Genomic DNA, 115,343 nt, shown 5'->3' with positions numbered 1-115,343 from the left:
AAGGAAGTATCACCGGGGATATCTTTCATTTGGTAGGTTTCAAAAGCACCTTTAGCTTTCGGACCAGCTTGGCGCCATACCTTCAGTGTAAATGATATATTTTTATCCATTTTCTTCTAATTCTTTTAAATGTTTAACTTCACCGATTAGCTCTTGTAGTTACGAGTCTGAACCTTGATAGCTTCGTATACCAGCGGTTCTTTGTGCAATACCGGAGCCTTTTCATCGTCACCTTGATATTCCCAACATGCTACATAGAAGAAGTTTTCGTCATCACGTTTAGCTTCTCCTTCTTCAGTCTGGTATTCTTCACGGAAGTGACCACCACAACTTTCGTTACGGTTCAATGCATCGTAAGCAACAAGCTCACCCATTGTGATGAAGTCGTACAGACGGATTGCTTTGTCAAGCTCTACGTTCATACCTTCTTTGGAACCGGGGATAAACAGATTCGTTTCGAATTCCTTGCGGATTTCTTTCAATTCGGCAATACCTTTCTTCAAGCCTTCTGCCGTACGTCCCATACCTACATATTCCCACATGACATGACCCAGTTTCTTGTGGATAGAATCAACAGATTCTTTACCCTGGATACTCATGAACTTGTCGATCTTAGCTTGAACTGCTTTTTCTGCTTCAGCAAATTCAGGAAGATCAGTAGAGAAACGAGGAACAGTGATTTGATCTGCCAGATAATTCTGGATTGTATAAGGCAATACGAAGTAACCGTCAGCCAAACCTTGCATCAATGCAGAAGCACCGAGGCGGTTTGCACCGTGGTCGGAGAAGTTACATTCACCGATAGCGAACAGACCCTTGATAGTGGTTTGCAGTTCGTAGTCTACCCAGATTCCTCCCATTGTGTAGTGGATAGCCGGATAAATCATCATCGGATTATAATATTTTACGCCATTAATTTCTTTTGCCAGTTCGCCCGGATTAACGTCAGTGATTTCCTCGTACATATCGAAGAGGTTACCATAACGTTGGAGGACAACATCGATACCCAAACGGTTGATAGCTTCAGAGAAATCGAGGAATACGGCTAAACCGGTGTTGTTTACACCGAAACCGGCGTCGCAACGTTCTTTAGCAGCACGGCTGGCAACATCACGCGGAACCAGGTTACCGAATGCCGGATAGCGGCGTTCCAAGTAATAATCGCGGTCTTCTTCCGGAATATCACTTCCTTTGATTTCGCCTTTCTGAAGTTTCACAGCATCTTCTTTTTTCTTCGGAACCCAGATACGACCGTCGTTACGAAGAGATTCAGACATCAAAGTCAGCTTAGACTGCTTGTCACCGTGTACAGGGATACAAGTCGGGTGAATCTGAACGTATGCAGGGTTAGCGAATACAGCACCCTTGCGGTAGCAAGAGATAGCAGCTGTACAGTTACAACCCATAGCGTTGGTAGACAGGAAGTAAGCGTTACCATAACCACCGGTAGCGATAACTACTGCGTGAGCGGCGAAACGTTCCAATTCACCTGTTACAAGGTTTTTAGCGATAATACCGCGAGCACGTCCGTCAACGATGACAACATCCTGCATTTCATAACGAGTGTACAGTTTAACAGTACCTACGTTTACCTGGCGGCTCAATGCAGAGTAAGCACCCAGCAATAATTGCTGACCTGTCTGGCCTTTAGCGTAGAAAGTACGTGATACCTGTGCACCACCGAAAGAACGGTTGTCCAGTGTACCACCGTATTCGCGAGCAAAAGGAACACCTTGAGCTACACATTGGTCGATGATAGCGTTGGATACTTCAGCCAAACGATATACGTTTGCTTCACGGGCACGATAGTCGCCACCTTTTACAGTATCGTAAAACAGACGGTAAACCGAGTCACCATCATTTTGATAATTTTTTGCAGCATTGATACCACCCTGTGCAGCGATAGAGTGTGCACGACGGGGAGAATCTTGAATACAGAAATTGAATACTCTGAAACCCATTTCACCAAGTGAAGCAGCGGCAGAAGCACCTGCCAGACCTGTACCCACAACGATGATGTCCAAACGACGTTTATTAGCGGGATTCACCAATTTCTGGTGAGCTTTATAGTTGGTCCATTTCTCAGCCACCGGGCCTTCTGGAATTTTTGAATCTATCTTGATCATAATATTATTTACAATTTAATCATTTACAATTTACTATTTAGCAAGCACCGCCACAAATCAGTGTTTTCACGAAGAATACCACTACTACCAGTGCGAAACCGAGTACAACAATCGTAGAATAGATGTTAGAAATGCATTTCCAACGATTGATCCATACTTTGTTGTTCCATCCCAGTGATTGCATAGAGCTCCAGAAGCCGTGAGTCAGGTGGAACCACAACGCAAACAGCCAAACGAGGTAAAGAACTACGTAAACCGGGCAAGAGAAAGTCTGCTGGATGTGATAAGCACCATTGGCAGCATAAGCCAGCGTCAGTGTATCAGCGTGCATGCCCATGTTGTGCATCAGTTCCGGCAACTGCATTTTTGCCCAGAAGTTGAAGAGGTGCAAACCAAGACCTACGATGACGATCAGACCCAGCACCAACATGTTTTGAGATGCCCATTCTACAGTTTTCGGTTTGTCAACCACTGCATAGCGTTCGCTACCACGCGCTTTGCGATTCTGCATGGTCAGCCAGAATGCGTAGATGATGTGAATCACGAAAAGAGCAGCCAGTCCTGCGGTAGCCACTAATGCATACCAGTTTGCTCCCAGGAACTCACAAATCATGTTGTAACCATCAGCCGAGATGATCGCAACCAAGTTCATCGCCATGTGAAATGTTAGAAACAGGACAAGGGCGATACCGGTAACGCTCATCACCACTTTCCTTCCTACAGATGAATTACTTAACCACATAAATGATTGAATTTAAATTATTTAATTGTTAGAACTAAAATTTCGACGTTTTACACCTCTTACAGACTGCAAAAATAGGGGAAATAGATTGATTGAGCAAGGAATTAAAGAAATAATTCTTTAATAATGGATCAATGCGCCAATGTGTCAATATGCCAGCCAGTATGTACGCATGGTGCAACTGATTGGCAGATTAGTAGGATGGGACTGTTTATTGTACCTTTCCGATTTTCTCACCGCCGGCTGCTTTTTTGCGTAGAGCGCGTGGGGTATCGCCAAAAGAGTCTTTACAGAAGTGTGCGAAATGAGACAGAGAGTCGAATCCGTATCTGTTACAGATTTCAGTGATTCGCATTTTGGTGTGCTGTAGGTCTTCCAGGATTCCTTCCCGTTTCTTTTCCAGTATCCATTCGTATACGGGCACACCATAGAGGTTTTTGAATAGTCGGCGGAAAGTAGTGGTCGTATATCCTCCCAGATGCGCAAATTCTTCCACGTTCTTCACCTTGCTGTAATTCTGCATGACGAAATAGTGGAAACTTTCCGTATAAGTGCTGATCGGATAGAAGAATGAACCCAGTTGGGGCAGCGGATAGAAGTTGGTAATCAAGAAAACCAGTTCTTTGCATTTTAAGTCGATATACTTGCTGCAAGGGTTTTCTTCAGCGAGGAATTCGGGCATACTGGTGACAAGGTGGTAAAGCCTTTCACTCATAATCAGTGGAGTGTAGGTCAAAGGAGCTTCCGCCTGTTCCATCATTTCCTTATATCGGTCTTCGCAAAGCAAAGGCAGTTCGTTGAACCAGTAGATAACGTATTCCACATCTGTCAGTGCCAGTATTTCGACCTTGGAGCCAATAGCTTGCAAAACAATTTGTCTCTCGCGTAACGTTATTCCGGGATGCTCTTCGCTATTGATAAGTAATTCGCCCTTTATCATAAAAAGCATACAATTCTGCGTACACTTATCCTTGGGGATATGCTCTCCTTTAGGTAAGTTTCTATATACAAGGATATTCTCAACATTTTTTGGACATCCCGTACAGTTGGTATATTGTATGCAAAATGAATCTCTTGGCATGAGTTTTATGCGTGATTTATTATCTTAACGGAACAAAGATAGGCTTTTTTTGCGGAAAATGGAACTCTTTCTTTTATTTATGTTTTAGTAGAAACCTGCAAATATTATTCTTATCCCTTTGGATGATGTTAGAGAATTCAATATTTATCTGTTGTAAATTTCTGAATAGAAAACTTTATGTTGATTTTTGGAAGTATTATAGTTGTTTTTGAACATCTGTTTCCCTTTGATATGCGTATTTTTGCAATCTAAACGTTTTAATTATCAATCATTATGCTAATGCTAAGAAAAATTGTATTCTTCTTCTTTTTTTTGTTTGTTGGATTATCATTGTTTGCACAGCAAGACTATATGGTCAGTTCTTATGTGCGGGGTAATTTTTACAACCGTGGTCGTATCTCTACAGAAAGCTTGCGGGCAAGTGACGACCTTATTTTCTTGAATGTTCATCCTAATAAAGACGGATCATTGTCATTTGAGAATCCACGTGCATTTCAGGGAAAAGGGGTGACCACTTGGGAAGGTTTGATTAAATCGGTTCGTGCAAAAGTAAAAGGTACAAAAGTGAAAATACGTTTGGGAGCTTCCAGTGGCGAATGGAAAGCGATGGTGGCCGATGAGGCCGCTCGTACGACGTTTGCAAAGAACATAAAGACTGTACTGGAAAAGAATAAACTGGATGGCATTGATCTTGATTTTGAGTGGGCAGAAAATGAGAAAGAATATAAAGATTATAGTTTGGCTATCCTGAAGATGCGGGAAGTGTTGGGAAACAAGTATCTTTTCAGTGTATCTCTGCATCCTGTTTGTTATAAGATTAGTAAGGAAGCTATTGAAGCTGTTGATTTTATTTCACTTCAGTGCTATGGTCCTTCACCGGTTCGTTTTCCGATAGAGAAATATTGTTCGGATATACAGATGGTATTGGAGTATGGTATTCCGAAGGAAAAACTGGTGGCAGGAGTTCCTTTTTATGGGGTGACCAAAGATAATTCAAAGAAGACAGAGGCTTATTTCAATTTTGTACAGAATGGATTGGTTACGAGTCCTGCACAGAATGAAGTGATCTATCAGGGAGATACTTATGTGTTTGACGGTCAGGATAACATTCGTATCAAAACCCGTTATGCAAAAGAACAGAAGCTGAAAGGTATGATGAGTTGGGATTTAGCTACGGATTTGCCGTTAAGTGATAGCAGGTCATTACTAAAGACAATGACTGAAGAATTGAGGGAATGACTTAGTTCGCACGACTGCTACTTGTAAATCCTTTTTGTAGATGCTGTTTAACAGGTTCTGTTTTAATAGGTTCCTCCCCTCCTTTATTATAATTAGATTTATAAAGAATGTGTTAAAACACTTTTCTTTAGAGAAATACTCCTGCCGCATCGTTTGAAGTGGCCTCCAAAAGTTGGAGGTTTATAAATTAGCAAGATAGATAAAGAGTTCGGTATTAGCACCGGACTCTTTCCTTTTAATTTAGGCATTATGACTTTACCCTCTTCTTTTTCGGTAGGAGCTTAATTTGTTTCTCAAAACGTATTAAGTGTAAATGGCTCTCTCCCTTTTTATGATTGTATGATCTGCTTCAGGTAATCCGAAGGCGAGACGCCAAATTCCTCTTTAAAGCATTGACGGAAATACCCCGTACTGTTCATTCCTACTTTATAGGCGATTTCAGAGATGTTGAACTTCCCTTCAAGCAATAAACGTTCTGCATTTTGCATTTTCACTTTCCGGATATATTCGTTGGTCGATAATCCTGTCAGTGCTTTCATTTTCCGGTAGAGGGTGGAACCGCTCATACACATCTTGTCTGAAAGATAGGTAATATCAATCTTCTCCGAAGAGAGGTTTTCTTCGATTAAAAGGGTGATTTTTTCAATAAATTCATTATCCAGCTTGCTTAGAGCTTCGGCGATTACGATACGTTTTTCTTTTAAATCTGCCTGATTGCCCGGAACGGATTGTGTCTGGAATTGAGCTATCAGTTTCTTTCTTGATTCCAGCAGATTATTGATACGGCTACGCAGCAGAGAAGCACTGAAAGGCTTTGTCAGATAAGAATCGGCTCCTACCTCATATCCTTCTTCTTTATCTTGCAGAGAGTCTTTGGCTGTCAATAGGATGACAGGGATATGACTGGTCCGTACGTCCTCTTTCAATTGCCGGCAGAGAATGATACCGTCCATGACAGGCATCATAATATCGCTGACTACAATATCCGGGATGCGGCTAAGAGCTTGTTGCTTCCCTTCTTCTCCGTTGTAGGCAGTGAGTACTTCGAATGAATCTGCGAAGGACTCAGCGATATATTTCTGTATCTCTTCATTGTCTTCTACAATCAACAGGATCGGTTTACCGATATCCAGTGTGGTTTCTTGTGGATATTCAAGGCTTGCTTCCTGATTCGTATCTTCTTGAATCGGTTCTGTAGAATCTGCGTGTAAAGCATTGGGATAGATATTATCCGTCAATAGGCTGATATAGAAAGTACTTCCTTCGTTTTGTATGCTTTCTGCCCGGATTTCTCCTTCATGCAGGGTGACCAGATTTTTCACTAGGGCCAAGCCAATGCCTGTTCCGGATGCCTGATGCTTGCCGCTTTCCTGATAATAACGGTCAAAAATATGTGGCAGGGCTTCAGCAGAAATTCCATATCCCGTGTCACTGACTTTTATCTCTGTATAAGCAACCTCATTGCGCATTGTCTGATACAAACTTAGAGTGACGCGTCCCTGTTCCGTATATTTGATCGCGTTGGAAATCAGGTTGTCCAAAACGATGGTAATGATTTCCTTATCAAAGAAAAGGAGCATTTCTTCTTTCTCTATCTGAATTTGGAAATCAATCTTGGTCTTTTGATTTAGTTCTTTGTATTTAAGCCCTATCTCATAGATCAGAGGAGCGATATTGCCTTTGCTGACACACAATTTCTTGTTTTGTGTCTCTGTCTTCCGGAATTCCAGTATTTGATTAATCAAGTTGAGCAACCGTAGTGCACTCTGATGGATGACAGATAACTTCTGGGCTTGTTTTGCCGGAAGTGAGGTCTCTTTTTGCATATCTTCCAAAGGACCGAGGATTAAGGTCAATGGCGTACGCAGCTCATGGGTAATATTAGTATAGAACCGCAAACGTTCCTGGTTCAATTCCTGTTCTTGCTCATGGTTTTTCTTTTCCAGCGTATAGAGGCTTTCCAAATCCAGCTTCTTTTTATATGCATGCAGGATAAGATAAATGATGCTGATAGATACCCAAATATAGATAAGTTTTGCCCACCATGTCAGCCAAAGAGGGGGATTGACACGGATGGTAAGTGAAGTCGCTTCTTCCGGCCATTCCTGATTATGTACCCTTGCTTTGATGAGGAATTCATATTTTCCCGGAGGAATGTTTCGGAAAGTGACGCTGTTGTTCTCATTGACGGTGTACCATGAGTTTTCAAGCCCTTTCAGCATATAAACATATTCCACTTGGTTGACTAGTGAATAGTTTTGTACGTTAAATGTAAGTCCAAAGCTATTTTGCGCATGACTTAATTCTACATTCTGTCCTTTGGATAAATTGATAATCATGTCATTATTTTCCAGGTTGCTCAATCGTCCGAGTATTTTCATTTCCGTAATAACTGCCGATGGAGTGGGTTGTTCATTCATTGCAATGTCAGGATTGAAGCAACATACGCCATTGATAGAACCGAAATAGATCCATCCGTTGTTATTTTGTGTTACACAACCGCTTGAGAAACTTCCGGCCGGAACATCATCAGAGTGACCATAATTGTAAAAACAGTCTTTACTTGTAACATAACAACTAACGCCTTTATTATTGCTAAACCATATATTACCCTTCTTGTCTTCGGTTATTGCACAGATATTTGTATTGGTTAAACCATCTTTTCGTTGATATGTTTTGTAAGTTAATGCATCGGTTGAAGGAAAACATACTAGTCCTTCTCCTGTTCCTATCCACATCCTTTTGTGCTTATCCTGTATGATCTGATTGACGGTGTTGGAACAGAAACCATCCCTTTGGACAAAGGTCTTGATTTTCTGTAGATCAGGCGTGTATACGCCAAGTCCGTCTCCGAAGGTTCCAATCCAGAAGCGCCCTTTCTCATCTTGAGCTATAGAACGTACGAAATCGCTATGTAGTTCACTGTTTTCTGTGTTGTAGTGTCGGATAATTTCCATATTAAGGGGATTCAATACAATGATTCCTCCGCTGTATCCTACCCAGATATTGTGTTGAGTATCTTCGTAGATCGTACGGACATCCTGATTGTACTGTCCCATGAGAGAGATGGAACGAAATCTTTTATTCCGAGTATCATAATAACTGATTCCTCCTTGAAAAGAACCGAACCATAGATTTCCTTTTGAATCCTGCAAAGCGGTCAATATAAAATTCGAGGGGATGTCTCCTGTTTCTTTTCTGTAAATAGCAATACGTTTGTCCCCTTCAAATACATTGATACCACCTCCGTCTGTTCCAATCCATATACGTCTTTGTCTGTCGGTACAGAGACTGCTCACTACTTTATTGTTCAGGCTGTTTTCATTGTTAGGAATCGGAGAATAACTTAATGTTGTGAATAAGGGTGGCTTTCTGCTGATAAAATTGATTCCTCCTCCCCATGTGCCTATCCAGATGTTGTCAAAAGAATCTTGGAATATACACCGGGCACTTGCATTGGAGAGACTTCGGCTATCATCGCCTTCCTGAATATATTCTAGGGAAACCTGTTCGGGTGAGAGAAACATACTTTGTTTGAGATCCAGTATAGTAATGCCATTAAGTTCTGAAGCGATCCAAAGTTTGCCGTCATTTAATTGTTTAATAGCTAATATCCGATTGCATAAGGCTGCATATCTATCATTTTTGTTATTCTTAAAAGTGATAAAGCTTTGATCGGCAACATTGAAAAGAGCCAGGCCTTTATCTGTCCCGAGCCATATATTACCGTTTGTATCTTTAGTGAGACATCGCACATCATTGCCGGGCAGGCTCTTCGGGTCTCCCGAATGATTCTGGAAGTTTTTTACATTTTTATCTTTAAGTGAAAGAATACTGAATCCGTGACCGACATGACCGATGTATAGGTTTCCATCCCCTCCGTCCAGTACAGTCCATGTTTGTTCGCAAGATAAGGCCGGCACTGTATTCTTGTTATAATGAGTGAACTGCCCACTGTTAATATCGAGATATTCTATGCCTCTATAATAAGTACTGATCCACAGGCCATCTTCGTGTTGAGCAGAAGGAGCGATGTCTGTTACATCATTTGTAATCAAACTATGAGGATCGTCCGGATTATGTGAATAAGCTGTAAATGCTTGCTTGTTGTAATTATATGCATTTAATCCGTCCCGTTGAGTCGCTATCCATATAATGGGACGTTTATTGTCAGCGTATACCCGATTGAGTTCATTACCAGTGATTCCTTGGCTACTTTGCGATAAGTCATTCTTATAATAGGTAATGAAACGGGTGCCATCGAATTTATTAAGTCCTTCTTCTGTAGCAAACCATAAGAAGCCTTGTTTATCTTGTGCGATACTAATCACATAATTATTAGATAATCCCTGTTCAATGCCCAATCGTTTGATAGAATGGGATTGAGCTATTGATTGAGAAACTGATAGCAGACACAGAAATAAAATAGAAGCAATGTGTTTCTTCATGATTCGTAATTATTCGTTTCATTTACAAGCTCAAAAATAGGAATAAATATTTTATTTAGAGTATGCAAATCGTGCATTGCACGATTTATATAGCTTCTCTGCATGATTTTTATCGGTTTATATAGTTGGAATCGTTTACATTTGTCATGTCGATTTGCCGATATTTTATATATTGAGAAGTCGTACCGAGATAATATTAATCATTAAATACTAATTATTATGAAAGCTAAATTGTTGCAAAGCACGGTTTTGTGGACTTTCCTTTCAGCAGCGACCTTGTTTGTTGGATGTAGTGACGATGAGGACTATAGAGATGTAGACGGACAATCTCCAACTCTTGAGTTAACGTCCGATCATATCCGTACATTGACAGGCTATGAATTTAAAATTGCAGGTAAAATTGCAGATAAAGACGGTATTCGTTCTATCAATCTACAATGTGCAGAGCTTTACTTGGACAAGACAATTGAATTGTCGGCTCTTTATTCAGAACCATTGTATGAGTATAATCTGAATTATGGTTTCACTATTCCTGAAAAAACGAAAGGTGACAGTTTTACTATAAAGGTAACAGTTACCGATTTAGGTGGGCGTACATCAACAAATGATGTCCTGGTTACGATGGATGGTGATTATACAGAACCAGTCTTGACTCCGTCTATTGGTCTTTTAAGTGATAATATTAATATTGTGTTGTCCGAAGGTACTTCTAAAACATTCCGGTTCACTGCAGAAGATAATAAGGAATTGGATTATTTGGAATTAGCTGTTCCTGATTTGGAAATCTTGGAACGTCAGGATATTGAAGAAGGAGAGAAGAAAGGAACATTGAATACTACTGTTGTATTTCCTTCTGATAAGACTGGGACCTATACATTGGTTATACGCGCTGTCGATACTTTCGGTAATGTTGCGGAAAAGAACTATTCAGTACTTGTTTCCAGAGTGAAAGATTATGAAAATATGTATTTGGTTGATTTTGAAGGAACAGACAGTAAATTACTTACAGGCAATGACGTGTGGGGAGTTCCGATGCCTATAGAACGAGTAACGAATTTCACCTATAAGGCTCGTTGTTATTCACCTGCTCCAAATACCCCGATCCGTTTCATTACAAGCAAATATAGCTTCAGCATCTGTTTTGGTGATGATAAAAATAATCCGGGAAAATTAACTGGTATCTCTGAAGATGTACAGCCGATCATTCTACCCGAAAAGAGTTATTATGAAATAAACTTTAATACAGAAGAGGGAACCTATACAGTAGAGGCTTATTCGCCGGGAACACCAATTATTGACGGACTTAAAATGGGATTCGTTGGCGGATGGTTTGATGGCGCCAAAGGCTGGGACGGACCTAAGAATGTCTATGAATTGACTCAAGATCCGGACAATCCGCATTGTCTCACTGCAGAATTGACTTGGAGTAAACAAGATTCTTTTGACGTGACAATAACTCCCTATAATGCCAATGGCGATTGGCTGGAGCCAGGTTGGCGTTTTGACGGTAAAAACGAATCATTTGCTACTAATACGAATGATTCATCTAAAAAGGTACCCGCAGGTAAATACACCTTTATATTTGATACACATCTTGTTCAGTCTAAATTGCTGAAGAAATAATTAAAATAATGCCATAAAAACATGAAACGATATCTATTTTTATTATTATCGTTCTTTGCGCTGAGCCTTTATGCTCAGCAGGGAAGTCTGACTGGTACTGCTATTGCAGCTAGTGATAAAGAACCAATGATTGGTTTGACTGTTCTGGTGAAGGGTACTACAAATGGTACTGTCACGGATCTGGATGGAAACTATACACTGACTAATGTTCCTAAAGATGCGACTATTGTATTTTCCATGATTGGGTATAAGACACAAGAAGTTAAAGTCAATGGAAAGAATGTCATAAATGTAGTCATGGAAGATGATACACAAGCTTTGGATGAAGTAGTTGTTATCGGCTATGGTGCAGTGAAGAAGAGTGACTTGACAAGCTCTATATCTGCTATCAAAGGAGATGAACTGAAAAAGCTGACTGGCGGTAATGCCATGAATGCCTTGCAGGGAAAGATTAATGGTGTGCAGATTACCGGTGGTGGCGGTCCGGGTACTTCACCTCGTGTTATTATTCGGGGGGTATCTACCGTCAATGGTTCTGATCCGTTGTATGTCGTTGATGGAATGCCGGTGGGAACCAATATCAATTTTCTTGACCAGAACGATATTGAATCCATGCAAGTGCTGAAAGATGCTTCAGCAGCAGCTATTTATGGTACACGTGGCTCTAACGGTGTTGTCCTTATTACTACCAAGAAAGGTAAAAAGGGAGCTACCCAATTCGGTTTCTCTGCTTCTGCCGGTTTTCAGACATTGAAGAAACCGGAGATGGCAAAAGCTTCCGAATACGAATATGTGTTCAAGGCGCGTTATATTAATGATAATGCAGAGCCCCGTTATAACAGCAAGGAGAATATCACAGATGCGGAAGGTACTGACTGGTGGGATGAAAGCATGAAGAAGACAGCACTGATTCATAATTATAATTTTAATTTCTCCGGAGGTACGGATAAGTTGCTTTACTCTGCCAATATTGGTTATTTCGGGCAAGACTCACAATACACTGTAGGTAACTGGCAAAAGCTGACAGCCCGTTTCAGTATGGAATACACTTTTAATAATATAGTAAAAGCAGGTATTGACTTTACCCCGAAATATGAGAATTGGACAGATACTCCCAGTTTATTGGGAAATATAATGGCTATGGACCCCACAACTCCGATCATGCGTCCTCAAAGTGAATGGACGACTAATGAATACGACAACTATGCCCGTTCCAGCAACAACTTGGTGTGGAATCCGGTTGCCCAATTAGCCCGTATGGATAAACATAGTGATGAGTATGGTTTATTAGCCAATCCGTATGTAAACATTGAACCGATTAAAGGCTTGGTTATTCGTTCACAGTTTGGTGTCAATGCCCGTTTCCGTATTTCAGATGAGTTTACTCCTTCTTTCAATATCGATACATTAGAGAAATCCGATTACAGCAAAGCATATCGTAAAACCGATAATTGGGTGGACTGGAACTGGACGAATACAGTAAACTGGATTAAGAGTTTTAATCATAAACACAATTTGAATGTGATGGCTGGTTATACGATGGAACGTTTCCAGGAATATTGGTTGGAAGGATCAAAGGAACGCACTCCTACCAATGAAGAGAACCTGCATTATGTTTCAGCCGGTACGCAGAATCCGCAGACAGCAGGCGTGAATGCCTATTCTTCATTGATCTCTTATCTGGGACGTGTGATGTATAATTACAACGACCGTTACTATTTGACTGCTTCTATCCGTGTGGATGGTTCTTCTAAATTCATGAAAGATAATCAATACGCAACTTTTCCGGCAGTATCTGCAGCATGGCGTATTTCAGAAGAGCCATTCATGAAAAAACAGCATATCTTTGATAACTTGAAGATTCATGCAGGATGGGGACGTGTGGGTAATCAGAATATTGACAATTCGGCTTATCAGTCTACTATTGGAGCTGCCGATTATGTATTTGGTGGTAATCGTGAGATTGGTACAGCGGTAGGTTCGATTGGTAACTCATTGATCCGATGGGAAACTGTAGAAGATTATAATATCGGTATTGATATGGCATTTTTGAAAAACCGTTTGTCGGTGACTGCAGAATGGTTCCGTAAAGAATCCCATGATATGCTGCTGAAAAAAGATAATATGCTGATTTTAGGGTTCCCGATGTGGAATGGACAGATGTGGGAGAATGTAGGTAAAATGAGAGCTACGGGTTGGGAACTTTCTATTAACTGGGAAGATCGTAAAGGTGATTTTGATTATGGAATTGGATTGAACCTGTCATCCGTTAAAAATAAAGCTATTAAACTATTGGGTTCTACTCCGATTAATGCCGGAAGTTTTAATGGAGATTACATCATACGTAATGAAGAAGGTGGTGAGATCAGCCGTTTTTATGGATATGTGGCTGATGGTATTTTCCAAAATCAGACTGAAGTAAATGCACATACCGATGAATATGGAACAGTCATTCAACCCAATGCTCAACCGGGAGATATTCGTTTCAAGGATTTGAACCATGATGGTAAGCTGGATGATAATGATAAGACTTTTATTGGAAATGCATTTCCAGATCTTATGGTTGGTATTAATGCCCGTTTAGCATGGAAGAATATTGACTTTGCAGCCAATTTTTATGGTACAATAGGAAACGATGTATACAACACGACTAAAGGACGCTATTCGGGAGTGTCGGGTGAGAATGTATATGCCGGAACCTACAATGCTTCTTGGCATGGTGAGGGAACAAGTTATGATTTACCCCGTCTGTCGTACAATGATGCCAATCAGAACTGGACACGTGTTTCTTCTTTCTATGTGGAAGATGGTTCTTATTTACGTTGCAAGCAGTTGCAGATAGGATATACATTGCCAAAGAAATGGACGAAGAAAATTTCATTGCGCCTGTCTTTCTCGGCACAGAATCCGTTCACTATTACCGGATATTCAGGAATGGACCCTGAAGCGGCTGCCTTAGGTACTGAAGGAAAAGTAACAGAATCGGGTATTGATTGGGCAGGGTATCCTAACCCGCGTACATACCTTTTTGGAATCAATATGAATTTCTAATGCTATTAACAGAGATAAGAATATGAAAAAATATATTTTAGGCTTGACTATAGCCGCTTCTACATTGTCATTAGCCGGTTGTTCGGATTTCCTGGATACGCCAGTACTCGGTCAGCAGGATTTGAGTGAATATTTTGTGAATGAAGATCAGTGCAAGCAGCAGATTACAGGATGTTATCAATCCATATTCTGGGATGACTGGTGGCAGGTACAGAAATTTTATTTGTGCGGTGATATGTGTACGGATGATATGTGGGTCGGTAATACTGGTGAAGATCAGGGGGCTTATGAAGATCTGGCCTTTTTTACAGGTGATGCATATGGTGGAGGAGAATGTAGTCAGAACTTCTGGCAATATCGTTACAAGGGTATATTGCGGTGTAACATTGCGATTGAGAGAATACCAGGTGTAGAGTTTGAGGACGAATCGTTGAGAGATCGTTATGTGGCTGAAGCTAAATTCTTACGCGCTTATCAATATTTTGATTTGGTGAGATACTTTGGTGGTGTGCCGTTAGTACTGGGGATGAAGATGCCTTCGGAGATAGAAGGGATTCAGCGTGCTTCTGCAGCAGAGGTGTACACACAGATTGAGAATGACCTGAAAGATGCTGCTAATGTATTACCTGTTAAAGGTGAATATGCCAGTGCCGACTTAGGGCGTGCCACTAAAGGGGCAGCACAAGGGCTATTGGCAAAAGCTTATCTTTATCAGGAAAAATATGAGGAAGCAGAGGATATGCTGGAACAAGTGATGGGTTTGAATGGGCATGCATCACAAGGGTATGATTTGTTGGATGATTTTGGAGATGTGTGGAGCATTTCTCATAATAATAGTGTTGAATCACTGTTTGAAGTGCAGACTAATAGTGATATAGCCTATAATTTAGGACTTAGAATGCCTGTTGTATGTGGTTCCCGTGATGACGGTGGCTGGGCATGGGGCTTGCCGACAAGTAATTTGGAGACGGCTTTCAAGACAGCAGGAGATGACATACGTTTGAAATGGACTATTATTAAAGACAAAGCAACCAGTGTGCCGGGGGATACCCATTGGTCTTCTACTGTACCTTATTCGGTTTCGACCGATTCACATAAGTCAGGTCGTGTGACTCGTAAAGTATACATTCCTTATGCCCAACGTCCTGAACCATACGATGCTTCTCATAATCCATTGAACTATCGTATTCTACGTTATGCGGATGTATTGTTGATGTATGCCGAAGTTGAAAATGTGTTGAAAGATGACGGACAGGCTCGCTGGGCTTTAAATAAAGTCAGAGAACGTGTAGACTTAGGTCCGGTAGAATCCAGTGGTACTGAACTTCGCGATGCGATACGTCAGGAACGTCGTCTTGAACTGGCATTGGAAAACCAACGTCTGTTTGATATTCGTCGCTGGAAAAATGATAGTGGAAAGTCTGTTATGAGTGATATTATGGGACCGAACGGTTCATTTGTGATATACAATACAAAAGAATCTACCGATACGTATGAGCTTGGAAATCAGAAGGAAAGTAGCTCTAAGGGACGTAATTTCAAAGAAGAGCGTGACTTGGTATACCCGATTCCGACCACAGAGATTAGTCAGAGTAATGGTAGTATAGTACAGAATCCCGGATATAATTAATTAAATGATTATGAAACACAGAAATTTATTTATAGGACTTTCATGCATGGCGGCAGGGCTTTGCGCATGTAATGATGAATATACATTCGTGCCGGAATATGAAGTGAAACTGCCGACCGATACCACTATCAATGTTACAATTGATGCCTCAACTGTATATCAGACTATTGATGGTTTTGCATCTTCCGATGCATGGGATATGGAATATGTAGGCAAATACTGGAGCACTTCCAATAAAGAAGCCATTGCAAAATTGTTATTTTCCCGCGAAGTTGATGACAAAGGGAATTCGCAGGGCATCGGTTTATCCATGTGGCGGTTTAATTTGGGAGGAGGTTCGGAAGAACAAGGAGATGCAAGTGGTATTGTTTCAGATAAAAAGGAACGACGTGTCGACTGTTTTTTGACAAGTGCAAATGGAAGTTATGATTGGTCCAAATCTGCGGGGCGGAGATATTTTATGGAAAAGGCTAAAGAGTATGGCTGTGAGGCATTCGTACTGTTCAGTAATACACCTCCTGTATACTATACTTATAACGGACAAGCACGTTCGGATAAAGGGGCATTTAGTAATTTGAAGACAGAACATTATGGTGACTTTGCTGATTTCCTGGCTACTTGTGCCAAGCATTTTGTTGATGAAGGATATAATATTACTCATATTAGTCCGATTAACGAACCGCAGTATAACTGGAATGGCAATGAACAAGAAGGTTCGGCCTGGCAGAATACAGAAGTGGCAACGTTAGCAAAAGCATTGGATGCGAGTTTGACAACCAAAGGGCTTTCCAATACCCAGATGTTATTGGCTGAAGCAGGAAAGTGGGATTATCTATATGGAAACGGTGATGCGGGAAGTGCCCGTGGCAATGTAATAGAGGCTTTTTTCAACCCCAATAATACAAGTACTTATATTGGTAATCTTACTCATTTGCCTAAATTGATTTGCGGGCATAGCTATTATTTGGATACGAACTGGAGCAATATGTACTCTGTCCGTTCTTCTGTTAAGTCCAAAGCAGACCAATATGGTTTGAAGGTATATCAGACGGAGTGGAGTATGTTGAGTGAGAACTATGAAGATTATGCCAGCTATGGTGATGCTTCTTATATGGACTTGGCTTTGAGTATGGCAAAAGTGATTCATCAGGATTTGGCAACAGCTAATGTAAGTTCTTGGTCATACTGGACTACTTGTAGCCGTGAACGTTGGAGTCAGAAAAGCCGTTTTTATCTGATTCGTCTTTCTCCTGATAGCAATGATGGCGAAAGTTATGCCGATTTAGCTACTAATGGCACTTATAAAGCTAGTAAGAACCTTTGGGTACTGGGCAATTATAGTGCATTTGTGCGTCCGGGCTACCAGCGTATTGATTTGAAATTGGAGGAAGAGACAAAGGATTTCTTTGCTACTGCCTATATTTCACCGGAGAAAGATAAATTGGTAGTGGTGTACACTAACATGACCGATAAACGCGCGGAAATAAATAATACATTTGAAGGATTGGGCAAAGAAGTGGGTGAATTTGAACAGTATACTACTTCAGAAGCAAAAGATTTGAAGCGTGAGCCCAGCTATAATAAAGGTGTTGTTCCTGCTAAAGGTATATCTACTTTTATTTATACTCTTCAATAAAATAGTTTTCAACAGGTATTAGACTATAGACTAGACAATGAAAGGTAAAAAGATTTTAGCCGCTTTAGGCTTCTTCTCAATAGCCGGTGTGGCAGGTGGATGTTCCCAACCTGCCCCCGAAATACGTTATCAGATAGAAACAGACCAACCCTGTCAGACGATGGCATACTTCAGTGCTTCTGATGCCTGGAGTATGCAATTCATCGGGCTTTGGCCGCAGGAGAAACAAAACCAAATAGCCGATTGGCTGTTCAGCACGGAGAACGACGCCAACGGACAGCCGAAAGGTATCGGCCTGTCACTCTGGCGTTTCAATGTCGGAGCAGGTAGTACGGAGCAAGGAGAGAACAGTCAGATTGCTTCTCCCTGGATGCGTGCCGAATGTTTCCTGAATCCCGATGGAACATACAACTGGAACAAACAACAAGGGCAACGCAATTTCCTGAAACTGGCAAAAGAACGGGGAGTCAACAAATTTCTGGCTTTCTTGAATTCGCCTCCCGTATATTACACACAGAACGGATTGGCTACCAACACCGGACGTGGAGGTACGGCGAACCTGAAACCGGATTGTTATGAAAAGTACGCTCGTTTTCTGGCAGATGTAGTGCAGGGAGTAGAACAACACGATGGCATCAAGTTCAACTATATCTGTCCTTTCAATGAACCGGACGGACACTGGAACTGGGTCGGTCCGAAGCAGGAAGGCTGTCCGGCAACGAATAGGGAAATAGCTCGCACGGTTCGTCTGTTGAGCAAAGAGTTTGTAGACCGGGACATGGATACACAGATTATGGTCAATGAGTCTTCCGATTATCGTTGTATGTTCCGCACTCATGAAACGGATTGGCAACGGGGGTATCAGATTCAGGCTTTCTTCTGTCCGGATAGTGTAGATACGTATTTGGGAGATACTCCGAATGTTCCTCGTCTGATGCTCGGGCATAGCTATTGGACAAATACACCTTTAAGCGATTTGCGCAATATCCGTCTTCAACTACGGGATACACTAGATAAATACAATGTTGACTTCTGGCAGACGGAAACTTGTATTATGGGCAATGATGAAGAGATCGGTGGCGGAGGTGGTTTCGACCGTACCATGAAAACGGCACTTTATGTAGCACGCATCATTCATCACGATATTGTATATGCGGGAGCAAAAAGTTGGCAATGGTGGCGTGCCATTGGCGGTGATTACAAAGATGGATTGATTCGCGAATATACTACGGACAATAATTTCTTAGATGGCAGAGTAGAAGACTCCAAACTGATGTGGGCTTTAGGTAATTATAGTCGTTTTATCCGTCCGGGGGCAATCCGGTTATCCGTTTCGGCTTTCGATCAAACAGACGCTTTGATTCCTGATGGCGACACCGACCAGCAAGGATTGATGTGTTCTGCTTATAAGAATGTAGACGGAACGTATGTGATGGTAGTTATTAATTATGCCAATGAAGAAAAAGAGTTTTCTATTCATAAAGGAAAAGTAGGAAATACGCAATGGCAGATTTATCGTACTTCGGATAAAGAAGGGGAAAATTTGCTTCCGGTGGGGACAGTGAAAAGTGGAAAGATTGTTCAGATTCCGGCGCGTTCTATTATAACGCTTCAGGGCAAATAAAAAACTGTCTCATATTTTTGAGTGGTATATTTGTACGCCAGCCCATTGCTAATTAAGATAGTAATTAACTTGTGTAATTTTTGCACAAGTTAGACGAAAATAGAGGGAAATTCAGTTGTTGCAAAATTTGCGACAACTGAATTTCCCTTTTTTATTTCTTCTGATTTCCTTTTATTCATCTGTCTTTATCTCCGCCTTGCCATAATATCCCGGCATCGGCATGTAAATCGGATGATAATAAGTATTGATATTCTTCAACTTCTTCTCCTCCTCTTTCAGCCGTTTGATTTGCCGTGCGGCAGTGGTAGGGGCAAAGCCGCACAATCCTTGAAAGTCGCGACGGGTTAATACAGGGTTGCTCTTGAAGTAGTTTGTCAGCAATTTGTCTATCTCGTCATTTGAAAGGACAGCCGAATGGGGTTTCAGTTTACTTCGCTCCACATGAACAACACTGACAGACTTTTTCAGTTTGACGTCCGCTTTAAAGCTGATATTGGCTTTGAGTTTTATCTGATTCGCTTTTAGTTTGGGCGAAGTGATAGGTTCTTGACTATTCAGCTTTATCTGGAAATAACCGATGCCATCCAGATGGACGCTTTGTCCTTCCCGAAGACGATCCCCCATAAAATGACTTAGGGATTCGAGAACTGACTTTACATCCCCTTCAGTTAGAGAAGTTGCTATCTGGATTTCTTTTGCCAAATAGTCTGTGTCAATGTGTTGGAAGTTGACTACACGTGCGTGATACACTTCTTTGTCTTCCTCATCCTTGGGACGGGGAGTCTTGTACAATTCAAATTGTATTGCCATTATTTATTTGTTTTCGCCTTATACATTACTACGTATTTTAAATTTACCGTTGTAAGTCTATAAGGACATTGTTTTCTGTTGTTGCAAAGCTAATTGATCATCTTCGGACTTAGGGGGAGGGTGTTATATAGCTGTTGTTTGTTTGTTATCAAGCGGCTTTTATAAGTTATCCTGCCTTTATTCTTGGACTAAGGCATAGGGATAGTTGTCTTCCGGTGCCTTTATCATTAGTTTCCCACGGCCGTGGAGAGATCTCTTCATGGCTGTGGTAGTATCTTTCCACGGCCGTGGTAGGAATTCGCCACGGTCATGAAGAATGAACTATATCGGTAACAAAGATAAACTATATCAGGGAGAAAAGCAAACTATCTCTGCTTGTTTGAGGTATTTATACGCCTTGTTCTATCTGATAGATATAGGGCAGGGGAGAATTAAACTATTCAACAAAAACAAGCTATCTTATGCATATAGGGCCTTTATTCGGCTATTTTGTAGATGATAGATAACCTGTTTTTGCTGGTAAAAGTATGATAGATACCTTTTTAAAAGCTATCTATCATACTTATTTCTTTGATAATGAGAAGAGTATCAAAATGAATGATACTTATGATAGATATTTTTTCACTAGGGGTGAGTATATATGTCCACCAAACTGAAAAATGGTGTCTTATGATTGTTTACTGAATACCCTGTTTCAGCTTCTTCTGATACTCATCCGAATTCAGTATCTCCAGCGCCTTTTGTATACTCTCATTGGTGGTATTCATTACCCGGAAATATTCGTTCATATCCCAAAGATCACGGGCTATTAGTGCTTTAAGCTGCGTCTTGATAAGAGGGAGCGACTTCTGATATTGCTCTTCATTGAATTTCACTCCTTCTTTCTCTCCTATTTCCTTTAAAATGGCGAGCATATCATCATCGACTACGAACTTCTCATCAAACGATTCGAACTTTTTATATTTGTTTTTCAACTCTTTCCGGTGCCCTTCGATAAACTGCATGGTGAATTTAATCACGGCTCCTTTAGCTACCAGATTACGATGATAATCCGTATAAAGAGTAGTGTCAATAGGTACGAAATAGTCCGGCATGATACCCCCTCCGCCATAAACAGTACGTCCTAGTTTCTTAGTTTGTACTTTCAGCGAATCCGGGAAGTGAATACTGTCAGCATTCATCAGTTCACCGTGGTTGAAACGTTCTATCAGGTCCTTGTTGTAATCGACAGTACTGTCGTACGGTTTCTGGATGGAACGTCCCGATGGAGTATAATAGCGCGCAATAGTCAAACGAATCATGGAACCGTCCGGCAGGTCGATAGGACGTTGCACCAATCCTTTGCCGAAAGAACGGCGTCCTACGATAATTCCTCTATCCCAATCCTGCACTGCACCGCTGACAATTTCGCTGGCGGAAGCCGTATATTCATCTACCAGGATGATAAGGCGTCCATTACGGAAATCTCCGTTTCCTTTGGCGTAGAAATCACTGCGTTTGGCAGTCCGTCCTTCCGTGTAGACAATCAATTCTTTTTGCCCCAGGAATTCGTTGGCAAGGTCGATGGCTGCATTCAGGTAACCTCCTCCGTTTCCTTGCAGGTCGAGAATCAGGTCCTTCATACCTTGTTTCTGAAGGCTTGTCATTGCTTTCTTGAATTCTTCGGCAGTGGTTGCTCCGAAGCGGTTGATGCGGATATAACCTGTTTTAGGCTGAATCATGTAAGAAGCATCGAGGCTAAGGATAGGTATTTTATCTCTTTTCACTGTGAACAATAAAGGATCTTGCACGCCACGACGAACGATAGTCAGGTTGACTTTAGAACCTTTCGGACCACGAAGACGCTTCATAATATCTTCCGTACTCATTTTCACTCCGGCAATGGCGCTGTCATTGACCGCAACAATACGGTCACCGGCAAGGATGCCGACTTTTTCGGAAGGTCCGTTGCTGACGGGTTGCACTACTAACAGGGTATCTTCAATCATCTGAAACTGAACTCCAATACCTTCGAAGTTACCTTGAAGAGGTTCGTTCATTTTCTTCACTTCTTCTGCGTCCGAGTAGGTAGAGTGTGGGTCGAGTTGTGCCAGCATCTTGATGATGGCTTCTTCCACCAACTTGTCTTCATCTACTTTGTCTACATAGAAATGGGAGATTGCGAACTCTGCCATTTGTAGCTTGCGCATGGCTTCAGAACCGAAATTTTGGGCCTGTAAGGCTGATACTGCCCACAGGCAAGCCAAAAGGACGTATATTTTAATCTTATTCATAATCTTACTTTATATTAATAGCCGAGTATTAACAACCGGGCACAGATACGCCTGCATCCTTCTCAACTCTCCATTCTCAACTCTCAGCTTATCCTCATTCCTTTGGGAATAAACTGGCTGATATCTTTATTATAAGTCAATAATTCGCGTACAATCGTCGAGCTGACGCAAGTCAGTTCCGGTTCTGTGAAGAGCAGGATGGTTTCAATGCCTGCCAGTTTGCGGTTGATGTCCGCAATTGTTTCTTCATACTCGAAATCTTTCACTGTACGGATACCGCGGACAATAAACCTGGCCCCTACTTCCTGCGCAAAATCAATGGTCAGACAGTCGTAGGACATCACTTTTATACGAGGCTCATCCTTGTAAAGCTCCCGAATCATTTCCTCTCTTTTCTCAATGGGAAAGTATGTATTCTTGTTCTCATTGATACCGATTCCTATCACGATTTCGTCCATAAAGGTGAGTGCACGTTCCACTACCGAATAATGTCCGATGGTGAAGGGATCAAAAGTACCCGGGAATATTGCTTTTCTCATGATGCCAAATCTTCTTCTATAACCAGATTATCTATAATAAAGTTCTGTCGTTCCATGGTATTTTTACCCATGTAGAATTCAAGTAGTTCTTTCACTGCGTCCGTCTTTCGTAAAGAAACTTGCTCCAGACGCATGTCTTTACCGATGAAATGCTTGAACTCGTCCGGTGAAATCTCTCCTAAACCTTTAAATCGCGTGATCTCCGGATTCGGGCTTAGTTCGTTAATTGCATTGACACGCTCTTCTTCACTATAACAATAGATTGTTTTTTTCTTATTGCGTACACGGAACAAAGGCGTTTGCAGAATATATACGTGGCCTTTTTTTATAAGGTCAGGGAAGAATTGCAGGAAGAAAGTAATTAGCAGCAGGCGGATATGCATACCGTCCACATCGGCATCGGTTGCTACGATGACTTTGTTGTAGCGTAGTCCGTCCAAGCCATCTTCTATATTCAGGGCTGCCTGAAGCAGATTAAATTCTTCGTTCTCGTAGACCACTTTCTTGGTTAACCCGAAAGAATTCAGCGGTTTACCACGTAGACTGAACACTGCTTGCGTGTTCACATCACGGCTTTTGGTGATGGAACCACTTGCAGAGTCCCCCTCGGTGATAAAGATGCAGGAGTCTTCTTCCAGTCCTTTTCCTTTCGGGTCGTTGAGGTGAATACGGCAGTCGCGCAATTTGCGGTTGTGCAGGTTTGCTTTTTTTGCACGTTCACGGGCAAGTTTGGTTACACCTGCAATGGCTTTACGCTCTTTCTCGGATTCTTGGATCTTTTGTTGTATCGCTTCGGCTACATCCGCATTCTTGTGCAAGAAGTTGTCCACTTCCAGTTTGATAAAGTCGCCTACATATTTATTGACTGTCACTCCGCCGGGAACCATATTGGTAGAACCCAACTTCGTTTTCGTCTGACTCTCAAAGATAGGCTCTTCCACATTGACGGCAATGGCAGCAACCAGTCCGTTACGAATGTCGGTATAGTCCATATTCTTGTTGAAGAACTCTTTGATGGTGCGGGCGATGTGTTCCTTGAAAGCACTCTGATGTGTACCTCCTTGGGTGGTATGCTGACCGTTGACGAAAGAGTAATATTCTTCTCCGTATTGTCCGGTATGCGTGAAGGCGATTTCGATGTCTTCCCCTTTCAGGTGGATGATCGGGTAAAGTCCCGTTGCCGTCATATTGTCGTTCAAAAGGTCTACCAGACCATTGCGCGACAGGATACGGTGTCCGTTATAGATAATGGCAAGCCCGGTATTGAGGTACGTGTAGTTACGTAGCATTGTCTCAATAAATTCAGGCTTGAAACTGTAATTCAGGAATAATGTATTATCCGGTTCGAAGAAGATGTAAGTTCCGTTTTCCTCTTCGGTATTCTGCGTTTCGTCGGTTAGCAGGTTTCCTTTTGAGAAAGTGGCGATACGTACTTTACCGTCGCGGTAACTGCGTACCTCAAAACGGGAGCTCAAGGCATTGACGGCTTTCACACCGACACCGTTTAGTCCGACACTTTTCTTAAATGCCTTGCTGTCGTACTTACCACCGGTGTTCAGCATGCTGACGGCTTCGATGAGTTTTCCCTGCGGGATGCCTCGTCCGTAGTCACGTACGCTGACACGGAGGTTTTCTTCAACGGTAATCTCGATTTTCTTACCGGCTTGCATTTTGAACTCGTCAATACTGTTGTCAATTACTTCTTTCAGGAGGACATAGATTCCGTCTTCGGCATGTGCACCGTCGCCCAACCTTCCGATATACATACCGGGGCGTGTGCGTACATGTTCCATGTCACTTAGGTGACGGATGTTGTCGTCAGTGTACTCTACTGCATTGTTGTTGTCTACAGGTATCAATTCGTTCTCTTCCATAGCTGTTTTTTATTTTATCTCTTTGATGAACGCACGGCGGCGCTTATGTTGTTGAGTCTCAAAGTAATCCCATTGTGCCTGAACTTTTCCGTTCAGTTCCAGTTCGGGGTTGCTTTCCGCAAAGATAAAACCTAATTTTTGATAAACTGGAATTAAATCGGAAAATAACAAAGCGTTAACACCTTTGTTTTGATATTCCGGTTTCACTGCAACGAGTAGCAGATCAAGCATTTTGGCACGGCGTTTCATAAATAGTGCCTTTAACAGATAGAACCATCCGAGTGGCAACAGACGTCCGTGTGATTTCTGTAAAGCCTCGGCAAGAGATGGCATGGAGATACCTACACAGACCAATTCGTCATTGGCATCAGTAATCAGTGTAACCATCCGTAAGTCAAGGATCGGCAGATACATTTTCACGTATTGGTCGATTTGCCGCTGTGTCAACGGAGAATAGCCATAAAGAGGACTATATGCTTCATTCATCAGCTCGAAAATCTTCTGTCCGTAGTCTTTGGCTATTTTTCTTCCGGAAGTATATTTCTTTATCTTGAGGTTATATTTTCGTTGGATCAGTTCGGAGATACGTTTATGCTTGTCGGGAATGGCATCCGGTATGTAGATTTTGTATTCCACCCAGTCGGCGTCTTTCTCGAAGCCTAACTTTTCCATGTGTACAGGATAGTATGGGTAGTTGTAGATAGTGGCCATGGTACTAAGTTGGTCGAACCCTTCAACTAACATACCTTCCGCATCGAAATCAGTAAATCCGAGAGGACCGGCAATGTGAGTCATGCCTCGTTCTTTTCCCCATTCTTCCACCGTTTTGATGAGTGCGGATGATACTTCGGGATCGTCGATGAAGTCTATCCATCCGAAACGAACGTTTTTACATTCCCACTTCTCGTTCGCCTGATTGTTGATGATTGCAGCTACACGTCCTACTATTTTATCGTCCCGGTATGCGAGGAAATAATCTGCTTCACAGAATTCGAATGCTGCGTTTTTCTTCTTGTTGAAGGTGTTGAGCATGTCGTCATAGAGGTCAGGCACAGAGTAAGGGTTACCCTTGTACATTCTGTAATTGAAACGGATAAATTTCTTAAGTTCTCTCTTTGTGGAGACTTTCTTGATTGTAATAGCCATATCTCGTATTTATGATTTGAGCAGGCAAAGATACGTGATAATCTTTAAATTACAACGTGTGGGGTGGCAAAAACTGTATCTATATAATTTTAGTGCTTATGTACCATTTGAGTTTATGCATTATGATAGTGAAGAGGGAGTTTACTTCGATGAAAAGCAATAAACATTACCCGCAAAATCACAAACAATCATCTTATTCCCGGATACGGCTACGGTTGAAAATATAGGCGCTCCAATGTGTCGTTTATCTTTTATAATTCCTGTAGTTTGGTCGATGGCATATAGATAACCGTCGGAAGCTCCGATGTAGACAATTCCTTGTGATGCAACAGGACTTGTTTCAACTCCGGCTTGCGGAGTGGTGGAATAAGGAGCAGTATATACAAGTGAAGGTGACGTTTCTGCTTTCCATTTATTGAAAAGTGTAGATTTGTCCAATGCGAAAACTCCCCGGTCGGCAGTACCGAAAATGATTTCCTGTTCGGTGATGAGTGGGGTGGATGTAACATCCAGATTGGCTGATAACTCTTTTTGTTGCAATACTTTTCCGGTTTGTGGCTTTATTGTGAAGAAGCTCTTGGAAGAGATAATCCATAATTTCCCGTTTTTATAGACAGGAGAGGCTCCCCGGTTGCCAAGTCCGTTATCAGATAGTTTCCAGAGTTGCTTTCCTGTGTGGATATCATTGCCGTATAAACCTCCCCATTGGGTTCCGCTGACTAATACATCTCCGGCAATAGTGAGTGTTGTAGTAGAACCTTCCCGCTGTTTCCAGTCCTTGTTAATCCATATCGTTTGTCCTGTTTTTAGGTTGTAGGCAGATAGTCCGGCGCCGATTCCGGCATAGACCACTCCTTTGCCTACTGTCAAGCCTTCAGTCAGATAGGGATAGCTGTCCAAATTAATAGATTGTTTCCAGAGTAATTTCCCTGATTCACTGTCTAAGGCATAGAGGTTGCAGGAGGCGTCTTGAGCCACTACAATTCCATTTTCACAGGCTATTGTGTTCTTAACAGAATTTGCAGTACGGAATTTCCACAACAGTTTGCCGGAATTAAAATCAAATGCGCAGATAAATGTGTTCAGTGATACATTATCGTCGGTGGTAGCGATAAATACTTTCTGTCCGGCGATAATGGGAGAACACATAAAAATGTTACTGCCTGTATTAGCTGTCCATTGTAATTGCAGGGGGAGCTTGATTTGAGAGTTGTTGACTCCGCCGGAGTGTGCTGCGTTTTGAAGTAATGTATTCCAGTCTTCACCTGCAATAGTGGATAATTTGAAGTCCTTTTGATAGATAAACTGGCTGGTAGCAGTCACTTTCTTTCCGTTGCTGAAGAATGAAGTCACTGTAAGATTTAGTTTTTTCCCCATTTCATTGGCTGGCATTTGAATGTTTCCACTCCAATTCCATTCAGTACGGGAGGCTAGATCGCCTTTTGCTATTTCTTGATTATTTTCCGAATCGCTTAGGATATAAGAAACGTGAGACGTTTTTGCCTGCGAATAATATGTATTGACGGAAACAGGAAGCTGATCTTCAGTGATGGTGCAGGCTGCGGCCGTCTGATTATTCATCGGAGAGACTATTGCGATTTGTGGCTCGATGAAAGCATATCGCAGTTGGGTGGTGATATTGTCGTTTGCGTCTACTTTTATTTCTCTAAAAGAAGAAGGGGAGTGGTCAATGCCTCCTTTATCCAATGTGCCGGTACAGATTGTATAAATCCCATTTTGGTTGCGGACATAGTTGTAATGCATGTGTCCGTAGATTTGGGCTTTGGTATTGAAAGAACGAAAATCAAGCAGATGATCGTCATCTGCTTTAAAGACGAAAGAGTCATTTGGAGTAAATAAGTCGTGATTGAAAAGGATAAGTGCCTGGTCTTTTTTTATGAGAGCAAGATCGTTTTTTAGCCAGTTGTATACATCTTTTTGGGTATAGTTGGTCGGGTTATCTCCGTGGTCGATTGGGGTGACTACATAATGAACGTTACCTATATCAAATGAATACCATGTCGGACCATAGAGAGATTCGTAAAGCTCTTCGCCATAGTTGCCTTTCACTAAGTCATGATTACCGATGCAATAATAAACAGGACAATCCATTGTTTGTGCGTTTACCACTTGATTGTGGATGGTGAGTCCCGGTTCGTAGCAGATATCTCCGGTGTGAATGAGGAAGGCAGGCTTCTCATTGTGAATGTATTGCTGGAGATCGGTTACCCAACGCCCCATTCCACCCGTCACTTCGGTGTCGGTGATTTGCACGAAAGAATGTTTTCTGGGTTTTGTCCGCTCGCTTTCAGTTAAGATAAAATCGTAGCTTTTTCTGTTCTCTTTGGTAGAAAGGTAGAATTGTTGTGTTTCAAATCCCGTGGGAGTTGTAATACTTATGAATCTTGTTTTCTCGAATCCCGGCAAAGAGAACCGACCTTTCTTATCTGTTTTTACTACGTTCAATCCATCTGTTACCATAACTCCCGCTAGCGGCTTATCGCCTTTATCAACTATGCCCGATTGATTAGTGTCGACAGAAACTGTTCCCTTAAATTGAGCGCATAGAGGCAGATATAGTAAAAATGATACCAGAATTACAGATAGTCTTTTCATGGTCGGTTCTCAATTTTTAGTGTGTTAAGCTAATTATTCCTTATTTTGTTTTAGTTGTTTTATTTCTTCATTGTATCTGATTTCTTCTTTACACAGAGGCTTGTACCAAGTCTTTCTTAGTATCAAGGTCGTAACCAGAAGCAATGCAATAGAGCTCCAGAGCCCCAGTTGCTGGCGGACCACGAGATACATTGGGATAATGGTAAGGCTGCATTGCCACACAATGCCGATTGCCACGTTGAATGCGTCTCTTTTGAAGTTGCGGTTTGGCTGGATATGAGGGTAACGGGCCAATGCTTTTTCTTCAATCGGCTTCCACCATCCCCATGGGCGTACACGGGTGTAGAAGTTGATGAGCGTCTCTTCGTCTGTTGGAGGTGCGCTATAGGTTCCTGCGATGCATCCTATCAGGGAAACTCCGAACAGTACGGGGAAGAAATAGAGTACCCATGCGTCGGGAACAGTGAACTTCATGACGATGGCTGCTATTACTCCGGCGGTCATTCCCCAGAAATAGCCTTCACCATTGAAGCGCCACCAATGCCATTTCAGTACGTTGGCCGCGATGTATCCTCCGAAGAGTGCTCCAACAATCCATTGGAATATTTCATTGATGTCTTTCAGGAAGAACCCTATGACAGTGCTGATAACTACTACTGCGACAGAAATAATATAGCTACTGCGTATTTGTGTTTTCACACTCGCTTTCGGATTGATATATTTCAGATAAATATCATTCACGATATAAGCCGGTGCGGCATTAACAGTGGACGCAAAAGTCGACATGAAAGCTGCCAGTAGTCCGGCTAGTAGGATTCCGGCTAATCCTACAGGTACGTAACGTGTGATTAGATGGGGGAGGATGGTTTCAAAATCCGTTCGTGTCACTTCCATTTGTGTCAGACCGCCATCTTCTTTAAAGAAGTAGATAGCCAGCAGAGCAAATCCCATAATCATCAGGTAGCGGGGGATTAATAGTACGACTGATACGGAACCGCTCATCATAGCCGCTTCTTTGGGGGATTTGCAAGATAGAATTTTCTGCATATCATAGTTGGGCGCCGGTCCTGCCATACTCATAAATATTCCTTTGAGCAAGGCCATCATGACGAAGATGCTAATCAGGCTATATGGTTCATTCGCCATCCGTTCCGTCAAGAGGCTCATCCGGCTGCTCCAGTCGATATCCAGCGTCCATCCGAAGAAAGGAGAGTCCCAGCCGGCCGGAACGAAAGAATGAATCATGTCCGGCGCTACCATTTGCATTCCGATAACAACAATTACGATACCTGCCACTGTCATAATCAGGAACTGCACAACGTCTGTCCATACAATACTCAACATTCCTCCGAGCATTACATAGAAAGTAGCGATTGTGGTAAAGAAAATACCATATACATGAGGAACATATTCTGCAGGCACATTGAAAGGAATGAATGGAGATACTACTTCCCAGGGGATGAATATCTCCATAAATTTACCAATACCTATGAATCCATAACTTAAAAAACCGAGTACGCTAAGTAATGCAAAGATGATAACAATCGTATGTGAAAGAGTCGATCCTTTACCTTTACCGAAACGTGTCTTAATCCATTCCGCTCCGGTGAGTACATTGGAACGACGTAACCACACGGACAGATAAACCATTAGAAAGATTTGGTTGAATACTGGCCACAACCAGGGAATCCAAAGGCTTTTGAATCCGTAGGCAAATGCCCAATATACCATCAACATGGTTCCTGTGATGTCAAACATTCCGGAAGCATTGGAGAGTCCGAGCATATAAAATGGCAATGATTTCCCTCCCAGGAAATAAGAATCCATATTTTGGGCAGCCCGTTTCTTCAGGATAAGTCCGATGACAATCATGGCAATGAGATAGGCACAAATGATGAGAATATCGATTTCGTGTAGTTTCATATCGTTATTTCGATTAGGTTTTTATATATCATTATTTTATTTGATGCAAAAGTAGGGCGAAAGTAGTGGGGAAACAAATATTATTTTAACTCATTCTGATACTATATTAATATATCTGTGTTTACTTCAACTTTGGTTTTCCTTTGAAAAGTCGGTTTTCCCCTGTATAAACGATAAGATATGCGATTTTATCGTTTATAAAAAGGAATATTGTTGAGGCCTCAATCTTATGAATAAAATGAAAGAACCAGAAAAAGCACGCCATTGTCAAATTCCGGAAGGAATGGCGATGGTGTGCTTTCCATATTGAAAATTCAGTTACTATACTTTCACCTTATTAGCTTCTATCAGTTGATAAATATTTTCTACGGACGTAGCGGATCGAAGTTTATCTTCCGGAGTATGCAGGCAATAATCTACAAGTCGTTCGATTGTAGAGGTAGCTACATGCATCCGTGTATCTGAAGAAGCATAATAGATGTAGACCGTTCCGTCTTCATCTGTAATCCACCCGTTCGAAAATAATACGTTGGAAACGTCTCCGATTCTTTCTTCTTCTACGGGTGCCATGAAGTAACCTCCTGGTTGGGCAATCACTTTATTGGGGGCATCTAAAGAGGTCATGTACAAATACAACACATACCTGAGTCCTGCTGCGCAAGCACGGACTCCATGCGCGAGGTGCAACCATCCCTGTGGCGTTTTGATAGGATGAGGCCCTTCACCGTTCTTCACTTCTTTGATGGTGTGATAATAACGTTGTTCTACCACCGTCTCTTCTTTAACTATTGCATGAGTGATATCATCTACTAGTGCCCAGCAAATTCCTCCACCAGTGCCTGCTTCAATAAACCCGTCTTGAGGGCGGGTGTAAAGCGCATATTTCCCTTTGACAAACTCCGGATGGAGTACCACATTGCGTTGCTGGCTTTTAGAGATAAGATTAGGCAGACGCTCCCAATTTCTTAAGTCCTTGGTGCGTATGATGCCTGCTACCGCAACGGCAGAAGTCAGATCTCCGGCGGCTGCGTCCGGATCTTTGCTTTCCGAACAGAAAATGCCGTATATCCATCCGTCCTCATGCTGGGTAAGGCGCATATCGTAGACATTCGTTTCTTCCGGGTATAAGTCGGGAAGCTGGATTGGATATTCCCAAAAACGAAAATTATCTATCCCATTCGGACTTTCGGCTATGGCGAAAAACGACTTACGGTCGTAACCTTCCACTCGTGCCATAATGAGATATTTTCCGTTATATTTGATAGCTCCTGCATTGAATACAGCGTTAATACCGAAACGTTCCATCAAAAAAGGGTTTGTTTCCGGATTAAAGTCATATCTCCATTCGAGTGGAGTATGGGCTGCCGTCAGAATAGGATATTTATAGCGTTCAAATATGCCATTGTTGGATCGTATTCTTTTATTTTCACGTGAGATGAGCGTTTCATATTCTTCTGTAAGAATACGTAATCTGTTATCATATCTATTCATATCTGTTCAAAATTTATAAAAAGAGACTGATTACAATACAGATAGTAATAAGGAATATACTGTGTTGTAAGGACAGTCTCTTTTTATGTTGGTCACTTCAAAAGTATGGGGGTACTTCCGAAATACATGTGTGTCAAGTTTATAAATTATTCTTTGGTTATAAAATAGGAACGTACAGTGTATCCGGGCTCCAGGAAACTCACCCAATACCAGCCGTCTTCTACTTTATCAATCCGGCAATCTTCTATCGGATATCCTACATTCTTGTCTACTGCGTTTCTTGTCACCTTATAAAGTGTTGCATTCGTCTTGCTGCCTACTCCCAAATCGCCGGTAAACTGAACCGCGTAACCGGATGCGGATGAAGTTGTCGAACTCTTAACAAGCAATTGCGACAAGTTGAAATCCGCCGAATGCATTATTTCTCCTACTTTTGAAGTAGAAAGGCTTTGGTAAGAATAAGAACCTGCCAGCATATAGCGATATGACGGGTTCTCCAGGTAAGGATCGTCAATAGCGGTAATGGTCACTTCTATCTTTTCACCGTCCTGGTCGGCGATAGTGACTTTGTTGTTGTAACGGTATCTTTTAAGTCCTTCAATTATCACTTCTGTACCGTCTTCAGACATGGAGCATTTCAGGTAAGTTGCAGAACCGCCTGCTGTGCAGGTATATCCACCATTGCCATCCAGGATTTTGATAGTAGCCGGAGTGCCGATAACTAAGTAAGGGATATTTTCACTATTGTCGACTACCATTCTCTTTTTCACTTTTACGATGAGTTCTGTCGTTTTGTCCCGTCTGTCTTTTACGGTGAAAGTGGCAGTACCCGGAGCCAGCGATTCAATTTGAATCTGCCCTTTATCATTTATCGCAGCCTTTGCTATTGATGGATTATCAACAGTGATACTGTATCCTCCATTGCCTGTATAGACCTCTATGGTCTTGTCTTCATTCGGATACATAACTGTAGAAGATACTTTCAGAACCAAGTCTACCAATTGGTCAACAATTACTTTTACGTTGGTTGACATCCTGGCCCAGTCGGTAATAGTCACATTTGCGTCACCGGCTTTCAAACCTGTCACTTGTATTTGGTCATTGTCGATTGTAGCGGTAACCACATCTTCGTTCGAACTGGTAACCTTGTAGTTACCGTTTCCCTGAATAATCTGAATCACTCCTTCTGCTTTTTCATCTAGATTGATTGTCAATTCCTGCTTGTCCGCAACCAGATTGGCATAGGACGGATCATCTTCACTGCAACCGGAGAACAAATTGACGGCTGCAAGCAGGAATCCTGCTATATATAATCGATTCTTTTTCATGATATTCTAGTATTATTTTGACTATTATTCTGCTGCAATATCTTTTATCTTACCAGTAACTGTCACCACACTGAGCTTGGGAACCGTAATGGAACGTAACCCGCTTAAAGAAGGATTGAACTTCTTGCGCTGCCATTTTACGTCTTCGCTGGATGTGTATGCAATCATGTTCTGAAAACTTTTTCCTTCAATCTCAACTAAAGTGGAGAATGACTCCTTCTCCGAACTGTTCACTAATACGATGGTATAAGTATTATCCTTAACATAAGCTGACATCAGAAGTTCTGCAGGGAATTGATTCTCTTCAGAAGGAATAGCCTCAACATCTACACGATGACTGCCGGCTTCGATGAATCTGGTGAACTGCCCGTATGTATAATAGCGGGGGACTCTGTAGTAGGTAGTGCCCGGTATGGCTTCTTCCAACTGGATAAGGTTCTCGCCTGTCGTGCTGCAAGGACGGGCTCCGGCCCACCAGATATAAGCATTTACATTAGCTTGTGCCAGATAGTAATGGAAGTTTCTTGCCCATTTCATGGCATCATTCCAGTCCTCCGAACGTTTTAAGTTGTCACAGTTCTCGGTCATCCATACAGGAATATTGGCATTAACTGCTTCATCGAAAGGTAAGATATTATCTAAATTGGACATACTGTATCCGTGTCCGGCCGCTATGACGTTGTCATTTGCCAATGAAGCTTCGCTTTCCAGACATTTCTTGAAGAACTGATTGGATGCAGTGAGGAAAGACGAGTAACTTGCTTTCCACCATGAGGAACATTCTCCCATTATAATCTTTTTATCATTATATCCGGCCGCGTCCAGAGATTTCCGGAAAGTGTTATGGCTGAAATCTGCCAATTGTTCAGGAGTCCATTTACAAGTAGACCATGCAGTGAAAGTATTATCAGGTTCATTGGTAGGTGATAAGCCATAAATGTTTATTCCGAATTTCTTTTCGTATTCTTTGACGAAGTCTATCAGATAATTGGCGTAATCTTCATAATGAATAGCTTTCAGAGAGCCACCGGAGTTGCTGTCTTTATCTTTCCATTTTTTAGGTGGACTCCATACGGAGAACATATACTTCATGCTTTTATGCTTTCTGGATAGATAGTCCACCAGCCACATCTGGCCTAGCTGTACCTGTTCGGCACATTCCGCACCGTGATATTTGAACCAATAGTTGTTCATGTATTTAGGTTCGTCGGCAGGCAGGTTGAAGTTACGGTCCATGCCAAATTCTATTTCACCCGTGACGTCGTCCTGATAGTGCGGGAATACTTCTCCACGGAATATGTTTAGCTTCAAGCCATTGTCACCGAATAGGTCTGCCATAACGGCATCTCTGTGGTTATTGTTCCAGATACGGTGAGACCATTCTGCAAAACCACATCCAAATCCGTCAATCATCTGATGCTGATGTCCTTCGCCGATAGACATCCTCACAACAGACGTTGTTGTAGGCTCTGTCGCAAAACCATCATCCTCGTCCGACTCTTCCACGGGATCCGGGATGTATACATCACCATGGCTCAGGCTACCGTCTTCACAAGAATATCCTATAAATAAGAGTAAGGATACGAATAATAGTGCATATATTTTTTTCATAATTTTTCTGTTATAAGTTATTGGAAAGATTATTTCCATAAATCTATTTGTTGCATTGCAGAGTTGTTGTTCAATTCGCCTGTCGGAATCGGATAATACCTGTTCCTTTCCTGAAAATTGTCTGCCCCTTGCTTGTCATTTGCTTTGAGGATTGTTTTGATTTCATTGGTTGTGTACCAACGTTTCAGGTCGTCAAACCGGTGCCCTTCTCCGAAAAATTCGAGTAAACATTGATGTTCGATCTGATCCATAAGCTGATCCTGGGTGAATGTTTTGTCTGCCAGTCCGGCTCTTTCGCGGATAAGTTTCAGGGCATAGCTGGCACCTGTCACATCGTTTGTTTTGGCGCAAGCCTCGGCATACATAAGCAGTACTTCTGCAAAACGCATGACACGTACATTGTTGGCTTTTCCTTCTTTGTTTCCCATATTGTCTGCCGCTTCGTCGTTTACATAATAGGCAGTGTATTTCTTCAGAAGGAATTTACCGTCACCCATGCTGAAAGTTGGAGCACCGCCGGCCATTTTACCGGCATTGCCTTCCCACAGTTTCTCCATGGAATAATTTCCGCCGTACCAGCTCTCGTTCTTCACAACATCGCCAAGTGCTTCGGGGTTAAAGAACAGACTGGGATACATACGTTTGTCAAACTTGGTATCGGCTCCCGCAGGGCGTTCTTCAGAAATGAACTGCCCGACAATAAATGAAGTCGGCATGATTTTTGCCCAGCCACCGGAGTTTACCGGGCCGATGAATTGCGGAATAGAACTTCCTAAGTTGATGCCGCTTTCATTCCCCCACGTCAAGTCGCCGTCGCTGCTGTATTGCAATTCGAAAACAGATTCTTCGTTGTTTTCTTTGGCAGTAGTGAAATTCTCCGCGAAGTTTTCCATTAGGTTATAACGTCCCGGATAATAAGGCGCTTTTAATAATAAATCCAATTGAGCTTTAGCTTCCGGATATTTATGCTGTGTCAGATATACCTTTGCCAGCATAGCGATAGCAGCTCCTTTCTCAATACGTCCTTTTTCATCTGCTACACGGGTGACGGGCAGGTTGCATTTGATGGCCTCTGTCAAGTCATCTTCCGCTTGTTTCCAGAGTACCGCTTCGCTGGCTGCCGGTTTGTTCGGCTCGTCCTCATTAGAAGGAATGATACGCAGGGGCACTTCTTTGTAGTTATTAACTAACAGGAAATATTGATAACCTCTCAAAAAAGTGCCTCACCTTTAATCATGGAACGGTCTTCTTCGGTGATTCCTGTAGCCGGTACATTGTCAATGTATCTTAGTACAACATTTGCGCGCTGTACTCCTGTAAAGAGTGCGCCATAAGGATCATTTCCCGTAGTCGGTGAGTTTTGGAAATTAGCGATAGCCCACATGCCCGGTTCTTCATTAGTGATTGTGAAGATATCGTCTCCACGTCCATTCAGGTTTAGCCAACCGTCAAAAGCCCCAAAATAACCATACATCTGGTACTTGATAGGAGAATATGCGGCGGCAAGAGCGCTCTCGGCATCTGCCTTGTTTTTCCAGAAGTTATCCCCCGTGAAATGATTGGGATCTTTCAGATCCAGAAAGCTGGATTCATTGCACGAACTAAGTATTCCTGAAAGAAGGACTGCCATGCATATATATGATAACCAATTTTTTTTCATACTATATTCAATTATACGTGTTAGTTCTTTCTTATAAATTCACTTGGATACCAAAAGAGAATGTACGTGGGAGCGGGTAACGTCCCTGGTCGATTCCTCTTGTGAATACATTGTAAGTGGTACCTAGATCTACACCGCTTTCACCGAGGTCGGGCGTGTAGCCGGAGTATTTGGTTAACGTAAAGAGATTTTCTATGGAAGTATAGATTCTCACATTTTCAAGCTTGATCTTTTTTAGCAACTGTTTGGGTAATGTATAACCGATATCGAGTGTTTTCAAACGTATGTATGAACCGTCTTCGAGCCATCTGTCGGTATAAGCCCATTTGTTGTCCGCACCGTCGGTAACGGAGAAGCGGGGCATGTCGGTATTCTGGTTGTCGGGTCTCCACGAGTTAGCCAGCGTCGTACTGTAGTTACCGTTGAAGTTTCCTGATTCCAGGCGATAGCGCGGGTAGTTATAGATTTTATTTCCTACCGTACCGTCAAAGAAGAGGTTAAAGTCGAAATTATTCCAGTCTCCACCCAGTCTCAGGCCGAAAGTCATATCGGGGAACGGGCTGCCTACATCATGCTGGTCGTCGGTGGTTATTGAGCCATCGCCATTCCAGTCTTTGTAACGTACGTCGCCTACTTGGGCGCCCGGCTGAATCAGTTTGCCATCGGCTGTTCTATAGTTCTCAATTTCTTCTGCACTGCGGAAAATACCATCTGTTTCAATTAAGTTAAAATAAGACATGGCATGACCTTCCTGGAACATATTGATACCACGTCCGCCCTGACCATGCGCCGAATAACCGGAGATAGTCATATTGTCACCACCTGTAGATATTTTGATAACTTCGTTCTTGTCCGTGCTGATATTAGCCCCTACATAGTAGTTGAACTTATCTTTAATAGAACCACGGTAGTTCACCGCAAACTCGAAACCTTTATTACGTATTTTTCCTGCATTCTGTATCGAGAATCCGCTGATACCGGCAGAACCGGCGTAGGGGATAGGAAGTAGTACATCATTCGTGTTTTTCACATAAGCATCTGCTGTCATTGTCAGTCGTCCGTTCAGTAGGCTAAGATCTAAACCGATGTTGTAAGTCTCTGTATTTTCCCAAGTCAGGTTAGTCGGAGATACGGCGTTTACATAGGGCATTTGTCCGAACCAGATATTGTTGCCTTGAAGATAGTTCATACCACTACCCACCACACTGATAGTCGGGTAATAATTGTCCCCAATTTCCTGATTACCCAGTTTACCGTAGCTGGCACGAATCTTTAGTTGGTCGAATACATTCTCTAATGGCTTGAAGAATTTTTCGCGATTGATGTTCCAGCCTACAGACACGGATGGGAAACTACCATACTGATGTCCTTTGCCGAAGCGTGAAGAACCGTCCCGACGAATAGATGCGGAGAATAAATAACGGTCATCATAAGAGTACATAACACGTCCGAAGAGAGAAACCAGTGCCAATTCTTTGAGATTGCTGGAAGCGCTCATGGTGGTTGTGTTACCTGTCATCGTCTCAATAAACTGCGGAATGTCGGAGTTGCTTCCGTTCAGGCCGTAATGTTTGTCTTTTTGGGCGGAATAACCGGCTAACAAAGAAATATTGTGTTTGCCGAAGACTTTATCGTAGTTCAGGGTGTTTTCTATTACCCATGAATCGTATGTGGATGAACCTTCTTTTAAGTCGGGAGCATCATTCTTCCCAAAAGTTCCCAAGTCATATATACCCGTATAGGTACGTGATTTGGTATGGTCCTTTCTGATACCTACGTTAAACTTATATTTTAAGTCCTTAATGATTTCGGCTTGCAGGTAAGCATTCAGGAAAATTCTGGTGCTTTCGTTAGTGTTGTCTATTACATTAGAGTATCCTAGAGGATTCGGCAGGTTGATATTGGCAGAAGTACCCCATCCGGTTGCATTGGTCGGATCATATACCGGAACTACTGAAGGGAATTGCAAGATACCGAACATTGTATCCTGATCAATATTACCTTTTCCTTGAGCCAGGCGAACAATCATAGACTGTCCGATAGTTAGTCGGTTATTCAGGAAAGAATAGTCGCTTTTCAGGCGGATGTTATAAGACTCGTGGTCGGTATTGCGCAGGATACCTTCTTTGTTCAGGTAGCTTATAGATGCGCTATAGGCTCCGGTTTTAGAACCGCCGCTGATGGTTGCGTTGGCCTTGTAGGTCATGGCTGTATTCAGCATGACATCCTGCCAGTCTGTTCCTTCTCCGACGAAAGGAACTGCACCCGTTTCAGCTCCGAAGCCGTCACCAGCCAATTTATAGTAACGGGCAAAGCGGCTATATTCTTCTCCATTGAAAACATTCAGCTTTTTAGGATTATGGCTGATACCTGTAAAGAGGTTGATGTCCAGTTTGGTAGGAGTGTCTTTGCGACCGCTTTTAGTCGTGATAAGGATGACGCCACCTGCCGCGCGTGAACCGTAGATAGCTGCTGAGGCGGCATCTTTCAATACCTCAATAGACGTGATGTCGTTAGGATCGACCATACTGATGTCACCAAATGATCCGTCGATTACATAAAGCGGGTCATTATTAGATAATGAACTGATACCACGTACATTGATCGTCATGCTTCCATTGGGGTCACCGCTGGAACTTGCCACTGATACTCCGGGAATCTTTCCTTGTAAGGCTGTTGCGGCATTGGAAGCCACCTGTCCGTTAAGCTCTTTTGCGCTGACTGAGCCTACAGCACCCGAAAGATGACTTTTCTTTACTGTACCATAACCGATCACTACCATCTGCTCAAGAGCGATATTGTCTTCTTCCATTGTGACATTGATTGGGGCTCCGGATGTAACAGCTCTTTCTATTTGTTTCATACCTATTGTTGAGAATACTAGTGTATTCCCTTTGCCTGCTTTGATGGAGTATTTACCATCTGCATCTGTTATTGTGCCGGTGTCTTTGTCTTTAACTCTTACCGTGACTCCAGGTAAAGGTTCATTTGTCGTAGCTTCTGTTACTACTCCTTTCACTTCAATGTCTTGGGCTGCTAGTGGAATACTAGCCATGCAGAGAAATAAGAATAGTAAGAAATGAATTTTTCTTCTCATAATTTATTGCATTAGATTTATAACTCTAGTTCAATTATCAATCGATCCATGGAAATTTCAACTGATAATCGTCTGATGCAAAAGTAGAGGATAATGGCATGTATGGCAAATATTATTTTAGCCGCTTCTGATACAATTTTGCTTCTTGTTTTCTTGTGTAATTAATTGTTGATTAAGAACTCATACCTTGTAAGTGAAGCCCAAATATTCTGTTTATAAGCTATATAGGCTTTGCTTATTATGTTTGTGCAACCAGTATATTGTATATTTCTGTCTTTTTTATTATATTTAAAAAAGGAATTGTGGTATTATAAGAAAGAAATATGGTATTATTATATTTGAATAAATGATACTATTTTGCTATCGATTGTTTGAATATTACTTCTATTGTTCTGTTTCGTATAAGAAATAAGATAGCTATATTGGTTTATTCTATAACTTATAAGAAATAAAAAAGAGAGGAAATAATTCCCTATTTATACCCTGCAATGCGCACTTTTGATAAGCGTTATTTCACCTGCAATACGCACTTATCTATGTCGGTTTGTGTCCTGCTTTATAAGAAGCCCGTCATTGACGTGGAATTTGTCAATGACGGGCAACTAATACTGCTCAAGTATTGAGCTCACATTACCTTAAAAATAAACCTGTTCTGCCATTACATATTTGTTAGCTTCTATGAGCTTGCAAATGTTTTCTACAGAAGCAGCAGAGCGTAAACCGTCTGCCGGGGTGTGAAGACAATAATCTATCAGCCTGTCTACGGTGGAAGTTGCTACGTGCATGCGGGTATCGGAAGATGCGTAATAGATATACACTGTTCCGTCCTCGTCTGCAATCCACCCATTCGAGAAGAGCACATTGGAGACATCACCTATTCTTTCCTCATCTACCGGAGCTATTAAGTATCCACCCGGCTCAGCGATTATCTTTGTCGGATCTTCCAGAGATGTCATATACAGATAGAGCACATAACGCAGTCCGGCAGCGCAAGCACGTACACCGTGGGCGAGGTGCAACCATCCTTTGGGGGTTTTGATAGGATGGGGACCTTCGCCATTCTTTACCTCTTTTATTGTATGGTAATGACGGTGGTTTATAATGATTTCTTCTTTCACTTCTGCATGGGTAATGTCATCTATAAGCGCCCAGCCAATACCTCCTCCGTTGCCGGCGTCGATAAAGTTATCCTGTGGACGGGTGTACAGTGCATATTTGCCATTAACAAATTCCGGATGTAATACAACATTGCGTTGCTGACTTTGGGAAATCAGGTTTGGCAGCCGTTCCCAGCTTTTTAAGTCTTTAGTACGCACGATGCCTGCTTTGGCTATGGCGGAAGACAGGTCGCCTGGTGCAGCGTTCGGGTCAAGACTCTCGCTACAGAAGATTCCATAAATCCAGCCATCTTCATGGGTCGTCAAACGTATGTCGTAGACGTTTGTTTCACTTGGGTCTGTGTCCGGCAAATGTATCGGGTATTCCCAAAAACGGAAGTTGTCTATGCCATTCGGACTTTCGGCAATGGCGAAGAATGATTTTCGGTCGTTTCCTTCTACACGTACTATTATTAGATACTTTCCATTCCATTTGATAGCTCCCGAATTCATGGTGGCATTTACTCCGATTCGTTCCATTAGGTATGGATTTGTTTCCGGATTCAAATCATAACGCCATTCCAAGGGAGTATGAGCAGCTGTCAGGATAGGATATTTATAGCGCTCGAATATTCCATTTTCGGAAAATATCATCTTATTTTTACGTGAGATAAGTGACTCATGTTCTTTTTTTAGAATATGAAGTCTATTATTGTATCTATTCATATCAATTCAACATATTAAGAGATAAAGATTTGCAGTCCATTTCCCTTGCATCTTCTTGACAAGATAAAAAGAAACTGTTCACAATGCAGATAGACATGAAATGCATACTGTGTTGTACGAACAGTTTCTTTTTATGTTTTATCATTCTAAAAGTATGGGGGTGCTTTTAAACGGATATGTCAAGTTTATAAATTATTGCTTAGTGATAAAGTAAGAACGAACGGTGTAACCGGGTTCCAAGAAGCTAACCCAATACCAGCCATCTTCTACTTTATCTATTTTACAGTCTTCTATTGAATAGGCAACATTTTTATCTATTGCATTTTTAGCAACTTTATAAAGTACAGCATTGGTCTTTGCTCCTTCTTCAAGATTACCGGTAAATTGGACTGCAAATCCGGAAGCATAACTTCCTGTACTCTTTATTGTTAGTAGCGAAATATTAAGTTCTTCAGAATAAATAGCTTCACCAACTTTTGCTGTAGAAAGATACTGATAAGCATAAGAACCAGCTATTAAGTAACGATAACTTGGATTTTCCCAATAAGGTTCATCAATAGTCTTGATATGAATGTCAATGGATTGTCCTTCTTTGTCCTTGATGGTGATTGCTTTATTGAAATAGTTTCTTTTCAATCCTTCAATAATAACTTCTGTTCCATTTTCTGCCATCGTACATTTGAGATAGGATGAGGAGTAGTTGGGGGGAGTGCAAGTATATTCACCATTTCCATCCAAAATTTTAATCGTAACGGGTTCGCTTGTTATTAGATAAGTAATATCTTCACTATTATCTACTACCAGCCTCTTTATTACTTTCACAGCAATCTCGGCTGTTTTGTTGTGACTGTCTTTCACGGTTAGTATTGCAGTACCCGGAACGATAGAAGAAGTGATTTCTATTTTTCCATCTTCACTGATTTTTGCTGTTGCTACTGACTCATTGGAAGATGTTATGCTATATCCTCCATTTCCAGTATATATTTCGAGCGTTTTGTGTTCTTCAAAGAACATAGTCGTGGAACTTGTTTTTACTGCTAACTCCTGTTCTTGAGCTACCACTACTTTCACATTTGCCGAATTCTTAGTCCAGTCGATAACGGTTAACGTTGCAGTACCATATTTCAAACCTGTTACAATCACCTCATTGCCCGAAATAACTGCTGTCGCTACTGCAGCATTTGAACTAGACACTTTGTATCCGCTATTGCCCCCAGTAATATTAAAACTCCCTTCGGTTGTCTCATCTAAATTAATTGTCAATGTCTCTGCATCCACAGTCAGACTTGTGTAACTAGGTAAGTCTTCATTACAACCGGAAAATAATCCGATTGCACAAAGTGCGATTCCTGTTAAGTGTATTATATTTCTTTTCATGATATTCTCTAATTTATAATTCGTTATTCAACTTCATGGTTTTTCATTTTACCAGTCACAGTTACAACACTATATTTGGGAACGGTAATAGAACGTAAACCGCTTTGAGACGGATTGATCTTTTTGTGTTTCCACTTCACATATTCACTGGAAGTATATGTTCTCATATTTTGGAATTCCACTCCTTCAATCTCAATCAATGTAGAGAATGATTCTTTTTGAGATAAATTGATTAGTACAATAGTGTAGGTGTCATCTTTCACATAAGCAGAAACCAACAAGTCTTCGGGGAGTTTATCTGTTTCTGAAGAAATAGCTTCTACGTCTACACGTACGGCATTTTGCTCAATAAATTTGCTGAACTGTCCAAAAGTATAGTAGCGTGGAACTCTGTAATAGTATGTACTAGGTAATGCCTCTTCTAATTGAATTAGGTTTTCGCCCGTAGTGCTGCAAGGACGTGCACCTGACCACCATACAAAGGCACTCATATTGGCATTTGCCATATAAGCATGAAAAGTTTTAGCCCATTTCATTGCATCCGGCCATGTCTCTTGGCGACCTTTATCATCACTAAGTTCTGTTTGCCACATGTGGACATTGCGCTTTTCTGCCTCTTCAAAAGGAATGACATTTTCATCTCTTGTAGAATATCCATGACCGGCTACAATGAAATTTGGATCTACCAGTTCCGGATATTTTTTTAAACTATTATTGATAAAATCGACCGCCCATTTCCACTGGGCATTTTCTGCATAAACAAGTTTCATATCACTGTGGCCTCTTTTCTCCATCGCTGGACGAAGTTTTTCGAGGACAAATTTAGCCATTTCTTCTTCAGACCATGCACAGGTTGCCCAACCACCTAAACTAGCAAGTTTATCCGGTTCATTCCATCCTGATAATGCATATATGTCAATGCCGAATTTTTGTTCATATGCATCGACGAAATCCAATAGATATTGGGCATATTCATCGTAATATTCCGACTTGAGGCTTCCACCATTAAGTTTGTTATTGCTTTTCCATTTGATAGGAGGACACCAAACTGAAAAGAAGAAATTGACATCTTTATATTTTCTACTTATAAGGTCAACTAACCACATTTGGCCAAGTTGACATTGTTCTCCGCACTCTTCACCATTGTAGTTTCGCCAGTAGTTATTAATCATAGAAGGATCATCGGGTTGCAACATAAAATTGCGATCCATCTTGAATTCAATGTCTCCTGTAGTTGGATTACCGTAAGACGGGAATATTTCGCCCCGGAAAATATTTAAATCCAAACCGTTTTCACTAAACAGGTCTTCTATCACTGCGTCACGCTGCATCGTATTCCAAATACGATGTGACCATCCGCAGAAGGCACAGCCGAAGCCATCAATTACTTGATGTTTGTTTTCTTCTCTGATTTTCATTCTTACAACAGCGGTAGTTGTAGGTTCTGGTGCAATTCCGTCATCGTCAAAATTTTCTTCAACTGGTTCCGGGATAAAAACATCACTATGGTCTAAACTTCCATCGTCACATGAATATCCTAAGAATAGGAATAATGCTACAAATAATAATGAGTATATCTTCTTCATATATTCTAAGTATAAATTGGTTGTAAAAATATTATCTCCATAGTTCAGTTTGTACCATGGCATCATTGTTGTTCAACTCTCCGGAAGGAATAGGGTAATATTTATGTTTTTCTTGAAAGTATTCTGCTCCCTGTTTTTCATTTTCAGTGAAAATATTTTTAATCTCTTCAGTGGTATACCAGCGTTTTAGGTCGTCAAAACGATGTCCTTCACCAAAGAACTCGAGCAAGCATTGGTGCTCTATTTCTAACATCAAGTCCGATTGGGCAAATGTCTTATCAGCTAATCCTGCTCTTTTGCGAACGAGCTTCAATGCGGTGTTTGCCCCGTTTACATCGTTTGTTTTGGCACAAGCTTCGGCGTACATTAACAGCACTTCTGAGAATCGCATAGCTCGTAAATTGTTTGCTTTCCCTTCCTTATGACCCATAATATCAGCATCAGAAGCATTTACAAAATATGCAGTGTATTTTTTTAGCAAAAACTTACCGTCACCTTGACTGTAAGATGGAGCACCACCACTCATTTTACCGCTATTGCCATCCCAAAGTTGTTCCATAGAACGGCTTCCTCCATACCATTTCTCGTTCTTCACTACATCTCCCATAGCTTCGGGATTGAAAAATAAGCTTGCATACATGCGTTTGTCATACTTCGTATCCGAACCGGCAGGACGTTCTTCTTTCACAAACTGGCCGACGGCAAAGCTGGAAGGCATAAGCTTAGCCCAACCACCGGCGGCAACCGGACCTACAAATGTTGGAAGTGAGTTACCTAGGTTGATACCGCTTTCGTTACCCCATGTCAATTCACCATCACTACTATATTGCAATTCGAAAACAGATTCCTTATTGTTCTCATTCGCTGTAGTAAAATTCTCGGCAAAGTTTTCAATTAAGTCGTAACGTCCTGGATAATAAGGGGCTTTCGTCAATAGTTCCAGTTGGGCTTTTGCTTCTGGATACTTGTGCTGGTATAAATATACTTTTCCAAGCATAGCGATGGCTGCTCCTTTCTCAATACGTCCTTTCTCGTCACCGGAACGAGTGACGGGAATATTGCTATTTATAGCATTTTTTAAATCATCCTCTGCTTGTTTCCAAATTTGTTCTTCTTTAGCCGCGGGTTTATTGCTTTCGTCTTCGTTAGACGGAATTAAACGTAGAGGAACTTCTTTATAATTATGAACTAATAGGAAATATTGGAATCCTCTTAAAAAGAGTGCCTCTCCTTTAATCATGGATCGGTCTTCCTCACTAATTCCTGCCGCTGGAATTTTATCGATGTTTTTTATTACAAGATTGGCACGTTGGATACCAGCATAAAGCGCTCCATACGGATCATATCCGGTAGTAGTTGAGTTTTGAAATGTTGCGATGGTCCACATAGAAGGTTCTTCATTCAGAACCGTAAAAATATCATCACCACGACTATTTAAATTTAACCATCCGTCAAATGCTCCGTAATAACCGTACATTTGATATTTTATGGGGGAATAAGCAGCGGCAAGACCGCTTTCTACATCCGCTTTATTTCTCCAGAAGTTTTCTTCCGTGAAATGATTAGGATCTTTCAGATCCAGAAATTTATTTTCGTTGCATGAAGTCAGTGCTCCGGATAAGAGAGTTGCCATGCATATATATGATAACCAATTCTTTTTCATGTTATTAATTCAATTAGTGGATTTTATCATTGTATCATAAACTAACCTGAATACCAAATGAGATAGTACGCGGGAGTGGATAGCGTCCTTGGTCTACTCCTCTTGAGAATACGTTGTAACCCACTCCGATATCTACGCTGCCACTTTGACCGAGGTCAGGGGAATAGCCGGAATATTTACTTAATGTGAACAGGTTTTCCATTGATGTATAGATTCTTACATTTTCCAGTTTTACCTTCTTTAACAGGCTCTTAGGAAGGGAATAACCGATATCTAGTGTTTTCAGCCGGAAGTAAGAACCATCTTCCAGCCATCTGTCGGTAAAGGCTAAACCATTGTCTATCCCATCTGTTTTAGAGAAACGAGGAATGTCTGTGTTCTGATTGTCCGGTCTCCATGAGTTAGCCAACTTCGTGCTGTAGTTGCCATTGAACTTGCCAGATTCGAGGCAATAACGTTGATAATTATATATTTTGTTACCAGTCATACCATCAAAGAAAAGATTGAAGTCAAATCCTTTCCATTCGCCTCCCATGCGCAGACCGAATGAGAAATCCGGGAACGGATTGCCTACATCATGTTGGTCATTTTCATCAATCATACCATCACCATTCCAGTCTTTGTAACGAACGTCTCCCGGTTGTGCACCCGGTTGTATTTGTCTGCCATCCTTATTCTTGTAATTGTCAATTTCTTCTTGAGTGCGGAAAATTCCATCACTTTCAACTAGATAGAAGTAAGACATAGGATGCCCTTTTTCAAATCTGTTGATACCATTTTTGGCAGCGGCGTGAGCGGAATAACCTGAAATACCCATATCGTCGCCTCCAGCCGTAATCTTCGTTACTTTATTTTTCTCTGTAGTGACGTTTGCACCTATATAATAGTTGAAATTATCGCCGATATTGCTGTGCCAGTTTACAGATAGTTCAAATCCTTTATTGCGTACTTGTCCAGCGTTTAGGATAGGAAGTCCGCTGATACCAGCTGAACCTGAAACAGGAATGGGTAGTAATACGTCATTTGTGTTTTTTACATAAGCATCGGCGGTCAATGTCAATTTACCGTTCAGCATGCTTAAATCAAGTCCCACGTTAAAAGTTTCCGTACTTTCCCAAGTCAGGTTGGTAGGTGAGACTGCGGTAACGTTGGGTAACTGACCGAACCATATATTATTTCCTTGAAGGTAATTCATGCCATCGGATACTATGCTAATAGTGGGATAGTAGTTGTCCATTTGCTGATTGCCTAGTTTACCATAGCTGAAACGGAATTTGAATTGGTCAAATATATTTTCCAGCGGTTTGAAGAATTTTTCACGATTGATATTCCACCCGATGGATGCTGAAGGGAAGCTGCCGAATCGATGTCTTTTTTGGAAGCGTGAAGAACCGTCACGACGGATAGAAGCTGAAAACAGGTAGCGGTCGTCATAAGTATACATCACACGTCCGAAGAGCGACACGAGAGTTAATTCCTTCAATGAACTAGAGGCTGTCATTGTCTTAACGTTACCTGTCATAGTGTAGATGAACTCTGGAATATCCGTGTTGCTACCGTTCAATCCATAGCTCTTGTCTTTTTGTGCAGAATAACCAACCAATGCAGAAATATTATGCTTACCGAATACCTTGTCATAGTTCAACGTATTCTCCAAAACCCACGATTCGTAATCGGATGATCCCTCACTTAGGTCTGGAGCATCGTTTTTACCAGCAGATCCCAAATCGTAAATGCCTGTATATGTGCGGCTCCTGTTATGATCCTTTCTAAGTCCGAGATTCAACTTATACTTTAAACCTTTAATTATTTCAGCTTGTAAATAAGCGTTGAGGAAAATTTGAGTTTTCTCATTGTTTTTGTTCACCGTTGAGTAATATGCATACGGGTTCGGGAGATTGATATCGGCCGAAGTTCCCCATCCTGTAGAGTTTGTCGGATCAAATACCGGTACGACTGAGGGAAAACGCAAGATTTCTCCCATTGTATCTTGATTGATGTTTCCTTCTCCTTTAGATAAGCGAACAATCAGCGACTCACCGATAACCAACCTATTATCCAGAAAAGAATAGTCACTTTTCAAACGAATATTGTAAGATTCGTGGCTAGTGTTACGGAGAATTCCTTCCTTATTTAAATAGCTTGCGGACGCACTATATGAACTTGTCTTGGAACCTCCGCTGATGTTTGCGTTTGCTTTGTATGTCATTGCGGTGCGAAGCATTACCTCTTGCCAATCAGTACCTTCACCTACAAAGGGAACAGCACCGACCTCGTTACCGTAACCATCAGCAGACAGTTTATAATAACGTGCGAAGCGGCTGTATTCTTCACCATTAAATACTTTCAGTTTTTTCGGTGTCTGGCTGAAACCTGTGAAAAAGTTTACCTCAAGCTTTGTAGGCATGTCTTTACGACCGCTTTTAGTAGTTACTAATACAACGCCACCGGCTGCACGAGAACCATAAATAGCGGCGGCAGCCGCATCCTTCAACACTTCAATGGAAGCAATATCTGATGGATCTACCATGCTAAGGTCTCCGAAAGAACCGTCAATGACGTAAAGTGGATCATTGCTAGAGAGAGAACTGATACCACGTACGTTAATGGTCATTCCTTCATTCGGGTCACCGCTAGTACTTGTTACGGATACACCTGCAATTTTACCTTGGAGTGCTGTACCTGCATTTGTGGCAACGGCACCATTCAGTTCTTTTGCGCCTACTGAACTTACAGCTCCGGAAAGGTGACTTTTCTTTGCTGTACCATATCCGATGACAACTACTTGTTCGAGAGCCACATTGTCTTCTTCCATACTGACATTAATCGGAGCGTTAGATGATATTGTATGCTCTATACTTTTCATACCTATTGTAGAGAATACCAGTATGTCGCCTTTATTGGCTTTAACGGTATATTTACCGTCCATATTTGTAACTGTACCAGTGTCTTTTCCTTTAACTTTTACTGTGACTCCTGGTAAGGGCTCGTTAGTCGTAGCTTCTGTTACGACTCCTTTAACTTCAATATTCTGGGCTACCAATGGAATACTGGCTAGGCAGAGAAAGAAGAAAAGTAAGAAATGAATTTTTTTACTCATGATTTATTGCATTAGATTTATAAACTCTTAGACGTATAATTCGTTTTGTTAATTGTGAGTGGCAATAGGGAATATTTTCCATCAACATTGCTTACACTGGAAGTCTATTTACTGATGTAACTTAATAGATGTGCTACTCCAATAAGATAAAATAATTTGTTTTTCATTGCATATATAATTTTATATTGTTTGAATCTGGGAGCAAAGGTAGGGTGGTTTAGTACGAGGGACAAATATAATTTTATCAAATACTAATACAATATTAACAAAAAGCATAAATATGAGTAAAAAAGACAATATAATTTCTTTAATGTGATACTTAAATACCATTAATTGACGAATTTATTGGTATGAATATTAAAGCCTGATTTATATAATGCCCTCTGGGATATATAAAAATTTCCGGCAGAAGATAAATGAAATAAAGAATGAATGGCTTTGATTTACTATTTGGTTCCATTGGATCTGCGATAAACTTCATCTTCAAAATTGGGTATATAATCATTTGCTGTTTGCAGGCAGCAAATGGTTGTGCCTTTTTCTCGTTTTAATAATTCCGGAATTTGGCTGATACCATAGTTGAAAGTTGCATATCTTTTCTCTATTAATGTGCTATTTTTAAGATTTTGTTGAAAAGTGATTATGCTAAAATTGATGAACTATAGAAGATATTGCATAAATAGCTGCATGTATATACGAAAATATAAGCTGATATTGTATAAAACTATACGGAATATGCATCTTTTCCTGTTCGTAAAGCACTTGTTACTTTAAAACCAATGAGGTGTTCCTCGGTGTGCATCGGTTTGTTTCTCACCGGAGAAGCTATTGTTTCTCGGTGAGGAAGATGTGAAGGGGGTATTGAGTGCTTGTTTTCCCTCTGGTTTATTATAAATGTTGAGAACAAGACAGTGACAGGAATGTGTAATATTCGAATTTATTCCTTTTAAATGGTAGGTAAAGAAGGAAAAATGTTGCGATTTGATTGGGGAATCATTTAAATAATAATAAAAAAGATTTTTGTACTTGTAAATGCCGGCGCTTTTCTATTCTTTTCAAACGGTGGATGTAATTAATGCCTTTCCAGACTGTTTAGATATTCTTTTTTTAAGAAGAGTCATTTTTTCAGTGAGTAGACTTTTTGTATAATGACTATATTTCAGCAATAATCTTTCAGTATATTGAAAGATTATTGCTGTATTTGTTTCAGTAAATAAGATGAGTATGGAGAAAAGAGTGATTATTTGAAAACAATCTTCATCGGTCTGCCTATCCAGACTTGTGGTTGTTCGAGATTGAAAATAGATGCTATGGTAGAAGCTACATCATATTGCATCATGCTTACGTCATCAAAACGAAGTCCTTTTTTAATATTCTTGCCGGAAATGATGAAAGCTGTTTCCATTTCTTGCATTGTCTTGCCACCGTGTCCTTTGTCAATGCCGCCGTGGTCGGAAGTTAATATAAAAATAGTATCATCAAGGATTCCTGCGTCTTTTACAGCCTGGACAATTTGACCGACATATATATCCAACTCTTTGAGTTTTTCATAATAGGCGGGAGTATCATGTCCTTCAGTATGTCCGGTATGGTCGGGGCCGTCGTAGCAGATGGCAACAAGGGCCGGATGTTTCTCTTTTATATAGGCTGATGCCATATTGCCTAATTCTTTGGGAGTTTTGTTGCAATCGGCAACATGATAATGATAGTTCAGAGAAAGGGTGTCCACTAAATATTTGATACCTTCCCATTCGTAGAGGCAACCGATTTCTGCTTCCGGACGGGCGTCGCGCAGCAATTGGAATACAGTCGGGAAGATTCCGTTCTTGTTCAATACACGCGACGGAAGTTCAGGTGTTTTGGATCCCCATTCGGTATATCCGTGAAGTTCCGGTCCGGCTCCCATAAACATGGATGCCCAGTTGATGGCGCTGGAAGAAGGAAGTGCCGAACGTTTCTTTAATGTATAAGAACCGTCTTCCATTAATTTTTTGACATTAGGCATATCTGCTTTGGGTAGGCTATATGCGCCCCAGCCATCTAAACCGATGAAAACAACGTGTTTGGCCTTGTCTTTTCCTTTGGCATTACAAAAATATGTGAAACAGAAGAGTAATGCGAATGTAGCGAGCAATGTTAAAAGGTTTTGTCTATTCATGATACTTTTATTTAAATGGTTAATGTTTTATTCGTTGTTTAATGAGCCGTCATCATTGACGATAAGCAAAGGTAGGGCTATTGTGAAAAGGAGACAAATATAATATTAGCATATACCAATACTTTTATACAAATTGCTTTTTATTTGTTTTTTCAGTGTGAATGGATAATAGTTTCCAGTACAACTGGAAACTATTATATGATGCTGATTATCACTTATTTCTCGTGATAAGAATGATCTCTTGGAAAATCATCTCCATCCCATGCTTTTTTCGAAGTCCAAGGCTGTGCGGCATCTGTCCAGAACGGATCATCTGCGGGAAGACCTAACGGCAGGAAGGCAAGTGACGCCATATATAAGCTGCCGTTATTGGTGTAATAATCGGAGATGCCGGGTTGTGAACCGTTGAAGCCCAGTGTTAGAAAACCTTTTTCATTGAAGTTGCGGTCGTTGCCAAACATACGCTCGATAACAGCAGTCATGCCGGCACGTACTTGTCCGTTTGTTAATTCTTTGGGAAGCCATTTTCGCCAGGCGAGTAAGGCTAAAGTTTGCAGGGAACCGGTGCGGTAAGTGATGGAACGTCCGACAACGGGTAGTGTTCCTTCCGGAGAAATAAGCCGCTCGAGAATCATGCCGAATCGTTGTGCCCGTGTGATTGCTTTCTGATAATCGCAGCCGGGCATATTCCATATATTTTTGTGTTTGCCGGCTTCGGTGATTATTTCCAGTGATTCTATATACATAGGATGTATCACGAAACTATTGTAATAATCGAATGCGAAGTTGGGGCCGTCCGAATACCAGCCGTCACCTACGTACCATTCTTCTATCTTCCGTAAGGAAGAACTTATACGGTAGGTGTCGCTGGGTGCGCCTGCTTTTCGAAGAAACGATTCAACAGTTGCACTGAACAATAACCAGTTGCTGTATGACGGATCAACTCGTCTGAGTTGAGTGAATTCATTGATGTAACGTTGTTTAGTGAGGCTATCCAACGGTGTCCATAAAGCATCATAGCCTCGTAGAAAACTTTCGGCGATATAGGCTGCGTCTACCAGTGTCTGACCCTCCTGGCGCCATAACAGATAGTCCGGACTTTTCGGGTCTACGGCATTGGCATAGCTTTTCAGTGCCCATTCGCGGAGCTGTTTACGGTGGGGGCCTTCTGTGGTGTTATCATCCGGCAGTGACAACCAGGGAGCCAGTCCCGCCATCAGTCGTCCGAAACATTCCATATAAGTGACATCTTTGTTGCGGCCGTCCCATGTCGGGCTTAATTCGACAAGCATATTTTGTTTTAGTGCTCCTTCGCTCATATTACTTAATACGGGAGCAGCCATCCGGTACATCACTTCGCACCATATTTCTCTGTCACACTTTTCTGTTTTCTTTTTTGCGGTGGCCTTTTCTGCCGGAATCAACAGAACGGTAACTATTAGTAAGAAGAACCAATTTAATCTATTCATGTATTATTTACTGTTTAAGGATTATTTTAATGGTCAGTTAACTGTTACTGACTGCTGTGACAAAGGTAGGGTTATTCAACTTGCGAGACAAATACAATCTTAGCATTAACTAATACTTTTGCTTTTTTTATCCCAAACTGATACTTTCCTGTGCGAAATGGGTTGTGATCTGTGTTCGTGTTTTGATTTGTTATATATTTGCCTGCAAACAAAATATTACTATGAAGAAGAATTGGATGTATGGCAGTGTGATGACTGCTTTATTGGCCCTGCTGGTAAGCGGCTGTGGTGATTCTCAACGGACTCTTGAGTTTCGCGGAATTTGTGTGGATGATCTGCATGGTGAAAATGGACTCTATAATCCCGGAAGAGGATTCCGGTTGGAGACGGCGGTGGATGTGTTGCACGAGAAAGATCGTCCGACAACGGAATTGTTGGAACTATCGGAAAAGTATGTAGCAGACAGTGTGTCACTCGCTCAAAGCTATTTCTATCTTACCTATTTAATAGGTGAAAAACTATCGGAGGAAAACTTCCAAACTATGCAAACCTATTTTGATGAACTACAGAAGTTGGGTAAGAAAGCGGTGTTGCGTTTTGCTTATGAGCGGGACTTTATGGGGAGAGCCGCCGTCGGTCCTACCGGAGAGCAGATTTTGGAACATTTGGACCAGTTGAAACCTTTCCTGGAGAAAAATAAAGACCTGATTTTGGTAGTGCAAGCCGGCATGATCGGTGCATGGGGAGAATGGCATAGTTCTATTCAGGGTTTGGAGAACTCGGAAGAAACAAAAGCAGCCGTGTTGGAAAAATTGCTTTCGGTGGTTCCCGTAGAGAGAAATGTACAAGTGAGACTACCGGAATTTAAGAACCTGTTGAAAGATAAACCGGAACTGTATAAAAGACTCTCGTTCCACGATGACTTTATTGTCATACGGCCTGACAGGTGGGATGCTGATATGCACGAAGGAACTGTCAAATTCGACCAGATTGTGAAAGAATCGCCTTATTTGGTGGTAGACGGTGAACTTCCCTGGGGATTTTGGAGTGTAGGTGCCGATCCGGACAGTCCTTCAGCAGGATGGATTATCGATGGTATGCAAACGGCGAGACGCCTGTTTCTCCAGCATTATACTTCATTGAGTATTATACATAATTATAAAGAGCAGCATCCTAATAACAGGTTTGATGAGAACAATCCTCCCGAATACTCCATGATTGTGTGGAAGAAAACAATGATAACGGAAGATTCACTTCGTCAGCATCATATGCCTGTATCCGACAGCTATTTTCAGAAGCAGGACGGAACGAAGGTACAACGTAATATGTTCGATTATATACGCGACCATCTTGGCTATCGGATTGAATTGCAGTCGCTTCAACTACCGGAAAAGTTACAGTCTGGTAAGGAAAACCGACTGAAATTAGGCTTGGTAAACAGAGGTTTTGCCACTGTCTTTGGGGAGCATCCTGTCTACTTTGTGTTGATTGACGACAAAGGGAAAGTCACCGAGTTCCTGACGAAAGCCAACCCGTTGGATTGGCAACCGTTCCAACCGGGAGACGCGGCATATACGCCATTGGTACATTCTGTAAATCAGTCTCTTCAATTACAAGGCTCAATGCCCGCCGGAGAATACAGACTGGGTCTGTGGATACCCGACGGTTCGGAACGGTTGAAATATAATCCTCGTTACGCCCTGCGCTGTGCGAATGGTAATACCACCTGGTGGGTGTCTGAAGACGGAAAATATGGCGTTAATGTATTGACAACAGTTGAGGTGAAATAACGATTAATTTTAATTTACCTGTATGAATAAAAAGGCTTCTGATAGTAGTGTCAGAAGCCTTTTGCTATTCTCAAGTGTTATAAATCAATACCACCGTGTACGCCACATAACAAAGTATCATAATCCCTCCTTCGATTCTTGTGATAGTCCTTTTGGCAAAGAACAGCCCGAATAACCAGAGCAGGATACCGGAACCTACTAGCGTAAGCAGGTCGAAGTTGGTAATTCCGCTAAGATGGAGAGGGGTGATGCTGGCACTACATCCCAGTACAAAGAATATATTGAAGAGGTTACTACCGATCACATTTCCAATGGCAATTTCCGGATTCTTCTTTAATGCGGCAACGATAGACGTAGCCAGTTCAGGAAGAGAAGTACCTCCTGCAACCAGTGTCAGTCCGATAATCGATTCGCTGACACCCAGGTTGCGGGCGATGCCCGTAGCGCCGTCAACAAACAACTGACCTCCAAAAATAAGGGCAGCCAAGCCTCCGATGATATAAAGAATGGATTTCCACCAGGGGAGTGATTTGATTTCTGTCTCCTCTTCTATGGTCGGAGGTGCTATCTGTCCCGCCTGTTCCGTTGTGCCCGGCTTGGAGGCGATGGCAAAGGTGTAACCCATGAAGATGACAAAGAAACAAAGTAATAATAAGCCGTCTACTCTGTTCAGGATATTCTCCGGAGCTTTATCCAGAAATACATCATTGGCACAAATCAGCAAGACAATAGAAGAAAGTATGCAGAGCGGTATCTCTTTTCTAAGTGTATTGCGGGTGATGACAATCGGGGCGAATAAGGCCGTGCAGCCCACAATCATCAACGTATTGAAAATGTTACTTCCCACCACATTACCTATGGCAATATCCGCGCTTCCTTTGAGGGCAGAAGATATACTGACCGTCAGTTCCGGGGCAGAAGTGCCGAATGCAACAATGGTAAGTCCGATCACGATGGGAGGGATGCGAAAACGCTTGGCTACCGAGGCGGCACCGTCTGTTAATCCGTTAGCTCCTAGAAGAATGAGGATTAATCCCCCGATAAGTAATAATATATTCATGCTTTTTTCTCTTTTAGTGGCAAAGATAATCAATTTGGAAATGGTAATGTCAAAAACAATCCGTATGTTTGCTCTGTTTTTAATGAAATGTTAGATTAACCTTAATTATAATCAAGGAATATAAGGTATGGAAATAAATAAAATAAAACGGTCGTTACTGGTGTTGTTCTTTTCTTTCCTGGCAATCGGAGCGCAAGCACAGTTGGAACAGGCGGTTAAGAAGATATTTGCCGGAGATACAATAACGGGCGGACATGTTCCTTTGAAGCGGGATTCGGATTCTATCCATCTGGTGAATATGCGGAAATCATTGGAAGAAGCCCGGCTCAACGAGGCGAATATGCGGATGGAAATGGAGCAGATGAAGCTCCAGATGGCTACCGCCGACTCCGTAAAATATGCACAGCAGCGACAGCGTATCGACTCCCTGCGGCAGTTCACTAAGGGCATGCCGGTAGTGGCGGACGGTGATACCTTATTTTACCTTTTCACCAAACGTGGCGGATATACTCCCCAGCAACGTGCACAGATGACCGGTGCAGCGATCGAAGAAATAGGAAGACGTTTTAATCTGAAACCCGATTCTGTTGCTATTGACCATTCGGACATTGTTTCCGATTTGATGTACGGCAGCAAAGTACTGCTTTCTCTTACCGATCAGGACGCCTTGTGGGAAGGAGTCTCTCGTGATTCGCTGGCTAAAGAAAGACAGCAGAACGTTGTCGCCAAACTGCATGAGATGAAAGCGGAGCACGGACTTTGGCGAATGGCAAAGCGTGTGCTCTATTTTGTGTTGGTAATTGTAGGACAGTATTTCCTGTTCCGCTTGACCAACTGGTTGTTCCGTAAACTGAAAGCGCGTATCCTGCGCCTGAAAGATACAAAGATAAAACCGGTATCCATCCAGGGGTATGAATTGCTGGATGCGCAGAAACAGGCGAACCTGTTGGTATTCCTGTCCAGTATCGGGCGGTATATATTGATGGGATTGCAACTACTGTTTACCGTACCGTTGATTTTCATCATCTTCCCCCAGACGGAAGGACTGGCATACCAACTGTTAGGATATATATGGAATCCGATTCGCGGTATCTTTGTGGGTATTATCGACTATGTGCCCAAATTGTTTACTATCATCGTTATCTGGTATGCCGTGAAATACTTGGTACGTCTCGTCTTGTATCTGGCACGTGAGGTGGAAGCAGGACGGCTCAAAATCAACGGCTTCTACCCGGACTGGGCGATGCCGACTTTCCATATCGCTCGTTTCCTGCTCTATGCATTTATGATTGCGATGATTTATCCTTATCTCCCAGGTTCCGATTCCGGAGTGTTCCAAGGTATTTCGGTATTTGTCGGATTGATTGTTTCGCTCGGATCAAGTACGGTTATTGGTAATATCATCGCTGGATTGGTTATCACTTATATGCGTCCGTTTAAGATGGGTGACCGGATCAAATTGAATGATACCACCGGAGATATCATTGAAAAGACTCCTCTAGTGACACGTATTCGGACTCCTAAAAATGAGGTTGTGACTGTTCCCAATTCATTTATCATGTCGTCTCATACGGTAAACTACAGTACTTCGGCACGTGAATATGGACTGATTATTCACTCGGAAGTATCTATCGGTTATGATATTCCCTGGCGACAAGTTAATCAGATACTGATTGATGCTGCGTTGAATACTCCCGGAGTGGTGGATGATCCGCGTCCGTTTGTGTTAGAGACTTCTTTGAGCGACTGGTATCCGGTCTATCAAATTAATGCTTATATCAAACAGGCAGATAAAATGGCACAGATTTATTCGGATTTGCATCAGAATATTCAGGATAAATTTAATGAAGCCGGCATTGAAATTATGTCGCCGCACTATATGGCTGTACGGGATGGAAATGAGACAACCACTCCCAAAGAATATCAGAAAAGTAACAATCCTTCCAATAAGGCGGGAGAAGAAAGTAAATCTGAATAGTTATTACTGTCACCGCCGTTATTATTGCTGTTGTGTTGTATAATGGATATCAAAACGTCCGTTAGTCAGACGTTTGCCGTTGCCGAAGGTTGCACTGATAATATTCAATTCTGGGTCGAAATGGCTTATAAAAGCTGTTCCGTCTTCCAGTTCTTCTCCTCTGAACCGTATATCGGTGAGAGTTGCTTCTTTGCCTTCCTGGGGAGATAAAATGATGAAGTGTATGTTGATGTCAGGTTTGACGGAAACATTGACGGATAGTTTGTCCTCCTCCGGATAGTAGTGGAATGAATCATACGTCCAGACATACGAGTGCCCCCAATTCAGGTATCGTCCTCCCACATAAATCCATCCGTCCATCAGACAGCCAAAGGTGTTGGCACCTGTAGTGGTGGCAGAAGGTAAAACTGTGATGTCAATCGATTCATCTTCCGTACAGCTCCAAAAGCTGATGATGGAAAAAAGAATGAGTATATATTTCTTCATAGTGCTTTTTTTAGTGAATGTTAGAAGTAATAGGATAATCCCGTAGTGAAATTTATTCGTGTGAGGTTGGTATCATCATTGCCATCGAGTTTTACAATAACCCTTTCTCCGTGATAGTGGGTTCTCATTCTAAGCAGTTCGCTATACATATATTGTACTCCTAGACTGACTCCCAGATTGGGATTCAGTTTATAGGTAAGATTGGCATTGGTCAGGAGACCAATAGTGAAGGCTTTCACTTTCCGTGTTTTGCCGAACACCTCACTGTTGTTCCGTAGAATGACTCCACCGGGACCAGTTGTTACGCGGATTTGCCAATGTTTGGTGTTGGCATTACACATTCCGATTTGAGTACCAATGAAATGAACCCATAAATGGTCCTTCCCTTCCGGATGACTTCCTTTGGAAGAAAATCCGGAGTAGATTCCTCCAAAGACAAAACGTTTGAGAGGGCGGAAATTATATTGTCCATCCCAGCTTACGCCTTGTGCGAGTGTACGTTGGTAACTATGGGTACTTAACGTGAGTGTAGGAGGGTGATGGAACATAACACCGTAGCCCGCGTGAAAAGAGAACTCGTGTCGCTCAAAATCTCTCTGTGAGAAAAGTGGAGTGTGACAGGACAAGGTGAATGCGATTAGTAATAGAATGGCTTTTATGAGTGTTTGATTCATCTGGATTAGTTTAGATTGTGTTTCTTTTTTGCAAAAATAGAAAATAGTTCAGACTTTCTCACAGCGAATCAGAACTTTTTGCCCATTATTTAATGTACTGGCAAATAAGTAGGTATCTCCTCCTTCAGCCAAATGGATTCGTTTGCGGAGTTCGGCTACTGTGGCGGGGAAGTTACGGACAGTTACATTTGCTTTTTTCAGGTCTGCCAGATTCTCCTTTACTTCTTTTTTATTGAAACTGCACTGGTTGACAATACGGAATATTCTTCCGGGGAAGTTTTCAATGAAAGTATCGGAAGTATAAAGATGGCTATTGGGATGCAGTTTGCGGACAGGGTAAGCTGCTGCAATGCTACGGAAAGCACCGGCTTTCAGAAGGGAGGCATTCGGTTCGTAAAGATAGGTTTCTAAAGAATCCGTATATGTACATTCACTGCATTGCTCCTGTTCGCGGGTGAATACAAAGTGTTGTTCTTCTTGAGTCCCTTTCGTGGAGAGGTTCACGCAATGAATGGAGATTTCTGTCGGTGATGTTTGTCCGAGTAGGATAAGTAGTTCCTTACATTCGTTGTTGACAGACAGAATGTGAACTTCCTGTGTCTGTTTCAACTCCTTCAGTGCCAATGAAAGATCGAGCATGGGGGAGAGTTTTATCATTACCCGGTTGGCTTTTTGAAGTAAAAGCTCTTCCAGTTCGGCTACGTTTGGTTCGCAGTCGGAGATGGCAACCGTTTTTCCGCCGTGCTCATTGCGACGCGCGGGGTCGAGGAAAAGGCAGTCTACGGGGGACATTGCTTGCAGGTAGGTTACTCCATCTTCGTTTTTTATGTTTATATGGTTTAGATTCAGTACGGGAAAGTTATGTGCTGCTATTTCGCAGAGTTCCTCCTGACGTTCTACGTAAGTGGCGGACTTGAATCCGGTGGCAAGAAAAGAACAGTCAATGCCGAATCCGCCGGTGAGGTCGGTCAGAGAATCTCCCTGCAAAAGACGTGCTTTGTAGCGGGCGGTGATTTCTGAAGAGCATTGTTCCAGCGACAGATGTTTCGGATACCATATCTTTTCGATCTCCCACCATGAGGGAATCTTTTCGGCTGCTACCTTCCTTCCTGCAATTTGGGTGATGGCAGTTGGCATATCTATATCCGGGTACTTTTTAGCTTGTAAAGCCAGCACACGTACATCGTCCGATGAATGTTCGCGAATAAAAAGTTGGGTTTCAGGAGAGATTTGCATCATGGTGTTATTGTGTTATAGGATATTACAATGAATCGTCGAGCTCTGATTATGGGGTTGTTGAGTGTCGGTTATGGTATTAACTTATACTTCTGTTTGGCTACGTCCCGGCTGCAAAAATTGAAATGCCACCATTCGCTGGGTAATGCACGGAATCCGGCCTCTTTCATCACTTTTCGTAGCAGTAACCGGTTCTGACGCTCTGTTTCACTCATTTTTCCATTATGTACCAATCCGATCTCGTCTGTGATGTGTGCTTCCATGCCTAAGTGGTCTACTTTGGTTCCCATCGGTAGGGGCTGTCCCAGAGAGTCTTGGATACTGATGTCTACTGCCAGTCCGTAGTTGTGTAACCCGCCTCCACGGTTGGGGTTGGAGACATATTTATATTTGGACGTTCCTTTCACTACGTTCCACATCTTTTTCTGTACCGACATTGGACGCGCCGCATCGTAAATGATAAGACTATAAGACGGGTGTAGTTTCTTTAAGGCTTTTTGTGCTTCTATCAGAGCGTATGCCGCATCCGGATGTAGGTAGGCTTCCGTTAAGTTGTCGTAAAGCACTTCGCCTGTGAAATTATCAGCCTGTGTATACATCAGTTTTACAACGAGACTGCTATCCAGGTCAGCTATATTGACGAGTCCTAATGAGTCCATGTAGAGAGCCATTTCGCTTCGCTCCGGTGGTGAAACGGTGGAACATTCTTCGCGTGGTTGTATATCCTCCGTCGTTTGTTCGTATTCCATGAGGGGAGTGCTCTCCTTTTCCTTATGACTGGAAAAGAAGGAGCATCCTGTCAGCAGTAAACAGAAAATAGCTAAACTATATTTTAGAATAATCATTCAACCTTTTGTTTTTAGTGTGCCAAAGATACTTCTTTTTGGTTTTAGCTCCAATAAGCTACCTCTCTTACCGTTGGATATTAGCCACTGCTTTCTTCAGATTGGGCACTCCTTTCCATGCGTCAAGCAGGTGCAAAACGTGTTTGTCTTCGGCTTTGCTATGGTTGATGGATAACAGCTCCGCATATATTTCCAGTAATTTCTTTAAGTCTTTGACAGGCTTTTCTGGAAGTCCGGCCAACATTGCCACGATTAGTTTCTCCAATTCCCGGTTATGCAGCGGACTGACGTTTATCATTTGTTGCTGTATCAGGTCAGTGAGTCTTTTCAGCGGTCCCCAGCCGGTATGTTGATGCGAGCTTAAGATGCTGCCTATGCGTCCACTGTTTATGCAGCCTTGACCTACACGCTCTATCCAGATTTCGGCAGCATAGGAACGGGAAGTTTTATCGGATACCAGCATGCAAGTGGCTTCCAGCAGATAAGACACTTCGTGCCATGTATGCCTTAACTGATGAAGCGCTTCAATAGCAGCTTGGGTGATACCTGCTTCCCTTACCTCATTTAACGTCGGGGCGTATATGGCACTGCGGATGCACCATACCAATAGTGGCTCCGGTATATTGGGAGTTAACCATGCCAAACGTGGTAAGTCGTTCTGTATGTCGTCAAAACGTTCTATCTGTGGGTACATTTCAACCAGTAACGGATGCGGATCGTATGAATAGTAACTGACTCTTTCATTATATTTGTCTTTATTGATGATATGAGAGTTCTCGCTTTCCGGAATATCGAAAGTAAGATTTGAACAAAGCCATTCTACTGTTTTCTTGTTATAATCCGTGTACGAGTCAGTATACTGATAGGTTCTCCATTTAAAGTTTCCAGTCAGAAATTCACGTGGACTTTTATTGTAAGAGAAGTCTTTAAATTCAGAATAGATTGTTTCCGGTGATTTCATTAATCCTGCCATCATCCACCAGGAAGGATGATTGAAAGGTGGTTGGGGGAGTACATCTTTTTCTCCCAGCAAAAAAGTGAGTAGGTGTCGGTATTCTCCTTTCAAACTTTGGAGGAGCAGAGGAAGCTCTTGCGACGAACTTCCCAGTGCCACTCGTGATAGTGATGTTTGCATATCCATATCGTCCGGTTCGACATTTGCTTGTTGATATTGTTTTAACCTTTCTATCAGGGTTGCCGGAGCGATAAACATCGGTGTGTGAGTGGGAGTGGACAATAGGGGCAAAGGTTTCTCTTTGCTTTCCAGAAGGTCTAATGTCCGGCATAACAGTTGCTTATGAACGGGGAACTTTATTTTTTTGTTCGTTTTTTCACGAATGGTGAGTTTTTGCAGATTACGATACCCCCATTTGCCTTTTTGAAGTTCGTCTTTTTGTACCATTTTCTGATGTAAGTCGCTTAGCTCTTGGGCTTCTTCCGGGAAACGTTTAATCAGCAGTTTGGCATAGTCAAGGAGGAAGGTGGCCATTAACTGGTCTAATATACCGTTTCGGGAACTTCCTCCGCTCATCAGCAATTTGTAGGCACGTTGGAGAATAGGGGTCCATTGAGAGATTTGTTTTACTTCCTGTTGCCGGTCCCATTCCACTAAGGCTCCGAGTAACAGGTCGAAGTGATAGATCTCGTTCACGTCGAGCACTTGGCTGGCTAGAAATATCAGGTCTTCAGTGGAAGTGATTTCCTGTATCCGGTTGTCTTCACGGATGATAGGGAGTATTGGCTCATACGTGAAAGAGGCGGAATCTTCCGGCTCGTTATTCTCCAAATACGCTTTCAGCTCCTTTTTAGTATTAGCCAACATGGTTTCCGTATATATGGAAAGTATCTCTTTTAATGTGGTAGATGCCGTCTCTCCATACGTCTGAATCAGTTTGACTATCTTACTTTGGGTGGATTCTTCCCGGCTCATCAGTCCTTGTGCGGCTGCACAACAGATAGTGTCGCGATGTTCTTTTCTTTCTTTTGCCAGCTTATGGAGTACTGCCAGTGTGTTTTGGTGAATCGCTTTCACGTCCGAAGCAAAAAGCACGGAAGTCTGACTTAGAAACTCTTCAGCCTGGAATTGTGGGTGAGTGCATAAGTTCTTCAGCAGTCCGAGTATGATATTTACCGGACGGCTGTGAGGGGCGGACAGAACGGCAAATATTTCCGGTTGTAGTGTCAGTTGTTCTTCTGTGCTGGGGTTAAGTGCTGTAAACATGCCTGCAAACCAACTGCTTAGGTTTTTGTTCAGATTCCGGTTGACGGCAAGCAGAGATTCTTTTAATACACGCATACGATCTAGTTGACCGTGTTCTACGAAGTATCTGAAAGAGAAATAAGGCTGTCCGCCTGTACGATTATCCGTCCAGTTTTGTCCGCAATCGTATTGGAACAGATACCAGATATGTTCTTTGAGTGTGATTGCCCGCTTTTGCAGGAAATCGGTATTGTTCATGTAGTTCACCAGATAACCGGCGATGGTTTGCGGAGAGGGTGTTAGGGTGAGTACTCCCTGTTCTATCCAATCCATCAGAGTTTCGTAATTCATTCCATAGAAACCGCCAAATTCCCTGCTTTCACCCTCTTTGAAGAAACTGTCGAGCCAGGAAGGAATACACCACGGAATCAATTCGTTCAGCTGTTCCGTATAGATTCCCCATTCGTGTTTGCGGAATTCTTTTAGCGAATAGATGACGAGGGCGGTAAGATTGATGATACGATGCTGTTCGGGAGTTCCGCGTGTACCGTATGTGTTCTCGTTAAGTTGTACGAACTTATTGTAGTGCTCTTCCAATTTGTTAAGGCAGGGAACAAGTGTTTTTCGTTCTTCCTGCGTTAATCCTTGCAGAAAAGGGATGATGGCATCGCCTTGTCCTTTTTCTACTATCTCGTTGAGGCGTTCTTCTATGGTCATAATCATGAATTTGTTATAGGTTGTTGAGTGAAGTCGTCACTTTTTTCAGGTTGCTGTTTGTGCCCCATTCTTGCAGGCGTTGCAGGAGTTGTTCGTCTGCAACCTTGCTGTGGTTGATGGTCAATAGCTCCAGATAAAGTTCGAGCAGTTGTTTGAGTCCGGTAACGGGTTTGTCGGGCAATCCGCCTATAAATTCTGTGAGCAGTGCTTCCAGTTGCTGGTTGTGGAAAGTACTTCGTTTGTACATGCTTTCGTACACTTGGGTGGTGAAGCGTTTTAGCGGAGCAAGTTCCATCTGGATGAGGCGGGCCAGGATTTCTCCTATCCGGTGATTGTTTATTCTTCCTGTGGATACTCCTTCTACCCATAATTCGGCTGCATAGGAACGGACTGTTTTGTCTACAAAAAGCAGCGAACCACTTAGTAGGAGCAAACTCATCTCTTTGAGCGGGCAGTGGAAAGACAACAGCATGCGCAAGGCACAGGCGAGGGTGCGTTTGCTGTCTTCCTGCGGAGTGCCGAAAGTCATGTAGCAAGTGATAATCTGGGCTATCAATGGTTCCGGGCGGTTGGGGAAACAGCATAGCAGAGGTTCCATGTAACGGGAATCATCCATGTTATATTTACTGTTGATAATCAGATGTTCCTGCCATAACTGGCGGCTGTTGTATTCAGTATATGTATGCCATTTGTAGAACTCGAGTTGGAGCAGACGCCTGTCAGTTTCGTATGATTTCTCTTTGGGTTTCACCTCTTTCCACTCGTAGTCTCCTGTCAGATAGTTGTGTGGTAATGTGTTACAGGCGAAAGATTTGAATGCTTCGAATTCCGTCTCCGGTGCTTTTACCAGTCCGGCGGCCATCCAGGCGGTTGGATGATTGTAGGGCGGTTCGGGTAGCGTGTTTTCATCCAACAGGAACAGAGAGAGATGCAGGTATTCATCTTGCAACAGTTGCCGGGCGGTGGCGATGGCTTCTTCTTTGTCTTCCATAGCACATCGGGCAATAGCTAGCTGGAAATCCCATGGACAGGGTTTCGTTTCTGCTTTCTGATATACGGCAAGCCGGCGTACCAGTTCGGTAGCCTGTACGTATGCCGGGGTATGGGTGGGAGTAGAAAGTAGGGGGAAGGCATTGCCTCCTTTTATTTTACGGATCACATTTAGCCATAAATGTTTGATGGGCGTGAAACAGGTTGCGTTGCTGTAGCCGGGTTTCCAGTCGGCAAGTCGTTTGAAAGAGCGCTCGTCATAAGCTCCTCTGTTTTCATCTATTCCTTTCAGCCTTTCTTCCAGTCGGGTGAACATATTTCTCAAAAATCCTGTGTTGGAGGTATCTTTCTGTGCCCATAAGCGTTGATATTCCAGTAGGAAGGTAGCGAGAAGATCTTCGTATGGCTCCCAGCTATTGGCAACGATAGTGGCAGCCCGCTGGAAAACAGGTTCCATCCGGTTGAGATCTTCTTTGTCCAATTGGGGATGGAAAGCAATGATGGCGGCGATGGTTGTTTCTATCTCCCAACTTTCCTCCATGTCGAACAAACGACTAAGCTGGAACAGGAAATCTTCTTTGTTGGCGGGGAAGGGAATAGGGTTGTCTTCCCTGCAGATGTGTACCGTTTCTCCCACACTTGCATCGGGCTCATGGGGTTCTTCTGTAGGCTGCGGTTTGAAAGAAGAGAGTATCGCATGCACGCTTTGAAACATCTCCGGTTGATAAGATTGCAGTGTTTCCTGGAGATTGGATGAAGAGACGTCTCCATATTTTGATATAAAATTAGCGGCTTTCTTTTGAAGGCTTTCGTCTTTCTTCAAGAAGAGTTGGCAGAGAGTGATGCAGCAGGGCTCTTTCATCTCGGGATGTTGTGCGACGATCTTTTCAAAGAGGGCGTAAATGGTAAGCAGCGAGTTTTTGGGGCTGGAGAAGAAAAGGGTGGTTGCACGTTCGATGAATTCCTGATAACGGAATCCTTCTTCGGATGCAATATTTTTCAACTGTTGCAACATCACGTTCACCGGTTTGGTATAGGAAGAGGTGAATATTTGCATCATCTCTTCTTGCAAGGATAACAGTTCTCCGGTAGTTGGTTGCAGAGTTTCGAAGAATCCGGCAAACCATCCTGCCATATCTTTTTTGAAACTCCGGTGGAAGGTGGCGAGTGTGGCTTTTAATAGGCGTTCTCTATCCAGATGGCCGTCCAGCGAAAAGCGGTAGAGAGCGGCACTGATACTTTCATCCCGTGCGGTAACTCCTTTTTTATAAGCCTCTTTGGCGCAATTATCTTGATAGCCGATGGACGATTCGTATTCGAAAATCGTCCAGATATGTTCTTTCAGGGTGATGTCACGCTTGAGTAATAACTCACTGTTGAAAGTATCGTTTCCTTTAGGTTCCTTATTTCTGATGCGGGTAATCCAGGGGAGTACATGTGCAATGCGGCTTGGAGCAATTTCTTTGAGGTATCCCATATCCATGAGCTGCATCAGCTGTTCGTAATTGAGATTGAAATTAAACCAAGTTTTGTCATCATTGATAAAATCCATCAGCCAGGTGGGGCAGTAAAGTGGGAGTAGTTTGCAAAGCATATCAAACTTTACATGATATGCCATATCCATCTCTCGTTTGTTGGCGCAGACAAACTGAACAGCGGATAGAAAATGTGCCCGTGCCGCACTGCAGGTTGTCTCACTACTGAAACCGGCAAACTTACTTTTTATCCATTGTAAATCCCGGATAACCGGCAGCAGCTTCCGCCTTTCTTTCATTGGTAACTCCAGTAATCTCTTGACAAAAGGGATTAATATCTTCTCTTCATTCTCCGGAGTATCCACATAAGCCTTGGATAATTTCTCGAGTTCTTTTTTTAGTTCTTCCATTGTACTAGTTTCTTTACTGCCAGAATATGTTTGCAAGCTCCCCGTTCTCCTTGATTGCTGCTGAACCAGGTGCAAGTGCAACGCTCCTTCTCACTTTCTCTGTCGAGAATGACCGTATGTCTGACACCTCCGCTTCCTGCCACGCGTGCTTCTGTCCGTTTCTCGTCATTCGATATGATTTCTACTTTTTCTTCTTCCAGTAGTTTTTCTGCAGCTATCATTCGAGGATTGAGACTTAAAATACGTTCGGTTTTGAAAGGCAGGCGACGGTAGAAGAAGCTGTTTTCATCCAAATCGAATCCTAATAACCCCATGGCTGCCAGCCGTGCCGCGAGGGAATCTACCTTCTCCAGGTCAATATGTTCCTCTATGGCAAAAAGAGTGGGGTTGAACTGTTGGTTGGCATAACTGTATTTATCCATTGCTTCTATCCATCTTTCGGGGACATCTTCGAGCAGAGATTCCAGTGCGGCGCCTTCTCCGGAAAATCCTCTCCAACATTCGCGGGAAAGAGAAAGGCTGAAGCGTACCGGACCGAAATAAAGTTGCCAAATGGTAGATTGCATGGTGGGATGCGCAAAGACTTTCAGCTCATCGGCAAATGGAAGCAAGGGCTCGAGTAGACGTAAGCGATGAAGTCCTCCAATGCAGACGGCATTCATGCTTTTCACCGGTGAAAAGGCGGGTTTTTGACCGCGCATCACTAAATAATAGTCGCATTTCACACTACTTTTCGGAAGAGTCTGGAAGAGTTGCAAGGTTTGTATGCGATTGAAGGAGTAGAGCTGTTCCGCAACGGATTGATAAATCTGTACTGTAGTCAGCCCTTTTATCCATTTCACGGGAAGAGGTACTTTTCGTTCTATCACTTTCTCACCTTTATGATAAAGTCCCACCTCTTTGGAACCGACCGACATTACCATATTCTCCTGTCTGCCTATTCCTCCTAAGGCAGAAATCATTCCGGGATTAAAATCTACGTTTGTTGTCCCGTTTTCCAGAAATTCTCCGTCGTGTCCGTCAGGAAGCACGTCGACTCTGGCATATACACCTGCACAATTAGAGAATCCTTCAAAACGCAGGCGGTCATTTCCTGCGGTTACAATCGGATCTTTCAGCATGGAAAGCTGTGACGGTGTCAGATTAAAACTGGACTGCACAACATTGGATAATGCGATGAGGCAGCGTGCTGTCATGTAGGGTTGTGTCAACTTTCCCCAAAAGAAACAGGGTGCTTCTTTCTTTTCTATTTCGCTGTATTTGGCAAGAAACAGTTCGTCCTGATCGGCTGACCGTTGCAGTGCGGAAGGAGCTGCATATTGGTAAGAGATGGTATCAGTCATAGATAGTAAATCTGAATTTGGTTGTATATTCTCCAAATATAGAAATTAATTCTTAGTGAAAAAAAGAAGTAGGAGAATTTACATCGCTTTGGAATACTGATATTATAAAATATCGTCAAATGAAGCATTTATGCCTCTTTTGGCAGCAAATATTAAATACAATTCTTTATAGTCAGGCACAATTTTTTATACATAAAACAACTATTATTTATAACTATTCTTAATTTCTACGTTCCTTTTTGCCGGAAAATAATACTTTTGTTCCCATAATTAGAATGTTTTAGTAACAGATTCTAAATTAAGTCTTATGAATTTTTAAAGATGAAAAAGACAGCTGTTTGTGAAAATCGCTAATATTGTTTGTTTTGTTTGTGTTATCCCATTTTGAGTCAGGTGTGACTTCAAAATGGGATTTTCGCTATAAGGACAGTCTCAAAACCACCTGAATACTATCAGAAATGACCTAAATTCTATCAACTGATAGATTTTCCCCTAAACAATGTTTGTTCTTCACCTGCCACATTTGTTGAAAACGCGTAAACTTGCAACATCGAAATGATGATAACGAATACTCACAATTTAAAAATAACGTATATGAAAAGTTTAAGCTTCAGGAAAGATCTGATAGGAGTACAGGATGAATTACTCCGTTTTGCATATAAACTGACAACCGATCGTGAAGAAGCAAACGATTTGTTACAGGAAACCTCATTAAAAGCATTGGATAACGAAGATAAATATACCCCCGACACAAATTTCAAAGGATGGATGTATACTATAATGCGGAACATCTTTATTAATAATTACCGCAAAATAGTGCGCGATCAGACATTTGTCGATCAGACTGAAAACCTCTATCACCTTAACCTGCCACAAGATTCAGGTTTTGAAAGTACGGAAAGAGCTTACGATTTAAAAGAAATGCATCGCGTAGTCAATGCTCTGCCGAAAGAATACAGAGTTCCGTTTGCTATGCATGTTTCAGGATTCAAGTACCGTGAGATTGCAGAAAAGCTGAATCTTCCGTTAGGTACTGTAAAGAGCCGCATATTCTTTACCCGTCAGAAATTGCAGGAAGAATTAAAGGACTTCCGCTAAACGTTTACTATCAATTTTCAGTTGGTATCAATAGGTATAGGGCAAAAGGATCTCGTTTCCTTTTGCCTTTTTTATTTTATGTGTTGGAGGTTTGTATTTGTTATGGGAATTTTTTCAGTAACTTTGTCACTGTTTAATTGACTGCTCTGACTTATCAGTCAAGGATAGTCGATTTGCTTCTCTAAATTGTCGAAGAATGAATAAAGATATAAATGTTATGATAAAAGCAATCATGCTCGATGTGGATGGAACATTGGTAAGTTTTGAAACTCATAAAGTGTTGCCATCCTCTGTTGATGCCCTTAGGAAGATTCATGACGGTGGAATTCGAATAGTCATTGCTACCGGTAGAGCGGCAGGCGACCTTCATGAAATAGCTGATGTTCCGTATGACGGAATTATTGCATTGAATGGTGCCGACTGTGTTTTGCGGGATGGCACCGTGATAAGAAAGCACCTTATTCCGAAAGATGATTTTAAGAAAGCCATGGAAATAGCAAAGACCTTTGATTTTGCAGTCGCTATTGAATTGGATGAAGGTGTGTTTGTTAATCGTCTGACTCCGACTGTCGAACAGATTGCTAAAATCGTGGAACACCCTATCCCGACCGTTGTAGACATTGAAAACCTGTTTGAAAAGAAAGAGTGTTGTCAGCTTTGTTTTTATATCGATGATGAGATGGAACAAAAAGTGATGTCGTTTCTGCCTAATCTTTCCTTGTCGCGCTGGCATCCTTTATTTGCTGACGTAAATGTGGCAGGAATAAGTAAAGCAACCGGCCTTTCGGTATTTGCTGATTATTATGGGATCGGAATGACGGAAATAATGGCTTGCGGCGATGGTGGTAATGATATTCCTATGTTGAAAGTTGCCGGAATCGGAGTGGCTATGGGAAATGCATCGGAGATAGTCAAGGCTTCAGCCAATTTTGTTACTGATACGGTGGAGAATGACGGGCTTTGTAAAGCGCTGAAACATTTTGGAATTATTTAATATTGGGTACTCTATAGCTTAATATTATAGGTGTTATTCCCCTATTGCTTATTCTTCGCCATTTCTGCTTTGTCCGTTGCTGTTGTTTTTACCTGTTTGGGAACAATTAGTTATCTTTTATTCTAGTTGGAGGATGGCTATAAAAAGGAAAAATTCCTGCAAGTGAAGCACTTACAGGAATTTTCAGTGGACCAGCCTGGGCTTGAACCAGGGACCTCCAGATTATGAGAACGGCAAAGTGATATTCAGCGATAGTCCATTTTATCAAATTCTATTGTGTATCAATTAGTTCGATTTTCTCCACTTCCTATAAAACTCACTAAATCCCCCTAACTGGAACCGTTTGTTTTCGCATTGTTTTCGCAGAAATGGTAGAGAAATACATAAAATAGGCAAGACAATGCTGTTTTCTAGTAACAAAAAATCACAAGAAACATCCTACTATACAATAAAAATCTATAACTTTGAATTTTAAAAGTAAATTATATTAGTTGTCTATTATAATTAGGCGACAACATATCGACCTATATCAAAAATATATGGCAAAAGAAGGATTAAATAAAAAAACAATATCTCAGCTCGTTCCTGCGGGTAAAACATGGGCATTATGTGTTGGTGCTGGCATATCATTCCCGATTTTTCCATCATGGAATACTTTAGCGGAAAGAATTATTTTACACAGTTCTCCAAATTCTATTAACATCATAAATGAGATAAATAGCTATTTTTCATCTGAAGTCATAATACAATCCTGTTATGAACAATTAAGATCGGAAAATAAAGATATAAAATTCCCTGAAATACTAGCAGAACTACTTTATAAAGATTTATTAAAATCAGTCAACCAAAGAGATAGAGATTTGTTGTGTAAATGTTTATCAACACAAGTACCTTCCCCTAATTTGGATTGGAATAGATTTCTTACACTTATAAAACAACTATCACCTGTAAGCTCAATAGATTTAGCTCAATTAGTTATAGAAGCCTATAAGAAAGATGCTGGTTTAAATAGTATAATTACTTTTAATGCAGAAACTCTTTTCCCTACACTTATAAATGCTTATGCCCAAATTAGCTTGAAGAAAAATGACAAAATATTGGATTATATAACAGAACCTACAACTTCTCATTATCGCGGTAGGATACCTTTTTATTTTTGTCATGGATTAGTTCCTTTGCCAGGAAGTAAGCAAAAATGGATGAATGCTTCTGATAAACAGGTTTTCCTAGAAAATGAGTATTTACAACTTGCAAATAATGCTTTTTCCTGGCAGGCAATAAGTTTTTATAATATCTTATCTACTAATACCGTTTTTTTTATAGGTTTGTCATTTCGAGATGCAAATGTCAGAAGGTGGCTTTCCTGGTTGCATAAGGCCAAAGTTGATACTATCAATAAATATGGCGGCGCAAATGAAAGTACCACTCATTATTGGATTGAAAAATCTCCAGAATCTTCTCAATTGAAAAAATGGTATGAAGCTTCGGTTGCGCATCTAGGTATAAGATTAATCTGGATAACAGAGTGGACAGAGGTTGCTTCTATAATTAGAACATCGGTTGAAAATTTACGTACATGATATTGTAATAAGTTATAGTTTTTAATCTTCTTATTGTACAATAGTGAAAATAATTTATTACCTTTGCATCATTATATAAGGTGAGCCATGACACAAAATGTGCTCTTTCCCTAGAAAGGAAAAGTGAGTTTGCCTAACCTTCGTGGGAAGGTTATTCCATTCCGATGAATCGAAGCGTAGAGGGAGTGCTAGTCGGAGGGCACTCTATGACAAACGAAACGCGAGAGTTGCTTCAGGGGTTGAGATCGATTAGCAGAAGCCCGGTTACCAGTCAGCGACAGGAGACAACGAGATTGCACCGCTGCATATAACGACAATGTTTTTATCCTTCTAAGGATAGGAACTCTGTGGTTATATGCAGCGTTTTGTGTATGTACGCCTCACATCGCAAAGCGGCTGTATTCAGAGGTTATGTTGAACATAAACAATGAATGCAATGGAAAAATTGACTAAGTCCTTATCTCTTTTCAAAGAGCGTGGTTGTACCGTTTCACTTGCCCTTGATATTCGAACCAACAGGAGGAAATCAAGTGAGTACCCTTTATCTGTGCGTTTTACATTAGAACGTAGAGCTTTTTATTATCCCGTTGGTGGGTCTTATACTGCAAAAGAGTTTTCGGACATTTGTAGTGCTGTAAAATGTAGGAGCGAGAACTACAAGTTGCAAAAGGAATGGAAGGACACGTTTATTCCCAAGTACAAGGAAATCTTGATGAATCTGAACAAGGGAGGCATCCTCACATACGAAATGGTACGTCGATGTATAATAGACGGTGAAGAAGCAACATCCATAGATGACAACGCTACTGTCTCTCAATCTTTTGTTGGCATTTGGGAGCAAGTCATCCATGACCTCCGAACAGAAGATGGCGGAGTACGCTTTACCACAGCCGAAAGTTACGAGTGTTCTCTCAAATCATTCAGAAAGATTCTTGGAGAGAATGCCATAAAAGGCTTTTGTATCAGTGCGGCAGAACTTCAGAAGTGGAAGGATGGTATGCACAATGGGGTAAAAGATGAAAATGGTGCGATTGTCGGGAAAATCAGCGACACTACGGCCGGTATTTATTTGCGTTGTTGCCGTGCCGTATGGAACAGGTGTGTGCATGAGGGCTACCTCAAAGATGTTCCTTATCCCTTTTCTAACAAGAAAGAGAAAGGCTTGGTAAGCATTCCCAAGAGCGCAAAGCGCAAGCAGAGTTTCCTGAACGTAAACCAGATGACAGAGCTTTATAACCTTTTCGTTTCAAAGCAATACCCCGAACATTGGACGGAAGATTATATGAAACGTGCCCATTATTCATTAGGGCTGTTCCTTGCGCAATACCTGTGTAATGGTTTCAACATGGCTGATGCCGGACGTCTGACTTACAACAGTTATTATTACCAGACAGAAGGCAAGGCGTTCCGCTTCAATCGCAAAAAGACTTCCCGAAGATGCCCCGATGGTTCCGAGGTGATAGTTCCTATTATCCCTCCCTTACAATATATCTTGGATGAGATTGCTGCGCCTCCGACTCGTGATGGCTTGGTGTTCCCCGACATATTAAAGGGATCGGAGACAGAAGAACTGCGCCGCAAATACACGGTACAAGAAAACTCAAACGTGAAAGACCGAGTCATCAAGATTTGCCATGAGGCATTGAATTGGGATAAGTCCATCTGTCCGTCCGGCACATGGTGCCGACACTCGTTTGCTACTAATCTGCATAATGCCGGAGTGGATATGGATTATATCTCTGAAAGCATGGGGCATTCAACTTCTGATCATGCCATTACTCAAATCTACATTGAGCATTATCCTCTCGATATACAGATGCAAAACAATTCAAAACTGCTAAACTTGGATAACACTTCTGAAAGGGATGCTCTGTTAGCGAAGCTGGCAAGCATGTCCACAGAAGAATTGCTCAAACTATTCAGATAACCTTAATCAGTAATACAATGATAAACTTCATAGAGAGGATAAAATCCTATTCCAAAAGAAAGGATACTGCTGATATGGCTATTCGTGCGTGGAAATCGGCCAATGAGGAAGCGTATGCCAACTTTTGTAAGCGCATAGATGCTGTGGCTAAAGGTAACATATCAGTTATGATGGACATGTATCTGATGATGCGGGATTGCGTACCACCTGAAGCCCTGATGATGTATAACTGGCTCTCTGATTTTGTAAACGGCAAGGATGTGTCAGACATTGCAAACCAACAATGGGCTGGCCAATATACCGAGACCATCGCCAGATGTATCACCAACATGCGTTTGTGGATAGGCATCAATGTGAAAACAGGTACGGTAGAACTGCTCACTTCTCCAAAGTCAGGGCTACTGATGGTTCATTCTGAAACACCTATTGAAATATGGAATCGTCTGCCGCAGGAGTTAAGGTCCTACTTGATTGGGCAATTAGATATGTTCATGAGAAACAGCAAAGGATGTTATCTGTTGAGCAAACTGGAAAGAAAAATGGTTTATCAGTTCCTGACCTATATCTCTCAAATTGTTTTCCTCTTTCATGCAGTATTCATTGGTGGGTTCATGGCTAACCTGTATGACCGTGTAATGGAAAAGAAAGAGGATTTGGCTTATTGTATGTATTATTTCGTGGTATTTGACCACGGTCTTTCACGTATGGCCAAATTACTTAACCGTCTGTTGAACAGTGAAGAGGTTGACCATGGCGATATACTTCTTGTAAAGTCATGCGTTACCCTGCTTGTAAATGGAAGTATAGAGATGGGCGCAGAAACCAAAGCGGATTGGGAAAACACCGTTGAGAAGTGTAACCCAGAAATCTGGAAGGAGGTGATGTTTGCCTTACGAAAAGTAAAAGGCAGGCGAGGCAATAGAAAGGTGATACAATCATTGGATGATATTCTTTTGGGCGACAAGGAACGTATCAAGCTGGGTATCCTTTTGTTTCTTGAAGAGAATACAGAGGACATAAGTCTTGCCTATCTGTTGAAATCATTGGTAAAGTCTGGCAAGATAAAAGCGTCCACAAGATACATGACATTCCACCGTGCCATAGAACAGTTCTCTCAACGACATTACGGGCACGACATTCCACAGAAGCGGTACTGGGAAATCAAAGAACTTACGTTGAACTCACCTCAAAGAGGAAGCAGTTACACCAAAGCAAAACGGATAATAGACCGATGGACGGACTATTTTGCCAATAACGGGTAGTTGGGAAATCCAGCTATCCGTTTTTTACAGCAAACATCTGTTGTAATTCGGTCGGTAAAATTAAGGTATAAATAAACCGACCAACACACAGAGTTTCATACACTACCTTTGCTTGCGAAATCGGTTTCACAGAGTTGAACCGAGGCTTAAAGTATTTAATCATCAAACAAGTAAAGATATGGAAGAAAAACTCAATTTTACCCAACTACTCCAAAAGCCCATCGCCATGATGACGGGTGAGGAGCTTTGCTTTCTCATCACTAAAAGTGTGGAAAGTACAGAAGTGGCCATTCCCCCAAGTGGCATCCAAAGGCAACTACTATGGTATAGAGGGTATCGCCCGTGTATTCGGTTGTAGCGTACCCACCGCCAACCGCATTAAGAAAAGCGGTATCATAGATAAAGCTATCACACAGATAGGACGAAAAATCGTAGTGGATGCAGACCTTGCGTTGGCTTTGGCAAAGGAATCAGGTGGCATTCGCATCAAAGAATAGGTGTATGGAAGATGATTGGAAAAAGAATCTGGCAACAGACAGTTACGGAAATCCTGCTCGTTCCATCAGTAATCTCCGGCTTATTTTCACACTGGATGAGAATCTTAGTCAGATAAGGTACGATACCTTCTGTCAGGACGATGTATGTTTCTGCCCTTTGTTCCGCAATGTCAACGGAAACAAGATAGATGAAGAGTCGGCAGGAAAGATACAGGATTATTTGGAAAGGACATACAGAATACGTCTGACGCAGAATAAGGTATTTGAGATATTGAAGACCACTTCTTCTGAACGGAGTTTCAATCCTGTACAGGGATTCATCGCACAAGAGACATGGGACGGACAACCTCGCATAGCCACAACCATCATAGATTATCTTGGAGCGGATGACACTCCGCTTGTTAGGGAACAGACAAAACTTTGGTTCGTGGCGGCTGTAGCAAGAGTATTCAATCCAGGTTGCAAGTTTGACAACGTACTGACCTTGCCCGGTCCCCAAGGTATTGGTAAAAGCACCTTCTTCAAAGCCATCAGTGGGAGATGGTTCAACGATTCATTCTCTTTCGCCAGTGGTGACAAGGAGAAAGTGGAGACCATAACCAACGGTTGGATTATTGAAATCAGTGAGTTGAATGGTTTAAAACGGGCGAATGACGCGGAAGCAGCCAAGGCTTTTCTAAGCCGTTGCAGTGATTATATGCGTCCGGCTTATGGGCATAAGGTGGTGGAGTTCATGCGGCATAATGTTTTTGCTGCGACTACTAATGAAATGAACTTCCTACAAGGAGACAATGGAAACCGCCGATGGTGGATTATCCCTGTCAAAGGCAGCGGTCATGTGTCAGATTGGTTGGATGATTTGCAGTGTTCCGTTCCTCAACTTTGGGCAGAGGCATACGCATATTATCGACAAGGAATGAAACTCTACTTGTCACCGGACATGGAGAATGAGGCCAACGAGGTGCAGATGCAACATTCCAACATTCTTGTTGACCCAATCATGGAGGACATAGAAATGTATCTGGAACGTGAGGTTCCCGTGCAGTATGCAAATTGGATGATTCCGACACGACTGGCTTATCAGAAAGGAGCATACTCAGAACCAAATTCCACAATGACCTCACTCAATATGGTTTGTGCCCGGCAGATTATAGAGGAACTGCCCAATGATTTAGTCAGACGAAATCCGTCCAAATACACTTCGCAATACCTCAACCGCCTGATGTCCATGTTTCCCAATTGGAAACGGAGTGAACAGGAGAAGGTCAAGGGGCTGCATCCAGCCTACTGCGATAAGACGGGACGGACGAAATACCCATGGGTGAGGGTGGACGCTCCAAGTGAAGAGTCCTGCGCAACGCTGCCAAGTGAACTGGAATTACCATTTTAATTTCAAAATAAGGGAAAAGAAAAAACCAATGTCCCCTTGTCCCCCTTTTGCCCTCGAAAAAGAATAAAAACAGGAAGTAAGCAAAATAGAAAATTATAAAAAACGCTTGGGACACGGGACAATATAAACCAACAATATGAGGAAAGAAGAACTTATCAAACAGCTACAAGAATGTGACCCGTTGTTGGCAAATGCGGTCAGCCACATGGTTACGTATGTTCAAGACCGTTATCCCTCCACCTTTCCAAGCAAGGAACAGACCGAGGCGGTGAACAATTACCTACGAAGTGTCCATGCCGATGGAGACGGAAGTATATCAGAACGGAATTGTGAACACCGCCGTATCGCTTCACAGAACATTACCATTGCCGCCATCCGTATATTAGACAGCCGTCAACTTGACAGGCTTCAAGACGTGCTTGACCACATCGCATACGACAAGGAGTATTATGTGCCGGAGAGAGGTTACGGTATGCACCGCTGACTTTCTCTTTTGGCTGCACCATTTATAAACCATCTCAAATTATACAGACGATGAAAACAGATTTGAACTATTGTATAGTGCTTTCGTCAGAGCAACTTGCGTATCTGGCAGGAAGCAAATACGGCATTGACCGTATGAAGATATTGCACCGACTTATTGAAGCGGCTGTGTTGGAAGAAACCGACTATGCCATAAAAGGATTTTCCACAACCTTACAAGTGGGGCAAGCCATCCTTTCGGAAGTGGATTTGTCCTGCAAGTTAGGCTATGACAAAAAGACCATATCCCGCGTACTTAACAAGATGAACCAGTTGGGAATTGTCGCATCTACGCAGAACAACCGAACAAGCGTTCATACCCTGAAATGTATATCGGCATGGATGGAAAATGGCAATCGTATAGACAATCCTTTCTATGTTCGAATCAAAAACCGACAAGAGGAAGGAGAGAATACAGGCGCACTATCCAATGATGCGAAGCCTCTTTTACCAACACCCCCGCTGGAGGAAAACGTTTCCAATTCTAATGATTACAGTCAATCAGAAGTAATGAATGAGGGCTGTATTTCTGACACTGATTTTTCCTTTGAAGACAAATTACCTGTTATATCAGACAAAGGGGAACTACTCTCGTCCTCTTTTTCTTTCCCTTCTGCTTCGGTTTCTCCACCGCCTGCGAGAGAGGAAGAATCTAACGAGGATGTTTCAGCAGATGGTCAGACATAATCATATTGGATATGGCGGTAGAGCCTATATTTTGTGCGGGGTCTTGCAAGAAGTTCCTATGTCGCACAAATTCGTTACACTCATCCGTACTACATAGGCGTATTCCGGCAGTCGCAAGCTCCCACCCTGCTGTCCCTTTTTAGATTGATGTCTCACCCATAACATAACAAAACATGAAGAAAAAGAATATCAACAATGAAGCTGACGAAGAAAACGACAAGAAAGTTATAAAGCGTACCCTGCGACTTGAAGCCAGAGTAACGGAACAGGAATACGCCAAAGCGAAAGAACTTGCCAAGACCTGCGGTTTATCCATGAGCAACTATGTGCGCCGCACTGCTTTAGGGCAGCATCCACGGCAACGGTTGTCTGAGCGTGAGGTAGAAGCCTTATGCAGTCTGACGGATGCAAGGGGCGACCTTATCCGTATTGCGGCAGCCGTGAAATCCATCCAAGCGGACAAACGAGCCATATACTTCCGCGACACACGCTTTGTAGAGCGATGGATGATAGCAGCTACACAGCTTATTAACCGCTGGGGCCAGATAAAGAATTACCTAACAGAATAAAAATCCTTACCTATTATGATAGCAAAAGCCAGTACCATTCCACATGGTGCAAATGCCATAAGATATTCCGTCAATAAAGACAGAGCGGATATAGTCAAAGCCAACCTGTTGCCCGATGATATTTCACCGGAAGCGATGTACGGTCGGATGATGCTCGTGCAGAAGATGTTTACCGAGAAAATCAACAAGGGCAGACCTCTTGGCAGAAACGTGATAAGAATTGAAATTTCCCCGTCCGAAAAAGAGAGCCGAAACTGGACAATGGATGACTGGGCTCGTTTGGCAGATGAGTTCATCCGGGTATTCGATTCCATAGACCTTTCCCAAAAGACCAAACGGGCTTCCTCAAAACAAACCAATCTCAAAGGTTCGCAGTACATAGCCGCCCTGCATCGTGATTCTAAGAGTGGCATTCTACACCTGCACATTGATGCCAACCGTGTGGATATGAATGGGAAAATAAATGATAGCCATAAGATTGGTGAGAGGGCAGTCATGGCTGCGAATATCATCAACGAGAGACGTGGCTGGGTGCAGTCTGAAGAAATAGGTATACGGCACAAGCAGGAAATCTCAAACTGTTGTATGGAGATACTTCGTACAATGGACAAATTCAGTTGGCGACAATATGAAATGGAACTGACAAAACGAGGTTACAAAGTACACATACAAGAAAATGATAAGGGAAAAGTTTATGGTTATTCCATCAAACGGGGTAACTCAAATTATAAATCATCCGTGTTGGGTATCGGGAGAAATCTGACTCCATCAAAGATAGAGGCTACTTGGGCAAAACTGCATCAGCAGGAAAGGAAATCCGAGCCAACAAAATCTATTCCTCAACAAACACGGACAGCAGATTTGACTCCTATTTTACTGCCTGTTATAAAGCATTACGATATTGCGACAGACGAATATCACAGCTACCATGTAGAGATACCCGAAGCCGCTGACAATATCATCCGGCAAGATTGTTCTTTGAAGGAAGCTCATCCGTTAGCTAAGATTAAAGAGATACAACACACGGCTCTTTTACTCTTTGCAGGATATATGGATGCTGCTACCAGTATAGCTGTTTCAAGTGGCGGTGGCGGTTCTGACACTGGAGGTTGGGGAAAAGACAAGGACGAGGATGAACTTGAATGGGCACGCCGTTGCGCACGAATGGCAAACAGCATGTGCAAACGCAGGAAAGGGCTGCACAGATAATTCACTTTTTATAAATACAAGAACATGGGTATAGGAAAATCAAGAGGCACATCGCCTATAAATGTCAATGACATGCTGGAGAAGGTTGAAATGAACCAACAAATTGAGTCAGAAAAGCAAGAAATTGATAAACTTCTCGTAGAAATCAGAGAGGCAAAAGAAACGCTGATAAAGTTCAATGAGGATTTGGAGAAAGCTATCGCTGCCGAATGTCACATTGAGGGTGCGCTCAAAGCGGCAGTTGGCAGTTGCGATAATATTGTCAATGGCATCTGCAATGCCATTGTGAAAGCTGAACGAGACACGAAATTCAAAACAACAATTACCCCTGACCAACTTGCAAAGCTTAAGCAACTGATAGACCATTCTGTAGAAAGTTGGATTTCGGTATTGGCAAATCACCGTGCCGAACAATCGAAACTTATTACTGAACATGAATCCAACATGCGTAAAATCCTCAGACGGAATGAAGGCGTTTGGTTCTCGGATTTTTGGATGAGAGGCTTGGTGATATTCTTACTCGTTTATACGTTGGGATTAGGGCTGGTTGTATATTATGTAACATACAACTAACAGGGACGGTGTTCCGCCCCTGTTATAGTCTACTTATTGTGGTTTTTGTGTTTATCGGCAAATTGCCGGCAAATGAAATTATGCCTAAGTTTCTGTATACCGAAATCAAGATATAGGATAAGATGCATGCCAATAAATCAGAATTTAGAAGCAATGGCAAAGCAGTTCTACGATTACTGGTTCGTGCAGTTTGACTTCCCGAATGAGGAGGGCAAACCTTATAAATCAAGTGGTGGTAAGATGGTTTGGAATGAGAAACTAAAACGCAACATTCCTGTTGGTTGGCATTGTGGAAACCTCTTTGAAATTGCTGTTTTTACAAATGGTTTGGCTTGTCAGAAATTCAGACCAAAGGATGATGAAGAGTCATTGCCTGTTATTAAGATACGAGAAATGCACGATGGTATTTCCGATGACACAGAAGAGGTAACGTCAAATATACCAGAGTCAGTAAAGGTGTATAATGGTGATGTGCTATTTTCATGGTCGGCATCACTGGAAGTTATGCTTTGGGCTTATGGACTTGGAGGACTTAATCAGCATATCTTTAAGGTTACTTCTGCAAATGATTTCCCGAAGTCATTTTACTATTTTCAACTTTTGGATTATATTGATGTATTTAAGAAAGTGGCAGAAGCAAGGAAAACAACGATGGGACATATTACGCAAGATCATTTACAACAAAGCACAATTGCCATACCTGATAATAAAGATATTGCGGTTAGATTTGAGGAACTGATATCACCAATCTTTGAGCAGGTAGTGAAGTTGCATGAGGAAATATCATATTTAATTAAGCAGCGTGACGAACTTCTACCACTTCTGATGAACGGTCAAGTATCGGTAAATTCTGATTTATCGACTCTTTTTAACCCGTTGTGCTGCTAAATTACTATTCATATATACATGGGCATATTCCCACATGACCTTTAATAATTACATTATGAGGTATAGAATTATTCGAAAGAGATTCCTTAGAATCGTTTGTGAATGTTGTGGACATGAGTTCTATGCAGAATCTAGCGTCAATTGCTGTCCTGAATGTGAAAGGCATTGGAACGAAGACTAATTAAAAATGCACAAGAGAGGCTATCAGGTCTCTCTTGCTTATATTCTATATTATAATACATCATTTTTATAGAATTATGAAAGAAAACATCATTCAGGCAATAGTTGCGGAGATGCAGCGTGACTTGGACTGCCGACAAATGGCACGGCTTAAAACTGTGCTTGCATCAGAGTTACATAATGTAGAAATAGTCGAAAAAGAAGATTGTTCCAAACAACAAGCGCAAGAGAATGAGCATCTTCTAAGCTCGTTTATTTCGGCAAAGAAGATAGAGGGGTGCTCAGAGAAGACATTGGCATATTACCGTAATACTATTGAGCGATTATTACTTACGCTTTCAGTAGCGATTTGTCATATAACAACATCAGATATTCGAGCCTATCTATCCGGTTATCAGGAAGAGCACCAATCCAGTAAAGTGACCATAGACAACATGAGACGCATCTTCTCCAGCTTCTTTGCATGGTTGGAAGATGAAGATTATATTGCCAAAAGTCCCGTTAGACGTATCCACAAGGTTAAGACAGATTCGCTTGTTAAGGAGGTGCTTTCTGACGAGCAGCTGGAGCAACTGCGGGATAGTTGCACCAACAAACGAGACCTTGCCCTTATAGACATTCTTTCTTCCACGGGCATTCGTGTGGGTGAATTGGTTAAGTTGAATCGTGAAGATATTGACTTCCATGAACGCCAGTGCGTGGTATTTGGCAAGGGCAACAAAGAACGTGTTGTTTACTTCAATGCCCGAACTAAACTACATTTGCAGCAATACCTTGATGAACGCACAGATGACAATCCTGCTTTATTCGTTTCCCTCCACTCACCTCATACTCGCCTAACAATTAGCGGTGTAGAAGTAAGAATCCGGGAATTAGGAAAGTCCCTTTCTATGCCTAAGGTTCATCCGCATAAGTTTCGTCGTACACTTGCAACAATGGCTATTGACAAAGGTATGCCCATTGAACAGGTGCAACGTCTGCTCGGTCATGTGCGTATAGATACTACCTTGCATTATGCCATTGTGAACCAAAACAATGTAAAGTTAGCCCATAAGAAATACTTGGGATAAGTAATCATGCTGGATTCTGCTTGAAAATGTGTAACTTTGCATCCAAATAGGATGCAAATGGATAAACAGAAACTGGGAGATATTGCCACTGTAGAAATTAGTGGGGTTGACAAGAAAACAAAAGACGGCGAACAAGAAATCCGGCTTTGCAACTTTGTTGATGTCTATTATAACTGGGCTATAACCACAGCTCAGCATGATGGCTTTATGTTTGCGACTGCCCGTCCCAATGAGATTTCCAAGTTCCAATTAAAGAAAGGTCAAGTAGCTTTAACCAAGGATAGTGAGACTCGTGATGACATTGGTGTTCCCACTTATATTGCCGATGATTTTGATGATGTTATCTTGGGGTACCATTGCGCCCTGATTACTCCAAACAAAGATATTTTAGATGGACGTTACCTAAACGCCCTTCTGCATACTGACTATGCAAAGAAATATTTCGCTTGTAATGCTTCTGGAAGCGGACAACGCTATGCGTTATCCGTTGAAGCGCTCAATTCGTTTCCAGTTCCAATGATTCCATTACGTAATCAAGAGCGAATTGGCGAAATATTCTCTGCATTGGACAAGAAAATTGAACTCAACCGTCGGATAAATCAGAATTTACCGATGCCTGACCGTTCATCAAGAGTGGAAGAAGTTCGTCTCGCTGCTTAATCAAAGCGTTGATTTCTTCAATACATAGTTTGCGTTTCTCCCATAATGGAGATATGATACTTTCATATTTCTCAATCAAAATTGAATTAGGTAATACCATATTATACTCACAGAGGTTTTCTTGACTGATTTTTTTCTGAATAGAACCAGTTTCTATCTGCTTTGCAGGAATGCTCCTAAGCATTTGATAGGTAAACATTAAATATTGTTCGTTTTTGGGAAGAATTATATGTGCGTGATTGTTCACCCAATTCTTACCCCATATATATTGTACGATAGGGAATCCTTTTGAATCAGAAGTTGAACCATCTTCTGCCAACAGAATATAATCTCCATCAAAGATATATTCATTTACATAGTCCATAATACCTGTTGCACCATAGTACGGATAGTTGCCTTTTCTTTCCTCTCTATCTTTACTTGATAAAGGAATGCGTTTTGAATCAAAAAGATTGATAAAATCTTTTAGCTTGCAATTGTCCCATTCATTTGGTATCTTACGTTTCAACTTTTCATTCCAAACCATTTCACCACCGCTCGACTTGTATGGTTTGCCCTCCTCATTCGGAAAGTCAAATTGCACAAACCAGTAATCGTAAAGCTGTTTTGCCATCGCCTCTAAATTCTGATTTATCGCTCGGTTAAGTTCTATCTTGCGGTCAATGGAGCGCAATAACTTACCGATGCGTTTTTGCTCAGATAATTCGGGAATCCACACTGTGCAATCCTTGATTTTATCAGGTGAAGTGTGACGAATTTTAGTCTGTTGGGCAGCAGCACTTAGCTGTTGCTTAACGAGGGCGGAGGATATGAGATAAAATGCGAAATCCTTATCTAACAAGTCTTCCTTGCAGATAATCTTTGCTACATCTTGACTTTGTATGTATTTGCCGCTTTCAGGAATAATGGCAGTAGAACCAAGCAAGCCTATTGCCTGTTCTGTCAAAGGGGTAATAATATCTCCCTCTTCCATTAGAAACTCAGATTTGAAGTCTCCGACATAATAAAGATTGTCCTTGGACTTGTTCTCCTTAAAACAGTTGTTCTGATAGTCGAAATTGCCACAAGTCAGACGGATATATTCACCCTCAGTGGCGTAATACTCGCCACTGAGACTTGCACCTCTTGTAACATCAAGGATTTCTCCCAATTTATATTTCGTCAAAATCATAATAATCTATTTTGATTTTTTAGATATGATTTGGCTTCATGTTCAAAGCAATTCAAAAAGTATTCTTGTCCATTTTTTACATCTTCTTTATGCTCTGTAGTCCAATATGGATTTTCTTCAACTTCTTTTTTCATCTTAGCTTTTAGCCATTCTACACCATCGTGCAAGTCTTTTTCGGATATAGAGTAATGATTGTCTAACATTTCATTTATCGCAAATGCAGACAACTGAAAACCACCATTCGCATTCAATCCCATAGTGGTTATATATTCGGTTATTTTATCATAATCTATCATATTTTTCTTTCAACTTTTATCTTTATTGCCCAATTTTGCTTCTATCTCTTCAATCGTTGGTATTGTTCCATCCACCTTTTTAGGATAGAGTTTAGATAACTCATATTCAGATATTCCTAAAGGAAGATTACTTCCCTCCAATGCGTATTGCGCAAGTAATGAATCCTTTTGACGACAGATGAGTAAACCGATTGTAGGATTATCTCTTCCCTCTTTCTTGAGGATATGATTGCATGCAACCACATAACCACTTAACTGACCCAAGTCTTGAAAATCAAACTCACCAATCTTAACCTCAATTACCACATAGCATGATAAATTTATGTTGTAGAAAAGCAAGTCAATAAATTTTTCCTTTTGTCCTATCTGAAGTCGGTATTCTTTGCCAACGTATGCAAATCCCGTACCGAGTTCCAGCAGGAATTGGGATATGTTGGCGAGCAATGCATCTTTGAGAATTTGCTCATTGTAGGGTTTCGTTATTCCTGTAAAGGCAAAATTGTAAGGGTCTTTCGTCAGTTCTTGTGCGAGGTCGCTTGCCTCGTCTGGCAATGTACGTGTGAAGTTTGTCAGGGCCTTGCCCTCTCGTTCATATAGTCCTGAGTCCATAAAGTTGAGAAGCACATCACGACTCCACCCCTCTTTCATTGTCTTTTTTACATAAAAGAAAGCCTTTTCTGGTTCAGTTCCATATCTGTCAATCAAATAACGATGGTGTCCCCAAGGTATTGAAAAAAGCATCTCTTTCAATTGTCCCACAGTTTGTGGGACAACCTTTAGGTGTTGAGAATAAAGCAAATAGAATTTTTTTGCATAATAGATGTTAGTACGAGAAAGCCCCGTTGAATTCGGATTCTTGAGTTGTAAATCCACAGAGAGATTCTTAATGACACTCTGTCCCCAACGCTCTTCAACGTGCATTTCTTCTATGTCTCGACCAAGTTCCCAATAATACTTGAGCAATTCTCGGTTTACTCTTACGGCGGCTTTGATTTGACTTTGCCGATAACGCACACTAAGATTTTCTACCCACTGGGTATAGTCCTTGTCTATGATGGTCAATCCTTTACTCATTGTCGCCTACATTTACGTTGAATTGCAAAGCATTCAACTGTTTCATGATTTCTTCTTCCAACCGATGGCTTTCTGCAAATTGTTCGGAAAGGGTTTGCTTATAGTTAGCCATACGTTGGTTAAATTCCTCCTCGGTAATATCTACATAATCAATCTTGATGTCGAAATATTGTCCGGCTGAGAGCGAATATCCTTTTTCCTTAATCTCATCGTAGGTAACGGCTACAGAAAAATCATCTACGGCCTCCTTGCGTTGGAATGTGCCGACAATCTTTTCTATCTCCTCATCGTTTAGACGTACTTTCTTCAATCCGTTGGCATCCTTGTATTCCTCACCCAATTTGCTGGCATCAATCAGAATTACCTTATCTGTGGTTGCCGACTTGTCGAAGAATAACACACTTACATTCGTACCCGTATTGGCAAATACATTGCTTGGCATGGAAACACAGCCATATACAATCTTATCATCTACTATTTTATGAAGTATCTTGTTCTCAATACCACTTTTAGCTGTGATAAATCCGGTTGGGATAACAATCGCACCCTTGCCTGTCTTTTTCAGCGAGTTGATAACATGCTGGATAAAGCAAGTATAGATTGCCATTGATTCTTTTTTCTTAGCAGGCACATTAGGCACTCCTGCCCAGAAACGTGCAGGCATGGCAGCTATCTTTTCTCTTGTATCTGAGAAATCCATCTTGAAGGGCGGATTGCTGACAACAAAGTCGAATTGGCGCAGTTGCTGTCCGCCATCGCTCTTATGATAAGGATTAACAAGGGTATCACCTTGAATAGCATTGTCAAGTGAAGAGACAAGCCCATTAAGCAGCAGATTCAGCTTCAGCATCTTGTTGCTTCGTTGAGAAATATCTTGCGAGAAGATGGTACAACGGTCTTCACCAATCTGGTGACTAAGTGCCATAAGAAGGGTTCCTGTTCCTGCTGATGGATCATAACATTCCATACTATGAAGGTCAGCATTGTCACCCACCAAAAGACGGGCCATAATCGTGGCAATAGCATGAGGAGTATAGTATTCCGCGTACTTACCACCTCCGGCTGTATTGTAGTCCTTTATCAGGTACTCAAATATACTGGAGAAGAAATCGTAGTTTTGAGCAAATGCCTCTTCAAAAGAGAAGTTCACAAGCTTGTCCACCAAAGCACGAGCGAATGGCGCACGTTGTGCCGTGTCAGTCACAAACGGTGTTAAAGCCTCAAACAAAGGAATCTTTGTGTTGGCAGTTGTTTGCGTAGAGAAAATATCCGCATTTTGCTCCGCAATGTCTGTCATCGTGGAATCAAAGATTGTATCGAAATCCCCTTTACTTTGCTGGTTCCAAAGGTTAGCTATCAGGTGATAAGGCTCAAGCATAGGAACATCGGGCGAAATGGCACTTTGGATAAGCATACGCTCATCATCCGAAAGGTTCTCGTATGCCGTTTCCCATTTCACATCCCCTATCAGTTTCTTGGCAATATCGCTTTTGGCGTTTTTCAACTCATAGCCAAACTTGTCGTTCAAGAATTTATAGAGAAACACCTGAGTGATTATCTTATATTCGTTGCCATCGTTGCCCATACCGTAAGACTGGCATGTCGCTTTCAGTCCGTCAATGAGCTTTAATGTTTTTTCTTTTATATCTGACATAATTCCTTCTTTTTAAGCCATGCCGTATGTGGCATTGTATTGGTTGATATATTGTTGTGAAATTCGTTGCTGGATGAACTTATAATCGTCCATTTCCGGCCTTATTTGTGGAAAATGATACAAACACCCATTGATAAGAGCCATTACCGTGCGCCCGAAGTATGCATCTTTTTTCAAAATATCGTTACGGTCATATACTTTGGCATCCACATCCTCTTTGATAATATTGAGAATGGCTACAATCTCATCATCAAGGAATGAGAACATCGGCTTCTGCCCTTTCTCTTCTCTTTGTTTGTTGACCTCACGGATGCGCTTGTGTACTCGGGCAAACTTCTCATCCCCTTTATATTTCTTTACCAAAGCATTATTTCGTTTTTGCAAGTCCTGCAAACGGGTTATGATTTCATCCAAAGCCTGAGTCTCTTCGTTGAACTTGGCTATGCTGTCAATCACAAAGCCATGCTCCTTGAAGCGTTCCATAAAAGCATCACGCAGCGACATAAATTCAGGATCGTCTTGGTCGAAGTTCTGGGTAAACGAGGCAATGGTGCGTTGCCATTTCTCTTTCAGCTCCGCTCCACCCGAAATAAGGCGCATTTCTTCCTGTCCAATCTTAGAGAAGGTGAACTCTATATCCATCATCGCCTCATTGATTAGTGTCTTTGTTTCATCACCGATGCTAAAAGCTTCCTTTTGGTTGATGATGCCAATACGCCTTTGTACTTCGGAAAGCAACTGAGGCAACTTCGTGATTTCAAGTTTGGCGAATTGTTCCTTCATGTCCTCATCGCCGAAAGTACGCACGAGGTTTGCCATATTTTTCGCAGATTCCAAAGCCTGTTTTAGGTCAAGCAGAACAGCCTTGTCTTCTTCCGTGGAAATCTCCGAAGAAAACTCTTCCGCATTATCGTAGGAATAATCGAAGAGGGTCTGGCGTACTTTTTTCATTTGTGCCACAATCTCGTCCTTGTCCTCAATCACTTGAGTGAAAGTGTCTGTGGCATTGCCGTCACCAGTCTCTTCCACATCGTTAAAACGATTCAACTCTTGCAGATAAGCCTCGTTTGTTTCTTTGAAGTTACGTTTAATGTCGGCAAAGTCAATGACAAATCCGTAACGCATTCCCGGATATGGACGATTTACACGGGTAATGGCTTGAAGTAGATTATGGTCTTTCAGCTTACGACCGAAATACAAACGCTTCAAACGAGGTGCATCAAAACCAGTCAATAGCATGTTGAAGACAATAAGAATATCTACGGTCATATTCTTTTTGAAATCCTTGACTGTCTGTTTTCTTGTTTCCTTGTCGTCTGTGTCGTGGAGAATGATTCCGGCTTTCAGTGGTCTATACTTTGATTTGTAATCCACTTCGGGTTCACCTACCACAAACGTCCCGTCAGGGAGCTTAATCTTGATAGGCTTTGGTTGGTATTTCTGCCACTCCTCTTGGAATACATCATAAAGCCGTCTTGCTTGTTCACTGGTTTCGCAGATGACCATACCGCCTAATGTATCGTCTCCTTGTATCTTACGGAACTCTTTCAAGTCCTGCATGATATAGTGAGCCAGCTCGTTCACATAGCTGGGGTGCTCTATGATTTCCGATTTGCGGATGTCTTTCTTTTGCACCAATGTGTCCAGCTTGTCGTACACGTCCGAAAGTCGCTCTTTGTAGGATGTTTCTATATCCTCACGAATGATTTTCAGCGTATAACCGTCTGCAATGGACTTGTCATAATAATAGGTATGCAGGTAAGTGCCGAAGACCTTGCAACTTGCACGTTCCTCTTTTAACAGCGGAGTACCCGTGAGAGCTATCTTTATCGAATCAGTGTCCGCATCAAAAAGGTTGGCAAGAAAACATCCACCGGGTTTATAGCCACGGTGTGCTTCATCGAGAATGAAGATACGTTGCAGATTTGTAGCATAGTCATTGATGCGTACTTTTTCCTTATCCTCTGCAAAGCGTTGTATATTCACGACTGTAATCTCAGCTTGGCCGCTTGTTCCTTGTTGTGCTTGGTTGCTGCGGAACTGCTCCATCAGTTCCGCCCTTGTGTTAGCAGTTGAAACCACCAGTCCACGGGCTTCAAATTCCTGTGTGGCTTGCTCCAACAAATCAAGGCGGTCAACAATGAAATAGAATTTGGCGACCTTGTTCTGCTTAGAATAGAAGTCATTGAGAATATAGGTCAGATAATAAGACAAAGCTGTCTTTCCACTACCTTGTGTATGCCAAACAACTCCTGATTTTATTCCCTCGGCAAGTTTCTTACGAATAGCCAATGATGCAAACAATTGCTGGTAACGCATGATATGCTTTTGGTCGGTAGATTCAATCTTGCCGTCCACCTCTCGCTCCATGCGGACGTAAGCGATACCATATCTAATGATGTACAATAAGCGTTCTGGCGAACACATGGAAGTCAATATACGGTTGGTGGGCGTATTGAAATCGAGGTTCGTTTGATATTCGGGACTGGTATGGATTACCTGACAGTTGTAATCAGACAGTATTTTCTTTTCCGCTACCCTGTCAATCTCCTTATATGGATAATCATGATGGTATGGAGCAATTTTCTGGCCGCTTGGGTTTTCCTCACGAAAGCAATTGAATGGAGAATAAGTGCGTGCGCCTGTACAATAGAAAGCCCCTTGTATGGGTACGATACCACCCAACGCATCGTATTCCATATTATTACTGAAAATCATCAGTTGGGTTATATTGATGAAGCGACGGAACTTCTTATTCGGGAAACGCTCTTTGTTCATCCGTGCGCTTTCTGCCAGCATACCACCATGATTATTTGGTTTCTTTACTTCTACGAAGCAAAGCGGCAGTCCGTTTACAAACAGGGTGATGTCTGGCCGGAACTCATCCTGACCATTCTTGCAAGTAAACTCAGCTGTAAAATGGAAAGTATTGTTTTCGATATTGTCAAAGTCAATCAGTTTTACAGGAGATACGACTTTAAGGCGGTTGTAAAAGCCACGTCCAAGGTCATCATCGTTCAGTTCTTTGCGGATGTCTTTCAGCACTTGCATCCATTCACCCTCATGACCAGGGTTCAGTTTTTTGAACTGTTGCTCAAAAACAGGTAAAAGAATATTCGTGTCACCGTCATAGACTGTGCCGTTCTTATCTTCACTCAGCTTACCAAAGTAAGTATATCCTATTCGGGTAAGATGAACCATTGCAGGCATCTGTACCCGAGTCGCTTCAGAAAACTGCTTCATGCCTTTTGAGACAATATATATGATTTATACTCGCGAACTATCAATTCTTTAATATCTACTTCCAACAAATCTGCAATCCTTAGCAAACTGGTTATATCTGGCTGCGATGTGTTTGTACACCATTTTGACACAGTTGATGGATTAACCCCCATTTGTTCTGAAAGCCATTTGCTGGTACGTTTTTTCTCTACTAAAACGAGTTTAATTCTGTTTACGTCTTCCATTATTGCATCTTTTGATTGCAAAAATAATGATTATTTTTCATTTTCGTTATTGTTTGGAAATAAATTTATTAACTTTACACTCGAATATTTAAATCAGATAGGCTATATGAATATTATATTTACTGCCAAAACAATTATTGATGGAAACTTTGCACTGAAAGAGCCAGTACAGATATTATATTGTTTACATAAAATTAGTTTATATCTTGAGGGCGGAATGTACATGTTATCTGTTTCCAAAGAGATTAGTATTGAGCATTCAGATTTAGTCGAATTGTCTAAAAATGGAGAAAACAAATCATTTACCATGAATGTGGACAAATACCTTGACAGTAGGGTGCTTGATATATTTCGTAATATAGAAGTTTATGGTGGATTTCAACATGGCATAATGAAAGTCTATTATAATGAATACTTAGACTTATCATGGACAGACAAGGCTAAAAACGAGTTATTGTTTTCTATGAGAAAATCATTAAACAAACAGAAAAAGGTATTAATTACTAGTGACAATTTCTCTAAACTAATGCTTGATAAGACATTTATACCAGAAGCCAAAGTTCCATATAATTTCTTTCGAGAAGCTAATAGCTATCTAGACAAACTAGATTATATTTCTGCTTATATTCATTTTTACATGATTTTAGAATATTGTTTTGCAAAGGGTAAATTTTCTGGAGAGCAAAAACAGAATTTTAAGAAATCTAACATGCTTAAATATGCTGTATTATCGACAATAAGCATGATTAAAGAGCGGAACTATGATTTGTATTTAGAGATTAAACAGGAATGCACCGATAAACACAAAGAACTGAATTTTGATTCTCTTATTGACATAATGTATTGTTATCGCGGAGAATTGTCACACGCAACGAAAAGAGCTGTTTATGAAGAAAAGCAAGAATTGGTAAAACCAATAACACTCTTCATTTCATCTGTTTGCTTTTCTGTTTGTGGCAACATAAAAGTATATTGTGATAAATTTGTTTCGGAAGATACACGAAAACGCAGAGTGAATGATCACATTCAAGAATTAGAAAAGCGACTTGGACTTGAATAACATCAAATTCTACCCAATAACAAATAAAATATCACAGAGATTAACTAATATTCTATTTGTAATAATGTGAAACTCAAACCTTTTGTTTTCGCATTGTTTTCGCAAAACGAAAATCAGCGATTTACGCACAAACGTAAGTCGCTGATTTCTAAAGTGGACCAGCCTGGGCTTGAACCAGGGACCTCCAGATTATGAGTCTGTTGCTCTAACCAACTGAGCTACAAGTCCGATGTATCCTTTGTTGGATGCGGTGACAAAAGTAGTATTTTCCCTCGAATTATGCAAATCCTTTTGATAAAAAACTACGATACTTTATTTTTAGAACTTATATTTGCGCTTCGGGTTCTTGGGGAACCATCCTTTTTGTACCCGTTCTTCCTGTTCGAAGACCTCTTTAATCGTCCAGAAGGAAGAAAATGCAAACACGCCAAGCAAAGAAGATAAAATCACATTATCGATGCTTAATGAGGCGACCACACCGGCTATGCCGAGTACCAGAAATATCCACCAGCATTTTGTACCCCAATAGTATTCGGCCTTTACCACGACGGGGTGAAAAAGGCCGATAATCAAAAAGGTACATATTCCGATGAATAACCCCGCAAGGTGATATTCATTTAGAAATTCCATCACAATTATTTTTCAACGCGGATGGGGATTTCTTTCTTGATACTCTGTTCCAGAGAAATCAATGTCTCGGTAGCTACCACACCCGGTATTTCTTGCATTTTGTTATTCAGCAAATCCATCAGATGTTCGTTGTCGCATGCATAAAGCTTTGTCAGCATTGTGTACGGACCTGTAGTGAAATGACATTCCACAATTTCGGGAATCTTTTGTAGTTCCGCTACGACAGATTTGTACATGGAGCCTTTTTCCAGTTTGATACCCACGTAGGTACAAGTTCTGTATCCCAATGATTTCGGGTTCACATGGTAACCAGAGCCTACAATGACACCTAGGTCAATCAGTCTTTGCACACGCTGATGGATAGCTGCGCGTGACACTCCACATTCGGCTGCTACGTCTTTAAAAGGGATGCGGGCATTCTGGGAGATAATCTCTAGGATCTGCCTGTCGAGGTTGTCTATTCTTTCCATAATAATAAATTGTAATTTCCTGTTGTTATCAAATAGTAAGCAAATATAGAGATTTATTTTAATTATTCTTCTTTTCGGAGAAAAAAAATAGGAAAAAGCAAAAAAAAGAGGTACAAACGTTTTGCACCTCTTTCCTTTTTCTATTTAGAAAAGAACTTTCTTATTTCTTATCTTTTTCGATGCCCAACAGTTCAACTTCGAAAATCAAAGTAGAGAACGGTTTGATTTGATTGCCAGATTCTCTAGCACCGTAAGCAAGTTCTTGCGGGATGTAAAGTTCCCATTTAGAACCTACAGGCATCATAGTCAATGCTTCTGTCCAACCTTTGATTACTTGGTTGGCACGGAAAGTAGACGGTTCGTTACGTTTGTAAGAGCTGTCGAATTCTGTTCCGTCGATCAAAGTACCTTTGTAGTTCACTTTCACTTTGCAAGTGTCAGCAGGAATTTCACCTTTGCCTTCAGTGATTACTTTGTATTGCAGACCGCTTGCAGTTGTTTTTACGCCGTCTTTAGTCTTGTTTTCAGCGAGGAATTTTTCGTTTTCAGCTTTGTAGTCAGCATATTTTTCTGCCAAAGCTTTTGCTTTGATAGTTTCCATAGCTGTACGAGTATATTCTTGAGCTGCTTCCATAGTCATTACGCCACCTTTTTCTAAAGTACCTGCGATGAAACCTGCCATGAAGTTTTCTTTGCTGATAGTTTTAGTAGAGTCAGTGCCAAACAATTCCTGGTTGATACCTTTCATCATCTGGTTGCTGATTTGCTGACCGATTTGCAGACCTGCCATGTAAGCGATGTCTTTTTTGCTAGTCTTGTTTGCACCTTCATTCAAACCTTTGATGAAGTCTGCCATATAAGCAGTATCAACGTCCAGACGACCTGTCAGATAGCCTTTCAGACCTTGAGTCTGCGCCATACCGATAGAATAAGACAGTGAGTCGATGTCTGATTTCAGATTTGCTTTAGGAGCTTGAGCTGTACAAGAAGCAAGGCTTGCAGCAGCGGCGATTGCCATAAAAATACTAACTTTTTTCATTTTGCTTTGAAATTTTTTATTTATAATACTTCGAGTAATTCTACTTCAAAAATGAGTGTGCTATGAGGAGGGATCATTTCTCCGGCACCTCTTGCGCCATAACCAAGTTCTGACGGAATATACAGTTTCCATTTAGAACCTTCCGGCATCAGTTGCAAAGCTTCCACCCATCCCGGGATTACTTGGTTGACACCGAATACAGCCGGTTCTCCGCGTTGGATAGAGCTGTCGAACAGTGTACCATCAATCAATGTTCCTTCATAGTGGCATCTTACCTGGTCGGTAGCTTTCGGCTTTTTGCCTGTACCTTCTTTGATGATTTCATATTGTAGTCCGCTGGGAAGAACAACTACGCCCGGTCCTTTTTTGTTTTCTTCGAGGAAAGCCTGTCCTTGCTCGATAGCAACGGCACCCATTTTAGTTTCCAGTTCTTCGAAATACTTGTTTACTATTTCGCGGGCTTCATTGTGGCTGATAGCCGTCTGATTGCCTTCCAATACGTCTTTGATTGCTTGTGCGAAATCATCTACCGCAAGGTTTCCGATTCCCATGCTTGATAAGTTTTGACCAATTCCGAGGCCAATAGAGTAACTGAATTTATCCATATAATGTTTTTTGTTGGCGATTGAAATGTATCACCTTCATGGTTTTAGCTTTCAATCAATTGCAAATTTATGAATCGCAAAAGTACGTGTTTTATTTGAATGATTTAGCATTTGCTATTTAAAAATTCTTATATCTGTGAAAGATAATCGCTTTTCTTTAAAGAATTAGTTTTTTTGTTCGTAGGATTTAATCGGCTTATTCTTATATTTTAGATTTGTTTATGCAGGCAATTAATCGTCTGACAGCTGTTGAACTTGCGTCTGACAATTGTTGTTTTTTCGTCTGACAACTGTCAGACGAAAGAATAACAGTAGTCAGACGAATAGTTGTTGCCATAAATGATGCTAACTATCTGCATCTTTCATCTTAAAGTTCTGCATAAATAGGATTATATTAAGCGTGAGAAAGTGTTCTTTTATTCGATGATTCTGATTACATTTGTGTGGCTATTAAAAAAGAAGGAGGAATAGTAATGAAGAATCTGGTAGTTTTGACGGGTGCGGGTATGAGTGCCGAGAGTGGGATTAGTACATTTCGCGATGCAGGCGGTTTGTGGGATAGGTATCCTGTGGAGCAGGTGGCCACTCCTGAAGGTTATCAGCGTGACCCGGCTTTAGTGATTAATTTCTATAATGAGCGTCGGAAACAGTTGTTGGAGGTGAAACCGAACCGTGGGCATGAACTGTTGGCGGAACTGGAGAAAAGCTTCCATGTGACGGTGGTGACACAGAATATTGATAACTTGCACGAACGTGCCGGGAGTAGCCACATCATTCATCTGCATGGCGAACTGACGAAAGTGTGTTCCAGCAGAGATCCTCATAATCCCCACTACATAAAAGAACTGAAACCGGAAGAATATGAAGTGAAGATGGGAGACAAGGCCGGCGACGGCACTCAATTGCGACCTTTTATCGTATGGTTTGGAGAAGCTGTGCCGGAAATTGAAACCGCCATCCAATATGTGGAGAAAGCGGATATTTTCGTCATTATCGGTACGTCGCTTAACGTATATCCTGCGGCGGGGCTGCTTCATTATGTACCGAGAGGAGCAGAGGTGTATCTGATTGATCCGAAACCGGTAGATACGCATACTTCCCGTTCGATACATGTAATTCAGAAGGGAGCTTCTGAAGGAGTGGCTGAATTGAAACAGTTGTTGGGAGTTTGAGAGGTTTTCTTTTCCCGGTTTTATTCCAGTTCGGTGGCAAAAATATGATTGTTCCGGAGTACTTCCGATATTTCGAGTGCAGAGATATCCCTGCACTCGATTCTTAATATTTTCTCCCAGTCCTCAAAGTCCACATTCCATTTGTCTATTTGGGGGAACTCTGCCAAAAGCTCTCCTATGCGCTTGATGTCACGCCTTTGGGTGATAGAAGTTCGAAAAATCAGAATCTTATTTTCTTTTTCCATATTCTTTAGGGTTTTATTTTAATGAACGGAACTCCCGGATCGTCATACTGAAATGCAACCTGAAATTGCGACTTAAAAGTGAAAGGCTGCTAAAGCCGCAAAGACGGGCGATTTCGGTGGCGGAAAGTTCCTTGTTTCGTTTTAATAATAGGGCTGCTTTTTCAATCCGGGTGCGTTTGATATAATCCGTAGGCGTTTCGCCCGTCAGGATTGTAAATACGCGATGGAAGTGGAAAGGAGAAAAGCAGGCGATACCTGCCATTTTCTGTAATGATAACGGCTGGTCTATGTGATTGTGAATATAGTCGGTCACTTTATTGATCCGTAACTGATATTCCTGTTTATTGATATCTTTCGTCTCCATGTTTTCTGCAAAGTAAAGGATAATAAATGCCGGAGAGTTGTCCTATCTTGCTAACTTCTCCGGCAGATAATCAATCTTTTTTTTGTCCTATATAGAATACGTAGCCGTAGTATTCTTTATACTTATTATATAGGCTCTCTTCATACCGTTGCCCGGTGATGAGGTCTGCGGCTGCGTCATTTCCTGCATATTCCTTCAAAAAAGTTTCCTGAACAGGGAACTGGGGAGCGTAAAAATGCTCAAGCCAGCAATTTTCCGGTAAAATGAAATGGGCTGTCGGGATATATCCTGCTTTTTCCATTTGCATTATCTTTCTTGGAATCGTATCGATTTCCGGGTAATTGGCCATCCAGAAGTCTTCTATTTCGGAGGGACGTTCCGGGGTGAACCAGGAGGCTTCCGTTACAGCGATAAATCCGTTCTTTTTCAGGAATTTGTTCCATTCGTTCATGCCGCGTTCGAATCCTATGTTATAGATAGCGCCTTCGGACCAGATCAGATCGAGTTCTTCCTCTTGAAATGGCAGAGCGTCCATGGAACCGACGATACCCTTTACTCTGTCTTCACAATGGGATTCTATTGCATTTTTGTTGAATAGCTCGATAAAGTCGGGGAAAAGGTCGATACCTGTAATTTGTCCTTTCGTATAGTTGGCTAATGCCATTGTCTGACCGCCTGTGCCACAGCCAATGTCGGCTATTCGTGCCTTGTCGGACAGTTCGTTGATGAAGCTTACGGCTTTTTGTGTGATTTCAGGACTTCCGGGACCTTGACGTTTTAATGCCTTGAAGTAATTACATATCAGTGTAAAATCGAATTCGTGGATTGATTTAAAATCGTTACTCATTGTTTTAATGTTTTAGTTGTACGGCGAATGGAGGCATATAATGATGCTTGCAACCATTTGACCATACAAATAGTTTGAAAATTTAGATATAGAAAATAACTCTGACAAGAGTATGTCAGAAAACATAAGGGATAATCTGTAATGAGAGGAAGGCTTACAGATTATTTACAGAACGGAATCCTTATGGAATGAAAATGAGTTAAACATCCAATTATTTCTTTTAGTTTGTGACAAAGATAGGGTTTTAGCTGCAAAACTCAATGATAACTTGATTGAAAAAAGACTGTAAACCTGTATTTTAGCAAGAATAGTCAAATAGGAATATGTTTATATATCCGGTTGCATGGATGAGATTGATCGTCCAAATTGATTGAAACTACATTTTTTTGAGTTATTTTTGTCGAATATTAAATACAAATCTTTCATTTAATGTATGATACCGATGAAAAGCAAATTATTACTCACATGTACCATCCTGTTTTTCTGTTCCTCTTTTCTGTGCGGACAGAATCAATCTTCTAAAGTGGCAAACTCTGTTGAAACGAATAATGGATGCATCCGGCACCCGTGGCAAGGAAAAAGAGTGGGATATTTGGGAGACTCTATTACAGATCCCAACTGTTATGGTGACAAGATAAAGAAATACTGGGATTTTCTGCAGGAATGGCTGGGAATCACTCCTTATGTATATGGTATCAGTGGCAGGCAATGGAATGATGTGCCCCGGCAAGCCGAGCAACTGAAGAAAGAACACGGTGGAGAAGTAGATGCTATCGTGATTTTGATGGGTACGAATGATTTTAATGACGGTGTACCTATTGGAGAATGGTTTACGGAAACAGAAGAACAAGTGATGGCAGCCCGTGGGCAAACCCAAAAGCTGGAAACCCGTAAGAAACGCACTCCTATAATGGATGGAAGCACGTATAAGGGACGTATCAACATAGGAATCAATAGACTGAAACAACTCTTCCCGGACAAGCAGATTGTGTTGCTGACCCCGTTGCACCGTTCACTGGCCAATTTTGGAGAAACGAATGTGCAACCGGATGAAAACTACCAGAACAGTTGTGGCGAATATGTGGATGCCTACGTGCAGGCTGTTAAAGAAGCCGGCAATGTGTGGGGAGTTCCCGTGATTGATTTTAATGCGGTAACCGGATTGAATCCGATGGTGGAAGAACAACTGATTTATTTCTACGATGCGGGATATGACCGTTTGCATCCCAGCACGAAAGGACAGATACGCATGGCACGAACGCTGATGTATCAGTTGCTTGCGTTGCCTGCTACATTTTAAATAGGTCGGACAGAATTCTATGAAATTGTACACTATTCTATAGTACATTTTCTGCAAACCTGTAATTTTGTCTTCTATAAATAATAGAACCTATGAGACATAAACTTCTGTTTTCTTTTTTCATCTTTTTGATAGTTGCTTTACCGATTCGTAGTAAGGATTTTGTTTTGACTTCCGGTCAAACAGTTGTCATCGCTTGCAGCCCTTCTGAAGAACTGGTTGTACGAACCGCATTGGAAATGCTGGGGCGTGATATTCAGACAGTATTGTCGTCGACTACCCAAGCGAATGAGAAAACAGGTGAAATTGTGATAGGAACGGTGGGGCAGAGTGAGCTTATCAGCCGGACCGGCATAGATGTTTCTGCGCTAAAAGGCAAGAAGCAGGCTTTTCTATTATCTGTTTCTCCGGAGGGTAAATTGATCGTAGCCGGCAGTGACAAACATGGTACGGCTTATGGAATACTCGAAATATCCCGTTTGTTAGGTGTCTCTCCCTGGGAATGGTGGGCGGACGTAACTCCGGAAAAGAAGAAACTTTTTAAGCTATCTTCCAAATTCCAAAGTCTTCAGGCTCCTTCGGTGGAATATCGGGGTATATTTATTAATGATGAAGACTGGGGCTTGATGCCATGGAGCAGTCGGACCTATGAACCTTCAAAAGTGAAAGGTGAGATAGGCCCGCGTACCAACGAGCGTATTTTTGAACTCTTACTTCGTCTGCGTGCCAACACCTATTGGCCTGCAATGCACGAATGTACACTTCCTTTCTTCCTGACCAAAGGCAATCGGGAAGCTGCCAAGAAATATGGAATCTTCATCGGTGCTTCCCATTGCGAACCGATGGCTTGCAGCGCTGCCGGCGAGTGGAAACGAAGAGGGGAAGGGGCTTATGATTATGTGAATAATGCTCCGGCTGTTTACAAATTCTGGGAAGACCGTGTAAAAGAGGTGGCAGATCAGGAAATACTCTATACGTTGGGTATGCGTGGTGTACACGATGGCAAGATGCAGGGAGCGAAGACGGTGGAAGAACAGAAGGCCGTAATAGATCGTGTGTTTGCAGATCAACGCGGGTTGATTGAAAAATATGTTGATAAGGATGTAACTAAAGTCCCGCAGGTTTTTATCCCTTATAAAGAGGTACTCGACATTTATCATGCCGGATTACAGGTGCCCGATGATGTAACATTGATGTGGTGTGACGATAACTATGGCTATATCCGCCATTTTCCTACGGCCGAAGAATGCCCACGTAAAGGAGGGAATGGAGTCTATTATCATGTTTCTTATTGGGGACGTCCGCACGACCATCTCTGGTTGAGTACGATGAGCCCGTATCTGATTTTCCAACAAATGAAGCTGGCTTACGATCGAGGCATACAGAAGATGTGGATACTGAACGTCGGAGATATCAAGCCTGCCGAGTATCAGATAGAGTTGTTTATGGATATGGCCTGGAATATAGAAGCTGTGGCCTCGGAAGGAGTGACCTCTCATCTGAAACACTGGCTGGAACGGGAATTGGGAGCTTCGTGCGCAAAGGCAGTATTACCTGTGATGCAGGAACACTATCGTCTGGCCCATATTCGTAAACCTGAATTTATGGGAAATACGAGGGAAGAGGAGAAAGATCCTGTTTATCGTGTTGTCAAAGATCTCCCATGGAGTGAAAAAGAAATCAACGGACGTTTGCAGGCTTATGATAAATTGTCGGAGACAGTGGAACGGGCAGCTTTGAAAATCCCATCCGGCAGACAAAGTGCCTATTTTGAATTGGTGAAATACCCGGTGCAAGCTGCTACACAGATGAACCGGAAATTGCTATATGCCCAATTAGCCCGCCACGGAAAAGCGGACTGGGAGAAAAGTGATCTTGCCTATGACAGCATTGTAGTATTGACAAAACAGTATAACTCACTGGAAGATGGAAAGTGGAACCGCATGATGGATTTCCAACCCCGAAAACTCCCCGTATTCAATCGCGTGGAAAGAAAAACGGCTACTTCTCCGATGATGAAAGAGCGTGTAGCTATCTATAAATGGAACGGCTTGGATGGGAAGAATATCCCGAATAGTAAGACCTTGAATGCGCGGAAAGGAACTTCTGCTATTTGTGAGGGCCTGGGATATGAAAGCAAAGCGACAGGCATTGACAAGGGAGATGCACTGATGTTCTCTTTTGACAACTGGAAAACAGACTCGGTAGAGGTTGACATCCGCTTGTTGCCTAATCATCCTGTGAGAGGAGATCAATTACGTTTCTCAATATCGTTGGACGATGCAGCGCCTGAAGTGATCTCTTATGAAACGAAAGGACGGAGTGAAGAATGGAAAGAGAACGTGCTGCGCAATCAAGCCATCCGAACGGTTCGACTTCCGGTATCCGGAAAGAAGTCCCACAAATTGGTAATCAAGGCATTGGACGAAGGAGTGATATTAGACCAGGTGATGCTTTATATGCCTTCGCCTACTGGTGAGTAACTGCACGGATCACGAACCATGCATGATGCGCCACGGTTCCAATCAGCCCGTAATGCTTTGCCATGATCCGAAATCTTTCTTTGAGGGATGCTTTCTGATTCCGGGTAGTCATTCCCTCCTCCAGATAGTCGATGATTGTCAGGTGGGTATTGTGCAAAGTACGTGCTTTCTTCATGATGCGGATGCACCAGTCGAAATCTGCAGAAAAGCGATATTGCAGATTATATGGCTCTACGAGCGTGTGGCGGGGGAAGAATGCCTGGTGGCAGACTAACATTCCCTGTTTGAAACTTTTCCAGGTGAGCGTTTCAGGGGCGGACAATCTGCGCATCCGCAGGAAATGCCTGTCCTTGTCTACGATAGCGGTTTCTCCGTAAAGTATATCGGGCAGTTCATTGCCGTTGATGGTGTGCACCATTTGTTGCAGCGTATCATCCTCATGAAAACAGTCGCCTGCATTCAGGAAACAGAGATAATCACCGCTGGCAAGGGCGATGCCCTTATTCATAGCGTCATACAGTCCTTTGTCGGGTTCGCTGACGACGGTGTGTATGCGTGACCGGTAGCGGTTGATAATAGAGAGGGTTCCATCCTTGGAAGCTCCATCCACGATAATATATTCTATATGATGATAGGTTTGTGAAATAACACTTTGAATCGTGTCTTCCAATACCTTTTCAGCATTGTATGTCACCGTAATGATAGAGAACTTGGGAGTAGGATGGACACTATGCATATTTCCCCGTTATTTTATTGTAGACATCTGTATATTTCTTTGCAACGATACTCTCCGAATAATTACCCAGAACCTTGCGGCAGGCCTGTGCAGAGAGTTCGTTGTATTCCGGTTCCGTCAATATCCAATGTATGCCGTTGGCAAAATCTTCCGAGGATTTGTATTGTGCCACGTAGCCGTTGTGCAGATGATCGATCATTTCGGGGATACCTCCCACATTAAAACCGACACAAGGCACTCCACAGGCCATTGCTTCCATAATCATATTGGGAAGATTCTCTTCCAGAGACGGGATGGCGAAGAGGTCTACGGCATTGTAGATATTCACTACTTCATGCTCATTTTTGATATAAGGGAGCGGGTATACATGGAAAGGAAGTTGTTCCTGTAACTGCTGCGACTGGTTGCCGAATACGACTACACCCAGTGAGTCTTTCCATTCCGGATGCTTTTCTGCTAACAGTTTGCATGCCCCAATCAGATAGTCGACCCCTTTTCGTTTATCGGTGATCTTTAATGAGCCGAACAAAACTAGTTTCTTACCTTCCGGCAACATGAATTTGGCACGCGCTTCCTTCTTGTTCATGGGTTTGAACAAGTTGGTATTAATAGCGTTCGGAATATTGGTCACGCTTTTCCCTTCAAATAATGCACTGGTCTGGGCTTGTTCCTTCAGCCAATGGCTGCACGTGACGAAATGAATGGGAGCGTAGCTGTATAACTTCTGTTTTTTGCGGAACGTGCGATAGGATAAATCCTTTCGTCCCCCGCCTTTGTAGATGTACGGACAGTCGTGACATTCCCGCTGATAGTTGTTGCACTCCCGTGCGTAATGGCAGATGCCGGTGCATGGCCACATATCGTGCATGGTCCAGACTACGGGTTTGCCGGAGGTCAGTATCTTTCGTATATCGTTCAGTGAGAGCATTCCCTGGTTGATCCAATGCAGATGGATCACGTCGGCTTGGCGGAATTCCGGGAGTGAGGTGATGTCTGTACCTGTGTTGGCGATGTCTACGTCAAACAAATGGTAACGCCGGAAACGGTTGGCACTCCAGATCACAATCCGTTCCCACATGAACTTCCACACTTGCAACCAGTTACTTTTTAAGCGGACAACACTGATTTGGTCGGTCTGTTTGTCACGTACCAGCATTTTGGCTTTGATGCCGTTGTTTTTCAGTGACTCCATCAACCGGCTTGCTGCGATGGCTGCTCCTCCTATTCGTTCAGATGTATTTATAATCAGGACTCTCATGGGCAAAAGTTTATGCAAATGTACGGTTTTTAGAGGAAATGTTTGATATTTCCAGCAAGCTTTCTGCTATTTCGCGTGAAAAGATTTCGAGGTTGAAACGTTCTTCCGCCAGTTTGCGGGCATTCTCTCCCATGCGCCGTGCCTCTTCGGGGTGGTCGGCGATGTAGCGGATAGCGTCTATCCAGCCTTGTACGTCGTTATATTCTACGGTGATGCCTATTCCTTCCTTGTCGATGTCTATTTCGAAGTTGGGGTTGCGCGAACAGATGACGGGGATGCCGAGGGCGAATGCTTCCACGAGCGTGGTCAGTCCTACGGTATAGGGGAAGTCCAGGCAGCAGATCACGATGCAACTTTTGCGTGCCACCAGTTTCCCCAGTTCGTAGGGAATCACTCCGTCGGTATAATGGATGCGAATGGAGTCGGGCAATGCATACGGGTCGATGATCTTTTTATAGTTGATGTTACCGCATGAGACGGCAATGTACAAATCCAGTTTCTCGTTCGTTGCGGCAAATGCCTGGAGCAAGGTGTCTACGTCCCGGTTTTCTTTACCGGTGGAGATAAATCCTTCGGGCTTCCGGTCGGGCATTTCTGCAAGCAGGTGGTCGTAGAAAGGAAGATCCGGTCCCCAATGGATGAGTTTCAGTTTGTGGGACGGTGCTTTCCGGGTTTTCTGCGAGTCCTGAATCAGTTTCCGACTGAACAGGAACATTTGGTCTATACCTTTGTAGAAAAGGCGGGAGATTTGTTCGCGCCACGGTTTGGGATTGGTCACGACTGCCGTATGATGCCAGATCACGATGGGTTTGCGATACAGTCCCAGGGCACGGAGGAAGATGACGGGCTCTATACCCCGGAAAGAGGTGGCGTAGAGGACGTCGTATTTCTCCTTGCAGAAGAGAATCTCTTTGGTGGCGTAAAGCATGAGTTTCAGACGGCCGGAGAAATATTTGCATTTGTGCATCACGGAGTGTATTCCGTAATTCTCCAGTAAAGGAAGTCCGTATAAAATGTGTCCGGGGAATTTATATTCTTTCCATTCCTCGTAGCTTTCCCGTGTGAGGCGGGTATGGTAAAAATAAATAGTAAGCAACTTATTTAGTGGTGCTTGTTTCTTTTCAGCCATTTGTTGATTCGGTTTTTGACAGCTTTCGTAATGATGGAGAAATTGCCGTATTTCAGGTTGAGGAACAGTTCTTCGAACGAACGTCCGATCTTGATCCACGGATGATCCCAGCCCATGATGCGGTAAACGCTCTCTTTGTAGGCAACGTTTTCGATGACGTAGCGGGGATGTTTCAGTGGAAAATCCACCTCATAGCGCTTCATCGTGAAGATGCGGCGGTAACCTTTGGGCAGGGTATGAATCGAGCCGGCGAAATGGGTGGAATCTGCCGTTGCTCCCAAGTTATTAATCATGTTGCGGGTAGGCACGATGCTTAGCCCGGAGTTGAACAGTATGGAGGCGTGGAAGATCGTTTCATAAAAGGCTTTCTGCTGTTCCCGGTGACGCTGGCACATGTAGATAAAGTCGCTCCGGAATTTGCGTTCCTTGATAAGCTGTTCCAGTTGTTGCATATTGAAGGAGTCGTCCAGGAAGTTGTAGAACTCATCCCATTGGTCGACTACCCGTTTCCAGCTTGCCCATCCCCAGATAGAGAAGGTGGTGGTAAAGAAATAGTCATAGGGCATATCTTGGGTGATTTCTTCGGGGTTAAATCCGGCAATCATGCTGATGCGGGTGTCATATTCGTATTTATCCAGCATCTCCTTGCAGAATTGGAAAAAGGAGACGGCGGGCACATCGTCGTCTTCCAATACGATGCACTTGTCGACTTTCGAAAAGGCCCATTTCTGCGAAATGTACTCCGAAGGGTCGCAGCCGAAATTCTTTTCCTGATAAAGCCGTTCTACTTCACATTCCCAGTCTATCTGTGATACGATTTCACGGCAGGCTTTTATTCCGGGCAGGTCACGTTCGTTTCGTGCTCCGTCCTGATAGAGGAAGAGGCGGGACGGACGCGCTTTCTTCACTTGCTCGAACACTTGCGACAACTGTTGCGGGCGGTTGAAGAACAGGATAAGTACCGGGACGTCTACTAAAGCGGATTTCATATTCATAGTTCTTGTTTTGGGGTTGTACTGAATGACAGGGCGGCAGGATAGTGGTTGTTCACTTTTTCCTGCTCTTCTTCTGTAAATCGATGCAGGGTTGGATAGTTGTAACGCAAAAATCCTTCCAGGTCGTCGGGGGCGGTCACTGTGAGAGGACCGAATTTCACGGGTTGCAGGTGGCGGATGCTTTCTACGGTTACGTGGTCGGCAGTGGCCATTACGTTGTTATAGTAACGGGTGTTTCGTGAGTTGAAACAGCTTTGAACTGACACCAGCATGCGGTAGATTGCTTTTTTAGAGAAAAGCAGGTCGACTACCCTGTTCAGGAAGCAGGAGAAGGCTCCCCGGTTCGTGGGGTTCTCTATTTCACATGTACCGAAGTGTTTCCACATCCATATCTCTTTTCCCATCAGGCAGCATTTGAGGAAGCCGAGTGCTTCGGATTGTATTCTTCGCAGCAGCTTGTTGTCGGGAATCTTGTCGAATGGGAATATATCGACAAAAATGCCCGGATGCATCGGGACATTCTTGAACATTTCTTCTACAAAAAGGGTGTCGTTTTTCTTGACTTTGGCAAAATAATACGGGGTATGAGGGTCTGTCTCTATCCATGAAAGGAAGTAGGAAGGACCCAGTTCCCCGGGAGCTACTTTCAGAAATTTGTTGTAGTTCTCCCGCGTCATGCCTATGTCAATATCATCATCCCAGGGGAGAATCGCCTGGTCGTAGAGTGCACCGATTGCCGTGCCGCCAATCACAAAATAGGGAATGTTGTGCTTCTGACACACCCGGATGGTTTCTCCCAATATGTCGTAGAGTTCGGCATGTAATAAATCAAGCTCTTCGGCTGTATATTTCTTGTTCATCGGAAATGGTTAATGCACGTTGTGCTACAAAAGTAGTAATTATATTGCTAAGTTACTATAACTTTAAGTTTCCTTGCATAAATTCGGTGGCCACTTGTCCGCGTCCCGGTATGGGAAGGACGGATGCTTGCGGAAAGTCCTTGAGCAGACAGTCTGCCGGATTGATGTCCGGATAGAATTTCTTCAATAGGAACAGGCTGGGGCCGGTAGTGATGCTTCCTATAAAGACGGAGGCGTCCATCAATATCTGTATCGAGGAAAGGAAACGTGCCATTTGTTTCTGTTTCAGCTCTTTGGTGGTCTGCGTGAAAGCGCTGTTGACATATCCTTTTTCGTCGGGGCTGCAAAGGGTGTACCAGTGTATGTCCGGGGCAAGGGTTTGTACTTGTTCGAAAAGGCGGTAATCGTCCGTTAATACAAAGACGTCGCGTAGGGCGGTCTTTTCTTTAATAAGCCGTATGTAGTGTTCCGGTGGAAGCAGGTTGGTTTCGGTGATCTTGTCTCCTCCGCGTATTTGGCATCCTGCGTATTGAGGCGGAAGTTGCAGGCTGGCGGCAAATTGGAGACATTCCTGTGCGGTGGTGTCGTTGAGTTTCCAGGTGATTTCCGTCAGCTTTTGGAAGGTGTGGAGGTAGTCACCGTCTATTCCCAGTTCGGGGATATGGAAATGCTGGTTGGGGTTGAACGTCACTTGGAAGTTGAGTCGGACCGGTTTGCCATACGTGAAGAAAGCAAGGGCTTTTCCGATGATGTTCTTACAGGTTACTTTCAGTTTCCATTTCAGTAACTTCGTCTTAGGCAGCTTTTTGTCTTTCATCAATGCCTGCCAGGAGGGGAGGCGATGGGTGTTATAAGTGTGATGAAACGGTTCGTGCACTTGCTCGCAGAAGGGGGCGAAACAATCTTCCCAACCTTTTTCCCATCCGAAGTTGGCGTCGTCGGAGTAGAGCTTGAACTGTATTTTGTGTTGCAGGCAATAAAGCATTGCGTGAAGCATATAGGTATATTCGGTGAAGAAACCGGCATCTATACCTATGTGATAAATCATCGTCTTTTTGAAAGAACTATTCAGAAGATGGTATCGGGTGGCAAGGTCATTTGGGTTCATGTGTCTTCTTTTTGATGAAATATTGAATGCTTTCTTTAAAAGTAACCGATCGGCTGCCCCACATGGTTGCTACGTAGAGTGCTGCAGCAAGCACTATCTTGCTTGCCAGGCGGAGATAAATATTCTCGATGGAGCGGGTGGTGTAATAGGTGATTACCATAACCGTAGCCGCAATGGCAGCATAAGGAAGTATGTCCATCAGGGCATGGCGAAGCTTCAATCCTATTTCCTGCCATACAAAGTAGTGCCATGTCAGTAGCCACAGTATATTGGTGGATACATAGACGGCGAGCATGGCATAGATACCGTGTGAGTGGACTAACAGAACGCCTGACAGTAGAATTATGCCGAGCGCTATGGTGTTCCACATATAGATGCGGGATTTCCCTTTGCTGATGATGAGCTGCTGATAGAGGTATGCGATGGGAGCAAAGGCTCCGCTGATACACAGTATTTGCATGATTAATATGCTGGAATACCACTTGTCAGTGATGGTGATGATAATCAGCTCTTCCGATACGATTCCCAATCCCAACATGGCGGGAAACGAGACAAAAGCGGTGAAACGCAGCATTTTGCGAAATACCCGTTTTTGCCGTTCAAGGTCGTCGGACACTTTGGTGAGTACCGGTTGCGCTACTCCGTTTATCATGCCGGAGATGAAGAGTTGGCCCATGCCGCACCATTTATTGGCTTGGTTGTAATATCCTACTTCTTTTTCGCTGTAGAATTTACCCAGTATCACGGAAAACAGATTGTTATTGATGTGATTGAATACATTGGTAACCAGTAGTTTCCCACTGAATCCGAACATTTCCTTAATCGGGGTGAAGTTGAACTGCAAGCTCGGTCGCCAACGGGTGAAATACCAGTAACAGGCTGTGTTGATGGTTACGTAAACGATGCTTTGCGTAGCAATTCCCCAATAAGAGAAACCAAAGTAGGCAAGAGTGACTCCGGTGATTCCGGACACGGTGAGTCCGATAACCGAAGACAATGCCCGCTGTTTGACCATCAGATTACGCAGGAGATAGGCACTGTGGGATATTCCCAGACTGGCAATGAAGAAGCCGATAAAAGAATAACGTGCCAGTGGTGTCAGTTCGGGAGTATCGTAAAAGTCAGCGATAAGCGGTGCACAGAGGAATAACAGCAGGTACAGCGACAGACTGATGGCCGCGTTGAACCAGAATACGGCATTGTAATCATTGTGCGTCACTTCTTTCTTATTAACAAGGGCAGCTGTGAAACCACTTTCCTGTATCGAACTGGCAATGAGGGAGAAGATGGCCAACATTCCCACCATTCCATAATCTGACGGAGTGAGCAACCGCGCGAGGAATATTCCGAAAAGCAGATTTAACAACTGCTGTATGCCGTTGCTGAATCCTCCCCAAAATAGTCCTTTGGCCGTCTTTTCTTTTAGTGACTGATTCTCGCTCATGTTATTTGCAAAGAATACATGAAAAGGCTATGCGTGATGATAGCTTTTCATGTATTCCCTATTCTAGTTTTATTATTTTACTTCGCTGCCCGGCTTCACCTCACGTCCCGGCATAATAACTGCCAGACTGCCGTCGTTGTTTTCGGCACTTAGAATCATGCCTTCGCTGACGATACCTTTCAGTTTGCGCGGAGCAAGGTTGGCGATGAAGCAAACCTGTTTGCCTACCAGCTCTTCCGGTTGATAATGCTTGGCAATACCTGATACGATGGTACGTGTCTCCAGTCCGTCATCGATTTTGAATTGCAGCAATTTATCCGCTTTCGGTACTTTCTGACATTCAAGAATGGTACCTACACGGATATCCAGTTTCGTGAAGTCGTCGAATTCGATGTTCGGGCGGATAGGATTAGCTTTGTAGTTGGCTTCTTCATTTGCCTTCTTTGTATCGAGCAGCTTTTGTACCTGTGCTTCGATAGTAGCGTCTTCGATCTTCTCGAACAATAACTCCGGTTTGTTTAACTGATGGCCTACAGGAAGCAGGTTATCTTTTCCCAGTTCAGACCATTCGAAAGTATCCATGTTCAGCATTTTGCGGAGTTTTTCCGAGCTGAACGGCAAGAATGGGTCGAAGGCGATGGCAAGGTTGGCAACCAGTTGCAGGGAAATGTTGAGGATGGTTCCTACACGTTCCATATCTGTCTTAGCCAGTTTCCACGGTTCGGTGTCGGCCAGGTATTTGTTTCCGATACGTGCCAGATTCATGGCCTCTTTCTGTGCATCGCGGAATTTGAATACGTCGAGCAGTTTTTCTACTTCTGCTTTCACGTCTGCGAATTCTTTCAGCGTTTCCTTGTCGTAGTCGGTTAAGCTGCCCTGTGCGGGTACGCGACCGTCGAAGTATTTTTGAGTCAGCACCATTGCACGGTTTACGAAGTTGCCGTATACGGCTACCAGTTCGTTGTTATTGCGTGCTTGGAAGTCTTTCCAAGTGAAGTCGTTGTCTTTCGTTTCCGGTGCGTTGGCGGTCAGTACGTAGCGGAGTACGTCTTGCTTTCCGGGGAAATCAGCCAGATATTCGTGCAACCATACGGCCCAATTGCGGGAAGTAGAGATCTTGTCTCCTTCGAGGTTGAGGAATTCGTTGCTCGGCACATTGTCCGGCAGGATATAGCTGCCTTCTGCTTTCAGCATGGCAGGGAATACGATGCAATGGAATACGATATTATCTTTTCCGATGAAGTGAATCAGACGCGTTTCTGGATCTTTCCACCATGTTTCCCAGCTGTCGGGAAGAAGTTCTTTGGTGTTGGAGATGTATCCGATCGGAGCGTCAAACCATACATAGAGCACTTTTCCTTCTGCTCCTTCTATGGGAACAGGGATACCCCAATCAAGGTCACGGCTCACGGCACGTGGTTGCAGACCCATGTCGAGCCAGCTTTTGCATTGACCGTATACGTTCGGACGCCATTCTTTGTGATCTTCCAGAATCCATTTGCGCAGCCATGCTTCGTGTTTGTCGAGAGGAAGATACCAGTGTTTGGTTTCTTTCATTACCGGTTTGCTACCGCTGATGGCGCTTTTCGGGTTGATAAGATCTGTAGGAGAAAGTGAGGTTCCGCACTTTTCGCATTGGTCGCCGTAAGCGCCTTCCGAATGGCAGTGAGGACATTCTCCGGTGATATAACGGTCGGCAAGGAATGTTTTTGCTTCCTCGTCGTAATATTGTTCGGATGTTTTTTCGATGAATTCTCCTTTATTGTATAATGTTTTGAAGAAATCCGAAGCCAGTTGGTGATGCGTCGGTGAAGTGGTGCGACTATACACGTCGAATGAGATACCGAACTCTTTGAATGATTCCTTAATCAGCGAATGATAACGGTCTACTACATCCTGTGGAGTAATTCCTTCTTTCTTGGCACGGATGGTGATAGGCACTCCGTGTTCGTCCGAACCTCCGATGAATAATACATCTTCTTTTTTCAGACGCAGATAGCGTACATAGATATCTGCCGGCACGTATACACCCGCCAGGTGACCGATATGGACAGGACCGTTCGCATACGGCAGTGCCGATGTGACGGTGGTTCTTTTGAATTTCTTTTCCATTATATAGTGTGATTTTTGTTGTTTTCAACTTTGCAATGTGCAAAGATAATGACTTTTCACCACAGATTACACGGATTAACACAGATTTTTCATTCTCATAGTCGGGGGTGTCTCATAAGAATGATGTAAATTTGATAGCTATTCTAACATAAAGCTATTTACTGATATGTTGGATTTATTCTCGCATGTTCTGTTTTTAAGATTAAAACAAAATATTAGTATCTAAACTTCGTCCTAATAAAATAAATAATGTATAAGGTATTGTAAGAATATGCAGAAATAACTATATAAATTTGAATATAAATAAGTAAATATGTATAATTATTGGCAGAATTGAACACCGTTCCTTTTAAAGGAAGCTTCTGTTGCTTTTAAAGGAACGATTCATTGGTTAGAGAGAAACATGTCTTTGCTTTTAAACAAAGAGATAAAAGTTTTTTTTAGGTACAAATTTTCTTCTGGTTGCTCCTGAAATAGTGAGATACTAATAGTGTTAATTTGAAATGTGGAATTGAGATAATTGATCCTTTTTTATATATAGTCTTTTTGAGCTATTAATTTAATTCGTTTTAATCTCTATTTCGTGTGAATTTGAAATTTACAAATGGTCTTTCTTTCCCTTTCTTGATACATCTTGGTCTTTGTGGCGTATATTTCAGATTCTTTATTAGTTTTATATCCGTTTTTTCTGCATAAAAATAATTTCATCCCTGATGATCAGAATTTCATGAAGAGATGACGGCTTCATTTTTCAAAAAGTTAGTATAACCTATTTGTAATCTTAATCTTTTTCTTTTTTACAGTTTGTTTCTATATACAATTCTTCCCTTTTTCTTTCTTTTTTCTCATAAGAAAGGATATATTTGTACCTAAGTTAAACGAAAACCAAAGCATGATATGATAACAACCCAGTTGCTTCGTCCTGAAAGCATTGTTGTAGTAGGGGCATCGAATAATGTACATAAGCCGGGTGGCGCAATATTAAAGAATTTGATAAATGGAGGTTATCGGGGAGAACTTCGGGCGGTGAATCCGAAGGAGAAGGAAGTACAGGGAGTTCCTGCTTTTGCGGATGTGAGCGACCTGCCGGATACGGATCTGGCAGTGTTGGCTATACCTGCTGTAATGTGTCCCGATATTGTGGAAACATTGGCCAGCAAGAAGCAAACCAGGGCATTTATCATACTTTCTGCAGGTTTTGGTGAAGAAACCCACGAAGGAGCACTGTTGGAAGAGCGTATTCTGGAAACAGTCAATAAATACGGAGCCTCATTGATTGGTCCTAATTGCATCGGATTGATGAACACATGGCATCATAGCGTGTTCAGCCAGCCAATTCCCAATTTAAATCTGAAAGGGGTGGACTTGATTTCCAGCTCCGGTGCTACGGCGGTATTTATTCTCGAAAGTGCCGTTACAAAAGGTTTGCAGTTCAATTCAGTCTGGTCGGTGGGAAATGCCAAGCAGATTGGCGTAGAAGATGTATTGCAATTTATGGATGAGAACTTCGATCCCGAAAAGGACTCTCATCTGAAACTGCTTTATATTGAAAGTATTCAGAATCCGGACAGGTTGTTATTCCATGCTTCGTCTTTGATTAGAAAAGGATGTAAGATTGCGGCAATCAAAGCCGGAAGTTCGGAGAGCGGAAGCCGGGCGGCGTCTTCCCATACAGGCGCAATCGCCAGTTCCGATTCGGCAGTGGAAGCATTGTTCCGTAAAGCGGGGATTGTACGTTGTTTCTCTCGTGAAGAATTGACTACTGTAGGTTGTGTGTTTACTCTGCCCGAATTGAAAGGGAAGAATTTTGCTATTATCACCCATGCCGGAGGTCCGGGAGTGATGCTGACAGACGCCTTGAGTAAAGGCGGACTGAATGTTCCTAAACTGGAAGGAGAAATAGCCGAAGAACTAAAAGCCCGACTGTTCCCCGGTGCTGCCGTTGGGAATCCTATTGATATTCTGGCTACCGGAACACCGGAGCATCTGCGTCTTTGCATCGACTACTGCGAGGAGAAACTCGACAGTATAGACGCCATGATGGCCATCTTCGGAACTCCGGGATTGGTTACCATGTTTGAAATGTATGACGTGCTTCACGAGAAGATGCAAACTTGCAAGAAACCGATTTTCCCTATACTTCCTTCGATTAATACAGCCGGAGCGGAGGTTGCCGCCTTCCTGGCAAAAGGACACGTGAATTTTGCAGATGAAGTGACCCTGGGTACTGCCCTTTCCCGCATTGTCAATGTTCCTAAACCTGCAGTTCCTGAAATAGAACTGTTCGGAGTAGACGTTCCGAGGATTCGTCGCATTATCGATTCTATTCCGGAGAATGGTTATATTGCTCCCAATTACGTACAAGCATTACTGCATGCTGCCGGTATTCCGCTGGTAGATGAGTTTGTTTCTGATAATAAAGAGGAGATAGTAGCCTTTGCACGTCGGTGCGGATTCCCGGTAGTTGCCAAAGTCGTTGGTCCTGTGCATAAATCGGATGTCGGTGGTGTAGTTCTGAACATCAAAAGCGAGCAACATCTGGCACTGGAATTCGATCGTATGATGCAGATTCCTGATGCAAGGGCAATTATGGTACAGCCGATGCTGAAAGGTACGGAACTGTTTATCGGTGCAAAGTATGAAGAGAAGTTCGGTCATGTGGTACTTTGCGGTTTGGGAGGTATTTTTGTGGAGGTGCTGAAAGATGTGTCTTCCGGTCTGGCTCCGCTTTCCTACGAAGAAGCTTACTCAATGATTCATTCGCTGCGTGCCTATAAAATCATTCAGGGAACGCGGGGACAAAAAGGAGTCAACGAAGATAAGTTTGCTGAAATTATTGTTCGTTTGTCCACCTTACTACGCTTCGCCATAGAAATCAAAGAAATGGATATAAATCCGCTTTTAGCTACGCAAAAAGCCGTTATAGCAGTCGATGCACGTATCAGGATAGAAAAATAGGACTATTCTCCGTCTTATTTTGCTAAGTGTTTCCAAAAACAATTTGGAGTGCTTCCAAAAGATTTTGTAAGTTAATATTAATTTAGAGCTATAAAGATAAGGTAAAAAGGAACCTTAAAAGAATGATTTAATGAAAAAGTATGTAAATTTGTTCGTTTTCGTTTTCATGGTAGGTGCTTGTTTTTCACAGGGGAAAGCACAGACAAAATCTGCAGTGAGCTATAAGAATCCGGTTGTAGATATTGCTATGCCCGACCCTACGGTGATTAAGGCTGCGGATGGTTATTTTTATATGTATGCTACCGAATCTACCAGAAACGTTCCGATCATGAAGTCGAAAGACTTGGTGCAATGGACTTATTGCAACACGGCATTCACAAATAAAACTCGTCCCAGATTTGAACCCAAAGCCGGAATTTGGGCACCTGACATTAATTATATCAATAATAAATATGTGCTTTATTATGCGATGTCGGTGTGGGGAGGAGAACAGACGTGCGGAATTGGAGTAGCTACGGCCGACTCTCCACAAGGACCTTTTACAGATCATGGTAAGATGTTCCGTAGTAATGAGATCGGTGTACAGAACTCGATTGATCCCAGCTTCCTGCAATATGAAGGGAGAAACTATCTGGTTTGGGGCAGCTTCCGGGGAATATATGTTATTGAGCTGACTGAAGATGGTCTGTCATTGAAGCCGGGAGCGGAAAAAAAGAGAATAGCAGGAACTGCTTTTGAAGCTGCCTATATTCATAAGCACGGCGATTATTATTATATGTTTGCCTCTATCGGAAGTTGTTGCGAGGGGATTAGGAGTACTTATAAAGTTGTAGTGGGCCGCTCTAAAAAAGTCTGGGGACCCTACAAAGATAAGTCGGGCAAACCGATGTTGAAGAATGGTTATTCTTTGGTGATAGGTGCGAATGATCATTTTGTAGGCAATGGGCACGGTTCGCAGATTATCCGGGATGATGCCGGACAAGACTGGCTTCTGTATCATGGTTTTTCAAGATCGATCCCGGAGAACGGACGTATTCTGTTGCTGGACCAAATCAAATGGGATAAAGAAGGATGGCCTTATGTAGAAGGAGAATCTCCTTCTTACGAAACACAAAAAGCACCTGTATTTAATAACTGATTTTCAAATAAACTAATTATAATCTTAAATACCACAAGCATGAAACATACCCCTATTAGCAGGCGGGATTTTCTAAAGAATTTAGGCATAGCCGGGGCTGGCACTCTTCTTGCAGCAAGCCCTTGGCTTTCTGCTTTTTCGGAGGTGACGAACACCTCAAACGAAAAGTGCCGTCTGGCAATAATCGGTCCTGGTTCCCGGGGACGTTTTTTAATGGGATTTCTGGCTAAGAACCCCAAAGTCGAGATCGTAGCATTGTGCGACATTTATAAACCGTCTATCGAGAGCGCATTGGAACTTGTGCCTAATGCCAAAGTGTATGGTGACTACCGGGAAGTGCTGGAAGATAAGTCGATAGATGCCATACTCGTAGCTACCCCTCTTAGTTCGCATTGTAAAATCGTCTTGGATGCTTTCGACGCAGGAAAGCATGTATTTTGTGAGAAGTCGATAGGTTTTACGATGGAAGAGTGTTACCGTATGTATCAGAAACATCGTAGCACGGGAAAGATTTTCTTCACTGGTCAACAACGTTTGTTCGACCCTCGTTACATCAAAGCGATGGAGATGATTCATGCGGGTACCTTTGGTGAAATAAATGCAATCCGTACCTTTTGGAACCGGAATGGCGATTGGAGACGCTCGGTACCTTCACCCAATCTGGAACGCCTGAT

81 protein-coding genes, 1 tRNA gene and 2 pseudogenes (2 of these 84 running past the window's edge) are annotated in these 115,343 nt (G+C 42.3%); 30 read left to right on the top strand and 54 right to left on the bottom strand.

What is annotated here, in order from left to right:
• The 4 genes from N5O98_RS04050 to N5O98_RS04035 form a co-directional block, all read right to left on the bottom strand.
• Positions 1-110, bottom strand: partial view of a succinate dehydrogenase/fumarate reductase iron-sulfur subunit gene (locus tag N5O98_RS04050; protein WP_004298485.1) — the beginning only. Its footprint begins 646 nt before the window's first position; 110 of the gene's 756 nt are visible here — the first part of the coding sequence; the start codon lies at positions 108-110; its stop codon lies beyond the left edge, outside the window.
• 36 nt (positions 111-146) lie between these two features.
• Positions 147-2,126, bottom strand: coding sequence for a fumarate reductase/succinate dehydrogenase flavoprotein subunit (locus tag N5O98_RS04045; RefSeq protein WP_004311072.1), 1,980 nt, complete (start codon positions 2,124-2,126; stop codon positions 147-149).
• A gap of 37 nt (positions 2,127-2,163) precedes the next feature.
• The gene (locus tag N5O98_RS04040) at positions 2,164-2,868 is read right to left on the bottom strand and encodes a succinate dehydrogenase/fumarate reductase cytochrome b subunit (protein WP_004311073.1); all 705 of its coding nucleotides are present in this window, start codon (positions 2,866-2,868) and stop codon (positions 2,164-2,166) included.
• Positions 2,869-3,079: 211 nt separating this feature from the next.
• Entirely contained in the window at positions 3,080-3,949 is an 870-nt protein-coding gene (locus N5O98_RS04035) for a helix-turn-helix domain-containing protein (RefSeq protein WP_022199093.1), read from the bottom strand.
• 273 nt (positions 3,950-4,222) lie between these two features.
• Between N5O98_RS04035 and N5O98_RS04030 the strand changes: the two genes are divergently transcribed.
• Complete coding sequence (locus tag N5O98_RS04030) at positions 4,223-5,188, top strand: glycoside hydrolase family 18 protein (protein ID WP_004322973.1); 966 nt, start codon at positions 4,223-4,225, stop codon at positions 5,186-5,188.
• Positions 5,189-5,517: 329 nt separating this feature from the next.
• Here N5O98_RS04030 and N5O98_RS04025 read toward each other — a convergent pair whose 3' ends face one another.
• Positions 5,518-9,636 (bottom strand): hybrid sensor histidine kinase/response regulator transcription factor, encoded by a 4,119-nt coding sequence (locus N5O98_RS04025; protein WP_004311076.1) that lies wholly within the window; start codon positions 9,634-9,636, stop codon positions 5,518-5,520.
• 219 nt (positions 9,637-9,855) lie between these two features.
• On the opposite strand from N5O98_RS04025, the gene N5O98_RS04020 reads away from it, so the two are divergent.
• From N5O98_RS04020 to N5O98_RS04000, 5 genes are read left to right on the top strand one after another with little or no spacing between them, the layout of a single operon-like run.
• On the top strand, positions 9,856-11,259 hold the full coding sequence (locus N5O98_RS04020; RefSeq protein ID WP_004311077.1) for a hypothetical protein: 1,404 nt from the start codon (positions 9,856-9,858) through the stop codon (positions 11,257-11,259).
• 21 nt (positions 11,260-11,280) lie between these two features.
• Entirely contained in the window at positions 11,281-14,310 is a 3,030-nt protein-coding gene (locus N5O98_RS04015; protein WP_004311078.1) for a SusC/RagA family TonB-linked outer membrane protein, read from the top strand.
• Positions 14,311-14,332: 22 nt separating this feature from the next.
• Positions 14,333-15,940, top strand: coding sequence for a RagB/SusD family nutrient uptake outer membrane protein (locus N5O98_RS04010; protein WP_004311079.1), 1,608 nt, complete (start codon positions 14,333-14,335; stop codon positions 15,938-15,940).
• Positions 15,941-15,950: 10 nt separating this feature from the next.
• Positions 15,951-17,576, top strand: coding sequence for a glycoside hydrolase (locus tag N5O98_RS04005; RefSeq protein WP_022199091.1), 1,626 nt, complete (start codon positions 15,951-15,953; stop codon positions 17,574-17,576).
• Positions 17,577-17,613: 37 nt separating this feature from the next.
• Positions 17,614-19,200, top strand: a complete 1,587-nt coding sequence (locus tag N5O98_RS04000) for a glycoside hydrolase (protein WP_004311081.1) — start codon at positions 17,614-17,616, stop codon at positions 19,198-19,200.
• A 171-nt stretch (positions 19,201-19,371) separates the two neighbouring features.
• Here N5O98_RS04000 and N5O98_RS03995 read toward each other — a convergent pair whose 3' ends face one another.
• The 19 genes and pseudogenes from N5O98_RS03995 to N5O98_RS03905 all read right to left on the bottom strand — a co-directional run bounded on the left by N5O98_RS03995 (position 19,372) and on the right by N5O98_RS03905 (position 52,744).
• The gene (locus tag N5O98_RS03995) at positions 19,372-20,010 is read right to left on the bottom strand and encodes an HU family DNA-binding protein (protein ID WP_004311082.1); all 639 of its coding nucleotides are present in this window, start codon (positions 20,008-20,010) and stop codon (positions 19,372-19,374) included.
• A gap of 677 nt (positions 20,011-20,687) precedes the next feature.
• On the bottom strand, positions 20,688-22,283 hold the full coding sequence (locus N5O98_RS03990) for a S41 family peptidase (protein ID WP_004311083.1): 1,596 nt from the start codon (positions 22,281-22,283) through the stop codon (positions 20,688-20,690).
• An 83-nt stretch (positions 22,284-22,366) separates the two neighbouring features.
• Positions 22,367-22,822, bottom strand: a complete 456-nt coding sequence (gene coaD, locus N5O98_RS03985) for a pantetheine-phosphate adenylyltransferase (protein ID WP_004311084.1) — start codon at positions 22,820-22,822, stop codon at positions 22,367-22,369.
• Positions 22,819-24,696: a DNA topoisomerase IV subunit B gene (locus N5O98_RS03980; protein ID WP_004311085.1), complete on the bottom strand. Its 1,878-nt coding sequence runs from the start codon at positions 24,694-24,696 to the stop codon at positions 22,819-22,821. Before N5O98_RS03980 ends, coaD begins: the two co-directional genes overlap by 4 nt.
• A gap of 9 nt (positions 24,697-24,705) precedes the next feature.
• Positions 24,706-25,842, bottom strand: a complete 1,137-nt coding sequence (locus tag N5O98_RS03975) for a GNAT family N-acetyltransferase (protein WP_004311086.1) — start codon at positions 25,840-25,842, stop codon at positions 24,706-24,708.
• Between the two features lie 141 nt (positions 25,843-25,983).
• Complete coding sequence (locus tag N5O98_RS03970; RefSeq protein ID WP_008775257.1) at positions 25,984-28,458, bottom strand: outer membrane protein assembly factor BamB family protein; 2,475 nt, start codon at positions 28,456-28,458, stop codon at positions 25,984-25,986.
• A gap of 33 nt (positions 28,459-28,491) precedes the next feature.
• Positions 28,492-30,381: a sodium:solute symporter family protein gene (locus tag N5O98_RS03965; protein WP_004311088.1), complete on the bottom strand. Its 1,890-nt coding sequence runs from the start codon at positions 30,379-30,381 to the stop codon at positions 28,492-28,494.
• Between the two features lie 321 nt (positions 30,382-30,702).
• On the bottom strand, positions 30,703-31,872 hold the full coding sequence (locus tag N5O98_RS03960) for a glycoside hydrolase family 130 protein (protein WP_004311089.1): 1,170 nt from the start codon (positions 31,870-31,872) through the stop codon (positions 30,703-30,705).
• Positions 31,873-32,018: 146 nt separating this feature from the next.
• A complete protein-coding gene (locus N5O98_RS03955; RefSeq protein WP_004311090.1) occupies positions 32,019-33,200 on the bottom strand; it encodes a pilus assembly protein N-terminal domain-containing protein in 1,182 nt (393 codons plus the stop codon).
• Between the two features lie 24 nt (positions 33,201-33,224).
• Positions 33,225-34,811, bottom strand: coding sequence for a glycosyl hydrolase (locus tag N5O98_RS03950; RefSeq protein WP_004311091.1), 1,587 nt, complete (start codon positions 34,809-34,811; stop codon positions 33,225-33,227).
• A gap of 29 nt (positions 34,812-34,840) precedes the next feature.
• Positions 34,841-36,471 (bottom strand): annotated as a pseudogene (locus tag N5O98_RS03945) (RagB/SusD family nutrient uptake outer membrane protein).
• Between the two features lie 31 nt (positions 36,472-36,502).
• Positions 36,503-39,568 carry a SusC/RagA family TonB-linked outer membrane protein gene (locus N5O98_RS03940; protein WP_118161327.1) on the bottom strand — a complete coding sequence of 1,022 codons (3,066 nt, stop codon included), beginning with the start codon at positions 39,566-39,568 and terminating at the stop codon, positions 36,503-36,505.
• A gap of 635 nt (positions 39,569-40,203) precedes the next feature.
• Positions 40,204-41,391 (bottom strand): glycoside hydrolase family 130 protein, encoded by a 1,188-nt coding sequence (locus N5O98_RS03935; RefSeq protein WP_032856131.1) that lies wholly within the window; start codon positions 41,389-41,391, stop codon positions 40,204-40,206.
• 192 nt (positions 41,392-41,583) lie between these two features.
• Positions 41,584-42,768, bottom strand: a complete 1,185-nt coding sequence (locus N5O98_RS03930) for a hypothetical protein (protein WP_004311095.1) — start codon at positions 42,766-42,768, stop codon at positions 41,584-41,586.
• A gap of 23 nt (positions 42,769-42,791) precedes the next feature.
• Positions 42,792-44,354, bottom strand: coding sequence for a glycoside hydrolase (locus tag N5O98_RS03925; protein WP_032856135.1), 1,563 nt, complete (start codon positions 44,352-44,354; stop codon positions 42,792-42,794).
• A 31-nt stretch (positions 44,355-44,385) separates the two neighbouring features.
• Complete coding sequence (locus tag N5O98_RS03920; protein ID WP_022200021.1) at positions 44,386-46,017, bottom strand: RagB/SusD family nutrient uptake outer membrane protein; 1,632 nt, start codon at positions 46,015-46,017, stop codon at positions 44,386-44,388.
• Positions 46,018-46,051: 34 nt separating this feature from the next.
• Complete coding sequence (locus N5O98_RS03915; RefSeq protein WP_195664293.1) at positions 46,052-49,117, bottom strand: SusC/RagA family TonB-linked outer membrane protein; 3,066 nt, start codon at positions 49,115-49,117, stop codon at positions 46,052-46,054.
• Between the two features lie 1,240 nt (positions 49,118-50,357).
• Positions 50,358-51,275: an alkaline phosphatase gene (locus N5O98_RS03910; RefSeq protein WP_004311099.1), complete on the bottom strand. Its 918-nt coding sequence runs from the start codon at positions 51,273-51,275 to the stop codon at positions 50,358-50,360.
• 215 nt (positions 51,276-51,490) lie between these two features.
• Complete coding sequence (locus N5O98_RS03905) at positions 51,491-52,744, bottom strand: DUF2264 domain-containing protein (protein ID WP_008775250.1); 1,254 nt, start codon at positions 52,742-52,744, stop codon at positions 51,491-51,493.
• A 221-nt stretch (positions 52,745-52,965) separates the two neighbouring features.
• On the opposite strand from N5O98_RS03905, the gene N5O98_RS03900 reads away from it, so the two are divergent.
• Positions 52,966-54,534, top strand: a complete 1,569-nt coding sequence (locus N5O98_RS03900) for a DUF4832 domain-containing protein (RefSeq protein ID WP_004311101.1) — start codon at positions 52,966-52,968, stop codon at positions 54,532-54,534.
• A 70-nt stretch (positions 54,535-54,604) separates the two neighbouring features.
• Here N5O98_RS03900 and N5O98_RS03895 read toward each other — a convergent pair whose 3' ends face one another.
• Positions 54,605-55,594 (bottom strand): calcium/sodium antiporter, encoded by a 990-nt coding sequence (locus N5O98_RS03895; protein WP_004311102.1) that lies wholly within the window; start codon positions 55,592-55,594, stop codon positions 54,605-54,607.
• Positions 55,595-55,721: 127 nt separating this feature from the next.
• Between N5O98_RS03895 and N5O98_RS03890 the strand changes: the two genes are divergently transcribed.
• Entirely contained in the window at positions 55,722-57,572 is a 1,851-nt protein-coding gene (locus N5O98_RS03890; protein WP_004311103.1) for a mechanosensitive ion channel family protein, read from the top strand.
• A 21-nt stretch (positions 57,573-57,593) separates the two neighbouring features.
• Here N5O98_RS03890 and N5O98_RS03885 read toward each other — a convergent pair whose 3' ends face one another.
• From N5O98_RS03885 to N5O98_RS03855, 7 genes are all read right to left on the bottom strand, one after another.
• Positions 57,594-58,058: a hypothetical protein gene (locus N5O98_RS03885; RefSeq protein WP_008775248.1), complete on the bottom strand. Its 465-nt coding sequence runs from the start codon at positions 58,056-58,058 to the stop codon at positions 57,594-57,596.
• Positions 58,059-58,078: 20 nt separating this feature from the next.
• Complete coding sequence (locus tag N5O98_RS03880; protein WP_008775247.1) at positions 58,079-58,732, bottom strand: hypothetical protein; 654 nt, start codon at positions 58,730-58,732, stop codon at positions 58,079-58,081.
• A 48-nt stretch (positions 58,733-58,780) separates the two neighbouring features.
• Positions 58,781-59,971 (bottom strand): THUMP-like domain-containing protein, encoded by a 1,191-nt coding sequence (locus N5O98_RS03875; RefSeq protein ID WP_008646625.1) that lies wholly within the window; start codon positions 59,969-59,971, stop codon positions 58,781-58,783.
• Between the two features lie 68 nt (positions 59,972-60,039).
• Positions 60,040-60,813 carry a M15 family metallopeptidase gene (locus N5O98_RS03870; RefSeq protein WP_008646623.1) on the bottom strand — a complete coding sequence of 258 codons (774 nt, stop codon included), beginning with the start codon at positions 60,811-60,813 and terminating at the stop codon, positions 60,040-60,042.
• 67 nt (positions 60,814-60,880) lie between these two features.
• Positions 60,881-63,730, bottom strand: a complete 2,850-nt coding sequence (locus tag N5O98_RS03865; protein WP_022199458.1) for a DUF6493 family protein — start codon at positions 63,728-63,730, stop codon at positions 60,881-60,883.
• 13 nt (positions 63,731-63,743) lie between these two features.
• Positions 63,744-66,605: a DUF6493 family protein gene (locus N5O98_RS03860; RefSeq protein ID WP_118161328.1), complete on the bottom strand. Its 2,862-nt coding sequence runs from the start codon at positions 66,603-66,605 to the stop codon at positions 63,744-63,746.
• On the bottom strand, positions 66,593-67,948 hold the full coding sequence (locus tag N5O98_RS03855; protein WP_008775245.1) for an SWIM zinc finger family protein: 1,356 nt from the start codon (positions 67,946-67,948) through the stop codon (positions 66,593-66,595). Before N5O98_RS03855 ends, N5O98_RS03860 begins: the two co-directional genes overlap by 13 nt.
• Positions 67,949-68,542: 594 nt before the next feature.
• Here N5O98_RS03855 and N5O98_RS03850 point away from each other — a divergent pair.
• The 15 genes and pseudogenes from N5O98_RS03850 to N5O98_RS03780 all read left to right on the top strand — a co-directional run bounded on the left by N5O98_RS03850 (position 68,543) and on the right by N5O98_RS03780 (position 83,054).
• Positions 68,543-69,046, top strand: coding sequence for an RNA polymerase sigma factor (locus tag N5O98_RS03850; protein WP_004302598.1), 504 nt, complete (start codon positions 68,543-68,545; stop codon positions 69,044-69,046).
• 217 nt (positions 69,047-69,263) lie between these two features.
• Complete coding sequence (locus N5O98_RS03845) at positions 69,264-70,040, top strand: Cof-type HAD-IIB family hydrolase (protein ID WP_004311110.1); 777 nt, start codon at positions 69,264-69,266, stop codon at positions 70,038-70,040.
• A 539-nt stretch (positions 70,041-70,579) separates the two neighbouring features.
• On the top strand, positions 70,580-71,620 hold the full coding sequence (locus tag N5O98_RS03840; RefSeq protein ID WP_134978719.1) for an SIR2 family protein: 1,041 nt from the start codon (positions 70,580-70,582) through the stop codon (positions 71,618-71,620).
• A 436-nt stretch (positions 71,621-72,056) separates the two neighbouring features.
• Positions 72,057-73,547: a tyrosine-type recombinase/integrase gene (locus N5O98_RS03835; RefSeq protein WP_170267829.1), complete on the top strand. Its 1,491-nt coding sequence runs from the start codon at positions 72,057-72,059 to the stop codon at positions 73,545-73,547.
• Positions 73,548-73,564: 17 nt separating this feature from the next.
• The gene (locus N5O98_RS03830) at positions 73,565-74,809 is read left to right on the top strand and encodes a DUF6043 family protein (RefSeq protein WP_061448473.1); all 1,245 of its coding nucleotides are present in this window, start codon (positions 73,565-73,567) and stop codon (positions 74,807-74,809) included.
• 178 nt (positions 74,810-74,987) lie between these two features.
• A pseudogene (locus N5O98_RS03825) lies at positions 74,988-75,306 on the top strand (DUF3853 family protein).
• A gap of 4 nt (positions 75,307-75,310) precedes the next feature.
• On the top strand, positions 75,311-76,696 hold the full coding sequence (locus N5O98_RS03820) for a virulence-associated E family protein (protein WP_061448471.1): 1,386 nt from the start codon (positions 75,311-75,313) through the stop codon (positions 76,694-76,696).
• 136 nt (positions 76,697-76,832) lie between these two features.
• Entirely contained in the window at positions 76,833-77,180 is a 348-nt protein-coding gene (locus tag N5O98_RS03815; RefSeq protein WP_061448470.1) for a hypothetical protein, read from the top strand.
• A gap of 50 nt (positions 77,181-77,230) precedes the next feature.
• The gene (locus N5O98_RS03810) at positions 77,231-77,905 is read left to right on the top strand and encodes a hypothetical protein (protein ID WP_061448469.1); all 675 of its coding nucleotides are present in this window, start codon (positions 77,231-77,233) and stop codon (positions 77,903-77,905) included.
• A 173-nt stretch (positions 77,906-78,078) separates the two neighbouring features.
• Positions 78,079-78,474 carry a plasmid mobilization protein gene (locus N5O98_RS03805; protein ID WP_055255791.1) on the top strand — a complete coding sequence of 132 codons (396 nt, stop codon included), beginning with the start codon at positions 78,079-78,081 and terminating at the stop codon, positions 78,472-78,474.
• 15 nt (positions 78,475-78,489) lie between these two features.
• Positions 78,490-79,683 (top strand): relaxase/mobilization nuclease domain-containing protein, encoded by a 1,194-nt coding sequence (locus tag N5O98_RS03800; protein WP_032844352.1) that lies wholly within the window; start codon positions 78,490-78,492, stop codon positions 79,681-79,683.
• A 24-nt stretch (positions 79,684-79,707) separates the two neighbouring features.
• Positions 79,708-80,256, top strand: coding sequence for a hypothetical protein (locus N5O98_RS03795; RefSeq protein WP_032844353.1), 549 nt, complete (start codon positions 79,708-79,710; stop codon positions 80,254-80,256).
• A 126-nt stretch (positions 80,257-80,382) separates the two neighbouring features.
• Positions 80,383-81,144: a restriction endonuclease subunit S gene (locus N5O98_RS03790; protein WP_229136460.1), complete on the top strand. Its 762-nt coding sequence runs from the start codon at positions 80,383-80,385 to the stop codon at positions 81,142-81,144.
• Positions 81,145-81,401: 257 nt separating this feature from the next.
• Positions 81,402-82,394, top strand: coding sequence for a site-specific tyrosine recombinase/integron integrase (gene xerA, locus N5O98_RS03785; protein ID WP_061448467.1), 993 nt, complete (start codon positions 81,402-81,404; stop codon positions 82,392-82,394).
• Between the two features lie 57 nt (positions 82,395-82,451).
• Positions 82,452-83,054, top strand: a complete 603-nt coding sequence (locus N5O98_RS03780; RefSeq protein WP_229093012.1) for a restriction endonuclease subunit S — start codon at positions 82,452-82,454, stop codon at positions 83,052-83,054.
• Here the strand turns inward: N5O98_RS03780 and N5O98_RS03775 are convergent.
• From N5O98_RS03775 to N5O98_RS03750, 6 genes are read right to left on the bottom strand one after another with little or no spacing between them, the layout of a single operon-like run.
• On the bottom strand, positions 82,978-84,225 hold the full coding sequence (locus N5O98_RS03775) for a restriction endonuclease subunit S (RefSeq protein WP_118161332.1): 1,248 nt from the start codon (positions 84,223-84,225) through the stop codon (positions 82,978-82,980). The two genes, N5O98_RS03780 and N5O98_RS03775, sit on opposite strands and share 77 nt — an antisense overlap.
• Positions 84,222-84,521, bottom strand: a complete 300-nt coding sequence (locus N5O98_RS03770; RefSeq protein ID WP_118161333.1) for a hypothetical protein — start codon at positions 84,519-84,521, stop codon at positions 84,222-84,224. Before N5O98_RS03770 ends, N5O98_RS03775 begins: the two co-directional genes overlap by 4 nt.
• Before the next feature lie 9 nt (positions 84,522-84,530).
• Positions 84,531-85,595: a PDDEXK nuclease domain-containing protein gene (locus tag N5O98_RS03765; RefSeq protein WP_118161334.1), complete on the bottom strand. Its 1,065-nt coding sequence runs from the start codon at positions 85,593-85,595 to the stop codon at positions 84,531-84,533.
• Complete coding sequence (locus N5O98_RS03760) at positions 85,588-87,249, bottom strand: N-6 DNA methylase (protein ID WP_061448465.1); 1,662 nt, start codon at positions 87,247-87,249, stop codon at positions 85,588-85,590. The genes N5O98_RS03765 and N5O98_RS03760 overlap by 8 nt, the downstream gene beginning before the upstream one ends.
• Positions 87,250-87,261: 12 nt before the next feature.
• On the bottom strand, positions 87,262-90,492 hold the full coding sequence (locus N5O98_RS03755) for a type I restriction endonuclease subunit R (protein ID WP_032856133.1): 3,231 nt from the start codon (positions 90,490-90,492) through the stop codon (positions 87,262-87,264).
• Positions 90,489-90,716 (bottom strand): helix-turn-helix transcriptional regulator, encoded by a 228-nt coding sequence (locus N5O98_RS03750; protein WP_021980359.1) that lies wholly within the window; start codon positions 90,714-90,716, stop codon positions 90,489-90,491. Before N5O98_RS03750 ends, N5O98_RS03755 begins: the two co-directional genes overlap by 4 nt.
• Before the next feature lie 106 nt (positions 90,717-90,822).
• Here N5O98_RS03750 and N5O98_RS03745 point away from each other — a divergent pair, with 106 nt between their 5' ends.
• Entirely contained in the window at positions 90,823-91,776 is a 954-nt protein-coding gene (locus N5O98_RS03745; protein ID WP_061448464.1) for a hypothetical protein, read from the top strand.
• Between the two features lie 154 nt (positions 91,777-91,930).
• Here N5O98_RS03745 and N5O98_RS03740 read toward each other — a convergent pair.
• The 5 genes from N5O98_RS03740 to N5O98_RS03720 form a co-directional block, all read right to left on the bottom strand.
• A tRNA-Ile gene (locus N5O98_RS03740) sits at positions 91,931-92,004 on the bottom strand.
• A 90-nt stretch (positions 92,005-92,094) separates the two neighbouring features.
• Complete coding sequence (locus N5O98_RS03735; RefSeq protein ID WP_004302581.1) at positions 92,095-92,406, bottom strand: DUF4491 family protein; 312 nt, start codon at positions 92,404-92,406, stop codon at positions 92,095-92,097.
• 5 nt (positions 92,407-92,411) lie between these two features.
• Positions 92,412-92,876, bottom strand: coding sequence for an Lrp/AsnC family transcriptional regulator (locus N5O98_RS03730; protein WP_004302580.1), 465 nt, complete (start codon positions 92,874-92,876; stop codon positions 92,412-92,414).
• 160 nt (positions 92,877-93,036) lie between these two features.
• Positions 93,037-93,915: an FKBP-type peptidyl-prolyl cis-trans isomerase gene (locus tag N5O98_RS03725; protein ID WP_008775242.1), complete on the bottom strand. Its 879-nt coding sequence runs from the start codon at positions 93,913-93,915 to the stop codon at positions 93,037-93,039.
• A 20-nt stretch (positions 93,916-93,935) separates the two neighbouring features.
• Entirely contained in the window at positions 93,936-94,520 is a 585-nt protein-coding gene (locus N5O98_RS03720) for an FKBP-type peptidyl-prolyl cis-trans isomerase (RefSeq protein WP_004311130.1), read from the bottom strand.
• Between the two features lie 473 nt (positions 94,521-94,993).
• Here N5O98_RS03720 and N5O98_RS03715 point away from each other — a divergent pair, with 473 nt between their 5' ends.
• Positions 94,994-95,692, top strand: a complete 699-nt coding sequence (locus N5O98_RS03715) for an SIR2 family NAD-dependent protein deacylase (protein ID WP_004302577.1) — start codon at positions 94,994-94,996, stop codon at positions 95,690-95,692.
• A 20-nt stretch (positions 95,693-95,712) separates the two neighbouring features.
• On the opposite strand, the gene N5O98_RS03710 is transcribed toward N5O98_RS03715, so the two are convergent.
• From N5O98_RS03710 to N5O98_RS03700, 3 genes are all read right to left on the bottom strand, one after another.
• A complete protein-coding gene (locus N5O98_RS03710; RefSeq protein WP_004311131.1) occupies positions 95,713-95,937 on the bottom strand; it encodes a hypothetical protein in 225 nt (74 codons plus the stop codon).
• 13 nt (positions 95,938-95,950) lie between these two features.
• Positions 95,951-96,301, bottom strand: a complete 351-nt coding sequence (locus N5O98_RS03705) for a helix-turn-helix domain-containing protein (protein WP_004302575.1) — start codon at positions 96,299-96,301, stop codon at positions 95,951-95,953.
• A gap of 70 nt (positions 96,302-96,371) precedes the next feature.
• Complete coding sequence (locus N5O98_RS03700) at positions 96,372-97,148, bottom strand: class I SAM-dependent methyltransferase (protein WP_022200003.1); 777 nt, start codon at positions 97,146-97,148, stop codon at positions 96,372-96,374.
• A 442-nt stretch (positions 97,149-97,590) separates the two neighbouring features.
• On the opposite strand from N5O98_RS03700, the gene N5O98_RS03695 reads away from it, so the two are divergent.
• Both N5O98_RS03695 and N5O98_RS03690 read left to right on the top strand, forming a co-directional pair.
• A complete protein-coding gene (locus tag N5O98_RS03695) occupies positions 97,591-98,448 on the top strand; it encodes an SGNH/GDSL hydrolase family protein (RefSeq protein WP_008646570.1) in 858 nt (285 codons plus the stop codon).
• A gap of 92 nt (positions 98,449-98,540) precedes the next feature.
• Complete coding sequence (locus tag N5O98_RS03690) at positions 98,541-100,931, top strand: glycosyl hydrolase 115 family protein (protein ID WP_004311134.1); 2,391 nt, start codon at positions 98,541-98,543, stop codon at positions 100,929-100,931.
• Here N5O98_RS03690 and N5O98_RS03685 read toward each other — a convergent pair.
• The 8 genes from N5O98_RS03685 to metG form a co-directional block, all read right to left on the bottom strand.
• A complete protein-coding gene (locus tag N5O98_RS03685) occupies positions 100,918-101,667 on the bottom strand; it encodes a glycosyltransferase family 2 protein (RefSeq protein WP_004311135.1) in 750 nt (249 codons plus the stop codon). The two genes, N5O98_RS03690 and N5O98_RS03685, sit on opposite strands and share 14 nt — an antisense overlap.
• Positions 101,660-102,925: a glycosyltransferase family 4 protein gene (locus tag N5O98_RS03680; RefSeq protein ID WP_004311136.1), complete on the bottom strand. Its 1,266-nt coding sequence runs from the start codon at positions 102,923-102,925 to the stop codon at positions 101,660-101,662. The genes N5O98_RS03685 and N5O98_RS03680 overlap by 8 nt, the downstream gene beginning before the upstream one ends.
• Positions 102,926-102,935: 10 nt before the next feature.
• Positions 102,936-104,054, bottom strand: a complete 1,119-nt coding sequence (locus N5O98_RS03675; protein ID WP_004296594.1) for a glycosyltransferase family 4 protein — start codon at positions 104,052-104,054, stop codon at positions 102,936-102,938.
• Positions 104,027-105,049 carry a hypothetical protein gene (locus N5O98_RS03670; protein ID WP_004311137.1) on the bottom strand — a complete coding sequence of 341 codons (1,023 nt, stop codon included), beginning with the start codon at positions 105,047-105,049 and terminating at the stop codon, positions 104,027-104,029. The genes N5O98_RS03675 and N5O98_RS03670 overlap by 28 nt, the downstream gene beginning before the upstream one ends.
• Entirely contained in the window at positions 105,046-105,909 is an 864-nt protein-coding gene (locus tag N5O98_RS03665) for a LicD family protein (protein WP_004311138.1), read from the bottom strand. The genes N5O98_RS03670 and N5O98_RS03665 overlap by 4 nt, the downstream gene beginning before the upstream one ends.
• A gap of 55 nt (positions 105,910-105,964) precedes the next feature.
• Positions 105,965-107,017: a hypothetical protein gene (locus tag N5O98_RS03660; RefSeq protein ID WP_004311139.1), complete on the bottom strand. Its 1,053-nt coding sequence runs from the start codon at positions 107,015-107,017 to the stop codon at positions 105,965-105,967.
• Complete coding sequence (locus N5O98_RS03655) at positions 107,004-108,461, bottom strand: lipopolysaccharide biosynthesis protein (protein WP_004311140.1); 1,458 nt, start codon at positions 108,459-108,461, stop codon at positions 107,004-107,006. Before N5O98_RS03655 ends, N5O98_RS03660 begins: the two co-directional genes overlap by 14 nt.
• 72 nt (positions 108,462-108,533) lie before the next feature.
• Positions 108,534-110,573: a methionine--tRNA ligase gene (metG, locus tag N5O98_RS03650; protein WP_004311141.1), complete on the bottom strand. Its 2,040-nt coding sequence runs from the start codon at positions 110,571-110,573 to the stop codon at positions 108,534-108,536.
• Positions 110,574-111,470: 897 nt separating this feature from the next.
• Between metG and N5O98_RS03645 the strand changes: the two genes are divergently transcribed.
• The 3 genes from N5O98_RS03645 to N5O98_RS03635 form a co-directional block, all read left to right on the top strand.
• Complete coding sequence (locus N5O98_RS03645; protein WP_004311142.1) at positions 111,471-113,531, top strand: acetate--CoA ligase family protein; 2,061 nt, start codon at positions 111,471-111,473, stop codon at positions 113,529-113,531.
• A gap of 130 nt (positions 113,532-113,661) precedes the next feature.
• Positions 113,662-114,669: a family 43 glycosylhydrolase gene (locus N5O98_RS03640; RefSeq protein ID WP_004311143.1), complete on the top strand. Its 1,008-nt coding sequence runs from the start codon at positions 113,662-113,664 to the stop codon at positions 114,667-114,669.
• 39 nt (positions 114,670-114,708) lie between these two features.
• Positions 114,709-115,343 carry the beginning of a Gfo/Idh/MocA family oxidoreductase gene (locus N5O98_RS03635; protein ID WP_004311144.1) on the top strand. 661 nt of this gene lie beyond the right edge of the window, so only the first 635 of its 1,296 coding nucleotides appear in the window; it begins with the start codon at positions 114,709-114,711; its stop codon lies off the right edge, out of view.

The organism is Bacteroides sp. LFL-34, assembly GCF_027257075.1.
GTDB lineage: Bacteria > Bacteroidota > Bacteroidia > Bacteroidales > Bacteroidaceae > Bacteroides > Bacteroides ovatus.
This window is presented reverse-complemented; position numbering and strand designations above follow the sequence as displayed.

What these genes read in the sequence shown, in the direction of transcription:
- N5O98_RS04045 (WP_004311072.1), bottom strand. Translation starts at nt 2,126, where the DNA reads ATGATCAAGATAGATTCAAAAATTCCAGAAGGCCCGGTGGCTGAGAAA.
- N5O98_RS04040 (WP_004311073.1), bottom strand. Translation starts at nt 2,868, where the DNA reads ATGTGGTTAAGTAATTCATCTGTAGGAAGGAAAGTGGTGATGAGCGTT.
- N5O98_RS04035 (WP_022199093.1), bottom strand. Translation starts at nt 3,949, where the DNA reads ATGCCAAGAGATTCATTTTGCATACAATATACCAACTGTACGGGATGT.
- N5O98_RS04030 (WP_004322973.1), top strand. Translation starts at nt 4,223, where the DNA reads ATGCTAATGCTAAGAAAAATTGTATTCTTCTTCTTTTTTTTGTTTGTT.
- N5O98_RS04025 (WP_004311076.1), bottom strand. Translation starts at nt 9,636, where the DNA reads ATGAAGAAACACATTGCTTCTATTTTATTTCTGTGTCTGCTATCAGTT.
- N5O98_RS04020 (WP_004311077.1), top strand. Translation starts at nt 9,856, where the DNA reads ATGAAAGCTAAATTGTTGCAAAGCACGGTTTTGTGGACTTTCCTTTCA.
- N5O98_RS04015 (WP_004311078.1), top strand. Translation starts at nt 11,281, where the DNA reads ATGAAACGATATCTATTTTTATTATTATCGTTCTTTGCGCTGAGCCTT.
- N5O98_RS04010 (WP_004311079.1), top strand. Translation starts at nt 14,333, where the DNA reads ATGAAAAAATATATTTTAGGCTTGACTATAGCCGCTTCTACATTGTCA.
- N5O98_RS04005 (WP_022199091.1), top strand. Translation starts at nt 15,951, where the DNA reads ATGAAACACAGAAATTTATTTATAGGACTTTCATGCATGGCGGCAGGG.
- N5O98_RS04000 (WP_004311081.1), top strand. Translation starts at nt 17,614, where the DNA reads ATGAAAGGTAAAAAGATTTTAGCCGCTTTAGGCTTCTTCTCAATAGCC.
- N5O98_RS03995 (WP_004311082.1), bottom strand. Translation starts at nt 20,010, where the DNA reads ATGGCAATACAATTTGAATTGTACAAGACTCCCCGTCCCAAGGATGAG.
- N5O98_RS03990 (WP_004311083.1), bottom strand. Translation starts at nt 22,283, where the DNA reads ATGAATAAGATTAAAATATACGTCCTTTTGGCTTGCCTGTGGGCAGTA.
- coaD (WP_004311084.1), bottom strand. Translation starts at nt 22,822, where the DNA reads ATGAGAAAAGCAATATTCCCGGGTACTTTTGATCCCTTCACCATCGGA.
- N5O98_RS03980 (WP_004311085.1), bottom strand. Translation starts at nt 24,696, where the DNA reads ATGGAAGAGAACGAATTGATACCTGTAGACAACAACAATGCAGTAGAG.
- N5O98_RS03975 (WP_004311086.1), bottom strand. Translation starts at nt 25,842, where the DNA reads ATGGCTATTACAATCAAGAAAGTCTCCACAAAGAGAGAACTTAAGAAA.
- N5O98_RS03970 (WP_008775257.1), bottom strand. Translation starts at nt 28,458, where the DNA reads ATGAAAAGACTATCTGTAATTCTGGTATCATTTTTACTATATCTGCCT.
- N5O98_RS03965 (WP_004311088.1), bottom strand. Translation starts at nt 30,381, where the DNA reads ATGAAACTACACGAAATCGATATTCTCATCATTTGTGCCTATCTCATT.
- N5O98_RS03960 (WP_004311089.1), bottom strand. Translation starts at nt 31,872, where the DNA reads ATGAATAGATATGATAACAGATTACGTATTCTTACAGAAGAATATGAA.
- N5O98_RS03955 (WP_004311090.1), bottom strand. Translation starts at nt 33,200, where the DNA reads ATGAAAAAGAATCGATTATATATAGCAGGATTCCTGCTTGCAGCCGTC.
- N5O98_RS03950 (WP_004311091.1), bottom strand. Translation starts at nt 34,811, where the DNA reads ATGAAAAAAATATATGCACTATTATTCGTATCCTTACTCTTATTTATA.
- N5O98_RS03940 (WP_118161327.1), bottom strand. Translation starts at nt 39,568, where the DNA reads ATGAGAAGAAAAATTCATTTCTTACTATTCTTATTTCTCTGCATGGCT.
- N5O98_RS03935 (WP_032856131.1), bottom strand. Translation starts at nt 41,391, where the DNA reads ATGAATAGATACAATAATAGACTTCATATTCTAAAAAAAGAACATGAG.
- N5O98_RS03930 (WP_004311095.1), bottom strand. Translation starts at nt 42,768, where the DNA reads ATGAAAAGAAATATAATACACTTAACAGGAATCGCACTTTGTGCAATC.
- N5O98_RS03925 (WP_032856135.1), bottom strand. Translation starts at nt 44,354, where the DNA reads ATGAAGAAGATATACTCATTATTATTTGTAGCATTATTCCTATTCTTA.
- N5O98_RS03920 (WP_022200021.1), bottom strand. Translation starts at nt 46,017, where the DNA reads ATGAAAAAGAATTGGTTATCATATATATGCATGGCAACTCTCTTATCC.
- N5O98_RS03915 (WP_195664293.1), bottom strand. Translation starts at nt 49,117, where the DNA reads ATGAGTAAAAAAATTCATTTCTTACTTTTCTTCTTTCTCTGCCTAGCC.
- N5O98_RS03910 (WP_004311099.1), bottom strand. Translation starts at nt 51,275, where the DNA reads ATGAATAGACAAAACCTTTTAACATTGCTCGCTACATTCGCATTACTC.
- N5O98_RS03905 (WP_008775250.1), bottom strand. Translation starts at nt 52,744, where the DNA reads ATGAATAGATTAAATTGGTTCTTCTTACTAATAGTTACCGTTCTGTTG.
- N5O98_RS03900 (WP_004311101.1), top strand. Translation starts at nt 52,966, where the DNA reads ATGAAGAAGAATTGGATGTATGGCAGTGTGATGACTGCTTTATTGGCC.
- N5O98_RS03895 (WP_004311102.1), bottom strand. Translation starts at nt 55,594, where the DNA reads ATGAATATATTATTACTTATCGGGGGATTAATCCTCATTCTTCTAGGA.
- N5O98_RS03890 (WP_004311103.1), top strand. Translation starts at nt 55,722, where the DNA reads ATGGAAATAAATAAAATAAAACGGTCGTTACTGGTGTTGTTCTTTTCT.
- N5O98_RS03885 (WP_008775248.1), bottom strand. Translation starts at nt 58,058, where the DNA reads ATGAAGAAATATATACTCATTCTTTTTTCCATCATCAGCTTTTGGAGC.
- N5O98_RS03880 (WP_008775247.1), bottom strand. Translation starts at nt 58,732, where the DNA reads ATGAATCAAACACTCATAAAAGCCATTCTATTACTAATCGCATTCACC.
- N5O98_RS03875 (WP_008646625.1), bottom strand. Translation starts at nt 59,971, where the DNA reads ATGATGCAAATCTCTCCTGAAACCCAACTTTTTATTCGCGAACATTCA.
- N5O98_RS03870 (WP_008646623.1), bottom strand. Translation starts at nt 60,813, where the DNA reads ATGATTATTCTAAAATATAGTTTAGCTATTTTCTGTTTACTGCTGACA.
- N5O98_RS03865 (WP_022199458.1), bottom strand. Translation starts at nt 63,730, where the DNA reads ATGACCATAGAAGAACGCCTCAACGAGATAGTAGAAAAAGGACAAGGC.
- N5O98_RS03860 (WP_118161328.1), bottom strand. Translation starts at nt 66,605, where the DNA reads ATGGAAGAACTAAAAAAAGAACTCGAGAAATTATCCAAGGCTTATGTG.
- N5O98_RS03855 (WP_008775245.1), bottom strand. Translation starts at nt 67,948, where the DNA reads ATGACTGATACCATCTCTTACCAATATGCAGCTCCTTCCGCACTGCAA.
- N5O98_RS03850 (WP_004302598.1), top strand. Translation starts at nt 68,543, where the DNA reads ATGAAAAGTTTAAGCTTCAGGAAAGATCTGATAGGAGTACAGGATGAA.
- N5O98_RS03845 (WP_004311110.1), top strand. Translation starts at nt 69,264, where the DNA reads ATGATAAAAGCAATCATGCTCGATGTGGATGGAACATTGGTAAGTTTT.
- N5O98_RS03840 (WP_134978719.1), top strand. Translation starts at nt 70,580, where the DNA reads ATGGCAAAAGAAGGATTAAATAAAAAAACAATATCTCAGCTCGTTCCT.
- N5O98_RS03835 (WP_170267829.1), top strand. Translation starts at nt 72,057, where the DNA reads ATGGAAAAATTGACTAAGTCCTTATCTCTTTTCAAAGAGCGTGGTTGT.
- N5O98_RS03830 (WP_061448473.1), top strand. Translation starts at nt 73,565, where the DNA reads ATGATAAACTTCATAGAGAGGATAAAATCCTATTCCAAAAGAAAGGAT.
- N5O98_RS03820 (WP_061448471.1), top strand. Translation starts at nt 75,311, where the DNA reads ATGGAAGATGATTGGAAAAAGAATCTGGCAACAGACAGTTACGGAAAT.
- N5O98_RS03815 (WP_061448470.1), top strand. Translation starts at nt 76,833, where the DNA reads ATGAGGAAAGAAGAACTTATCAAACAGCTACAAGAATGTGACCCGTTG.
- N5O98_RS03810 (WP_061448469.1), top strand. Translation starts at nt 77,231, where the DNA reads ATGAAAACAGATTTGAACTATTGTATAGTGCTTTCGTCAGAGCAACTT.
- N5O98_RS03805 (WP_055255791.1), top strand. Translation starts at nt 78,079, where the DNA reads ATGAAGAAAAAGAATATCAACAATGAAGCTGACGAAGAAAACGACAAG.
- N5O98_RS03800 (WP_032844352.1), top strand. Translation starts at nt 78,490, where the DNA reads ATGATAGCAAAAGCCAGTACCATTCCACATGGTGCAAATGCCATAAGA.
- N5O98_RS03795 (WP_032844353.1), top strand. Translation starts at nt 79,708, where the DNA reads ATGGGTATAGGAAAATCAAGAGGCACATCGCCTATAAATGTCAATGAC.
- N5O98_RS03790 (WP_229136460.1), top strand. Translation starts at nt 80,383, where the DNA reads ATGCCAATAAATCAGAATTTAGAAGCAATGGCAAAGCAGTTCTACGAT.
- xerA (WP_061448467.1), top strand. Translation starts at nt 81,402, where the DNA reads ATGAAAGAAAACATCATTCAGGCAATAGTTGCGGAGATGCAGCGTGAC.
- N5O98_RS03780 (WP_229093012.1), top strand. Translation starts at nt 82,452, where the DNA reads ATGGATAAACAGAAACTGGGAGATATTGCCACTGTAGAAATTAGTGGG.
- N5O98_RS03775 (WP_118161332.1), bottom strand. Translation starts at nt 84,225, where the DNA reads ATGATTTTGACGAAATATAAATTGGGAGAAATCCTTGATGTTACAAGA.
- N5O98_RS03770 (WP_118161333.1), bottom strand. Translation starts at nt 84,521, where the DNA reads ATGATAGATTATGATAAAATAACCGAATATATAACCACTATGGGATTG.
- N5O98_RS03765 (WP_118161334.1), bottom strand. Translation starts at nt 85,595, where the DNA reads ATGAGTAAAGGATTGACCATCATAGACAAGGACTATACCCAGTGGGTA.
- N5O98_RS03760 (WP_061448465.1), bottom strand. Translation starts at nt 87,249, where the DNA reads ATGTCAGATATAAAAGAAAAAACATTAAAGCTCATTGACGGACTGAAA.
- N5O98_RS03755 (WP_032856133.1), bottom strand. Translation starts at nt 90,492, where the DNA reads ATGAAGCAGTTTTCTGAAGCGACTCGGGTACAGATGCCTGCAATGGTT.
- N5O98_RS03750 (WP_021980359.1), bottom strand. Translation starts at nt 90,716, where the DNA reads ATGGAAGACGTAAACAGAATTAAACTCGTTTTAGTAGAGAAAAAACGT.
- N5O98_RS03745 (WP_061448464.1), top strand. Translation starts at nt 90,823, where the DNA reads ATGAATATTATATTTACTGCCAAAACAATTATTGATGGAAACTTTGCA.
- N5O98_RS03735 (WP_004302581.1), bottom strand. Translation starts at nt 92,406, where the DNA reads ATGGAATTTCTAAATGAATATCACCTTGCGGGGTTATTCATCGGAATA.
- N5O98_RS03730 (WP_004302580.1), bottom strand. Translation starts at nt 92,876, where the DNA reads ATGGAAAGAATAGACAACCTCGACAGGCAGATCCTAGAGATTATCTCC.
- N5O98_RS03725 (WP_008775242.1), bottom strand. Translation starts at nt 93,915, where the DNA reads ATGAAAAAAGTTAGTATTTTTATGGCAATCGCCGCTGCTGCAAGCCTT.
- N5O98_RS03720 (WP_004311130.1), bottom strand. Translation starts at nt 94,520, where the DNA reads ATGGATAAATTCAGTTACTCTATTGGCCTCGGAATTGGTCAAAACTTA.
- N5O98_RS03715 (WP_004302577.1), top strand. Translation starts at nt 94,994, where the DNA reads ATGAAGAATCTGGTAGTTTTGACGGGTGCGGGTATGAGTGCCGAGAGT.
- N5O98_RS03710 (WP_004311131.1), bottom strand. Translation starts at nt 95,937, where the DNA reads ATGGAAAAAGAAAATAAGATTCTGATTTTTCGAACTTCTATCACCCAA.
- N5O98_RS03705 (WP_004302575.1), bottom strand. Translation starts at nt 96,301, where the DNA reads ATGGAGACGAAAGATATCAATAAACAGGAATATCAGTTACGGATCAAT.
- N5O98_RS03700 (WP_022200003.1), bottom strand. Translation starts at nt 97,148, where the DNA reads ATGAGTAACGATTTTAAATCAATCCACGAATTCGATTTTACACTGATA.
- N5O98_RS03695 (WP_008646570.1), top strand. Translation starts at nt 97,591, where the DNA reads ATGAAAAGCAAATTATTACTCACATGTACCATCCTGTTTTTCTGTTCC.
- N5O98_RS03690 (WP_004311134.1), top strand. Translation starts at nt 98,541, where the DNA reads ATGAGACATAAACTTCTGTTTTCTTTTTTCATCTTTTTGATAGTTGCT.
- N5O98_RS03685 (WP_004311135.1), bottom strand. Translation starts at nt 101,667, where the DNA reads ATGCATAGTGTCCATCCTACTCCCAAGTTCTCTATCATTACGGTGACA.
- N5O98_RS03680 (WP_004311136.1), bottom strand. Translation starts at nt 102,925, where the DNA reads ATGAGAGTCCTGATTATAAATACATCTGAACGAATAGGAGGAGCAGCC.
- N5O98_RS03675 (WP_004296594.1), bottom strand. Translation starts at nt 104,054, where the DNA reads ATGGCTGAAAAGAAACAAGCACCACTAAATAAGTTGCTTACTATTTAT.
- N5O98_RS03670 (WP_004311137.1), bottom strand. Translation starts at nt 105,049, where the DNA reads ATGAATATGAAATCCGCTTTAGTAGACGTCCCGGTACTTATCCTGTTC.
- N5O98_RS03665 (WP_004311138.1), bottom strand. Translation starts at nt 105,909, where the DNA reads ATGAACAAGAAATATACAGCCGAAGAGCTTGATTTATTACATGCCGAA.
- N5O98_RS03660 (WP_004311139.1), bottom strand. Translation starts at nt 107,017, where the DNA reads ATGAACCCAAATGACCTTGCCACCCGATACCATCTTCTGAATAGTTCT.
- N5O98_RS03655 (WP_004311140.1), bottom strand. Translation starts at nt 108,461, where the DNA reads ATGAGCGAGAATCAGTCACTAAAAGAAAAGACGGCCAAAGGACTATTT.
- metG (WP_004311141.1), bottom strand. Translation starts at nt 110,573, where the DNA reads ATGGAAAAGAAATTCAAAAGAACCACCGTCACATCGGCACTGCCGTAT.
- N5O98_RS03645 (WP_004311142.1), top strand. Translation starts at nt 111,471, where the DNA reads ATGATAACAACCCAGTTGCTTCGTCCTGAAAGCATTGTTGTAGTAGGG.
- N5O98_RS03640 (WP_004311143.1), top strand. Translation starts at nt 113,662, where the DNA reads ATGAAAAAGTATGTAAATTTGTTCGTTTTCGTTTTCATGGTAGGTGCT.